The sequence below is a fragment of the Nocardia sp. NPDC019219 genome (assembly GCF_040632645.1).
Lineage (GTDB): Bacteria > Actinomycetota > Actinomycetes > Mycobacteriales > Mycobacteriaceae > Nocardia > Nocardia sputorum.
This window is the reverse complement of sequence record NZ_JBEYCG010000008.1, coordinates 56414-169168: the sequence shown is the minus strand read 5'-3', so window position 1 is coordinate 169168 and position 112755 is coordinate 56414. Positions and strand designations below refer to the sequence as shown.

116 protein-coding genes and 1 pseudogene (2 of these 117 only partly in view) are annotated in these 112755 nt (G+C 68.8%); 52 read left to right on the top strand and 65 right to left on the bottom strand.

Annotation, left to right across the window (positions count from 1 at the left end; all coding sequences use genetic code 11):
- Together ABZ552_RS17355 and ABZ552_RS17350 are read right to left on the bottom strand one after the other, a co-directional pair.
- Positions 1 to 279, bottom strand: the 5' end (the start) of a protein-coding gene (locus ABZ552_RS17355) for a PadR family transcriptional regulator (RefSeq protein WP_281877799.1). Its footprint begins 420 nt before the window's first position; 279 of the gene's 699 nt are visible here — the first part of the coding sequence; it begins with the start codon at positions 277 to 279; its stop codon lies off the left edge, out of view.
- A 479-nt stretch (positions 280 to 758) separates the two neighbouring features.
- Entirely contained in the window at positions 759 to 1649 is an 891-nt protein-coding gene (locus ABZ552_RS17350) for a glycine betaine ABC transporter substrate-binding protein (protein ID WP_281877798.1), read from the bottom strand.
- A gap of 239 nt (positions 1650 to 1888) precedes the next feature.
- Here ABZ552_RS17350 and ABZ552_RS17345 point away from each other — a divergent pair, with 239 nt between their 5' ends.
- Genes ABZ552_RS17345 through ABZ552_RS17330 form a run of 4 tightly spaced genes read left to right on the top strand, consistent with a single transcriptional unit; the run spans position 1889 to position 5319 of the window.
- Positions 1889 to 2773 carry an ABC transporter substrate-binding protein gene (locus ABZ552_RS17345; protein ID WP_281880766.1) on the top strand — a complete coding sequence of 295 codons (885 nt, stop codon included), beginning with the start codon at positions 1889 to 1891 and terminating at the stop codon, positions 2771 to 2773.
- A gap of 12 nt (positions 2774 to 2785) precedes the next feature.
- The gene (locus ABZ552_RS17340) at positions 2786 to 3934 is read left to right on the top strand and encodes an ATP-binding cassette domain-containing protein (protein WP_281877797.1); all 1149 of its coding nucleotides are present in this window, start codon (positions 2786 to 2788) and stop codon (positions 3932 to 3934) included.
- Positions 3935 to 3940: 6 nt separating this feature from the next.
- On the top strand, positions 3941 to 4606 hold the full coding sequence (locus ABZ552_RS17335; protein WP_281877796.1) for an ABC transporter permease: 666 nt from the start codon (positions 3941 to 3943) through the stop codon (positions 4604 to 4606).
- Positions 4603 to 5319: an ABC transporter permease gene (locus ABZ552_RS17330; protein WP_281877795.1), complete on the top strand. Its 717-nt coding sequence runs from the start codon at positions 4603 to 4605 to the stop codon at positions 5317 to 5319. Before ABZ552_RS17335 ends, ABZ552_RS17330 begins: the two co-directional genes overlap by 4 nt.
- Positions 5320 to 5389: 70 nt before the next feature.
- Here the strand turns inward: ABZ552_RS17330 and ABZ552_RS17325 are convergent, their stop codons facing one another.
- From ABZ552_RS17325 to ABZ552_RS17310, 4 genes are all read right to left on the bottom strand, one after another.
- Complete coding sequence (locus tag ABZ552_RS17325) at positions 5390 to 6577, bottom strand: NADP-dependent malic enzyme (protein ID WP_281877793.1); 1188 nt, start codon at positions 6575 to 6577, stop codon at positions 5390 to 5392.
- Between the two features lie 528 nt (positions 6578 to 7105).
- On the bottom strand, positions 7106 to 8647 hold the full coding sequence (locus tag ABZ552_RS17320) for an FAD-binding protein (RefSeq protein ID WP_281877791.1): 1542 nt from the start codon (positions 8645 to 8647) through the stop codon (positions 7106 to 7108).
- A 50-nt stretch (positions 8648 to 8697) separates the two neighbouring features.
- A complete protein-coding gene (locus ABZ552_RS17315) occupies positions 8698 to 8964 on the bottom strand; it encodes a hypothetical protein (RefSeq protein WP_281877790.1) in 267 nt (88 codons plus the stop codon).
- The gene (locus tag ABZ552_RS17310) at positions 8961 to 9815 is read right to left on the bottom strand and encodes a PHP domain-containing protein (protein WP_281877788.1); all 855 of its coding nucleotides are present in this window, start codon (positions 9813 to 9815) and stop codon (positions 8961 to 8963) included. Before ABZ552_RS17310 ends, ABZ552_RS17315 begins: the two co-directional genes overlap by 4 nt.
- 84 nt (positions 9816 to 9899) lie before the next feature.
- Between ABZ552_RS17310 and ABZ552_RS17305 the strand changes: the two genes are divergently transcribed.
- Positions 9900 to 10982 carry a magnesium and cobalt transport protein CorA gene (locus ABZ552_RS17305; protein WP_281877786.1) on the top strand — a complete coding sequence of 361 codons (1083 nt, stop codon included), beginning with the start codon at positions 9900 to 9902 and terminating at the stop codon, positions 10980 to 10982.
- 12 nt (positions 10983 to 10994) lie between these two features.
- On the opposite strand, the gene ABZ552_RS17300 is transcribed toward ABZ552_RS17305, so the two are convergent.
- Genes ABZ552_RS17300 through ABZ552_RS17290 form a run of 3 tightly spaced genes read right to left on the bottom strand, consistent with a single transcriptional unit; the run spans position 10995 to position 13040 of the window.
- On the bottom strand, positions 10995 to 11576 hold the full coding sequence (locus ABZ552_RS17300; RefSeq protein ID WP_281877784.1) for a suppressor of fused domain protein: 582 nt from the start codon (positions 11574 to 11576) through the stop codon (positions 10995 to 10997).
- A 3-nt stretch (positions 11577 to 11579) separates the two neighbouring features.
- Positions 11580 to 12071 (bottom strand): general stress protein, encoded by a 492-nt coding sequence (locus ABZ552_RS17295; protein ID WP_159847049.1) that lies wholly within the window; start codon positions 12069 to 12071, stop codon positions 11580 to 11582.
- 12 nt (positions 12072 to 12083) lie between these two features.
- A complete protein-coding gene (locus ABZ552_RS17290) occupies positions 12084 to 13040 on the bottom strand; it encodes a CoA ester lyase (RefSeq protein WP_281877782.1) in 957 nt (318 codons plus the stop codon).
- A gap of 62 nt (positions 13041 to 13102) precedes the next feature.
- On the opposite strand from ABZ552_RS17290, the gene ABZ552_RS17285 reads away from it, so the two are divergent.
- The 9 genes from ABZ552_RS17285 (at position 13103) to ABZ552_RS17245 (ending at position 20834) form a co-directional block, all read left to right on the top strand.
- Positions 13103 to 14383, top strand: a complete 1281-nt coding sequence (locus tag ABZ552_RS17285; RefSeq protein ID WP_281877781.1) for a CBS domain-containing protein — start codon at positions 13103 to 13105, stop codon at positions 14381 to 14383.
- A 58-nt stretch (positions 14384 to 14441) separates the two neighbouring features.
- Complete coding sequence (locus tag ABZ552_RS17280) at positions 14442 to 15071, top strand: DUF1003 domain-containing protein (RefSeq protein ID WP_281880765.1); 630 nt, start codon at positions 14442 to 14444, stop codon at positions 15069 to 15071.
- 138 nt (positions 15072 to 15209) lie between these two features.
- Entirely contained in the window at positions 15210 to 16586 is a 1377-nt protein-coding gene (locus ABZ552_RS17275) for a lytic murein transglycosylase (RefSeq protein ID WP_281877779.1), read from the top strand.
- A gap of 113 nt (positions 16587 to 16699) precedes the next feature.
- Positions 16700 to 17563, top strand: coding sequence for a lytic murein transglycosylase (locus ABZ552_RS17270; protein ID WP_159848399.1), 864 nt, complete (start codon positions 16700 to 16702; stop codon positions 17561 to 17563).
- A gap of 19 nt (positions 17564 to 17582) precedes the next feature.
- The gene (locus tag ABZ552_RS17265; RefSeq protein WP_281877777.1) at positions 17583 to 18719 is read left to right on the top strand and encodes a P-loop NTPase; all 1137 of its coding nucleotides are present in this window, start codon (positions 17583 to 17585) and stop codon (positions 18717 to 18719) included.
- A gap of 19 nt (positions 18720 to 18738) precedes the next feature.
- Positions 18739 to 19059, top strand: a complete 321-nt coding sequence (locus tag ABZ552_RS17260) for a DivIVA domain-containing protein (RefSeq protein ID WP_063024054.1) — start codon at positions 18739 to 18741, stop codon at positions 19057 to 19059.
- Positions 19056 to 19649 carry a DNA-3-methyladenine glycosylase I gene (locus tag ABZ552_RS17255; RefSeq protein WP_281877776.1) on the top strand — a complete coding sequence of 198 codons (594 nt, stop codon included), beginning with the start codon at positions 19056 to 19058 and terminating at the stop codon, positions 19647 to 19649. Before ABZ552_RS17260 ends, ABZ552_RS17255 begins: the two co-directional genes overlap by 4 nt.
- Before the next feature lie 141 nt (positions 19650 to 19790).
- Complete coding sequence (locus ABZ552_RS17250) at positions 19791 to 19958, top strand: DUF3117 domain-containing protein (protein ID WP_011211259.1); 168 nt, start codon at positions 19791 to 19793, stop codon at positions 19956 to 19958.
- Positions 19959 to 20834 carry a putative RNA methyltransferase gene (locus tag ABZ552_RS17245; protein WP_281877775.1) on the top strand — a complete coding sequence of 292 codons (876 nt, stop codon included), beginning with the start codon at positions 19959 to 19961 and terminating at the stop codon, positions 20832 to 20834.
- A 9-nt stretch (positions 20835 to 20843) separates the two neighbouring features.
- Here the strand turns inward: ABZ552_RS17245 and glgA are convergent, their stop codons facing one another.
- Positions 20844 to 21998: a glycogen synthase gene (gene glgA, locus ABZ552_RS17240; RefSeq protein ID WP_281880764.1), complete on the bottom strand. Its 1155-nt coding sequence runs from the start codon at positions 21996 to 21998 to the stop codon at positions 20844 to 20846.
- 137 nt (positions 21999 to 22135) lie between these two features.
- Here glgA and glgC point away from each other — a divergent pair, with 137 nt between their 5' ends.
- The gene (gene glgC / locus ABZ552_RS17235) at positions 22136 to 23350 is read left to right on the top strand and encodes a glucose-1-phosphate adenylyltransferase (protein ID WP_281877774.1); all 1215 of its coding nucleotides are present in this window, start codon (positions 22136 to 22138) and stop codon (positions 23348 to 23350) included.
- Positions 23351 to 23361: 11 nt separating this feature from the next.
- Here glgC and ABZ552_RS17230 read toward each other — a convergent pair whose 3' ends face one another.
- The 3 genes from ABZ552_RS17230 to ABZ552_RS17220 all read right to left on the bottom strand — a co-directional run bounded on the left by ABZ552_RS17230 (position 23362) and on the right by ABZ552_RS17220 (position 24775).
- The gene (locus ABZ552_RS17230) at positions 23362 to 23592 is read right to left on the bottom strand and encodes a hypothetical protein (protein WP_281877773.1); all 231 of its coding nucleotides are present in this window, start codon (positions 23590 to 23592) and stop codon (positions 23362 to 23364) included.
- A gap of 233 nt (positions 23593 to 23825) precedes the next feature.
- Positions 23826 to 24059 carry a hypothetical protein gene (locus ABZ552_RS17225; RefSeq protein ID WP_159848390.1) on the bottom strand — a complete coding sequence of 78 codons (234 nt, stop codon included), beginning with the start codon at positions 24057 to 24059 and terminating at the stop codon, positions 23826 to 23828.
- Between the two features lie 77 nt (positions 24060 to 24136).
- Positions 24137 to 24775 carry an O-methyltransferase gene (locus ABZ552_RS17220; protein WP_281880763.1) on the bottom strand — a complete coding sequence of 213 codons (639 nt, stop codon included), beginning with the start codon at positions 24773 to 24775 and terminating at the stop codon, positions 24137 to 24139.
- A 278-nt stretch (positions 24776 to 25053) separates the two neighbouring features.
- On the opposite strand from ABZ552_RS17220, the gene sigE reads away from it, so the two are divergent.
- From sigE to ABZ552_RS17175, 9 genes are all read left to right on the top strand, one after another.
- The gene (gene sigE, locus ABZ552_RS17215; RefSeq protein WP_281877772.1) at positions 25054 to 25713 is read left to right on the top strand and encodes an RNA polymerase sigma factor SigE; all 660 of its coding nucleotides are present in this window, start codon (positions 25054 to 25056) and stop codon (positions 25711 to 25713) included.
- Positions 25714 to 25774: 61 nt separating this feature from the next.
- Positions 25775 to 26173 (top strand): hypothetical protein, encoded by a 399-nt coding sequence (locus ABZ552_RS17210; protein WP_281877771.1) that lies wholly within the window; start codon positions 25775 to 25777, stop codon positions 26171 to 26173.
- 10 nt (positions 26174 to 26183) lie between these two features.
- A complete protein-coding gene (locus tag ABZ552_RS17205; RefSeq protein WP_357438188.1) occupies positions 26184 to 27722 on the top strand; it encodes a trypsin-like peptidase domain-containing protein in 1539 nt (512 codons plus the stop codon).
- Positions 27723 to 27755: 33 nt separating this feature from the next.
- The gene (gene tatB, locus ABZ552_RS17200) at positions 27756 to 28172 is read left to right on the top strand and encodes a Sec-independent protein translocase protein TatB (RefSeq protein ID WP_159848381.1); all 417 of its coding nucleotides are present in this window, start codon (positions 27756 to 27758) and stop codon (positions 28170 to 28172) included.
- Between the two features lie 52 nt (positions 28173 to 28224).
- Positions 28225 to 29082 carry a hypothetical protein gene (locus ABZ552_RS17195; RefSeq protein ID WP_281877768.1) on the top strand — a complete coding sequence of 286 codons (858 nt, stop codon included), beginning with the start codon at positions 28225 to 28227 and terminating at the stop codon, positions 29080 to 29082.
- Between the two features lie 498 nt (positions 29083 to 29580).
- Positions 29581 to 30108 carry a hypothetical protein gene (locus ABZ552_RS17190; RefSeq protein ID WP_281877767.1) on the top strand — a complete coding sequence of 176 codons (528 nt, stop codon included), beginning with the start codon at positions 29581 to 29583 and terminating at the stop codon, positions 30106 to 30108.
- Positions 30109 to 30130: 22 nt separating this feature from the next.
- Positions 30131 to 30466: a hypothetical protein gene (locus ABZ552_RS17185; RefSeq protein ID WP_281877766.1), complete on the top strand. Its 336-nt coding sequence runs from the start codon at positions 30131 to 30133 to the stop codon at positions 30464 to 30466.
- 85 nt (positions 30467 to 30551) lie between these two features.
- Positions 30552 to 31628, top strand: coding sequence for an XdhC/CoxI family protein (locus ABZ552_RS17180; protein WP_357438183.1), 1077 nt, complete (start codon positions 30552 to 30554; stop codon positions 31626 to 31628).
- A 224-nt stretch (positions 31629 to 31852) separates the two neighbouring features.
- Positions 31853 to 32188, top strand: a complete 336-nt coding sequence (locus ABZ552_RS17175) for a hypothetical protein (protein WP_281877763.1) — start codon at positions 31853 to 31855, stop codon at positions 32186 to 32188.
- A 21-nt stretch (positions 32189 to 32209) separates the two neighbouring features.
- Here ABZ552_RS17175 and ABZ552_RS17170 read toward each other — a convergent pair whose 3' ends face one another.
- The 6 genes from ABZ552_RS17170 to dapE form a co-directional block, all read right to left on the bottom strand.
- Entirely contained in the window at positions 32210 to 33148 is a 939-nt protein-coding gene (locus ABZ552_RS17170) for a glucosyl-3-phosphoglycerate synthase (protein WP_281877761.1), read from the bottom strand.
- Positions 33145 to 34029, bottom strand: coding sequence for a dihydropteroate synthase (gene folP, locus ABZ552_RS17165; protein WP_281877759.1), 885 nt, complete (start codon positions 34027 to 34029; stop codon positions 33145 to 33147). Before folP ends, ABZ552_RS17170 begins: the two co-directional genes overlap by 4 nt.
- Positions 34030 to 34184: 155 nt before the next feature.
- Entirely contained in the window at positions 34185 to 35954 is a 1770-nt protein-coding gene (locus ABZ552_RS17160; protein WP_357438178.1) for a long-chain-acyl-CoA synthetase, read from the bottom strand.
- A 14-nt stretch (positions 35955 to 35968) separates the two neighbouring features.
- Positions 35969 to 36526 carry a TIGR00730 family Rossman fold protein gene (locus tag ABZ552_RS17155; RefSeq protein WP_157115066.1) on the bottom strand — a complete coding sequence of 186 codons (558 nt, stop codon included), beginning with the start codon at positions 36524 to 36526 and terminating at the stop codon, positions 35969 to 35971.
- The gene (locus ABZ552_RS17150; RefSeq protein WP_281877756.1) at positions 36523 to 37332 is read right to left on the bottom strand and encodes a TIGR00730 family Rossman fold protein; all 810 of its coding nucleotides are present in this window, start codon (positions 37330 to 37332) and stop codon (positions 36523 to 36525) included. The genes ABZ552_RS17155 and ABZ552_RS17150 overlap by 4 nt, the downstream gene beginning before the upstream one ends.
- A 202-nt stretch (positions 37333 to 37534) precedes the next feature.
- Complete coding sequence (gene dapE / locus ABZ552_RS17145; protein ID WP_281877755.1) at positions 37535 to 38638, bottom strand: succinyl-diaminopimelate desuccinylase; 1104 nt, start codon at positions 38636 to 38638, stop codon at positions 37535 to 37537.
- A gap of 184 nt (positions 38639 to 38822) precedes the next feature.
- On the opposite strand from dapE, the gene dapD reads away from it, so the two are divergent.
- Positions 38823 to 39770 carry a 2,3,4,5-tetrahydropyridine-2,6-dicarboxylate N-succinyltransferase gene (dapD, locus tag ABZ552_RS17140; RefSeq protein ID WP_357438173.1) on the top strand — a complete coding sequence of 316 codons (948 nt, stop codon included), beginning with the start codon at positions 38823 to 38825 and terminating at the stop codon, positions 39768 to 39770.
- Positions 39771 to 39865: 95 nt separating this feature from the next.
- Here dapD and ABZ552_RS17135 read toward each other — a convergent pair whose 3' ends face one another.
- From ABZ552_RS17135 to ABZ552_RS17120, 4 genes are all read right to left on the bottom strand, one after another.
- The gene (locus tag ABZ552_RS17135) at positions 39866 to 40150 is read right to left on the bottom strand and encodes a hypothetical protein (protein ID WP_357438170.1); all 285 of its coding nucleotides are present in this window, start codon (positions 40148 to 40150) and stop codon (positions 39866 to 39868) included.
- Positions 40137 to 40406 (bottom strand): hypothetical protein, encoded by a 270-nt coding sequence (locus ABZ552_RS17130; protein WP_357438167.1) that lies wholly within the window; start codon positions 40404 to 40406, stop codon positions 40137 to 40139. The genes ABZ552_RS17135 and ABZ552_RS17130 overlap by 14 nt, the downstream gene beginning before the upstream one ends.
- Positions 40407 to 40484: 78 nt before the next feature.
- Positions 40485 to 40877 (bottom strand): PPOX class F420-dependent oxidoreductase, encoded by a 393-nt coding sequence (locus ABZ552_RS17125; RefSeq protein WP_357438164.1) that lies wholly within the window; start codon positions 40875 to 40877, stop codon positions 40485 to 40487.
- Positions 40878 to 40922: 45 nt separating this feature from the next.
- Positions 40923 to 42341, bottom strand: a complete 1419-nt coding sequence (locus tag ABZ552_RS17120; RefSeq protein WP_357438161.1) for an acyl-CoA synthetase — start codon at positions 42339 to 42341, stop codon at positions 40923 to 40925.
- A gap of 136 nt (positions 42342 to 42477) precedes the next feature.
- Here ABZ552_RS17120 and ABZ552_RS17115 point away from each other — a divergent pair, with 136 nt between their 5' ends.
- Both ABZ552_RS17115 and ABZ552_RS17110 read left to right on the top strand, forming a co-directional pair.
- Positions 42478 to 43329, top strand: a complete 852-nt coding sequence (locus ABZ552_RS17115; protein WP_281877750.1) for an oxygenase MpaB family protein — start codon at positions 42478 to 42480, stop codon at positions 43327 to 43329.
- Between the two features lie 111 nt (positions 43330 to 43440).
- Positions 43441 to 44148, top strand: coding sequence for a hypothetical protein (locus ABZ552_RS17110; protein WP_357438158.1), 708 nt, complete (start codon positions 43441 to 43443; stop codon positions 44146 to 44148).
- A 9-nt stretch (positions 44149 to 44157) separates the two neighbouring features.
- On the opposite strand, the gene ABZ552_RS17105 is transcribed toward ABZ552_RS17110, so the two are convergent.
- Positions 44158 to 44790, bottom strand: coding sequence for a TetR/AcrR family transcriptional regulator (locus ABZ552_RS17105; RefSeq protein ID WP_281877748.1), 633 nt, complete (start codon positions 44788 to 44790; stop codon positions 44158 to 44160).
- Positions 44791 to 44957: 167 nt separating this feature from the next.
- Between ABZ552_RS17105 and ABZ552_RS17100 the strand changes: the two genes are divergently transcribed.
- Positions 44958 to 45821 (top strand): oxygenase MpaB family protein, encoded by an 864-nt coding sequence (locus ABZ552_RS17100; protein WP_281877747.1) that lies wholly within the window; start codon positions 44958 to 44960, stop codon positions 45819 to 45821.
- Here ABZ552_RS17100 and pruA read toward each other — a convergent pair whose 3' ends face one another.
- The 4 genes from pruA to ABZ552_RS17080 all read right to left on the bottom strand — a co-directional run bounded on the left by pruA (position 45822) and on the right by ABZ552_RS17080 (position 51924).
- On the bottom strand, positions 45822 to 47453 hold the full coding sequence (gene pruA / locus ABZ552_RS17095) for an L-glutamate gamma-semialdehyde dehydrogenase (protein ID WP_357438155.1): 1632 nt from the start codon (positions 47451 to 47453) through the stop codon (positions 45822 to 45824).
- A gap of 103 nt (positions 47454 to 47556) precedes the next feature.
- Complete coding sequence (dapC, locus tag ABZ552_RS17090; protein WP_281880762.1) at positions 47557 to 48663, bottom strand: succinyldiaminopimelate transaminase; 1107 nt, start codon at positions 48661 to 48663, stop codon at positions 47557 to 47559.
- Between the two features lie 8 nt (positions 48664 to 48671).
- Positions 48672 to 48995: a ferredoxin gene (fdxA, locus tag ABZ552_RS17085; protein ID WP_014987978.1), complete on the bottom strand. Its 324-nt coding sequence runs from the start codon at positions 48993 to 48995 to the stop codon at positions 48672 to 48674.
- 313 nt (positions 48996 to 49308) lie between these two features.
- On the bottom strand, positions 49309 to 51924 hold the full coding sequence (locus ABZ552_RS17080; RefSeq protein ID WP_281877743.1) for a bifunctional FO biosynthesis protein CofGH: 2616 nt from the start codon (positions 51922 to 51924) through the stop codon (positions 49309 to 49311).
- Positions 51925 to 52194: 270 nt separating this feature from the next.
- On the opposite strand from ABZ552_RS17080, the gene ABZ552_RS17075 reads away from it, so the two are divergent.
- The 3 genes from ABZ552_RS17075 to ABZ552_RS17065 are packed head-to-tail and all read left to right on the top strand — an operon-like array spanning position 52195 to position 56177.
- Entirely contained in the window at positions 52195 to 52692 is a 498-nt protein-coding gene (locus ABZ552_RS17075; RefSeq protein WP_281877742.1) for a PH domain-containing protein, read from the top strand.
- Positions 52689 to 54287, top strand: a complete 1599-nt coding sequence (locus ABZ552_RS17070; RefSeq protein ID WP_357438150.1) for a PH domain-containing protein — start codon at positions 52689 to 52691, stop codon at positions 54285 to 54287. The genes ABZ552_RS17075 and ABZ552_RS17070 overlap by 4 nt, the downstream gene beginning before the upstream one ends.
- Positions 54288 to 54332: 45 nt before the next feature.
- A complete protein-coding gene (locus tag ABZ552_RS17065; RefSeq protein ID WP_357438147.1) occupies positions 54333 to 56177 on the top strand; it encodes an APC family permease in 1845 nt (614 codons plus the stop codon).
- Between the two features lie 9 nt (positions 56178 to 56186).
- On the opposite strand, the gene ABZ552_RS17060 is transcribed toward ABZ552_RS17065, so the two are convergent.
- The 6 genes and pseudogenes from ABZ552_RS17060 to typA all read right to left on the bottom strand — a co-directional run bounded on the left by ABZ552_RS17060 (position 56187) and on the right by typA (position 62537).
- Positions 56187 to 56624 (bottom strand): hypothetical protein, encoded by a 438-nt coding sequence (locus tag ABZ552_RS17060; protein WP_281877736.1) that lies wholly within the window; start codon positions 56622 to 56624, stop codon positions 56187 to 56189.
- Complete coding sequence (locus tag ABZ552_RS17055; protein WP_195085919.1) at positions 56621 to 56779, bottom strand: hypothetical protein; 159 nt, start codon at positions 56777 to 56779, stop codon at positions 56621 to 56623. Before ABZ552_RS17055 ends, ABZ552_RS17060 begins: the two co-directional genes overlap by 4 nt.
- Before the next feature lie 139 nt (positions 56780 to 56918).
- A pseudogene (locus ABZ552_RS17050) lies at positions 56919 to 57095 on the bottom strand (L-asparagine permease); the annotation flags it as partial.
- A gap of 86 nt (positions 57096 to 57181) precedes the next feature.
- On the bottom strand, positions 57182 to 58066 hold the full coding sequence (gene mshB / locus ABZ552_RS17045) for an N-acetyl-1-D-myo-inositol-2-amino-2-deoxy-alpha-D-glucopyranoside deacetylase (RefSeq protein WP_281917365.1): 885 nt from the start codon (positions 58064 to 58066) through the stop codon (positions 57182 to 57184).
- Positions 58063 to 59835, bottom strand: coding sequence for an ABC transporter family substrate-binding protein (locus tag ABZ552_RS17040; protein ID WP_281880761.1), 1773 nt, complete (start codon positions 59833 to 59835; stop codon positions 58063 to 58065). The genes mshB and ABZ552_RS17040 overlap by 4 nt, the downstream gene beginning before the upstream one ends.
- 803 nt (positions 59836 to 60638) lie before the next feature.
- Positions 60639 to 62537, bottom strand: a complete 1899-nt coding sequence (gene typA / locus ABZ552_RS17035; RefSeq protein WP_281917364.1) for a translational GTPase TypA — start codon at positions 62535 to 62537, stop codon at positions 60639 to 60641.
- 230 nt (positions 62538 to 62767) lie between these two features.
- On the opposite strand from typA, the gene ABZ552_RS17030 reads away from it, so the two are divergent.
- The gene (locus tag ABZ552_RS17030; protein WP_085994939.1) at positions 62768 to 62944 is read left to right on the top strand and encodes a hypothetical protein; all 177 of its coding nucleotides are present in this window, start codon (positions 62768 to 62770) and stop codon (positions 62942 to 62944) included.
- Between the two features lie 50 nt (positions 62945 to 62994).
- Positions 62995 to 63282 (top strand): 4a-hydroxytetrahydrobiopterin dehydratase, encoded by a 288-nt coding sequence (locus tag ABZ552_RS17025; protein ID WP_281877731.1) that lies wholly within the window; start codon positions 62995 to 62997, stop codon positions 63280 to 63282.
- A 455-nt stretch (positions 63283 to 63737) separates the two neighbouring features.
- On the opposite strand, the gene ABZ552_RS17020 is transcribed toward ABZ552_RS17025, so the two are convergent.
- On the bottom strand, positions 63738 to 64967 hold the full coding sequence (locus tag ABZ552_RS17020) for a mannosyltransferase (RefSeq protein ID WP_357438141.1): 1230 nt from the start codon (positions 64965 to 64967) through the stop codon (positions 63738 to 63740).
- 321 nt (positions 64968 to 65288) lie between these two features.
- On the opposite strand from ABZ552_RS17020, the gene ABZ552_RS17015 reads away from it, so the two are divergent.
- Together ABZ552_RS17015 and ABZ552_RS17010 are read left to right on the top strand one after the other, a co-directional pair.
- On the top strand, positions 65289 to 66089 hold the full coding sequence (locus ABZ552_RS17015; protein WP_159848285.1) for a hypothetical protein: 801 nt from the start codon (positions 65289 to 65291) through the stop codon (positions 66087 to 66089).
- Positions 66090 to 66218: 129 nt separating this feature from the next.
- Positions 66219 to 66578: a hypothetical protein gene (locus tag ABZ552_RS17010; protein WP_281877727.1), complete on the top strand. Its 360-nt coding sequence runs from the start codon at positions 66219 to 66221 to the stop codon at positions 66576 to 66578.
- A 274-nt stretch (positions 66579 to 66852) separates the two neighbouring features.
- On the opposite strand, the gene ABZ552_RS17005 is transcribed toward ABZ552_RS17010, so the two are convergent.
- From ABZ552_RS17005 to ABZ552_RS16995, 3 genes are all read right to left on the bottom strand, one after another.
- Positions 66853 to 67566 carry a DUF1906 domain-containing protein gene (locus ABZ552_RS17005; protein ID WP_357438138.1) on the bottom strand — a complete coding sequence of 238 codons (714 nt, stop codon included), beginning with the start codon at positions 67564 to 67566 and terminating at the stop codon, positions 66853 to 66855.
- A 181-nt stretch (positions 67567 to 67747) separates the two neighbouring features.
- Positions 67748 to 68875 carry a hypothetical protein gene (locus tag ABZ552_RS17000; RefSeq protein ID WP_281877723.1) on the bottom strand — a complete coding sequence of 376 codons (1128 nt, stop codon included), beginning with the start codon at positions 68873 to 68875 and terminating at the stop codon, positions 67748 to 67750.
- A gap of 234 nt (positions 68876 to 69109) precedes the next feature.
- The gene (locus tag ABZ552_RS16995; protein WP_357438136.1) at positions 69110 to 69712 is read right to left on the bottom strand and encodes a CHAP domain-containing protein; all 603 of its coding nucleotides are present in this window, start codon (positions 69710 to 69712) and stop codon (positions 69110 to 69112) included.
- A gap of 198 nt (positions 69713 to 69910) precedes the next feature.
- On the opposite strand from ABZ552_RS16995, the gene ABZ552_RS16990 reads away from it, so the two are divergent.
- From ABZ552_RS16990 to ABZ552_RS16975, 4 genes are read left to right on the top strand one after another with little or no spacing between them, the layout of a single operon-like run.
- Positions 69911 to 70561 carry an ABC transporter permease gene (locus ABZ552_RS16990; RefSeq protein WP_195086094.1) on the top strand — a complete coding sequence of 217 codons (651 nt, stop codon included), beginning with the start codon at positions 69911 to 69913 and terminating at the stop codon, positions 70559 to 70561.
- On the top strand, positions 70554 to 71750 hold the full coding sequence (locus ABZ552_RS16985) for an ATP-binding cassette domain-containing protein (RefSeq protein ID WP_281877720.1): 1197 nt from the start codon (positions 70554 to 70556) through the stop codon (positions 71748 to 71750). Before ABZ552_RS16990 ends, ABZ552_RS16985 begins: the two co-directional genes overlap by 8 nt.
- A complete protein-coding gene (locus ABZ552_RS16980; protein ID WP_281877718.1) occupies positions 71747 to 72511 on the top strand; it encodes an ABC transporter permease subunit in 765 nt (254 codons plus the stop codon). The genes ABZ552_RS16985 and ABZ552_RS16980 overlap by 4 nt, the downstream gene beginning before the upstream one ends.
- On the top strand, positions 72508 to 73482 hold the full coding sequence (locus tag ABZ552_RS16975; RefSeq protein ID WP_281877716.1) for a glycine betaine ABC transporter substrate-binding protein: 975 nt from the start codon (positions 72508 to 72510) through the stop codon (positions 73480 to 73482). Before ABZ552_RS16980 ends, ABZ552_RS16975 begins: the two co-directional genes overlap by 4 nt.
- Positions 73483 to 73608: 126 nt before the next feature.
- Here the strand turns inward: ABZ552_RS16975 and ABZ552_RS16970 are convergent, their stop codons facing one another.
- Positions 73609 to 74250: a TIGR03086 family metal-binding protein gene (locus tag ABZ552_RS16970; RefSeq protein WP_281877714.1), complete on the bottom strand. Its 642-nt coding sequence runs from the start codon at positions 74248 to 74250 to the stop codon at positions 73609 to 73611.
- A gap of 89 nt (positions 74251 to 74339) precedes the next feature.
- Between ABZ552_RS16970 and ABZ552_RS16965 the strand changes: the two genes are divergently transcribed.
- On the top strand, positions 74340 to 75311 hold the full coding sequence (locus tag ABZ552_RS16965; protein WP_281877712.1) for a WYL domain-containing protein: 972 nt from the start codon (positions 74340 to 74342) through the stop codon (positions 75309 to 75311).
- Between the two features lie 123 nt (positions 75312 to 75434).
- Here the strand turns inward: ABZ552_RS16965 and ABZ552_RS16960 are convergent, their stop codons facing one another.
- Positions 75435 to 76892 carry an MFS transporter gene (locus tag ABZ552_RS16960; RefSeq protein ID WP_281877710.1) on the bottom strand — a complete coding sequence of 486 codons (1458 nt, stop codon included), beginning with the start codon at positions 76890 to 76892 and terminating at the stop codon, positions 75435 to 75437.
- A 71-nt stretch (positions 76893 to 76963) separates the two neighbouring features.
- Here ABZ552_RS16960 and ABZ552_RS16955 point away from each other — a divergent pair, with 71 nt between their 5' ends.
- The gene (locus tag ABZ552_RS16955) at positions 76964 to 77449 is read left to right on the top strand and encodes a MarR family winged helix-turn-helix transcriptional regulator (protein ID WP_281877708.1); all 486 of its coding nucleotides are present in this window, start codon (positions 76964 to 76966) and stop codon (positions 77447 to 77449) included.
- Between the two features lie 7 nt (positions 77450 to 77456).
- On the opposite strand, the gene ABZ552_RS16950 is transcribed toward ABZ552_RS16955, so the two are convergent.
- A complete protein-coding gene (locus ABZ552_RS16950) occupies positions 77457 to 78272 on the bottom strand; it encodes an AraC family transcriptional regulator (protein ID WP_281877707.1) in 816 nt (271 codons plus the stop codon).
- A 65-nt stretch (positions 78273 to 78337) separates the two neighbouring features.
- Between ABZ552_RS16950 and ABZ552_RS16945 the strand changes: the two genes are divergently transcribed.
- Positions 78338 to 79264 (top strand): DMT family transporter, encoded by a 927-nt coding sequence (locus ABZ552_RS16945; RefSeq protein ID WP_281877706.1) that lies wholly within the window; start codon positions 78338 to 78340, stop codon positions 79262 to 79264.
- A 9-nt stretch (positions 79265 to 79273) separates the two neighbouring features.
- The gene (locus ABZ552_RS16940; RefSeq protein WP_281877705.1) at positions 79274 to 79579 is read left to right on the top strand and encodes a hypothetical protein; all 306 of its coding nucleotides are present in this window, start codon (positions 79274 to 79276) and stop codon (positions 79577 to 79579) included.
- 3 nt (positions 79580 to 79582) lie between these two features.
- Here ABZ552_RS16940 and ABZ552_RS16935 read toward each other — a convergent pair whose 3' ends face one another.
- The 12 genes from ABZ552_RS16935 to ABZ552_RS16880 form a co-directional block, all read right to left on the bottom strand.
- Positions 79583 to 79801, bottom strand: a complete 219-nt coding sequence (locus ABZ552_RS16935) for a hypothetical protein (RefSeq protein ID WP_281877703.1) — start codon at positions 79799 to 79801, stop codon at positions 79583 to 79585.
- A 176-nt stretch (positions 79802 to 79977) separates the two neighbouring features.
- On the bottom strand, positions 79978 to 80562 hold the full coding sequence (locus ABZ552_RS16930) for an NAD(P)H-dependent oxidoreductase (protein ID WP_281877701.1): 585 nt from the start codon (positions 80560 to 80562) through the stop codon (positions 79978 to 79980).
- Between the two features lie 81 nt (positions 80563 to 80643).
- Positions 80644 to 81015 (bottom strand): hypothetical protein, encoded by a 372-nt coding sequence (locus tag ABZ552_RS16925; RefSeq protein ID WP_281877699.1) that lies wholly within the window; start codon positions 81013 to 81015, stop codon positions 80644 to 80646.
- Positions 81016 to 81026: 11 nt separating this feature from the next.
- A complete protein-coding gene (locus ABZ552_RS16920; RefSeq protein ID WP_281877698.1) occupies positions 81027 to 81503 on the bottom strand; it encodes a roadblock/LC7 domain-containing protein in 477 nt (158 codons plus the stop codon).
- Positions 81500 to 82330, bottom strand: coding sequence for a hypothetical protein (locus ABZ552_RS16915; RefSeq protein ID WP_281877697.1), 831 nt, complete (start codon positions 82328 to 82330; stop codon positions 81500 to 81502). The genes ABZ552_RS16920 and ABZ552_RS16915 overlap by 4 nt, the downstream gene beginning before the upstream one ends.
- A complete protein-coding gene (locus ABZ552_RS16910) occupies positions 82320 to 82655 on the bottom strand; it encodes a hypothetical protein (RefSeq protein ID WP_281877695.1) in 336 nt (111 codons plus the stop codon). Before ABZ552_RS16910 ends, ABZ552_RS16915 begins: the two co-directional genes overlap by 11 nt.
- Positions 82656 to 83146: 491 nt before the next feature.
- A complete protein-coding gene (locus ABZ552_RS16905) occupies positions 83147 to 83368 on the bottom strand; it encodes a hypothetical protein (RefSeq protein WP_281877693.1) in 222 nt (73 codons plus the stop codon).
- 176 nt (positions 83369 to 83544) lie between these two features.
- Positions 83545 to 85494, bottom strand: a complete 1950-nt coding sequence (locus tag ABZ552_RS16900; RefSeq protein ID WP_281877692.1) for a VWA domain-containing protein — start codon at positions 85492 to 85494, stop codon at positions 83545 to 83547.
- Positions 85495 to 85519: 25 nt separating this feature from the next.
- Positions 85520 to 86914, bottom strand: coding sequence for a sigma 54-interacting transcriptional regulator (locus ABZ552_RS16895; protein WP_281877691.1), 1395 nt, complete (start codon positions 86912 to 86914; stop codon positions 85520 to 85522).
- A gap of 132 nt (positions 86915 to 87046) precedes the next feature.
- Positions 87047 to 88669, bottom strand: coding sequence for a hypothetical protein (locus tag ABZ552_RS16890; protein WP_281877690.1), 1623 nt, complete (start codon positions 88667 to 88669; stop codon positions 87047 to 87049).
- Positions 88670 to 88912: 243 nt separating this feature from the next.
- The gene (locus tag ABZ552_RS16885) at positions 88913 to 89956 is read right to left on the bottom strand and encodes a transglycosylase SLT domain-containing protein (protein WP_281877689.1); all 1044 of its coding nucleotides are present in this window, start codon (positions 89954 to 89956) and stop codon (positions 88913 to 88915) included.
- A gap of 385 nt (positions 89957 to 90341) precedes the next feature.
- Complete coding sequence (locus tag ABZ552_RS16880) at positions 90342 to 91040, bottom strand: MerR family transcriptional regulator (RefSeq protein WP_281880759.1); 699 nt, start codon at positions 91038 to 91040, stop codon at positions 90342 to 90344.
- 113 nt (positions 91041 to 91153) lie between these two features.
- On the opposite strand from ABZ552_RS16880, the gene ABZ552_RS16875 reads away from it, so the two are divergent.
- On the top strand, positions 91154 to 92371 hold the full coding sequence (locus tag ABZ552_RS16875) for an erythromycin esterase family protein (protein ID WP_281877688.1): 1218 nt from the start codon (positions 91154 to 91156) through the stop codon (positions 92369 to 92371).
- A 26-nt stretch (positions 92372 to 92397) separates the two neighbouring features.
- Here the strand turns inward: ABZ552_RS16875 and ABZ552_RS16870 are convergent, their stop codons facing one another.
- The 3 genes from ABZ552_RS16870 to ABZ552_RS16860 form a co-directional block, all read right to left on the bottom strand.
- Positions 92398 to 93600: a glycoside hydrolase family 76 protein gene (locus tag ABZ552_RS16870; RefSeq protein WP_281877687.1), complete on the bottom strand. Its 1203-nt coding sequence runs from the start codon at positions 93598 to 93600 to the stop codon at positions 92398 to 92400.
- Between the two features lie 181 nt (positions 93601 to 93781).
- A complete protein-coding gene (locus ABZ552_RS16865; protein WP_281877686.1) occupies positions 93782 to 94027 on the bottom strand; it encodes a hypothetical protein in 246 nt (81 codons plus the stop codon).
- Between the two features lie 89 nt (positions 94028 to 94116).
- A complete protein-coding gene (locus tag ABZ552_RS16860) occupies positions 94117 to 94368 on the bottom strand; it encodes a hypothetical protein (RefSeq protein WP_281877685.1) in 252 nt (83 codons plus the stop codon).
- 231 nt (positions 94369 to 94599) lie between these two features.
- Between ABZ552_RS16860 and ABZ552_RS16855 the strand changes: the two genes are divergently transcribed.
- Together ABZ552_RS16855 and ABZ552_RS16850 are read left to right on the top strand one after the other, a co-directional pair.
- Positions 94600 to 95355: an XRE family transcriptional regulator gene (locus ABZ552_RS16855; RefSeq protein ID WP_281877684.1), complete on the top strand. Its 756-nt coding sequence runs from the start codon at positions 94600 to 94602 to the stop codon at positions 95353 to 95355.
- A complete protein-coding gene (locus ABZ552_RS16850; protein ID WP_281877683.1) occupies positions 95352 to 95822 on the top strand; it encodes an NUDIX domain-containing protein in 471 nt (156 codons plus the stop codon). Before ABZ552_RS16855 ends, ABZ552_RS16850 begins: the two co-directional genes overlap by 4 nt.
- On the opposite strand, the gene ABZ552_RS16845 is transcribed toward ABZ552_RS16850, so the two are convergent.
- From ABZ552_RS16845 to ABZ552_RS16825, 5 genes are all read right to left on the bottom strand, one after another.
- On the bottom strand, positions 95815 to 96363 hold the full coding sequence (locus ABZ552_RS16845; RefSeq protein ID WP_281877682.1) for an HD domain-containing protein: 549 nt from the start codon (positions 96361 to 96363) through the stop codon (positions 95815 to 95817). The two genes, ABZ552_RS16850 and ABZ552_RS16845, sit on opposite strands and share 8 nt — an antisense overlap.
- The gene (locus tag ABZ552_RS16840) at positions 96360 to 97160 is read right to left on the bottom strand and encodes a hypothetical protein (RefSeq protein ID WP_281877681.1); all 801 of its coding nucleotides are present in this window, start codon (positions 97158 to 97160) and stop codon (positions 96360 to 96362) included. The genes ABZ552_RS16845 and ABZ552_RS16840 overlap by 4 nt, the downstream gene beginning before the upstream one ends.
- Positions 97161 to 97490: 330 nt before the next feature.
- Positions 97491 to 99002: a hypothetical protein gene (locus ABZ552_RS16835; RefSeq protein WP_281877680.1), complete on the bottom strand. Its 1512-nt coding sequence runs from the start codon at positions 99000 to 99002 to the stop codon at positions 97491 to 97493.
- Positions 99003 to 99339: 337 nt separating this feature from the next.
- Positions 99340 to 100434 (bottom strand): redox-regulated ATPase YchF, encoded by a 1095-nt coding sequence (gene ychF / locus ABZ552_RS16830; protein ID WP_281877679.1) that lies wholly within the window; start codon positions 100432 to 100434, stop codon positions 99340 to 99342.
- A gap of 90 nt (positions 100435 to 100524) precedes the next feature.
- Positions 100525 to 101448: a zinc-binding dehydrogenase gene (locus tag ABZ552_RS16825; RefSeq protein WP_281877678.1), complete on the bottom strand. Its 924-nt coding sequence runs from the start codon at positions 101446 to 101448 to the stop codon at positions 100525 to 100527.
- A 408-nt stretch (positions 101449 to 101856) separates the two neighbouring features.
- Here ABZ552_RS16825 and ABZ552_RS16820 point away from each other — a divergent pair, with 408 nt between their 5' ends.
- Together ABZ552_RS16820 and ABZ552_RS16815 are read left to right on the top strand one after the other, a co-directional pair.
- Positions 101857 to 102693: a helix-turn-helix domain-containing protein gene (locus ABZ552_RS16820; RefSeq protein WP_281877676.1), complete on the top strand. Its 837-nt coding sequence runs from the start codon at positions 101857 to 101859 to the stop codon at positions 102691 to 102693.
- A gap of 10 nt (positions 102694 to 102703) precedes the next feature.
- Entirely contained in the window at positions 102704 to 103120 is a 417-nt protein-coding gene (locus ABZ552_RS16815; RefSeq protein WP_281877675.1) for a VOC family protein, read from the top strand.
- A gap of 681 nt (positions 103121 to 103801) precedes the next feature.
- On the opposite strand, the gene ABZ552_RS16810 is transcribed toward ABZ552_RS16815, so the two are convergent.
- Genes ABZ552_RS16810 through ABZ552_RS16800 form a run of 3 tightly spaced genes read right to left on the bottom strand, consistent with a single transcriptional unit; the run spans position 103802 to position 106952 of the window.
- Positions 103802 to 104656, bottom strand: coding sequence for a carbohydrate ABC transporter permease (locus ABZ552_RS16810; RefSeq protein ID WP_281880758.1), 855 nt, complete (start codon positions 104654 to 104656; stop codon positions 103802 to 103804).
- Positions 104657 to 104706: 50 nt separating this feature from the next.
- The gene (locus ABZ552_RS16805) at positions 104707 to 105582 is read right to left on the bottom strand and encodes a sugar ABC transporter permease (protein ID WP_281880757.1); all 876 of its coding nucleotides are present in this window, start codon (positions 105580 to 105582) and stop codon (positions 104707 to 104709) included.
- A 56-nt stretch (positions 105583 to 105638) separates the two neighbouring features.
- Positions 105639 to 106952: a sugar ABC transporter substrate-binding protein gene (locus ABZ552_RS16800; RefSeq protein WP_281877674.1), complete on the bottom strand. Its 1314-nt coding sequence runs from the start codon at positions 106950 to 106952 to the stop codon at positions 105639 to 105641.
- Positions 106953 to 107155: 203 nt separating this feature from the next.
- On the opposite strand from ABZ552_RS16800, the gene ABZ552_RS16795 reads away from it, so the two are divergent.
- The 4 genes from ABZ552_RS16795 to ABZ552_RS16780 all read left to right on the top strand — a co-directional run bounded on the left by ABZ552_RS16795 (position 107156) and on the right by ABZ552_RS16780 (position 111997).
- The gene (locus ABZ552_RS16795) at positions 107156 to 109414 is read left to right on the top strand and encodes a carbon starvation CstA family protein (protein WP_281877673.1); all 2259 of its coding nucleotides are present in this window, start codon (positions 107156 to 107158) and stop codon (positions 109412 to 109414) included.
- A gap of 71 nt (positions 109415 to 109485) precedes the next feature.
- Positions 109486 to 109671 carry a YbdD/YjiX family protein gene (locus tag ABZ552_RS16790; RefSeq protein ID WP_281880756.1) on the top strand — a complete coding sequence of 62 codons (186 nt, stop codon included), beginning with the start codon at positions 109486 to 109488 and terminating at the stop codon, positions 109669 to 109671.
- A gap of 158 nt (positions 109672 to 109829) precedes the next feature.
- Positions 109830 to 111458, top strand: a complete 1629-nt coding sequence (locus tag ABZ552_RS16785; protein WP_281877672.1) for an AlkA N-terminal domain-containing protein — start codon at positions 109830 to 109832, stop codon at positions 111456 to 111458.
- Positions 111455 to 111997 (top strand): methylated-DNA--[protein]-cysteine S-methyltransferase, encoded by a 543-nt coding sequence (locus ABZ552_RS16780; protein ID WP_281877671.1) that lies wholly within the window; start codon positions 111455 to 111457, stop codon positions 111995 to 111997. Before ABZ552_RS16785 ends, ABZ552_RS16780 begins: the two co-directional genes overlap by 4 nt.
- A 26-nt stretch (positions 111998 to 112023) precedes the next feature.
- Here the strand turns inward: ABZ552_RS16780 and ABZ552_RS16775 are convergent, their stop codons facing one another.
- Positions 112024 to 112755, bottom strand: the 3' end of a protein-coding gene (locus tag ABZ552_RS16775; RefSeq protein ID WP_357438114.1) for an SMC family ATPase. 2469 nt of this gene lie beyond the right edge of the window; only the last 732 of its 3201 coding nucleotides appear in the window; its start codon lies beyond the right edge, outside the window; the stop codon is at positions 112024 to 112026.

The following is a 112755-nucleotide window of genomic DNA, read 5'->3' as shown; positions in this document are numbered from 1 at the left end:
GTTGCGTAACGCGTCCCGTCCGCGCCCGGTGATCCGGTAGGTGGTGCGTTCGGGCCGGTTGCCCGCTCGGTCGACGCCCTCCGCGTGCACCAATTCCTGGTCCGCCAGCCGGGACACGGTGTGGTACAGCGAGCCGGGCCGCACTTTGACCAGCCTGTCCTCCCGCCGGGCGATCAGCGTTTGGAACATCTCGTACGGATGCATGGGCCGCTCCTCGAGCAGCGCGAGCACGGCGATGGCCAACGGCGTCACCGGTGGATGCGCCTGCCCTAGCCCCATGCTTGATCACCTCCGTTGCCGAATCGCCCCGGCCTCTCGGCCGCCAGCGCCGGGAGCCTCTCGCCGACCGGCACGGTATTGCCGGGCGCCGACATGCTCCACACTAAATATTCCGTGTGGAATATACGGCGTGGAACGGTTGGCCGACAAGGTGGAACGACCGGTGATGACCCACACATTTGCCGAACTCCGGTATCGCGTTCCCGAGGACTCGGCCGGTACACGACGAGAGGCCATCGAGATCGTGCGTTCTCGATGGCCTCTCGGTGTCGGTCCCGCCGAAGGTCAACGACGTCGGCGGCCTTCTCCAGCGCCGTTGCTGCCGCGGGACCGCGGGACGACGTAGCGTTCGCCGGTGGACCCTCGACGGGCCCGGTTGCCACACTATGACGCGCCTCACAGCAGCGGCAGTGTCGGATGCGACATCTATCGCTCGATTCCCGACACCATCCGGCCTCTGTCGGGATCAGGCGGGTCGACTACAAGGAGTGCTTGTCCAGCCAGGCACGCGCCAGTTCCCCGGGCGCGGCGCCTTCGTCCCGGACGCTGCGGATCATGGCCGCCAATTCGTCCGTCGTCAGTTCGCCCGCGACGTAGTTGAGCTTCTTGACCTGCCGCCGGTCGAGCACGCCCTTGCGGAACAGCGGCAGCACGTTCTCGGCGCGCACGGCGTAATCGTCGTCGGTCAGCACGGCCAACCCGTCGGTCGCGCCGGGCGCGAGCTCGGGGGGACCATCGAGGAGTCCGGCCTGCACCCGGCCCTGCAGCAGCGCTACGCGCAGCGCGGCCGGATCAGGGAAGGCCACGACGGCCGCGAAGTCGCATCCGTCGACGCGATCGCGCCCGGACGAGGGCAGCAGGCCGGACGGGGCAGCCACGCCGGCGGTCAGCCCGCCGCAGCTCGGCGCGAGATCACGCACCGAACGCAGCTTGTCCCGCACTGACACCTGTTCGGTGAGCAGCACCCGCGGCCGCAGATCGGCGCCGTCGGCGAGATCGGAGACGACCAGCCCTTCGGGCAGCACGGCGCTCACCGCGTCCGCCACCTTCTTCGGCAGCCGATCCGTCGCGTGTTCGTCGAAATGGGCCAGCAACGCGCCGGTGTGCTCGCCGACCACCTGGATCCGGTCCGCGTCGAGGGCGGCGAGGTAGTCCGCGCGGCCGCCCAGCCCCGCGGCCACGGCGGTCCGCGCACCGGTGCGAGCCAGTGCCCCCGCATAGATTTCGGCCAGCACCGAGGACTCGATCGAGTCGCCCGCGCCGACGGTGATCGACGGCCCCGGCTCGTTGTTCCCGCAGGAAGCGACCAGGGCGACGGAAGCGACGACCAGCAACCGAGCCAGCACCCGCTGTGACGCGGCCAACACCATGCGGCGACACCAACTCTCCGACGAATCGACACAGCCAACGGAAAAATCCGGAAGCGGGCAGTATGGACACCCAGAATGTACCGGCGGCCGCTCGGTGCCGAGACCGCGCCCGCCGTCCTGTCGGAAGGACTCTCGTGAAATCCACCCGCACCCCCTATGCCGCCGCGCGGCGGCCCGCCGTGCGCGTCGCGCTGCGCGCGGCCCGCGTCCTCGCCGCCGCGACCGCACTCGCCGTCGCGATGGCTCTGTCGGCTTGTGGCGATTCCGATCCACTCGCCACCGGCGGCAGCTGCTCGGGGGACGGACTGATCGTGGGATCGGCGAATTTCCCCGAGTCCGAGACCGTCGCCGAGGTGTACGCGGAAGTGTTGCGGGCCAACGGGTTCAGCGTCGAGACCAAGCTGAATATCGGCAGTCGTGAAGCCTACGTTCCCGCCTTGCGGCAGTGTGCCATCTCGGTGATCCCCGACTACACCGGCAACCTCCTGCAGTATCTGGACAAGAACGCCACCGCCACCAGCGCCGCCGATGTGGAGAGCGCGCTCGGCAAGGCACTCGGCGCCGAGCTCGCGATCGGCACGCCCGCGCCGGGCGAGGATTCGGACGCCGTCGTGGTCACCCGCGCCACCGCCCAGCGCTGGAACCTGCGCACGATCGCGGACCTGGCCGCGCACTCCGCCGAGGTGAAATTCGGTGCGCCCGCCGAATTCCAGGAGCGGCCGGGCGGCCTGCCCGGCCTGAAGAAGAACTACGGCCTGGACATCGCCGCGAACAACTTCGTGCCGATCGCCGACGGCGGCGGTCCCGCCACAGTGCGCGCGCTGGTCGAGGGTCAGGTGACCGCGGCCAACGTCTTCACCACTGCACCGGCCATCCCGCAGCACGACCTCGTGGTGCTGGAAGACCCGAAGCACAATTTCCCCGCGCAGAACGTGGTGCCGCTGCTCAACGCGAGCAAGAAGTCGGACAAGGTGCTCGCGGCGCTGAACGCGGTGTCGGCGCAGCTGACCACCGCCGAGTTGCTCGGGCTGAACGAGGCCGTCTCCGGCGCGGGAAAGACCGAGCCCAAGGCCGCCGCCGCGGCGTGGGTCGCCGCCAAGGGGCTGAACAAGCCGGTGGGCTAGAGGAGAGATTCGTTGTCCGATATCGAATTCTCCGGTATCAGCAAGACCTATCCGGACGGCACCCATGCCGTCACCGATCTCGATCTGCGGATCGAATCCGGGTCGTTCACCGTGTTCGTCGGTCCTTCCGGCTGCGGGAAGACGACGTCGATGCGGATGATCAACCGCATGATCGTGCCGAGTTCGGGGACGATCACCGTTGGCGGCCAGGACGTCTCGGCCGTCGATCCGGTCCGGCTACGCCTCGGGATCGGGTACGTCATCCAGAGCGGCGGGCTGCTGCCGCACCGGACGGTGCTCGACAATGTCGCGACCGTTCCGGTGCTGCGCGGTGACTCGCGCCGCGCCGCCCGCGCCGCGGCGCTCGAGGTGCTCGACCGGGTCGGCCTCGATCGCTCGCTGGCCCGGCGGTACCCGGCACAGCTGTCGGGTGGCCAGCAGCAACGCGTCGGTGTCGCCCGCGCGCTGGCCGCGGACCCGCCGATCCTGCTGATGGACGAACCGTTCAGCGCCGTCGACCCGGTGGTGCGCGCCGAGTTGCAGGTCGAAATGCAAAGACTGCAAGCGGAATTGCACAAGACCATCGTGTTCGTGACGCACGACATCGACGAGGCGATCACGCTCGGCGACCGGGTGGCGGTGTTCGGCCGCGGCGGGGTGCTCCAGCAGTACGACCCGCCGCAGCGCGTGCTCGCGCAGCCCGCCACCGATTTCGTCGCCGACTTCGTCGGCCGGGACCGCGGTTACCGCGGGTTGTCCTTCCGGCCCGCGAACGACGTTCCGCTGCACCGGATCCGGACGGCCGTGGCGGAAGAAGTCAAGGGGCTGCGGCTGGACGCGGGCGAGTGGGTGCTCGTGGTGGACGCGGCGAACAAGCCGGTCGGCTGGATGGACGTCACCGGAGTCGAAGGCGTCCGCGCGGGCCGCGCGCTGGCCGACAGCATGTCGGCGGGCGGCTCCCTGTTCACCCCGGCCGGTGACCTGCGCCAGGCGCTCGACGCCGCGATCTCCTCGCCCGCCGGAGTCGGCGTGGCCGTCGACGACTCCGGCGCCGTGCGCGGCGGCGTGCTGGCCACCGACGTGCTCGAGCAGCTGGCCGGGCAGCGCACGCGGGAAGACGCCGAACGCAACCGCCACTTCTTCGAAGAGCAGGTGCGCTGAGCGGCTATGCGCTATCTCGTCGACAACTTCCCGGACATCATGGGTCTCACCGCCACCCATCTCTACCTCGCGCTGGTACCGCTGCTGCTGGCCGCGGTGATCGCGATTCCCGTCGGCGCGCTGGTGCGGCGGGCGTCGTGGCTGCGCCGGGTCACGGTGACCGCCGCGAGCCTGGCCTACACCGTGCCGTCGCTGGCGTTGTTCGTGATCATTCCTCCGCTGGTGGGGATCTCCGCCATCGATCCGCTCAATGTGATCATCGCGCTCACGGTCTATTCCACGGCGCTGCTGGTGATCGCGGTTCCGGCGGCGCTCGATTCGGTGCCCGCCGCCGTGCTCGACGCGGCCGACGCGGTCGGCTACGGCCCGTTGCGCCGCACGCTCACCGTGGACATGCCGCTGGCCGTGCCGGTCTTCATGTCCAGCCTGCGGGTGGTGGTGGTCACCAATATCGCGATGGTGTCGGTGGGCGCGCTGATCGGCGTCGGCGGGCTCGGCAAGCTGTTCACCCAGGGCTATCAGCGCGACTATCCGGACGAGATCATCGCGGGCATCCTCGTGACCCTCGCTCTCGCGCTGATCGCCGACCGAACGGTGTACGCGCTGGGCCGCTGGTCGACGCCGTGGGTGCGCGCGGACGCCCGAGCGAAGGCGAAAGGCACCACACCGTGAACCTGTTCCTCGACGCCTGGCACTACTTCACCGATGGCAGCAACTGGAGCGGACCGTCCGGCATCGGGACCCGCATCGGCCAGCACCTCTGGTACAGCTTTCTGACCGTGGCCGTCTCGGCGGTGATCGCGATACCGCTGGGTTTGGTCATCGGCCACACCCGGCGCGGGGCGGCGGTGCTGGTCGGCTTCGCCAATGCCATGCGCGCCCTGCCGACCCTCGGCTTGCTGACCTTCCTGGTACTGCTGCTCGGCCTCGGGCTGATCCCACCGCTGCTCGCCTTGGTCACCGTCGGCGTTCCCCCGCTGCTCGCGGGTGCGTACGCCGGAATCGCCAACGTGCCCCCCGACGTCGTGGACGCCTCCCGCGCCATGGGCATGACCGAGCGGCAGATCCTCTTCCGAGCGGAGGTGCCCAACGCACTACCCATCCTGCTCACCGGACTGCGCGGCGCGACCCTCCAGGTGGTGGCCACCGCGACGATCGCGGCCTACGTCAACCTCGGCGGTCTGGGCCGCTACATCTTCGACGGCATCAGCCTCTACCGCTATGACCGGGTGCTGGTGGGCGCGCTGCTGGTAGCACTGCTGGCAATGCTGCTGGACGGGCTGCTGGCCTTCGCGGTGTGGGCCAGTGCGCCGGGCACGGGCCGGTTGCGCCGTTCGCCTCGCACCCTGGGTACGCCCACCGCCGAGTTGCAGGCCACCAACTGAACTCCGCTTCCACGACAAGGGCGCCCCGTTCCCAGTGAACGGAGCGCCCTGTCGATGCGGAGAACCGGCGTTACGCGACGCCCTCGGCGCGGGCGGCGGCCGCGACCGCTTCGGCGACGGCCGGTGCGACCCGTGGGTCCAGCGGGCTGGGGACGATCTTGTCCGGACCGAGCTCGTCGGCGACGACGCTGAGGATGGCGTCGGCGGCGGCGATCTTCATGCCCTCGGTGATCCGCCGGGCGCCCGCGTCCAGGGCGCCCTTGAAGACGCCGGGGAACGCCAGCACGTTGTTGATCTGGTTCGGGAAATCGCTGCGGCCGGTGGCTACGATCGCCGCGTACTTGCGCGCGACCTCCGGGTGGATCTCCGGGTCCGGGTTGGACATGGCGAACACGATCGACTCCGGCGCCATCGACGCGATGAGCTCCTCGGCGATCAGGCCGGCGGACAAACCGAGGAACACGTCGGCGCCGGCCAGCGCCTCGGCCGCGCCGCCGGTGAGGCCGCGCGGGTTGGTGCGGGTGGCCAGCTCGGCCTTCACCTCGTTGAGGTCGCCGCGCTCGGAGTTGACGATGCCCTTCGAGTCGAGCACGGTCACATCGCGGACACCGGCGGCGAGCAGGATGTTGGTGCACGCCACACCGGCGGCGCCCGCGCCGGACACCACGACCTTCAGGCCCTCGATGCCACGGCCCTGCACCTTGGCCGCGCCGTTGAGCGCCGCGAGCACCACGATGGCGGTGCCGTGCTGGTCGTCGTGCATCACCGGGCAGTCGAGCGCCTCGATGACGCGCTTCTCGATCTCGAAGCAGCGCGGCGCGGAGATGTCCTCCAGGTTCACCGCGCCGAAGCTCGGCCGCAGGCGGATCAGCGTCTCGACGATCGCGTCGACATCTTTGGTGTCCAACACGATCGGGATCGAATCCAGCCCGGCGAACTTCTTGAACAGCGCCGCCTTGCCCTCCATCACCGGCAGCGAGGCACGCGGGCCGATGTCACCGAGGCCGAGCACGGCGGTGCCGTCACTGACCACGACCACGAGCCGATCGGTCCAGGTGTAGCGCTTGGCCAGCGCCGCGTCCTCGGCGATCGCGCGGCTGACCTGGGCTACGCCCGGGGTGTAGGCGATCGAGAGGTCACGCTGGGTCTCCAGCGGCGCACTGAGTTCGACCGAGAGCTTGCCGCCGAGATGTCCCGCGAAGATTTCGTCGTTTGTGATTTCGGACAGGCTTGCGGTGGAATTCGGTGCGTCAGTCACAGGTGACACGATTTCACTCCTGCTCGGGTCGGGCTAAACCGGGGGACGGTTACCACTGGGTAATGGGTATAAGTCGTTTCACTGGGCTCATCGGGCACGCTGACCGGTATGTTTCGAGGCGGCTGCGAGCGAGCGAACACGACTTGCCGGTATCTCGAGGGCGGGCGCGGCACTGATCCGCGAAACAGAACCGGACGGGTGGGCCCGGACAGAACATGCGGTGCGATCTCGCGGGTCGCGACGGTACGTCGGCGAGGCGGAGACCTCCGTGATTCCCTCACCCGGCGGTGGCGGAGGTAAGGAATCCGACACATTCTGCCAGTCCGGTAGGCCAGTTGCCAAACCGGTAACCCCCTGGGCCGTGTCGCGCTCCATCACCCAACGGTATGGGCCGGGAATTACCTTCAGGTAAGCGGAAACTCCCCGTTCACGAGCTCGGCCCGGTGAGTGATCGCACTGCCGGGGGCTGCGCCGGTGTGAGTCCGTCACGGCGGCCGGAGGGCTCGAGCAAGACGCCGTGGCCGCGGGTCACGCGACGATATCGCGGGCCTGCTCCGGCATCGCGTGCGGCGCGTCCGGCCGCACCCACACGCTACGCATGCCACCTGTCATCAGCCGCATCCGCCAGGTGTCGGACGCGCCGGGGTGATCGGTCCGGCGGTGCATGCCGCGACTCTCCGCACGCAACAACGCACTGTATTTCGTCCAGCGCGCGACCGCGAGCAGCGCCGCGGCCTGCCGAGCGCGCAGCAGGTCGGCACCGCTGCCGCCGAGGTCGAATTCCGCGCCGGGCCACATCCCGTCGAGCTCGCCGATGCTGTCGCGCAGGCTGCCCGCGCTGCGCCAGTAGCTGCGCCGCAACGGCAAGGTGTGCTCTTGGACGAGACCGACTACCGCCCGCGGATCGATCCGCGCCACGGCGTTGAGCCCGGCCCCCGGGACCTCGCGCACCGGAGCCCGCCGATCCACCGTGCGGGCGAACTTCGCCGCGCCCGTGCCCGCCCAGACGCCGGACGCGATCGCCCACGCTCCGCCCAGCCCGCCTGATCCGCTCACCGCGCCGCTGATCGCCTCGCGGCTGACGACGTCGCCCGCGGCGAACAGGCCGGGGACGGTCGTGGCGCAATCCGGCCCGGTGACGCGCAGGCCCCCGGTACCGCGCACGGTGCCCTCCAGTACGGCGCGCAGCGGCACGCGCTCGGCACGGCCGCCAAGGCCATGACGCGCCGACCGGGAGCGGAGGGCGACCGGCACGTGGTCCAAGGCGGCGAAGATCCGCTGACCATCGGCGATGGCCGCGAGTGCCGCCGAGCGGTGGCCGGGCAGTTCGGCGCCGGATTCGTCGTAGAGCGGGGCGAACCGCAAGGCGAGACTCCCGAGCGCGGCCGGCTCCGCCGTCCCCGGCGGGATCAGGCTGTAGGCGCAGGAGAACTCCATGCCGGACAGCTCGGCGCCCGCCTCCGCGGCGAGCAGTAGACCGTCGCCGGTGTCCACGTCGGTGCCCGCGGCGCCGGACAGGAACGCGCAGCCCCCGGTGGCCACCACGACCGCGCCCGCACGCACGCTCCAGCGCGGGAAGCCGTCGTGGTGGCGTAGTCCGGTCGCGCCCGCCACCACACCGTCACGGTCGACGAGCAACTGCAACGCCGGATGATGATCGAGGACGCGCACCCCGGCTTCCCGCATCGCGCGGCGCATCCGCCGCAGGTAGCGGGCACCGTCGAGATAGATCCGCCGCCGGGCCGGGCCCGCCGGGTCAGCGGCGATGCGATAACCCCACCGAGCCGATTGCTCGACCCGCTGGTGGGTCTCCTCCAGCACCCGGTGCATCCAGTCCGGATCGCCCAGCCCGCCGCCGTGCGCGTGGCCGCGCCGCACCGCCTCGTCCCGGGCGGGCCCGGGCGGAAGGTGCCACAGCGAGATCGCGCCGTAGGCGGTCGGGCCGCTGGCCCCGGAGCGCGCCTTGTCGACGAGCACGACGGTGGCGCCCGCCGCGGCGGCCGAGACGGCCGCCCAGGCACCGGCGGGACCACCGCCGACTACCAGTACATCCGTCTCGAATCCGGTCACAATGAAAAATGTTCGGGCACAATTCATTCGCCCGCAACCAAACTAAAGGGTCAGCTCCACCATTGGGTCCACAGCAATAATCCAGCAGCCAGGAAAACCGTGATGGATCCGGTCGAGGCGGCCATCCCGCGATGCCGATCCGCGTAGATCTGCGCCGCGAGGGCGACCGTCGCGGCCGCCACATGCCAGGCGACCGATTCGCCGCCGGGCCCCGGGAACCCGCGCCGCTCGGCGAGGACGGCGGCGCCGACCACGATCAGCATGCCCACCACGGTCCCCCCGGCGACCACGCCGCTGAGGCCACGCACGAATCTCACGAGGCGATCACCGGCACGCCGGAAGCCTTGCCCACCAGCTTCTCGAATTGCGCGGGATCGGTGGTGAATTCGCCGAGCCGGATGGTCTTGTTGGCGCCGTGGTAGTCCGACGAACCGGTGGTGAGCAGGCCGAGTTCGGCGGCGAGATCGGTGAGCAGCGCGCGGTCGGCCGCGGAATGGTCGGGGTGGTCGATCTCCAAGCCGCCGAGCCCGAGGACGGCCAGCTCCCGGATGTCGTCGACGGCGAGCAACCTGCCCCGCTTGCGGGCCCTGGTGTGCGCCAGGACGCTGACCCCACCGGCCGTGGCGATCATCTGCACCGCACGACGCAGCGGAGTGTCGGCCTTCTCGGCGTAGTAGCGGCCGTGCGGGGCGAGCAATTCGTCGAACGCCGCGTCCACGCTCGGCACCACACCGGCGGCGACCAGCGCGCGAGCCAGATGCGGGCGTCCCGCCGACGGGCCGGCCGAGGCCAGCACCGCATCCGGGTCGATCGGCAGTCCGTCGGCGGCCATCCGCTCGGCCATCGCGCGCAGCCGGTCCACCCGTTCGGCGCGCAGCCGCTCGCGTTCCTCGGCGAACCCGCGATGGGCCGGGTCGAACAGGTACGCCAGCAAATGCACGGGCACCGGCCAGCCATCCTCGCCCAGACCCACACACGACATCTCCATGCCGCGGACCAGCGTCATCCCCTTCGGGAGCGCGTCGACCGCTTCCGCCCATCCTGCCGTGGTGTCGTGATCGGTGATCGCGACGACGTCCAGGCCCGCCGCGGCCGCGTTCCGCACGAGTTCGGCCGGTGTGTCGGTGCCGTCGGACGCGGTCGAGTGGGTATGCAGGTCGATGCGCACGCCTTCAAGTCTTACAGTGCGGCCGCATCGTCCCGCACGCGCAGGCGACCATCCGCCGGCCTGCGGCGACGTAGCATCGTCACCGTGCCGTCCTTTTCTCCGCTTTCCTCACTTCGTGGATCCGGCCGATCACCAGCGCAGCCCGAGCAGCGATTCATCCCGGTGCCCACGGCGCAGGCGATCGTCGACTGCGCGGTGTACGTGGACGGCGAACGCCTGCCGGGCCGGTTCACCCACCAGGCGGCACTCGCCCGGGCCCGCGAGGAGGACACCGGATTCGTCTGGGTAGGCCTGCACGATCCGGACGCCACACAGATGGCCGACATCGCCGAGACGTTCGGGTTGCACCAACTGGCCACCGAACACGCCCTGCAGCGCCATCAGCGGCCGAAGCTGGAACGCTACGACGATTCGCTGCTGCTGGTGTTGCGCACGGTCAGCTACGTCCCGCACGAAATCGACAGCGTGAGCGAGATCGTGGAGACCGGCGAGATCATCGTGTTCACCGGTCCGGACTTCGTGGTCGCGGTCCGGCACGGTGAGCATTCCGGACTGGCCGAGGTACGCAAGGCCCTGGAAGAGGCCCCCGCGCAGCTGGCCTTGGGCCCCGGCGCGGTCCTGCACGCGATCGCCGACCGGGTGGTGGACTCCTACATCGACGTGGCCCAGTCCGTCGAGAACGACATCGACGAGATGGAAGAGGAGATCTTCACCCCGCGCAGCAAGGTCACCGTGGAGTCGATCTACCAGCTCAAGCGCGAGGTGGTCGAGTTGCGGCGCGCGGTGAATCCGCTCGCCGCCCCGCTGGAGCAGCTCAGTCACAAACCGGATCTGCCGGTGCCCAAGGAGGTCCGGCGCTATCTGCGCGACGTCGCCGAGCATCACGCCGCCGTGGCGGAACGGATCAACGACTTCGACGAGGCGCTCAGCGCGCTGATCAGCGCCGCGCTGGCCCGGATCGGCGTGCAGCAGAACACCGACATGCGCAAGATCTCGGCGTGGGTGGCGATCGCGGCCGTGCCGACGATGATCGCGGGCATCTACGGAATGAACTTCGACCATATGCCCGAACTGCACCAGGTCTGGGGTTATCCCATGGTCTGGGCGCTCATCATCGTCATCTGCACCGGACTGTTCTTCACCTTCCGGCGCAACAAGTGGCTCTAACCGGGCGGCGGATCACAAACTGGCGGCGCCGCGTCTCGGATCGCGCACGTCGATCCCGGCTTCCTGCCAGGCCTCCCGCAGCGCCTGCGCACCACGGACCCGGACCCACGCCGCCTCCGTGGCGGTCACCGGCGTCACCGCGAAATACCGCACCGGCTCGGCCGGGTCGGGCAGCGGCACCGCCGGGATGTCGCTGTCGCCGAGCAGAACGGCGGTGAACGGCGCGTCGCGCCACATCGGCTCACCCAGATCCAGCAGCGCGTCGGCTTGCAGCACAACGCCTTCCACGACCGGCGCCGCGGCCAGCACGCCGAGCGACTTGGCCAGGCCCGAGCTGGCGCCGACCCCGGACCGCAACGTCAGCACCAGTTCCGCGCGCGGCCCGCGCACCGGATCGGCGTGCACCGCCGCGGGATCGCCCATCGGATGCCTGCTGCCGCCCAGCGTCACGTAGTGCACCAGATCGCCCTCGACGATGCGCAGGATCTCGATCGGCTCCAAACCCAGGAAGGTGACCGACGCGGCGTCCACCTGCGCGGCGTCCACGCCGAAATGGCCCAGCACCTCGGTGCGGACCGTCTCCAGCACTTCCATGCGTCAGATCGCCAGCCGCGCGAGCATGTCCCGCGCCTGCTCGGCCGACTTCGGATCGCACAGCACGTCGTAGCGGCCCGCCACCAGTTGCATGGTGGACGCGAAATCGCGCTGCCCCCTGGTCGCGGCGTACGGGATCGAGGTCGAGATGACGCCGAAGATGACGCCGCCGACCAAGCCGACGAGCAGCGGACCCAGCGCGCCGCTGGTGGTGAACAGGCTGAGCAGCAGGCCGAGGAACAGGCCGAGCCAGGCGCCCGACACCACGCCGCCGCCGATCACCTTGCCCCAGGTCAGCCGATAGAGAACCCGCTCCACCTGCATCAAGTCGACGCCGACGATGGTCACGTCCTGCACCGGGAACTGGTTGTCGGCCAGATAGTCGACCGCCTTCTGCGCCTCGACATAGGTCGGATACGAGCCGACCGGCCAGCCCGACGGTGGCGTCGGGAGGCCCGGCCGCGCACGGCTCGAGTTCCCCAAGGGATTCGTCATAGCTCCATTCTGCTATTCCGGCGCATCCTGCGGTGGTGTGAAACGCGTGGTGCGCGTCATTCCGGCCGCCCGGCCCTTTTCCGCGATCACATGGGCCATTTTGGCGCTGGCCTCGTCGATCATCTCGTCGCCGAGCATCACCGCACCGCGCGCGCCGCCGGCCGCCGAGGTGTGAAAGGCGTAGGCGTCGAGGATTTCCTCCGCGCGGTCGTAGTCCGCTTGGCGCGGGCTGAAGATCTCGTTCGCCGCCTCGATCTGGCCGGGGTGCAGCACCCACTTGCCGTCGAATCCCAGCGCGGCCGTGCGCGCGGCGGCCCGCCGGAAGCCCTCGACATCCCGGATCTGCAGGTACGGGCCGTCGATCGCCTGCAGACCGTGGGCGCGGGCGGCGAGCAGGATGGTCATCAGGATGTGGTGGTAGGCGTCGCCGGTGTCGTAGCCCTCCGGCTGTTCACCGACCACCAGGGTCCGCATGTTGATGCTGGCCATGAAGTCCGCCGGGCCGAAGACCAGGGTCTGTACCCGGGGGCTGGCGGTGGCGATGGCGTCGATGTTGCGCAACCCCAGCGCGTTCTCGATCTGCGGCTCGATCCCGATCCGGCCGACGTCCAGGCCACAGGTCTTCTCCAGCTGGGACAGCAGCAGGTCCAGCGCGCGCACCTGCCCCGCGTCGGTCACCTTGGGCAGCAGGATCGCGTCCAGCGCGGCGCCCGCGCCCTCGACCACGGAAATGACGTCGGCGTAGGTCCATTCGGTGGTCCAGTCGTTGACCCGGACCACACGCAGTTGCGTTCCCCACCCGGAGTCGTTCAGCGCCGCGACGATGTTCGCCCGCGCCTCGGCCTTCGCGACCGGGGCGACCGCGTCCTCCAGATCGAGAAACACCTCGTCGACGGGCAGGGTCTTGGCTTTCTCGATCATCTTCGTGTTGCTGCCCGGGCAGGCGAGCACCGAACGGCGCGGCTTCATGATCACTCCCGTCGATCGTGGCGGGGTGCGAACACCCGCCCGCGAACATCTAGCCTGGCAGCATGGCAGCTACCAGGGTGTACGTCGCCAGGCTGGCCGGTTTGGCGGTGCTGGGACCGGACGGCGAGTCTATCGGCCGCATTCGTGACGTCGTCGTGGCCGTCCGCTCCGACCGCCAGCAGCCCCGCGTGCACGGATTGGTCGTCGAATTGCCCACCCGGCGGCGTATTTTCGTGCCGATCCTGCGGATCACCGCGATCGAACCCGGCGTGGTCACGCTGAACACCGGAACGGTCAGCCTGCGGCGGTTCACGCAGCGTCCGGGCGAGATGCTCGCGCTGGCGCAGGTCGTCGACTCGGTGGTGCGGGTCGAGGACCCGGACCTGCCGGATCTGACGGGCGTGGACGTCCACGTGGTCGATCTCGGCATCGAGCAGACCCGTTCGAGGGACTGGCTGGTCAGCAGGGTCGCGGTGCGCGGGCACCGGAGGCTGGGCCGCAGGCGCACGGTGCACGTCGTGGACTGGACCAGGGTGTCCGGCCTGACGCCCTACGAGATCGGCAGGCCCGGACAGGACGTCACGCAACTGCTCGAAGGGTTCGAGGGCATGCGCGCGGCCGACGTGGCGCAGCAGCTGCGGGAGCTGCCGGAGAAACGGCGGATCGAGGTGGCCGTCGCGCTGGACGACGAACGTCTGGCCGACGTGGTGCAGGAGCTGCCGGACGACGAGCAGGTCGATCTGCTCGGTCATCTGGAGGTGCGCAGGGCCGCCGACGTCCTGGAGGCGATGGACCCCGACGACGCCGCCGACCTGCTGGGCGAGCTGCCCGAGGGCGAGGCCGAATCGCTGCTCGCCCTGATGGACCCGCAGGAGTCCGAGCCGGTGCGCAGGCTGCTCGAGCACTCCCCCTACAGCGCGGGCGGTCTGATGACGCCGAAACCGATCATCCTGACGCCGTCCACGACGGTGGCCGAAGCCTTGGCGCGGGTGCGCAACCCGGACCTGACGCCCGCGCTGGCCTCCATGGTGTTCGTGGTCCGTCCCCCCACAGCGACGCCGACGGGCCGCTACCTGGGTTCGGTGCACATCCAGCAGCTGCTGCGTGAACCCCCCGCCCACCTGGTGGGCGGCATTCTCGACACCGATCTCTCGCCGCTGCGCCCCGAACTCCCCTTGGCCGCCGTGACGCGGTATTTCGCGACTTACAACCTGGTGTGCGGACCGGTGGTGGACGAGGAGAACCACTTGCTCGGCGCGGTCAGCGTCGATGACGTCCTCGACCATCTGCTGCCCGAGGACTGGCGCGACCAGGAAGAGACCGACGAGCGGGGCGGAGCGTGACCGCGCGGAGCCCCGCACCCGCCCGAAAGGACAGACCGTGAGCGAGAACGACCCGGGCGTGCGGCTCGGTCACAGCAGGGCCCGCCAGCGTCTGGAGACGCCGGTGGAGGGCCGGTTCCGATTGGAATGGGACGCCGAGGCACTGGCCCGCAGCAGCGAGCGGGTGGCGCGATTCCTAGGGACCGGCCGGTATCTCGCGGTGCAAACGATCGTGGTGCTGGTTTGGATCGCGTTGAACGTCTTCGTAGTCGCGTTGCGCTGGGATCCGTACCCGTTCATCCTGCTGAACCTGGCGTTCTCCACCCAGGCCGCCTACGCGGCGCCGCTGATCCTGCTGGCGCAGAACCGGCAGGACAACCGGGACCGGGTCGCTCTGGAGGAGGACCGGGTGCGGGCCGCTCAGACCAAGGCGGACACCGAGTTTCTGGCCCGCGAACTGGCCGCGCTGCGCCTCGCGGTCGGCGAAGTGGCGACGCGGGATTACCTGCGCCGGGAATTGGATGAGCTGAAAGGGATTCTGGACCGGATCGAGGCCACGGAATCCCCTGAACACGAGATCCGGTCGGAAAGCGGAGGAAAGGGCGGCCGCAAGAAAAGCTCCGGCCGAAAGCCCGCTCCGGCATCGGTTTCACCGTCGGTAACCGATGATCAACCAGAAATGCCGAATAAGGACCTGACTGGTGGGTAACCTGGACAACGTTGTCCAGAGCGGCCAGGGCAGGGGATGTCCCGGACAGCCGCTCCCACGACGTCGAGGATTGGGTGTGGCCGAATGCGTGTATCTGCTCCGATAACGGTCTCGGCTTTGGTTGTTGCTGGTGCGGTGGTGAGTGGTTCGGGGGTGCAGACGCCGGTGCGTGAGCCGGCGCCGCGTGCGCCGGAGGTGCTGGCGGCGGCGAGCGCGGAGTCGCGGGTGGTGGGGTTGTTGCCGGCGACGGCGGAGGGTCCGCGGCGATTGCGGGCGGTGACGCCCGGGGCGCCGTTCGCGGGTTCGGTCCCGCTGCAGGAGATGAGGTTGCCCTCGGCGGGCGGTGCGCTCGGGATTCCCGAGGTGGTGTTGGCGGCGTATCGGAACGCGGAGTTGGCGTTGGCGTCCTCGACGCCGGGGTGCGGGTTGTCGTGGAGTTTGCTGGCGGGGATCGGGCGGATCGAGTCGGGGCACGCCCGTGGTGGGCGCACGGATGCGGCGGGGACGACGGTGGCGCCGATCTTCGGTCCGGCGTTGGATGGGAGTCTGCCGGGTAACGAGGTGATCAAGGCGGCGGACGGGGGGTATGTGCGGGCGTTGGGGCCGATGCAGTTCCTGCCCGGCACGTGGAGTGCCTACGGGGCGGATGGGAACGGGGACGGGGTGGCCGATCCGCACAATGTGTTCGATGCGGCGTTGGCGGCCGGGAAGTACCTGTGTTCGGGGGGTCTGGATCTGCGAGACGGGTCGCAGGAGTTGCGGGCGGTGTTGCGGTACAACAACTCGATGGCGTACGCGGCCAATGTGCTGAGTTGGTCGGCGGCGTATCGGACGGGTGGTTCGCCGACGCAGGTGCGGATCTCGCCGGATCTGGTGGCGCCGGGCACGCTCTCGCCGAGTCCGGACATGAGCGCGGTGCGCACCCAGACGCCGGCCATCGATCCGGACGAGCAGGCACGGGCAGCGGGCCTGGCTCCGAGGCCGCGGCCGCGGCCCGCGCCGACCACGGTGATGATCACGATCCCGGGCCTGCCGCCGATCCCTTGCGGGATCTTCTGCCCGCCCCCGCCGGTCGATCCATGTGTGGGACAGTCGGTTCCCGCGCCGATGCCGTTCCCCGACCTACCCGGGACCGCACGCGTACCACTAGCCCCGCAGCAACCCTATGGCGCCGCACCGGCCCAAACCCCCGGCCCGGCTGGACCCGCCAACGGAGCCAAGCCCGCCGATACCGGAACCATGGGTCAGCCCGGCGCCCCGGACCAGGCAGCCGCCCGATGCGCACAGCCCGACACCACACTCGCCACGACCGAATCCGTACCCCTCCCGGGCGATCCGCCCGCTCCCGATACCGCGCCCCGCGGCGGCGATACCGAGCCGGCCACCACCACACCGCCCGCGCCGGAACCCGAACCGGTGCCCGACGCCGCGTCCACGCCCACGCCGCAACCCGGGATAACCTTGCCCTTCGGCATCGTCATCCCCCTTCCCGCGCCACCGGCTCCCCCGCAGTGATTCAAACCTCACATCAGATCACGAAGCAGTAACAAAAAGGTCTCGGATGCGGTAGCCTCTCCCTTGGTCCGTAACAAACGGCTCACAGCGAGTCATGGGAGGGTCACCACACCGTGGGGCGTCATCGAAAACAACCGCCTGCCACCGCCAGACGGAGTTCCGTCATCGCGTTGACCGGACTGGTTCCCGCCGGGCTGGTATCCGTCACGGCAGCCTCCGAGGTCGGCGACGCCGTACCCCTCGCGGCCGCGGTCCAGACGCCGGACGACCAGAGCGTCCAGGGCGCCCGCCCGCAGGCGGCCGCCGAGCCCGTCGCCGCGGCCGAATTCGTCGCGCACGCCATGGCCAAGGCCGCGCCCACCGCGACACCGCTGGTGAAAACCGTTGCGCTGCCTAATGGTCGGCAACCGGCCGCGATGCCGGCCGGGCCGCTCGGCGTTCCCGGCGTGGCCGTCGCGGCGTACCAGAACGCGGAACGCGTCTTGGCGGCCGAGAACCCGGTATGCGGCATGCCGTGGTCGCTGCTGGCCGGCATCGGACGGGTGGAGTCCACCCACGCGTTCGGCGGCAAAGCCGACGCCGACGGCAATCCGCTGAGCCCCGTCTACGGCCCGGTGCTGGACGGCTCGCTCACCGGCAACCACGTCGTCCGGGACTCCGACGACGGCGCGCTCGACGGCCTGGACGGCTACGACCGCGCGATCGGGCCGATGCAGTTCCTGCCCGACACCTGGAAGCGCTACGCGGCCGACGGCAACGGCGACGGCATCGCCGATCCGCAGAATCTCTTCGACGCCGCTCTGACGGCCGGGAAGTACCTGTGCGACGGCGGCCTGAACATGCGCGACCTGGCCCAACAGTCCAAGGCGATCCTGCGGTACAACCACTCCATGGCGTACGTCGCGAACGTCATGGCCTGGGAGACTTCCTACAGCACGGGGGTCGCACCCCGGGCCGCGGACTTGCCCAAAATTTGACACGCCTAAAATTCCTGCCATGCCAGTCGTTACGGAATCGGATGTGCGGGGTGCCCTCGCGAAGGTCGACGACCCGGAGATCCGCAAGCCGATCACCGAGCTGGGCATGGTGAAAAGCGTCGTGATCGGCGCCGACAGCGATGTCCACGTAGAGATCTATCTGACGACGGCGGGATGCCCCCTGCGTACCGAGATCACGCAGCGGGTCTCCAGGGCCGTCGCCGACGTGCCCGGTGTGGGCGCCATCACCGTCGACCTAGATGTGATGGACGACGAGCAGCGCACCGCACTGCGCAAGCAGCTGCGCGGCGACTCGGCCGATCCGGTCATCCCGTTCGCCCAGCCCGGCTCGCTGACCCGGGTCTACGCGGTCGCTTCCGGCAAGGGCGGCGTCGGCAAGTCCAGCGTCACGGTGAACCTGGCCGCCGCGATGGCCGCGCGGGGGCTGTCGGTCGGCGTGCTGGACGCCGACATCTACGGCCATTCCATCCCGCGGATGCTCGGCACCGACGCCAGGCCCACCCAGGTCGAGCGGATGATCATGCCGCCGATCGCGCACGACGTGAAGATGATCTCCATCGCGCAGTTCACCCAGGGCAACACGCCCGTGGTGTGGCGCGGCCCGATGCTGCACCGGGCGCTGCAGCAGTTCCTCGCCGACGTGTTCTGGGGCGACCTGGACATCCTGCTGCTCGACCTGCCGCCCGGCACCGGCGACGTCGCGATCTCCATCGCGCAGCTGATCCCGAACGCCGAGATCCTGGTGGTCACCACCCCGCAGCCGGCCGCAGCGGAGGTCGCCGAGCGGGCGGGCGCGATCGCGCTGCAGACCCGCCAGCGCATCGCGGGCGTGGTGGAGAACATGTCCTGGCTCGACCTGCCGGACGGCACCCGGATGGACCTGTACGGCTCCGGCGGCGGCCAGGCCGTCGCCGACCGGCTCACCCGCGCCGTGGGCGCCACCGTGCCGTTGCTCGGCCAGATCCCCATCGAACAGGCTCTGCGCGAAGCGGGCGACGAAGGCACCCCCATCGTGCTGCGCGATCCGGAGAACTCCGCCGCCAAGGCTCTGCTCGAGGTCGCCGACAAGCTCGCCGTCCGCCGCCGCGGCCTGGCAGGCATGTCGCTCGGCATCGACACCACCCGGCACCTGTAACCCCGCATAAGCTCGTGCCATGCTCACCATGCTGCTGTACGTGCTGATCGTCGGCTTGGTCGCCGCGGTGCTGTTCCTGCTCGCCAGTGCGGTGTTCGGGCGGTCCGAGGAACTCGGGCCGCTGCCGGAGGGGACGACGGCCACCGTGTTGCCGGTGGACGGGATCACGGGGGCGGACGTGCGCGCGTTGCGTTTCCAGCAGGTCGTGCGCGGCTACAAAGCCGGAGAGGTGGATTGGGCGCTGGCCCGGCTGGCCGCGCGGATCGACGAACTCCAGCACCAACTCGCCGAGGCGCAGGCCGCGCGGTGGCAGACGCCGATCGCGCCGGAGTCGAAGTGAGCGCCCCCGCGGACGACGGGCTGATCCGCTGCGCTTGGCCGCTGGACTCGCAGCTGTATCGGGACTACCACGACTACGAGTGGGGCAAGCCTCTGCACGGTGACGACGCCTTGTTCGAGCGCCTGTGCCTGGAGGCCTTCCAATCCGGCCTGTCGTGGCTGACCATCCTGCGCAAACGTCCCGCCTTCCGCGCGGCTTTCGCCGGGTTCTCCATCGAGCGAGTCGCGGAGTTCGGCGACGACGACGTCGCCCGATTGATGGCCGACGCGGGCATCGTCCGCAACCGCAGCAAGATCGACGCGGCTATCGCCAACGCCCGTGTCGCCCGCGATCTCGACGTCGGCTTGGACGAGTTGCTCTGGTCGTTCGCCCCGCCGCCGCGCCCGCGCCCGCGCTCCGGCGCCGACGTGCCCGCGACCACCCCCGAATCCGTCGCGCTGGCAAAAGAATTGAAACGGCGCGGATTCCGGTTCGTCGGACCCACCACGGCGTATGCCCTGATGCAGGCGACCGGAATGGTCGACGACCACCTGGCCGATTGCTGGGTGGGCAGCGACTCGCTCGACACGGGCCGACCGGTCACTTTTTGAACTCAGCTATCCGTCCACATCGGCGATAGGGAAGAATGGGACGGGTGTAGCTCGCCAAACGCTGGCGAGCTCACTGGTTGGTGACAACTGGAGTTCCAAGAAAGTGCGCAGCAGACCGCGCAGATCTGGAGGGAGCAGAGGATGGCGGCCATGAAGCCCCGCACCGGGGACGGTCCCCTCGAGGCAACCAAAGAAGGGCGTGGAATCGTGATGCGGGTTCCACTCGAGGGTGGCGGGCGTCTGGTCGTCGAACTCACGCCGGACGAGGCAGCGGCGCTCGGTGACGAACTGAAGAGCGTCACGAGCTGAGTGGCCCCGGCTGACCACTCGGCTCTCGCCGTCGCGGCCGGCGTGCTGGCGTGCCCCGAATGTCTGCGGGCACACCAGGACGCCGCGCCGCTCGCGCTCGAATCGCGAGATCGAGCACTGCGCTGCGGTCGCGGTCACAGCTTCGACATCGCCCGGCAGGGCTATGTCAGCTTGCTGACCGGTGCGTCGACCAAGATGACGGGCGACACCGCGGCCATGCTCGACGCCCGTGCCGCCTTTCAGAACGAAGGCCACTTCGCGCCGATCGCCGACGCGGTGACGCACGCCGCCACGGCGCGCCGCTGCGACGGCCCGGTGCTGGAGATCGGCGCGGGTACCGGCTACTACCTCGCCCGTGCGCTCGACGCCGCTCCCCCGGCGGTCGGCATCGGACTGGACGTGGCCAAACCCGCCGTCCGTCGGTGCGCGCGCGCCCACCCGCGCGCGGCCGCGGTGCTGGCCGACGCCTGGCGCGGGTTGCCGATCCGAGACGGCGCGCTGGCCTGCGTGCTCTCCGTCTTCGCCCCGCGCAATCCCGGCGAGATCGCCAGGGTGCTCGCGGCGGACGGCTGCTTCGTCGTGGTCACTCCCACCGAGCGCCACCTCGGGGAGCTGATCGAGCCGTTGGACATGGTCCGGGTCGATCCCGACAAGGATCGCAGGCTCGACGTCGCGATGGCGGGGCATTTCGAGCCGGTCGACCGGACGTTGGTGGAGTACCCGATGACGCTCGCCGGAACCGATGTCGCGCACGTGGTCGGCATGGGTCCGTCCGCTCATCACGCGGACGCGGGACGTGAGCGTCTCGCGCGGCTGCCGGAGTCCGTCGAGGTGACCGCGTCGGTCGTCGTCGGCACCTACCGTCCGGCCGCCTGATCGCCGGATTCAGCCTTTCCTGACCTCGTCGTAGACGGCGACCGTGCGGGCGGCGATGCGCGACCAGTCGAACTCGGAGATCGCCCGCTGCCTGCCCGCGGCCCCGAGCCGCGCGGCCAGTTCCGGAGCGCCGGCCACCTCGTTCACGGCGGCGGCCAGCCCGTGTTCGTAGTCCGCCGCAGCTCCCGCGTCGTAGTGCACGAGCCGTCCGTTGCGGGCGTCGACCACCTCGGGAATGCCGCCCACGTCGGAGGCGACCACGGCGGTGGCGCAGGCCATCGCCTCCAGGTTGACGATGCCCAGCGGTTCGTACACCGACGGGCACACGAACAGCGACGCGGCGGCAAGGATCTGCCGGATCTGTTCGGTCGGCAGCATCTCGCGCACCCAGAACACGTCACCGCGCCGCTGCCGCAGCTCCTGGACCGCCGCGGTGACCTCCTGCGCCAACTCGGGCGTGTCCGGCGCGCCCGCGCACAGCACGAGCTGGATGCCGGGGTCGAAGTGGCGGGCGGCGGCCAGGAGGTGACCGACACCTTTCTGGCGCGTGATGCGGCCGACGAAGGCGACGATGGGAAGATCCGCGCGCACACCGAGCCGGTCGAGCACCGAGGGCTCGTCACCGGTCACCGGGCCGGGATGCCAGACCGTGCCGTCGATGCCGTTGTGCACCACGTGGACCCGATCCGGATCCACCGCGGGATAGGCGTCGAGCACGTCGCGGCGCATGCCCTCGCTCACGGCGATGACGGCGTCGGCGTGCTCGACGGCGTTGCGCTCCGACCAGGACGACAGCCGGTAGCCGCCGCCGAGCTGCTCGGCCTTCCACGGCCTGCGCGGCTCCAGGGAATGCGCGGTGAGCACGTGCGGGACACCGTAGAGCGTCGCGGCCAGATGCCCGGCCAAGCCGCTGTACCAGGTGTGCGAGTGCACCACGTCGACATCGCCCACCGCGTCGGCCATCCGGAGCTGGGCGGACATCATCTGCAGCGCGGCGTTGGCGGCGTAGAGCGACGGATCCGGTTGATGGACCACGGCGTCGGCGCGGTCGACGCCCATGCAGTGCACGGTCACCTCGCACAAATGACGCAAATGCGCCGTCAGCTGTGTGACGTGCACCCCCGCGCCGCCGTACACCTCGGGGGGATACTCGCGGGTCAGCATCGCGACGCGAAGCCGGTCCCGCTCGTCGGAATCCACCGCCGAACGTCCGCCATCCGTGCCGAAACTCACCGATTCAAACTAGACGTTCAGCTCCGCGGCGGCCACTCACAGGCGTTCCACCCGGTAGTTTGGCAGGTGTGAGGAGCCAGCCGCACGTACTCGGGATCGTGCTCGCCGGTGGCGAGGGCAAGCGACTCTTTCCACTCACGGCCGACCGCGCCAAGCCCGCCGTCCCGTTCGGCGGCGCCTACCGCCTCATCGACTTCGTCCTCAGCAACCTGGTCAACGCGGGCTTCCTGCGGCTGTGCGTACTCACCCAGTACAAGTCGCACTCGCTCGACCGGCACATCTCGCAGACCTGGCGGCTGTCCGGTTTCGCGGGCGAGTACATCACCCCGGTGCCCGCCCAGCAGCGGCTCGGGCCGCGGTGGTACACCGGCAGCGCGGACGCGATCATGCAGTCGCTGAACCTGATCTACGACGAGGACCCGGACTACATCGTGGTTTTCGGGGCGGATCACGTCTACCGCATGGACCCGGAGCAGATGGTGCGCCACCACATCGATTCCGGCGCGGGCGTGACCGTGGCGGGGATCCGGGTGCCGCGCAGCGAGGCGAGCGCGTTCGGCTGCATCGACAGCGACGATTCCGGCCGCATCACGCAGTTCCTGGAGAAACCCGCGCATCCGCCCGGCACCCCGGACGACCCGAACGTCACGTTCGCGTCCATGGGCAACTACGTCTTCACCACCAAAGTGCTGGTGGACTCGATCCGGGCGGACGCGGACAACGCCGACTCCGACCACGACATGGGCGGCGACATCATCCCGGCCCTCGTCGCGTCCGGACAGGCCGGCGTCTACGACTTCGCCGACAACGACGTGCCCGGCGCCACCGACCGCGACCGCGGCTATTGGCGCGATGTCGGGACCATCGACGCGTTCTACGACGCGCACATGGACCTGGTCTCGGTGCACCCGGTGTTCAACCTCTACAACCGTCACTGGCCGATCCGCGGGGCGGCCGAGAACCTGCCTCCCGCGAAGTTCGCGCAGGGCGGGCTGGCGCAGGAATGCATCGTGGGCGCGGGCAGCATCCTGTCCGCCGCGACCGTCCGGAACTCGGTGCTCAGCGCTAACGTCGTGGTCGACGACGGCGCCACCGTGGAAGGATGCGTGCTCATGCCCGGGGTGCGGATCGGGCGCGGCGCGGTGGTGCGGCGCGCGATTCTGGACAAGAACGTGGTCGTCGGCGAGGGCGAGATCATCGGTGTGGACCTGGCGCGCGACCGCACCCGCTTCGCCGTGAGCAACGGCGGGGTTGTCACGGTCGGCAAAGGCGTCTGGGTGTAGTCGCGCGGTACTCAGGGCCCGCCCGGCTCGGGTGCGGGAGAGCCGATGCAGAACGGCGCGCAGGGGCCAGGCGTGCGCGGCACGGTCGTTCTCGAGTCTTTGCCGAAATCGGCGGTGCTCACCAAATAGACCATCAGCACGGCGAACAACAGCACCCCGGCGAAAGCGATCATGGTCCGGCCCCAATGGAGCGGCTTGGGACGACGCTCGTCTTCGTCCCAGAGGAACATCATCATCACCACGTCGCACCCGCTTCCGGATCCACTCGGAACATGCCTACACCAGTATCGGCGATCATCGGCGTTTCGCTGCGCCTTGCGCCGAACCGTGGCTTTTCGGTGGCTTTTTCGCGAGTCGGCCGCCCTCCCTCGGAGGGCGCATGGGCGATGAGAAGTGAGCGCGGCGGCTCGAATTCCGGAAAAACTTCGGCGCCAAGCCTATTCGGCCGGACCGGGAGCCGCTGTCGGCGGCAGGATTACTGCGCGGGCGGGGCGACGTTCTGGGTGCAGAACGGTTCGCAGGGGCCGGGCGGCGGAGTGGTCTTCTCGGGGCCGGTGTCGAAATCGGTGTTGCTCACCACCACCATCACCAGCACGGCGCCCAGGATCACGAACAGCAGGGCCAACATCGTCGGCCGCAACCAACTCGTGCGCCGTTCGGTCACCACATCCCCCATGACCGCTACTTCGATGGGAGTTAATTCACGCATAACTGCTTTCCTCACTGAGTTTCTTTCTCAGCGCATACCCCGGATTCCGGGGTGGAATCAGACTCGCGCGCGAATTCCTAACCCCGTGCGGCGCAGAGCAATCCGTCGCCGACCGGAATCAGCACACAGGTGAGTTCGGGGTTCTCCGCGATGGCGCGGGTCGCGGCGCGCACCGCCTGGGTGGCCGGATCGCGTTGCGCCGGATCGGGTACCCGTCCGCCCAGCAGCGCGTTGTGCAGGAGAATCGCGCCCCCGTCGCGCAGCAGACGCACCGCTTGGGCGACGTACTCGGGATGCTCCAGCGGCGCGGCGTCGATGAAGACCAAGTCGTAGGCGCCGTCGGCCAGCCGGGGCAGCACGTCGAGCGCGCGTCCGTTGATCAGCCGGGTGCGGGCCGGCGGGATGTCGGCGGCGCGGAACGCCTCCTTGGCCGCGCGCTGATGCTCCGGCTCCGAATCGATGGTGGTCAGCGTGCCGTCCTCGCGCATGCCGTCGAGCAGCCACAACCCGCTGATGCCCGCGCCGGTGCCGACCTCGACCACCGCCCGCGCGCCGAGCAGCTGCGCGTACATGCTCAGCAGCGCGCCCACCGAGGGCGGCACGGGTACCACGCCGAGTTCGGTGGCCCGTTCCCGCGCGCTGACGAGGATTTCGTCTTCCACGACGGATTCCTCCACGTAGGCGAGATTCCGCTCCAGATTCGATGCCACGGGTATGAGGCTAACGCCGGGCGGGTGATCTCGGCGTTCCGGACAACACGCGCCGCCCGCCATTTCCGCCGCCGGTTTTCTCAGGTGACCCTCAGGATCTCCATAACCCGGCCATATCAGGACCAGAAAGAGTATGGGCAACGCAAGACCACCGACCGTGTTTACACGGGACGCGGGAACAACGACATACCAGTTGTCGGTTGTATCCCTACGTGACGGTCCGCAGACCCGGGCCGAGCGAGTCCCGACGTTTGCGGTCCCTAGTAGGAGGTAGCCCCATCCACATGGTCGATGCGGCGCGCGAATACGCCACCCTGCCCGAGCAGATCCTGCCGGTCGAAGCCGACTCCGTCGAGGACCCGGCCGAGCTGACCGGTACCGCTGCCTTCGATGCCACCGGTGACCGGTCGGCGATGCCCACGTGGGACGAACTCGTCCGCGAGCACGCCGACCGGGTCTATCGCCTGGCCTACCGCCTGTCCGGCGACGCCCAGGACGCGGAGGACCTGACCCAGGAGACGTTCATCCGGGTCTTCCGTTCGCTGTCGAACTACCAGCCGGGCACCTTCGAGGGGTGGCTGCACCGCATCACGACCAACCTGTTCCTGGACATGGTCCGCCGCCGCAACCGGATCAGGATGGAAGCGCTGCCCGAGGACTACGACCGGGTGCCCGCCGAAGGCCCCGGCCCGGAGCAGGCCTACCACGACGCACGGCTGGATCCGGACCTGCAATCGGCTCTGGATTCGCTCGCGCCGGAGTTCCGCGCGGCCGTGGTCCTGTGTGACATCGAGGGGCTGTCCTATGAGGAGATCGGCGCTACGCTCGGCGTGAAACTGGGCACTGTGCGCAGTCGGATCCACCGTGGACGTCAGGCCCTGCGCGACTACCTTGCGCATAATGGAAGTGAGCAGCGGTTCGCCGCTGACGCGAACATAGGGTGATTCGTCGGACGCCGGCATCGCCCGAACCTCGGTCGATGTCGGTTGAAAGGGTGAGCACCGAATGAGTGGCGACTCCAGCACGTCCGGTCGTCGTCCGCCCCGTTTTCGCCCCACCGAGCATTTGGCGAGTGAGGCGGTCGCGGCGTACGTGGACGGTGAGCTGCGGATGAACGCCTATCTGCGTGCCGCTCAGCATCTCTCGCTGTGTCCCGAGTGCGCGGCGGAGGTCGATGCCCAGCAACAGGCGCGCATCGCGCTGCGGCACGCGGGCCAGGTCGCGATTCCGACGGGGCTGCACGACAGCTTGACCAGAATTCCGCTCGCGGAACTGCCGGGCGCCGCTTCCAGTGGCACAACGCCCTCGTCGGCCTCCGGTCAGTCCGGGCGCAACGAGGCGGTTTTCGGATTTCTCACCGATTCGTTCACCGCGACCCGGTGGACCACGTGGTGGCGCAAGTAGAGTTTTCCGAGTGACCACCGAATCGACGAATTCCGGATCGGCCGACACCTCGGATTCGGCGGCCGACCGCGGGAATCTCCGTCCTCCGGACGCACCCGTGCTCGGTCCGCGCCCGGTCTACCGGCCCCATGTCGACACGCACACCGCGCGCGCCTTCCGCAGGCCGTCCGGCCTCTCCGGTTCGTTCGCCGAGCCGCTGCCGCTCCGTAAGGCGGGTTCGGCGTCGCAATCCGGTCCCGAACTGCAGAATCGTCCGCCCGACGCGGTGCTGGCCGAGGCCTTCGGCCGCCCGGAAGGCTCCAGCGAACTGCTCCAGCGCGACCCCGACGCGGCATCCGGCCCGGCCCCGGTGGCCGGACCGGCCGATCCGTGGCGTGATCCCGAGGCGGTCGCGCGCCTGGGCGCCCCCGCGGTGCCCACACCCAAGCAGCAGACGCTTCCGCAGGCCGCGAAGCTGAGCGCCCGCGAAGTGCTGTTCGGCTCCCGGGTCGCCCCCAAGGCGCTGGCCCTGCTGGCGCTCGTCGCCGTCGTCATCGGCCTGCTCGGCGGGCTGGTCGGGCGATTGACCGCGGAAACCGCCTCGACGCTCACCTCGCGCAAAGTGACCCTGGAGCAGAGCGGTGACGGCACCCGCCCGCACGGCCTCATCGCGCAGGTCGCCAATGCCGTGCTGCCCTCGGTCGTCTCCATCCGGGTCACCGTCGGCGACAACGGCGCCACCGGCTCCGGCGTGGTGATCGACGGCGGCGGCTACGTGGTCACCAACAACCACGTCATCTCGATGGCCGCACAGGACAAGTCCAACCGGTCCGCGATCCAGGTGCAGTTCTCCGACGGCACCCGGGTGCCCGCCCAGATCGTCGGCCGCGACCCGAAGACCGACCTGGCCGTGCTGAAGGTCGATGTGAAGAATCTCACCGTCGCCCAGCTCGGCAAATCCGGCAACGTCCAGGTCGGTGACGACGTGCTGGCCATCGGTTCGCCGCTCGGCCTGAGCAAGACGGTCACCTCCGGCATCGTCAGCGCCCTGCACCGCCCGGTGAAACTGGAGGGCGAGGGCAGCGACACCAAGGCCGTGATCGACGCCGTGCAGACCGACGCGTCGATCAACCCGGGTAACTCCGGCGGCGCGCTGGTGGACATGGACGGCCGGGTCATCGGCATCAACACCGCCATCCGCAGCGAAACGGGCGGCTCGGTCGGCCTCGGCTTCGCTATCCCGGTGGACAAGATGATCGAGGTCGCGCAGACCTTGATCCGGGACGGTGTCATGCACCACCCGACCATCGGCCTCAGCGCGCGCACCAAGCAGGTGGCCAACGAGGTGATGAGCGGCGCGGCGGTGGCGGACGTCGTGGCGGGCGGTCCCGCGGCACGCGCCGGAATCGTGGAGGGCGACGTGATCGTGAAGGTCGGCGATCGCGAAGTCACCGGTCCCGACGAACTGGTCGTCGCGGTCCAGTCGCGCAAGATCGGCGAAACGGTGAACGTGCAGTTGATCCGCGATGGCAGGCAGGTGGACGTGCCGGTGACCCTGGAATCCGACTGAACCGCAGGTCGGATCGCCAGGTAGCCTGGTTACGTGTTCAGCAACATCGGCTGGAGCGAGATGGTCATCCTGCTCGTCGCCGCCCTCGTCATCCTCGGCCCGGAGCGCTTGCCCGGTGCCGTGCGCTGGACCACGCGCAGCCTGCGACAGGTGCGCGATTACGCGAGTGGCGCCACCTCGCAGCTGCGGGAGGAGCTCGGGCCGGAGTTCGAGGACCTGCGCAAGCCGCTGGCCGACCTGAACGAACTGCGCGGCATGACCCCACGGGCGATGGTGACCAAACACCTTCTCAACGGCGACGATTCACTGCTCCGGAATTTGGACAGCGCGCTGCCCGATCCGAAGGACCTGTACAGCACGAACAGCGGGATGCCGGACTATCCGATGCCCAAGCTGGATAAGCCGTTGGACCGCAACGAACGTCCCCCGATCGACACCGACGCCACCTGAGCCGTCAAGAAGACTAGACGCATAGAGCTGTTCAGCTGTCTAGACTTCGCACATGTCGGCCGATGACGTGGCGCGCGTGTTCGCGATCGAGGACAAGGTCGAGCGACTGAAAGCGGCCACCGACGGGGTGGCGGCGGCCCAGCAGACCATCAACGAACTGACCAGGATTCGGCGTGCCGTGATCCGGGAGCTCCATGCCGAAGGCTGGACGTTCGCGAGAATCGGTGCGGCGGCGGGCCTTTCCCGCGCCCGCATCCACCAGGTGAGTACCCAGGGACCAGCGCCGGAAGGACTGTTCTTCGGGCACGGTTCGCTCACCGTGCTCGTCCCCGAGGTGCGCGCCGGACGGGTGATCGGCGCGCCCGATCCCGCGGCGCCGCAGCGCTTGGCCGAGCTCCTACGCGAACTCGGCTTCAATGTGGCGGTCGAGCATTTCCTACCGGGCCGCCCGATCGACCTGCGGCGGGACGGCCTGATCGTGCTCGGCGGCCCGGAACTGTCGCCCAGTCTGCGTCAGCTGGTCGCCGCCGATCCGCGATTGCGCCGCGCGGTGGCGAGAATGGGTGACGCGCGCCGGGGAATCGAGGACCGGGCGGCCCGGCGGGTGTACCGGCCGGGCGGACCCGAACCGCACGACATCGCTTATCTGGGCAGGCTTCCCCGGCCCGACGGGCGGGGCAGCGTGTTGATGATCGATGGCATGCATCCGCCCGGCTCGCTCGGCGCGATCCGGCTGCTCGCCACCCGGTTGGCCACGCTGCACGAGCGGGCGAGCAATCATCTGTTCTCGGTGCTGATCGCCTGTCGCTTCGACCGTGCCACGGGCGAACCCCTGGAGGCCGAACTGCTCACGCCGGTCTACCGGCACGACCCCGAAAACAGGTCTCCGGCAACGGGTGTGCGCCGCTGAGCCTCGGGTCATACGAGGGGGCCCGCAAGCGCGGCATCGGATCGCGTGACGCGACGAACAACCGGTTTCCCGTGCGGCGGGGGCAACGCGAAGCCGGTGGCTCAGCGTTTCACCTCGTTCGCAGCCTGGACCCTCGGGTCCATTCGCCCTATCCGGCAGCGGGATTCGACCGCCCGCGTTCGAGTGCTCATGGGCGCGTCGGTTGCACGGGGGCAATAAGATTCAGCAAACGATCGGACACCGTAAGAAGAGAGTGTACCGGCGAGAGGTAGCGCAGCGCGTATCGCGTGAACCGTCCAACGGGAAGCCACCTCCCCGGCCAATCAACCTGATCACAACGGATCCCCAGCGTCAGTCGCGCGGCCATATGCCTATGTGTCTCAGATCACCACACCTCGCGCAAGCGCGTTCATACATAGATGATTGAATAGCTGGACGATAACCGCATGTGATAGGTGAACTCTGATGCGTGATCGAAGGTCGATGTCTGCGAGTTCCGTGTCCCTTCTCTCCGTGTTCCGGCACCGGCCGCACGGCCGCGTGGCCCGGACCGGTAACCCGGCAGTGACCACCCACCGGGTGACCTACAGCGACCGCTTGCGCGTCTTCGTCGGCCGCGGCGAGGCCATCGACAGCTTTCTGCGCCCGCTTGGCAGGCTGGACGGCTTCCACCGCTACTCGGTGAACATGACCCGACTCGCCGAGCCGATGCGGCCCGCCGACATCGACCCGGCGCTCAGCTCCGCACCCGGTCGGGAGTATTTGCAGTGCACCGGCTCGGCGGACGCGCTGACCCTGGAGGTGCGCACCGCCGTCGACGGCAGGCCGCACCGCTTCACCGTGGGCCTGCGCGGCGACCGGCTCGGCCCGCCCGAGGTCGACGTGCCGGTCCCGTCCTGCGTGCCCACCCCGCGCGTCTATCCGGACGAGCTGTTCACCGCCGAGCAGGCGGCCGAGATCTTCACGGCGTATTTCGAGACCGACGCCGTCCCGTCCCATCTACAACTCCGCGAAACGGACGCGTGAGGTGTCCGGCAAGGAGGAAATCGTGAATCCGCTATTGCTCATCGGCGGCGCCGTCCTGGCGCTGGGTCTGCTCGGACTGCTCCTCAGCGTGCTGCTGCGGCCCGCGGGATCGAAGGCTCACCTGACCGTCGCCGACCTGCAGGCCCGGCTCGCCGACGAAGAATCGGCCACCTCGTCCGAGGCGGACGACGAACCGAAGCCGGACGAGCCGGAAGCCGACGGCACCGAGGCGGCGGATTCCGCGGGTTCGGACGTCGAGCACCCCCACCCCGAGAGCGACGACACCCGGGACGAGGACGGAACCGAACGTGGCGCGGCCCCTGCGTCGTCGTTGCCGCGCCGAATAGCGTTCAAATAACTAGGCTGACGGTACGGCGGAATCCGCCCATCGTCTCGGGCCCGATGCGCTGCGGCCGGACCCCCTCGGGAAAGGACCGGTTCCGGTGCGCGCGATACTCGGGCAATTGCTCACCCTGCTGCCGCACGGACCGGTCGCCCTGGCCCGCGTGGTGGACACGACCGGCCCCGGGCCCAGGGAACCCGGAGCGGCGATGATCGTCACCGAGTCCGGCGACGTCCACGGCTCGCTGTCCGGCGGGTGCGTCGAGGCCGCCGTCGTCGCGTCCGCGCGGGAAGTGCTGGACGGCGGCGACGCGGTGACCGATCGGTTCGGGTACGCCGACTCCGACGGGCCCGCGGTGGGCTTGACCTGTGGCGGCGAAATCGAAGTGTTCGTCGAGCGCGTCTCGGGCGAACGGCTCCCACTGCTCGCGGCGTTACGGCAGCGGATCCAGGAAGGCTCTCCCGTCGCTGTGGCGACCACACTGGACGTCGCACCCGAATGGAAGCTGCTCACCCCCGGCGATGGTGAAGCTTGGCACGGCGTCGACCGCGACGCGCGGGCGCTGCTCGACGCGGGCCGCTGCGGTGTGGTGGGCGCCGACGAATGCGCGGCGCACGGTTCACCGCGACCCCGCACGTTCGTCCAGGTCTTCGCCGCCCCGGCGCGGATGATCCTGGCGGGCGCGAACGATTTCGTGCGTGCGCTCAGCCGCACCGGCCGTTCGCTCGGCTACCGGGTGACCGTCGTGGACGCCCGCGAGACCTTCGCCACCCCCGCCCGGTTCCCCGCCGCCCACGAGGTCGTCGTGGATTGGCCGCACCGGTATCTGGCCGAGGAGCAGCGGTCGGGCCGGATCGACCAGCGCACCGTCGTCTGCGTGCTCACCCATGACGCCAAATTCGACGTGCCCGCCTTGCTGACGGCGCTGTCGTGCCCGCGCATCGGCTTCATCGGAGCCCTCGGATCACGCCGGACGCACGCCGAGCGCGTCGAGCGACTGCGGGCCGCCGGCGTCACCGACGACCAGCTCGGCCGACTGCGCAGTCCGGTCGGGCTCGACCTCGACGCGCGGACGCCGGACGAGACGGCCATCTCCATCGCCGCGCAGATCCTGGCCGAGCGCGGCGGCGCTTCCGGTCTCCCGCTCGACCGTACCGACGGCCCCATTCACCGCTGATTGCTAGAAGTTATCCTGCCAAGCGGATTGGACCATCGACCGACGGGAATACCCGCCAACAGAGCCGCACATCCGGCGGCAGCACCTAGTTTTCCCCTTGCACGGCGTGCTACCGCGGCCCACACTTGATTTGCCGAAAATTAACTATGAGTAGGTGACGGTGCGTTCGCGCTTCGGCCCCGCCACGCTCTGCCCGGCCCGTACCACCGAGAGGAGAAAGCGCCGTGACCGCCACCCAGATCGCCGTCCTCTGCTCGCTCGCCGGCGCGGCGAGCCTGGTCGCCACCATCGGGTTGCTGTATGGACCGGCGAACCGGAGACGCCGGGTCGGCGTCGCCCAGCAAGCGCTCGTGGAGCGGATGCCCGCGCCCCTGCTGCCGACCTGCCCGATCGGCAGGCCACAGCACGTACCGATCGAGCCGCTGACCGTGGCGGAGGCCCACGAACTCATGCAGCGCCACCGGATCTGCGAACCCTCCGAGTGCGTCTACAAGTACGCGGCCTTCCGCACACTTATCGAAGCGGGCTACATGCGCGACCCGCATCCGGAAGGGGCCTGACCGAAGCCGCGCACCGGCGGTTCAGGCCGCCGCGCACGCGGGCCGCAGCGTGCTCATCGGCGGGCGGTCCACCAGGGACACCTCGGTGCGGTGAGCGGTGAACTCGTCGCCGATCAAGGGGAACTGGGTCAGCGCCGCACCGGAGTCCTGGATGCCGCTGCGGCCGAGTACGGTGCCGAGGATCTGGCGGCTCATCACCCCGAGGTCGGCCAGCGGCCGGTTGCGATGCGTGCGCACGCCCAGATTGACCTGGGCGATCGCGGACATGCCGAGCCGGTCGTAGGTGTCCAGCAGCAGCCCGATCTCCACGCCGTAGCCCGGCGCGAACGGCACCGAGGTGAGCAGCTCGCGGGTGCCCGCGTACTCGCCGCCGAGCGGCTGCAACACCTGCGAGAGCTCCGGCCGCAGCGCGGCCAGCAGGGGACGGGCGACCAGTTCGGTGACCCGGCCGCCGCCGTGCGCGTCCACCGCGCCGCCCTGCCGCAGCGGCCTGCGGTAGTAGGCCTTGGCCAGATGCATGTCATCGACCGTGAGCAGCGGCCCGAGCAATTTCGGCACGAAGGCGGGATCCGGGTCGATCAGGTCGGAGTCGACGAAGGCGATCAGATCGCCGCTGGTCACCGCGAGTGAGCGCCACAGCACCTCGCCCTTGCCGGGGACCGGTTCCAGCTCCGGCACCGCCTGCTCGCGACTGATCACTTCGGCGCCCGCGGCGCGCGCCCGCTCCGCGGTGGCGTCGGTGGATCCGGAGTCGAGGACGATCAGCTCGTCGACCAACGTCCCGAGCAGCGGCCGGATACTGGCCACCACATCGGCCACGGTCCGTTCCTCGTTCAGCGCGGGCAGCACCACCGACACGGTGCGCCCGGCTTTGGCGGCGACGAGTTCGTCCACTCGCCAGTTCGGGGTGTCCCAGGTATTGGTCGTCGCCCAGGCGGGCTCACGGTGTTGAAATGTCATGCCAGACCTCGCAAGGTTCGTGCGGGGGGCCGGATGCCCTGGATCGCGGCGATCATGTCCACGACCCGCCGGGTCGCGGCGACTTCGTGGACACGGAAGACTCTGGCGCCTGCCGCCGCCGACCACGCTGTCGCCGCCAATGTGCCCTCCAGCCGTTCGGAAAGACCGACACCTAGAGTCTCCCCGATGAAATCCTTGTTGCTCAGCGCCATCAAGACTGGCCATCCGGTTTTTACAAGAACGTCGACTCCGCGCAACAGTTCGAGACCGTGATAAGTGTTCTTGCCGAAATCGTGGGTCGGATCGATCAGAATCGAATCCCGCCGCACCCCGGCCGCGAGGGCGTTCTCCGCGGCACGCACCAGGGTGTCGGTGACTTCGCCCACCACGTCGGCGTAGCGGACGCGATGCGGTCTGGTGCGCGGCACCGCGCCACCGGTATGACTGCACACCACACCCGCGCCGTGCGCGGCGGCCACCGAGACGAGTGCGGGATCGGCGCCGGCCCAGGTGTCGTTGATCAGATCCGCCCCCTCGCCTACCGCCGCCCGCGCCACCTCCGAACGCCACGTGTCGATGCTGATCAGTAGCTCCGGGTACTTCGCGCGAATGGCCGCCACGAACGGCACCACTCGGCGCGCCTCCTCGGCCGCGTCCACCGCATCGCCCGGACCGGCTTTCACGCCGCCGATGTCGACGAGGTCGGCGCCCTCGTCCACCGCGCGCGCCACCGCGTCCATGGCCGCCGCGTCGGTGAAGGTGGCGCCGCGGTCGTAGAACGAGTCGGGCGTGCGATTCACGATCGCCATGACCAGCGCTCGATCCGTCGCCACCGGCCGACCGCACAGCGTGGGAAGCGGCGCCGCGGTCGAGCTGAACATGTCGCTCTCCCGCCTCTCCGCGAATTCAGGCCCTACAGATCAGGAGACGGGGATTTGCGTCGGCTTCCCGCATCTCCTAATTCCCAGACCGTACCAGTCCGGTCACGCGGGATCAGCGCGCAGTCCGGCGCCGGAATCTTTCAGCGGATGGTCCGTCAGCTCTTCGGCGCACGTCCCGCGGCCACGTCGGCGGCATAGTCGTCGTAGGCGGGGACGTAGCCCTCGGTGCGGCCCGCGAGTACATACAGCGTGCTGTCGGGGTCCGGGGTGTAGCCCTGCTTGCGCAGTTCGACCTTGCGGCTCTTGAACGTCGAGGTCTGTTCCAGTTCGTGGACGATGCGAATGAACAGCGGAACGGCATACCCGGGCAACTGCTCGTAGGCCAGCTTCGCCACCGCCGTCCCGTCGAATTCCGCGCCCGGACGCAGCGTCACCGCGGCCATGCCCGCCTTACCGTCGGTGCCGGGGATGTCCACGCCGTAGACCACCGCTTGGGCAACCGACTCCGCCTTGCTCAGCGCGCCCTCCACCTCCGTGGTCGCCACGTTCTCCCCCTTCCAGCGGAACGTGTCGCCGAGCCGGTCCACGAATGCGATGTGATGCCAGCCCTGCTCACGGACCAGATCGCCGGTGTCGAACCAGACGTCCCCGCGCTGGAAGCCGTCGCGCACCAGCTTGGCCTCGGAGGCGGCCTTGTCGGTGTAACCGTCGAACGGCGAGCGGTCGGTCACCTTGGCCAGCAGGAGCCCGACGCCGCCGGTGCCGACCCGGCGCAGGCGTCCGTTCTTGTCACGCTTGGCCTTTCCGGTCTCCTCGTCGTACTCCACGACGGCATACGGCAGCGGACCGAAGCCGGCCGTGCGATCCACGCCGAAGGCGTTGACGAACGCGATGTTCGCCTCGCTCGCACCGTAGAACTCCACGATCCGCTCGATGCCGAACCGGGACTTGAACTCGTCCCACAGTTCCGGCCGCAGCCCGTTGCCGACGGCGAGCCGGACCGCGTGCTGCCGGTCGGTCGGCTTGGCCGGCTGGTTGACCAGGTAGCGGCACAATTCGCCGATGTAGATGAACGCCGTCGCCTGCTCGCGGATGACCTCGTCCCAGAACCGGGACGCGGAGAAGGCCCGGCCGAGGGCGAGCGTGCCGCCGGAGGCCAGGACCGCGGACAACGCGACGGTGAGCGCGTTGTTGTGGTACAGCGGCAGGCAGCAATACAGGGTGTCGTTGCCGCGCAGGCGGATTCCGAGGCCGCCCAGTCCGGCCATGCTCTTGGTCCAGCGCAGATGGGTCATCACACTGGCCTTCGGCAATCCGGTGGTGCCGGAGGTGAAGATGAGGAAAGCCCGCTCGCGCGCGGTGACTTCCGCGCAGCTCGGCGGATCGGCGTCGTCGGCGTCGCGGGCCGCCCGATCGAGTTCGTCGGCGGCGAGGACGTTGGCAGGCGGCTCGGGCAGCGAGCCGACCGCGTCGGAGCATTCGGCGCCGACCACGTTGAGCACGCTGTCGAGCAAGCCCAGGCTGTGCGCCAGCACTTGGTCGCGCTGATGGTGATTGAGCAGGCCCACGGTGGCCCCGAGCTTGACCGTCGCCAGCACGACGAACAGCGTCTCCGGCCGGTTGGTCATCAGCACGCCCACCACGTCGCCGCGCCGCACCCCGCGCTCCGCCAGCACGCTCGCATACCGGTTCACCTGAGCGTTGGCCGCCCCGTAGGTGTAGGTCGCGCCCTCGAAGCGCAGGAACAAGCGCTCCGGGTGCCGGTGGGCGTTGCGCTGGAAGTACAACCCCACGGAGCTTTTGGCATCCGGCGTCACCAACATGCTCAGGGCATTGCGAAGCATGCCGGGAGCGTCCAGGGCCATCGCGGGCAGGTTACGGGCGAGGTCGAACAAACTCACCGTCGAGCGGGCGTCGGTGCTCACGTCTTCAGCTCTCCTCACTGGGTCGGCGGCGCCTCCAGTGCCGCGAAGGCGGACGGGAGATCGGTCACCACGGTAATGCGGGACAAGGCTGTCTGGGGCACGAACTTCCGCTCGTACAACTCGTCCAGCCAGGAGAACAAACCACGGAAGAAGCCGTTGGGATCCAGCACAACGACAGGTTTCTCGTGCTGTCCCAGATAGCCGCCGGTCCAGGTCTCGAAGAACTCCTCCAGCGTGCCGATGCCGCCGGGCAGGGTGAGGAACGCGTCGGCGCGGTCCTCCATGACCTGCTTGCGCTGGCGCATCGTGTCGGTGACGACCAGCTCGTCGGCGTCGACGTCGGCGACCTCCCGGTGCACCAGGTGCTTCGGGATCACGCCGATGGTGTTCGCACCGCCCGCGCGCGCCGCCGTGGCGACCGCGCCCATCATCGAGACGTGCCCGCCGCCGGACACCAGCTGCCAACCGCGCCGGGCGATCTCGGTGCCCACCCGGGCGGCCAGCGAGAGGTAGTCCTGGTCGGTCGTGCTCGCCGAGCAATACACGCAGACGGCGAACGGCCGATCGCTCACCACTGATCCTCCGTCCCGATCGCGTCCTCGGCGCCGCCCGCCTCCGCGGCGGCCTGGATGATGTGCACGACCTCCTCCACGCTGTCGGTCACATGCAGCAGGCCGAGGTCGCCAGGAGAGATCTTGCCGGAGCCGCCGAGCGAATCGCGCAACCAATCGACCAGCCCGGACCAGTACCTGGTACCGAACAGGATGATCGGGAATCGGGTGATCTTGTGCGTCTGCACCAGCGTCAGCGCCTCGAACAGCTCGTCGAGCGTGCCGAAACCGCCGGGCAGGCAGATGAACGCCTGCGAGTACTTCACGAACATCGTCTTGCGGACGAAGAAGTACCGGAAATTGATGCCCAGATCCACCCAGTCGTTGAGGCTCTGCTCGAACGGCAGCTCGATACCGAGGCCGATCGAGTAGCCGCCCGCCTCGCAGGCGCCCCGGTTGGCCGCCTCCATCGCCCCTGGACCGCCGCCGGTGATGACCGCGAAACCCGCCCGCGCCAGCGCGGCGCCGATGGCGCGCCCGGCCTGGTACTCCGGATGGTCGGTGGACGTGCGCGCGGAACCGAAGACGGTCACCGCGCGCGGCACTTCGGCCAGCGCGCCGAAGCCCTCGACGAACTCGGCTTGGATCCGCAGCACGCGCCACGGATCGGTGTGCACCCAGTCGGTGTCGCCGCGCTTGTCCAGCAAGTTCCGGTCGGCGGTGCTCACACCGTCCGCGCGATCGCGGCGAAACATGATCGGCCCGCGGAACTTCGGTGTCGACTTCGGCTTGTGGGTGACCTCACGGTCCGCGGCGTCGGTGGACATGCGTTCCACGCTACCGCCCGGCAAGAGGGACTCACGGGCTGGATGGGAGAAGTCGTCCGACGTTCAGCCAGGGGAAGGAAGGGCGAGACGCAGTCGCGATTGAGCGGATGCCGCGATCTCGACGAACGAGCCGACGGCGCGGAGTGGTCTGGATCCGGCCGCATCGCATCCGGCGACCTTGCCCCGCGCGCATCCGCGCCGCTCAGTCCGGAGTGCCGCTCAGGTAGCTGCGCAGCATGGCGGTGACGGCGGTGATCTGGTCCACGGGAACGTGCTCGTCACGCTTGTGCGCGAGGTTGGGATCGCCGGGCCCGAAGTTGACGGCGGGAATGCCGCGGGCCGCGAAACGCGAGACGTCGGTCCAGCCGTACTTCGCGCGCACGCCACCGCCGCCGTGGCTGCGCACCGAGGCGATGAGGTCCTTGGCGGCCGGAGCCGTCAGCCCGGGCAGCGCGCCCGGCGCCGAGTCGATCACCTCGAAGGACAGCTCGAGCCCGGCGAAGACCTCGCGCACGTGCTCCACGGCCTGGTCGATGGTGCGGTCGGGAGCGAAACGGAAGTTGACCTCCAACTCGGCCGCATCCGGTACCACGTTGCCCGCCACGCCGCCCTCGATCCGGACCGCGGACAGGCCCTCGCGATAGACGCAGCCGTCGATGTCCACTTCCCGGGCACGGTAGTCGGCCAGCCGCTGCAGCATCGGAGCCAGCCGATGAATCGCGTTGTCGCCCAGCCAGGCCCGCGCCGAGTGCGCGCGCACGCCCGCGGTGCGCAGCCCGATGCGCAGCACGCCTTGGCAACCGGCCTCGATCCAGCCCGCGGACGGTTCGCCGAGCACGGCGAGGTCGCCGGTGAGCCAGTCGGGCAGATCGCGCTCGATGTGCCCGAGGCCGTTGAACTCGGCGGCGATCTCCTCGCCGTCGTAGAAGATCAGGGTCAGGTCGTGCACCGGGTCGGCGATCGTCGCGGCCAGGTGCAGGAAGACCGCGTCGCCGGACTTCATGTCCACCGAGCCGCAGCCGTAGAGGACCCGCTCACCCGCCGCGCCGACCTCGAACCGGCCGGGCACGTTGTCGGCGATGGGCACGGTGTCCAGGTGCCCGGCCAGGATCACCCGGGTCGGCAGCCCGCGGTGGGTGCGGGCCAGCACCACGTTCCCGTGCCGCAGGATCTCGAATCCCGTCGTCTGCTCCCGCAGCGCCCGCTCCACCACGTCGGTGATGGCCGCCTCGTCGCGCGAGACGCTCGGGATGTCGACGAGTGCGGCGGTCAGTGTGATCGGGTCGGCATGCAGGTCGATGGTCACGCGCTTCACCCTACGACCGCTGCTTCCCGCAGGCCGGTACCGGTGTGCCGCGGCGGCGTCCACCGACCGGTACCGGCATGCCACAGGGGCGTCCACCCTGCTGAAGTGGCGCAGGCCGGAGAGGTGATCGCGGTCTCCGGAGCAGCCGCACCGTTGCCCGGCGCGGGTCGGTAACCTCTAGGCCGTGAGCATCCAGGGAGCAGCAGCAATCGGCATCGCCAACGTGACCGCGGACGGGACCGTGCTGGACACGTGGTACCCGAACCCGCAGCTCGGCGAGTTCGCCGAGACCGGCACCAAGCGCCTGGACGACGCGCCCGCCGAGTACGAGGCGCTGCTCGGCTTCGACGACGCGCGCGGGGTCGACGTGATCGCGGTGCACACCACGATCGCCGACCTGTCCGCCGCCCCGGTCGACGCGCACGACGTCTACCTGCGGCTGCACCTGCTCTCGCACCGCCTGGTCAAGCCGCACGAGGTGAGCCTGGACGGCCAGTTCGGCCTGCTGACCAACGTGGTGTGGACCAACCACGGCCCCGCCGCGGTGGACGGCTTCGAGGCCACCCGCGCGAAGCTGCGCGCCCGTGGCCCGGTCACGGTGTACAGCGTGGACAAGTTCCCGCGCATGGTCGACTACGTGCTGCCCTCCGGCGTGCGCATCGGCGACGCCGACCGGGTCCGGCTCGGCGCGCACCTGGCCTCCGGCACCACCGTCATGCACGAAGGCTTCGTGAACTTCAACGCGGGCACGCTCGGCGCGTCCATGGTCGAGGGCCGCATCTCCGCGGGCGTCGTGGTGGGCGACGGCTCCGACGTCGGCGGTGGCGCGTCCACCATGGGCACCCTGTCCGGCGGCGGCACGACGGTCATCTCCATCGGCGAGCGGTCCCTGCTCGGCGCGAACTCCGGCCTGGGCATCCCCCTCGGCAACGACTGCGTGGTGGAAGCGGGCCTCTACCTCACCGCGGGCACCAAGGTCACCACCCCGGACGGCACCCTGGTCAAGGCGGCCGAACTCGCCGGACGCGACAACCTCCTGTTCCGCCGCAACTCCACCACCGGCGCCGTCGAGGTCGTCCCCCGCAAGGGCACCGGCATCGAACTCAACGCCGACCTCCACGCCAACGACTAGAGCTTCCGCGAGCGGCACGTGGTGGAGAGGTCTCGTACGCAACCATGTGCAACTCGCGAAGTTTTGGGCACTGACCGGATGCCGGTGACGGCCCGTCAGAGCGCATCGACGAGGACGACTTGGATGATTATCTGGATCAACAGCGGGCCGGTTTCGATCAAGTTGTAGAAGATCGTCACGCCGCCGATGTCCCACTCGTACGCGTCCGGTATCTCGTCGCCATCGGCACGAAACGGGATGGCCCCTTTCGCAAGCGGCAGCGGATCGTCCAAGAGGTCGAGCAATGCCAAGCGCACCTTGAAGCGCAATTGCTCCGGCAGTTCGTATATCTGTTGCTCGGCTCGCGGACCGACTTCGATGAGGACCCTACGGCCGGTCAAAGACGTCCGTCCGCAGCAGATCATCCCGAGTCAAGGTGCGAAAGGCGTCCGGGTCGGCCTCGAACTGGGCTATTCCCTCGCGCATCTGCGCCGCAATCGCGTTGCGCGTCCGTTCTTGGCGAAGACGACGAAGTTCCTCACGCGCCTTTTTGAGCTGCTGGTACTCGCTCAGGCTGACGATGACTTCGACGACACCGTCTGGTCCGGTGATCACACGATGCGGGTCGCCGGCAGGCAGAGGACTCGCGGGGGGCATTGCCCGATCATAGGTGATATGCCTTCGAGGCGGCCTCTGCCGATTCGCATCCGATCGGACTTCGGCAGGATGGGTGAATCAGGTGCGGGCGGGTTGTTGGTCGGTGAGGCCGAAGGCGATGACTCGGTGGGGGTGGATGCGGATCATTTCGCGGGAGACGCCGGAGATGTAGGGGTCGACGTCGGTGAGCGCTTCGGCGGTGCCGCGGATCTCCAGGCAGCGGACGCGCCACGGCTGGACCGAGGCGATGTCGTCGACGACGAACGCGACGTGGTCGTTGGTGGCGAGGTTGCGGAATTTCCGGGAGGCGCCCATGTTCCAACCCGCGATGTCGATGGTGCCGAGGTCGGGGTTGTAGCGGAAGCCGACCGGGTTGTTCTGCGGGGTGCCGTCGGGGCGCACGGTGGCCAGCCTGCCCAGGCGCTGGGTGTGCAGGTAGTCGATCTGTTCGGACGTCAGGGTGGAAGTCATGCGCCGACCGTAGAACCTCTACCTAGCTCGAGGTCAATCCCGCGGTCAGCTCAGCTTCTTCTTCTGCACCTTGCCCATGGCGTTGCGCGGCAGCGCGTCGACCACCCGGATCTCGCGCGGGCGTTTGTGCACCGAAAGCTCTCCCGCCACATGGTCGATCAGCTCGCGCTCGGTCGCGGGGCCGCGCAGTACGACGAAGGCGGTGATGCGCTGGCCGAGGTCGTCGTCGGGCAGGCCGACCACCGCGGCCTCCGCGACCGCGGGATGACCGAGCAGCACCGTCTCGACCTCGCCCGCGCCCACCCGATAGCCGCCGGACTTGATCAGATCGACCGATTCCCGGCCGACGATGCGGTGGAAGCCCTCCTCGTCGATGACGGCGACGTCGCCGGTCCGGAACCACCCGTCGGCGGTCCAGGTCTGCGCGGTGTCCTCCCGGCGGTTCAGATAGCCGTCGAAGAGCATGGGCCCGGAGACCTGGAGGCCGCCGATGCTCTCGCCGTCGTGCGGGACCGGCGCGCCGGACTCGTCGCGCAGCCGGGTGCGCACGCCGCGCACCGGCGTGCCGACCCAGCCCGGCCTGCGCTCGCCGTCGGCCCGGGTGGACAGCGTGATCATGGTCTCGCTCATGCCGTAACGCTCGACCGGCGCGTGCCCGGTCAGCTCGCGCAGTCGTTCGAACACCGGCACGGGAAGCGGCGCGCTCCCGGAGACCAGCAACCGCGCGTCGGCCAACTGCTTCGCCGAGTCCGGGTCCTCGACCACCCGAGACCAGACGGTCGGCACCCCGAAGTACAGCGAACCCTTGGCCGCCGCGTACGCCTGCGGTGTCGGCTTGCCGGTGTGGATCAGCGGACTGCCCACGCGCAGCGGGCCCAGCAGACCGAGGATCAGACCGTGCACGTGGAACAGCGGAAGCCCGTGTACCAGAGTGTCGTTCGCGGTCCACGCCCATGCCTCGGCGAGTGCGTCCAGACCTGCGGCGATCGCGCCCCGCCTGAGCAGCACGCCCTTGGGCAAGCCCGTGGTACCGGAGGTGTACAGCACGAAAGCCGTGGCGGCGGGGTCGGGTTCGGGATAGGTGTGCCACGACCTGGCATGCCGCCGCACCGGCACGACGGGCAGGTCGGCGCCCTCCGGCGCCTTGCCCAGCCATGCTTGGGCGCCCGAGTCGGCGAGGATGTGCGCCCGCTCCGCGGTGCCGGAGTCCGGGGGCACCGGCACGATCGTGACGCCCGCGATCAGGCAGCCGACCACCGCGAGCACGGTCTCCACGGTCGGCTCGGCCAGCACCGCGACCCGCTCCGCGCGCGCGACGCGTTCGGCCACCGAAGTGGCCGCGCCCAGCAGGTCGCTGCGCGAGAGGGTGGTCCCGTCGATGGTGACGGCGTCGGGGATGTCCGCTCCGCCTGCGACGGCGAGCGGGTTCAGGGAGCTGAGCAGCAGCGGCGGACCGAACGGCATTCGCTCACGCTACTTGCCGGGTCCGCGGCGAAGCAGCGGCGTCCCGCCCGAACCGAGCCCGAATGTGACGGTTGACACTCCCGCTGACGTGGTGAGACCGTTGTCGCATAGCTCTCTCAGTACTGCGAGGTCGACGATGACCAGGCCACTTCCCGCGACGCATCGCCCCGAACCGCCGGACTCCTTCGACATCGGGCAGTACATCGACGGCGTCGCCGGCCTGTTCGGGGGCGTGGCCAATGTCATCATGCAGCTGAGCACTCCCCCGGTCGGCTACGGCGTGCTGGAAAGTACGGTGCACAGCGGAAACGTCATGGTGCATCCGGTCAAACGGCTGCGCACCACCCTGACCTACCTCGCCGTGGCGATGCTCGGCACCGACGAGGAGCGCGCCGCCTACCGCGAAGCGGTGAACGTCTCGCATCGCCCGGTCCGATCGACCGCGTCGAGTCCGGTGCGCTACAACGCCTTCGACCCAGCGCTGCAATTGTGGGTCGCGGCCTGCCTGCATTGGGGCGCGCGGGATCTATACGAGCGGATGCACGGCCCGATGGACGAGGCCGCAGCCGACGCGTTCTACCACCTCAGCGCCCGGCTCGGCACCACCCTCCAGATGCCCGAAACGATGTGGCCCGCCGACCGTCGCGCCTTCGAGGAGTACTGGACCGCGAATCTCGCGAAGACCAGCATCGACCCCGCGATCCACGCCTACTTCGACGACCTCATCGATCTGCGCATGCTCCCGCGACCGGCGCAACTGGCGCTCGGGCGCTTGCACCGCTTTTTCGTGACCGGCCTACTGCCCCCGCATCTGCGCGAGGAGATGGGCATGACCTGGACCGAACACGACGAGCGCGTACTCGGCCGCATCCTGCACGCGGTCGGGGCGACCCAGTCCCGGCTCCCACGGCCGGTCCGCACCTTTCCCCTCAACGCCTACCTCCTCGATATGCGCGTGCGGCGTCTGCTCGGCCTGCGCCTGGTGTGAGCGAACGCGACGCGCGTCGTTTCGCTGAGCAATCACTGGGCAATCGGATCTCATCCATCCGATCGACGGACCACGGCCGCCATGAGCCAGGAGGAGAAGATGCGCTGTCGAATGGCGACGACCACCCTCGTCGCGGGAGCGTTCCTGGCACTGTCCGCGCCGGTCGCCTGTGCGGAACCCACGGCTGATACCGAGGTAGCCGCCGTTCCGCCGCGCACGTCCCTCTCGGTCCGCACCCCTTTCGGCATCGGCTGGGGCACGGCGAACGAACACGAGCCGCGCGCGAGCCTGTCGCTGGCCAAACTCTTCCTGGCCGATTACGCCTTGCGCCACGGCGACGGCTCGCCGGAGGATCGGGCGCTGGGTGAGCAAATGATCCGCTACTCCGACGACGGAGCGGCGACCGTGATGGAGGCCAAGTATCCCCAGGCCATCGCCGCCATCGCCGCCGAATACGGCCTGCACGAAACCGTGCCCGGGCCGAACTGGGGCGCCGGGGCCACCAGCGCCGCTGACGTGTCGGACTTCCTCGCCGCCAAACTGCGCACGGACCCGGGATCGCCGATCTTCGAATGGATGGCCGCGGCGGGATCGACAGCCCAGGACGGCACCGAACAGGACTGGGGCACCGCCCGGTGGCCGTTCGTGCAGGGCACCAAGTGGGGCTGGTCGGATCTCGGGGAGCCGGAGGTGGCCTCGGCGTCCTATGGCCCCGGTTTCGCGGTGACCGCGCAGACCCGCGGCACGGCGGCAGAGCAGACCGCGGACGTCATGGCCGCGCTCGGGGCGATGATCCTGGGATTCGCCCCGCACCGCTGAGAGCTTGGTTCAGCGCACCCGGAACGACACCACGACGTGGTCGCGCGCGAACTGCCGTATCGACGCGTCGTCACCGAGCGGGATGACGGTCTGCGGCGTCAGCGCCAACGACAGCGCGGTACGAGCGATCATCTCGGCCAAGGGCTCCGGATCGTATTCCGGCAGTTTGCCTTCCCGCTGCAAGCGCGTGATGAACTCGGCGAGGTAATCGCGGCCGAGTTCGATGACCGGGGCGCCCTGGGTGGTGAGGTAGGGCAGCACCAATTCGGGCTCGGTGGCCAGCAGCCGGTGGATCAGCTGATTTCCGCGCAGCCCGTTGATGAACGCGGCGAACAGTTCGACGATCTGGTCCTCCGCGCTCGCGTTCCGGTCCACCTGGCGCTGGAGCGCGGCGTCGACCTCCTCGATGAAATCGCGGGTCTGCCGCAGGCCGACGGCCTTGATCAGATCGGACTTGCTCGCGAAGCGGCGGTAGAGCGTGGCCAGGGACAATCCGCCGCGCCGCGCGACCTCCACCATGCTGGTGCGCTTGATACCGAAGTCGAGGAACGCCAGCAGCGCCGCGTCCAATACCCGCGCCTGGTTGCGATCCTCGGGGGCAGCGCTGCGCACCAGCGGCAGCAGTCTGGTCAGCCTGGCCATAGCTCAACCCTATCCGCGATAGCGAAACGATGACACTTTCAGCATCGCATACCATCAGCGCGGTATCACGCCGTTGACAGTGTTGCGAGTCGATGAGAAAGTTAGGGCACAATCTTCTCATCGACCGATTCTCTGGGATCGGGCGGACAGGAAAGACGAGGTCGACGATGACCGCGCCGCTGCGCACCGCCGAACACGAGCCGGACCCGAGCCCGATTCTCACCCCGGAGACCGTCACGGAGTACGTGGACGGCATCGCCGCCTTCCTCGGCGGCGCCGCCAACGTCATCATGCAGCTGAGTCTGCGCCCGGTCGGCCGTGGCGTCCTGGAGAGCACCGTCGACAGCGGCAAGGTCACCCTGCATCCGATCAAGCGGCTGCGCACCACGCTGACCTACATAGCCGTCGCGCTGCTGGGATCCGACGCCGAACGCGACGCCTACCGCGAGGCCGTCAACGTGTCGCACCGGTCGGTGCGCTCCACGGCGACGAGCCCGGTGAAGTACAACGCCTTCGACCCGAACCTGCAACTGTGGGTCGCCGCCTGCCTGTACTGGGGCATCGATGACCTCTACACCCGCATGCACGGCCCGATGGACCCCACCACCGCCGACGCCTTCTACGCCTACGCCGCGCGGCTGGGCACCACCTTGCAGATGCGGCCGGAGATGTGGCCTGCCGATCGCGCGTCGTTCCAGCGGTACTGGGACGAGAACCTGAAGTTGCGCGGGATCGAGCCGGAGCTGCGGGACTACTTCGACGGGCTGATCGATCTGAAGATGATGCCGCGCCCGGTGCAGGTGGTCTTCGCCGGACTGCAGCGCTTCATCGTCACCGGGCTGCTTCCACAGCACCTGCGCAACGAGATGGGCATGACCTGGACCGACCGCGACCAGCGTCGCTTGGATCGGCTGCTGCGCGCCATCGGGGCGGTGCACCGGCGACTGCCGAAATCGGCCCGGATGTTCCCGCTCAACGCCTACCACTTCGACCTGCGCAGGCGGCTGCGGCACGGCAAGCCGCTGGTCTAGTCACCCCATGTGCGGGTAGCGGTACTCGACCGGCGGCACGAAGGTCTCCTTGATCGTTCGCGGCGCGACCCAGCGCAAGAGGTTCAACGGCGAACCCGCTTTGTCGTCGGTGCCGGAGGCGCGTGCCCCGCCGAACGGCTGCTGCCCCACCACCGCGCCCGTGGGCTTGTCGTTGACGTAGAAGTTGCCCGCCGCGAATCGCAGTGCGGCGTCGGCCTCTTCGATCGCGTACCGGTCCTGCGCGAACACCGCGCCGGTCAGCGCGTACGGCGCCGCCGCCTCGACTTCGGCCAGTATCGCGCTATAGGCGCCAGGTTCGCTGTCGTCGTAGACATACACCGACAGAATCGGCCCGAAGTATTCGGTGGAGAACGATTCGTCGTGTGGATTGTCGACCAGGAAAACGGTCGGCCGAACGAACCAGCCCTCGCTGTCGTCGTAGGTGCCGCCGACCGGGACGGTGACGCCCGCGTCGACAGCGCGCCGGATGGCCGCAACGTTCTTGTCGTAGGCGCGCCGATCGATCAGGGCCCCACCGAAATTCGACAGATCAGCGACGTCGCCGTAACTCAGTTCGCCGGTATCGTGCAGGAACTCGTCGCCCATCGCGCGCCAGACCGACCGCGCGATGTAGGCGCGCGAGGCCGCCGAGCACTTCTGGCCCTGATACTCGTAGGCCCCGCGAATCAAGGCGGTGCGCAGCGCGGCAGGGTCGGCCGAGGAGTGCGCGACGATGAAGTCCTTGCCGCCGGTCTCCCCGACCAGGCGCGGATAGCCGTGATACCGACCGACATTCGCGCCGACCTGCTGCCAGAGATACTGGAACGTCTTGGTGGAACCGGTGAAATGGATACCGGCCAGCCGTGGATCGGCCAACGCCACCTCCGACAGCTGCACCCCGTCACCAGTGACCATGTTGATCACACCGGGCGGCAGGCCCGCCGCCTCCAGCAACCGCATCGTGTGGAAGGCCGACAGCGTCTGCGTCGGCGAGGGCTTCCACACCACGGTGTTGCCCATCAACGCGGGCGCGGTCGGCAGATTGCCGGCGATCGCGGTGAAGTTGAAGGGCGTGATGGCGTAGACGAATCCTTCCAGCGGCCGATAGTCCATCCGGTTCCACACTCCGGCGCTGGACTGCGGCTGTTGTTCCAAAATTCCCCGCGCGAACGCGACATTGAAGCGCCAGAAGTCGACCAGCTCGCACGGCGCGTCGATCTCGGCCTGCTGAGCCGATTTCGACTGCCCGAGCATGGTGGCCGCCGCGACGGTCTCCCGCCACGGCCCGGCCAGCAGGTCAGCGGCCCGCAGCAGTACCGCGGCGCGCTCCTCGAACGGCAGGGCCCGCCATCCCGGGGCGGCCGTCATCGCGGCGTCGATGGCCGCGTGCGCTTCCGAATGCGTGGTGTCGGTGTAGGTCCCCAGCACGTGCCGACGCCGGTGCGGTGCGACGATGTCGTGCCGTTCACCGATGCCGGGGCGGTGCTTGCCGCCGATCACCAGCGGCACCTCGACGGGCTCGGCGGACAATGCAGCGAGTTTGCCAAGCAATAGCTCCCGCTCCGGGCTACCCGGCGCGTAGGAGTGCACCGGTTCGTTGCCGGGCGTGGGGACAACCGTGACAGCGTCCATACCTCAGGCTAGCTCGCGGGCGCGGGCGCGCACGGGTGCCGACACACCCGGAATCAGGGGGACCGCCGATCGAGCGAGGTCGCTGACGTCGCAGCGCCGCTGGTCAGCCGGCCAGGCGTTCGGCCGCCGCCGCGATCCGCTCGTCGGTCGCGGTGAGCGCGATCCGCACGTGCTCGCTCGCGCCGGGGCCGTAGAAGTCGCCCGGGGCGGCGAGGATGCCGCGCTCGGCCAGCCAGTCCAAGGTGGTCCGGCAGGACTCTCCGCGCGTGGACCACAGATACAGGCCCGCCTCGGAGTGATCGATCCGGAAACCCGCGCCCTCCAGCGCCTTCCGCAACACGTCGCGGCGGGCGCGGTAACGCTCGCGCTGGCGCGCCTCGTGCGCGTCGTCGCTGAGCGCGGCGGTCATCGCGGCCTGGATCGGGAACGGCACCATCATGCCCGCGTGCTTGCGCACTTCGAGCAGCTCGGCGATCAGCGCGGGGTCGCCCGTCACGAAGCCCGCGCGGTAGCTGGCCAGATTGGAGGTCTTGGACAGCGAGTGCACGGCCAGCAGGTTGGTGTGGTCGCCCTCGCACACCTCGGGGTCGAGCAGGGAGACCGCACGGCCCTCCCACGCCAGTCCCAGGTAGCACTCGTCGGACGCGACGATCGCGCCGCGCTCCCGAGCGAAGGCGACCACCTTGCGCAGATGCTCGACGCCGAGCACCCGGCCGGTCGGGTTGGACGGCGAGTTGACGTAGATCAACGCCGGGTTCTGCGGACCGAGCCGGGTCAGCCCGTCGGCGCGCAACACCTGCGCGCCCGCCAGCAGCGCGCCGACCTCGTAGGTGGGATAGGCGACCTCGGGAATGACGACGAGGTCGCCCGCGCCGAGCCCGAGCAGCCGGGGCAGGCCCGCGATCAGCTCTTTGGTGCCGATCGCGGGCAACACGGCCGCGGCCTGGAGGCCGGTGATCCCGTAACGCCGCTTCAGCGCGTCGACCGCGGCCGAGCGGAGCTCGGGGGTGCCGTGCGTGGTCGGGTAGCCGGGCACCTCGGCGACGGAGTTCAGCGCCGTACGGATCAGCGGGTCGACCGGGTCGACCGGGGTGCCGACGGACAGATCGACGATCCCGCCGGGATGGGCGGCCGCTCGAACCTTCACCGAAGCGATGGTGTCCCAGGGGAAATCGGGTAGCAGACTGCTCACCCGGCCACGCGGTGACACGTCAGGTCTCACTCACTCGCCATCGGAGGCAGTTCCTTGATGAACGGCGGGTCGTAGTCGACCTTGCCGACCTTGGTGGCGCCGCCGGGCGAGCCCAGCTCGTCGAAGAAATCGACGTTGGCGTTCACGTATCCGCTCCACTGGTCCGGGGTGTCGTCTTCGTAGAAGATCGCCTCCACCGGGCACACCGGCTCACATGCACCACAGTCCACGCACTCGTCGGGATGGATGTACAGCATGCGGCCGCCCTCGTAGATGCAGTCCACGGGGCATTCCTCGATGCATGCCTTGTCCTTCACGTCAACGCACGGTTCAGCGATGATGTACGGCACTGCCGCTCTCCTAGTCTGTCCTCGCCTGCGGGATGGTCCGCCCGGCGAAACCCTATCCCGGCACCCCACGTTACTACTGGTCAGCCTGCCCTAACTTCCTGCCCGGCGCACGCCGACGCGAGGCAGGATTCGGACTCCGCCACCCGCCGTACGCGCCGGGGACCACGTTCTGGGAGGTAGCGCCGGAGCGCGCGGTGGCGGGGCCCGAATTACGCCGGTCCGAGCTGCCCGAGGCCGACCGGAGAACCGATCGCACCGCGGGCTGGAACCTGCGCTGTCGCCGGGCAGCCCGGAACCCGGCGCGATCGGCGTATCAGTCGACCAGTACCGCCTGGAGCCCCGGGGAGACGGACGATCCGCTGTGCTTCGGGACACCGTAGGTCGTCGTCCGCTCCCGGGCCGGCCGTCCGATGCCGGAGGCGATCTCCACCAGCTCGGCGACCGTCTTGGCCGAGCCGTGCTGCGAGCCCGCCATCCGGGAGATGGTCTCCTCCATCAACGTGCCGCCCAGATCGTTGGCTCCGCTGTTGAGCATCACCCGGGTGCCGGTGATGCCGAGCTTGACCCAGCTGGTCTGGATGTTGTGGATCCGGCCGTGCAGCATGATCCTGGCCAGGGCGTGCGCGGCGCGGTTGTCCCGGTTGGTCGGCCCCGGCCGCGCGGCGCCCGCCAGATACAGCGGTGCGCTCTGGTGCACGAACGGCAGCAGCACGAATTCGGTGAAGCCGCCGGTCTCGTCCTGGATTCCGCGCAGCACGCGCAGATGCCCGACCCAGTGCTTCGGATTGTCCACGTGGCCGTACATCATGGTCGAACTGGATCGGATGCCGACCTGGTGCGCCGTGGTGATCACGTCGATCCACGCCGAGGTGGGCAGTTTGCCCTTGGTGAGCACCCAGCGCACCTCGTCGTCCAGGATCTCCGCGGCAGTGCCCGGGATGGTGTCCAGGCCCGCCTCCTTCAGCGCGACCAGCCAGTCCCGCACGCTCTGGCCGCCGCGCGAGGCGCCGTTCACGATCTCCATCGGGCTGAACGCGTGCACATGCATCGACGGCACCCGCTGCTTGACCGCCCGCACCAGATCCGCATAGCCGGTGACCGGCAGGTCGGGGTCGATCCCGCCCTGCATGCAGACTTCGGTGGCGCCGTCGACATGCGCCTCCCAGGCGCGGTCGGCGACCTCCTCCGTGCTCAGGGTGAACGCGTCCGCGTCGCCCTTGCGCTGGGCGAACGCGCAGAACCGGCACCCGGTGTAGCAGACGTTGGTGAAGTTGATGTTCCGGTTCACCACGTAGGTCACGTCGTCGCCGACGGTGTCGCGGCGCAGCCGGTCGGCCAGCGCGGCGACCGCCTCCAGCTCCGCGCCGTCCGCCGTGGCCAGCGCGAGGTATTCGGCGTCGCTGAGCCCGGCCGGGTCGCGTTCGGCGGCGCGCAATGCGGCGAGCACGTCGGCGTCCAACCGCTGCGGCGCCGTGACGGCGAGGTCGCGCGCCTGTTCGCGAATGGTGTCCCAGTCGCCGAAGGCGCCGACGATGTCCTGTCCCAGCGCCGCGTCGCTGCGGGCCTCGGTGTTGCGGCCCTCGGTGTCGATGGCGGTGTTCAGGTCGACGCGCCCGGCCGACTCCCAGGACTCCTCCGGCTCCTGCCAGGGCAGCCCGGCCGGGATCGCGTCCTCCTTCGCCAGCCCCGTCGCCGGGTCGGTGAGCGCCGCGACGTGCGCGCCGATTCGCGGATCGACCCACGGGTTACCCGCCCGCACATACTTCGGGTGCGCGGAGGTCCGCTCGACCAGCCGATAGCCCGCCGCCTCGGTGATCTCCCGCAGGGTGTCCAGGTTCGGCCACGGCCGCTCCGGGTTCACGTGGTCAGGCGTCACCGGCGAGACGCCGCCCCAGTCATCGATGCCCGCCTCGATCAGCGCGCGGCACTCGGCGTGCGAGACCAGGTTCGGCGGCGCCTGCACCGGCACGTCCGGCCCGAGCAGGATGCGGGTGACGGCGATGGTGGCGAGGAATTCCTCCAGGCCCGCGTCGGGGACGTCCCGCATGGCGGTGTCGTCCTTGGCGCGGAAGTTCTGCACGATGACTTCCTGGATGTGCCCGAACGCCTTGTGCTGCTTGCGAATCGCCATGATCGACTCGGCCCGCTCGGCCATCGTCTCGCCGATGCCGACCAGGATGCCCGTGGTGTAGGGCACCGAGAGCCGGCCCGCGTCGGTGATGGCCCGCAGCCGCACGGCCGGGTCCTTGTCGGGGCTGCCGTAATGGCAGTTGCCCTTCTCGGTGAACAGCCGGGTGGACGTGGTCTCCAGCATCATGCCCATGGACTGCGCCACCGGCTTGAGCCGCGCGATCTCCTCCCAGGACAGCACGCCGGGGTTGAGGTGCGGCAGCAGGCCCGTTTCCTCCAGCACCATGATCGACACGGCGCGCAGGTAGTCCAGCGTGGAGTCGTAGCCGCGCTCGTCCAGCCACTGCGCGGCCTCCGGCCAGCGATCCTCCGGCCGGTCACCCAGCGTGAACAGCGCCTCCTTGCAGCCGAGCGCGGCGCCGCGGCGTGCGATGTCGAGCACCTCGTCGGGTTCGAGGAACATGCCCTTGCCCTCGGCGCGCAATTTGCCCGGCACCGTGACGAACGTGCAGTAATGGCATTTGTCCCGGCACAGCCGGGTCAGCGGGATGAAGACGTTGCGGGAATAACTGATCGTGTTCGGACGCCCGGCGGACGCCAGCCCGGCATCACGCACCCGCGCGGCGCTGCGACAGAGGTCGGCGAGATCGTCGCCGGTCGCGTGCAACAGCACCGCGGCCTCGTCCACGTTCAACGTGACACCGTCGCGGGCCCTGCGCAACGCCCGGCGCATGGCCGATGGACTGGGCGGAGCGGTTGGGACGCTCGGGTTCGGTAGGTCGGTCACGCCCTCGATCATGCGCTACACATCCGGAACTGTCTCCCTCCAGTGCTGGTTGCGGCGAAGCGGACACCCCACGGCTCCGCTCGCCACGGAGCCCACGCGGGGACGTGGAGCACCGTTGAGCGTTGACAACTGTGCGCTGGCCGAGGCTATTCCAGGGCGACGCCCGCGCTCAGCTCTCGATGGCTGCCTCGGTGAGCGCCGCCGAATCCACCGTTTCCCATGCGCGCTGCTCCGGCGACGATCGACGGGGACAGCGGCGCTCGGTCGTGCAACGATTGCAGCATGTCGCAGCCGCGCACGATCATGGCCGACCCGGCCTGGCGCCCCAGTCCGAAGGCGAAGCTCCTGTGGACCGTGCAGGCCGCACTGGCCTGGGTGATTCCGTTCGCGGCGCTGCTGGTGTGGGCGGTGCTCGACGCCGCGCATCGGGGCTGGCAACTCGGCTTCTTCCTGGTCGCGCTCGGGCCTGCCACGGTGAACATCGGGGTGGCGCCGTGGTGGCGCTACGCCGTGCACCGCTGGGAGGTCACCGACGAGGCGGTCTACACCCGGGTCGGCTGGCTCACCCAGGAGAGCCGGGTGGCGCCGATATCCCGGGTGCAGACCGTCGACACCGAACGCGGGCCGCTCGAGCGCCTGCTGGGCCTGGCCACGGTCACCGTCACCACCGCGTCCTCCGCGGGCGCCGTCGAGATCACCGCGCTGGACCTCCCGGTCGCCGAGGCGACCGTGACGCGGCTGACCGGCATCGCCGCCCAGCACCGCGGCGACGCGACATGACCGCCGAGCCCGCGGCGCACGCGGCGCAGGCCGAACAGCCGTGGCAGCGGCTGGACAAGCGGATGCTGCTGGTGCATCCGATCACCGAGGTGGTGAAGTTCGTCCCGGTGCTGATCGGCTCGGTGATCCTCGGCACCAGCAGCGGCAACCACATGTGGAGCGTCATCCCGATCGTGCTGATCGTCGGGTTCGCGCTGACCCGCTGGTTCACCACGACCTATCGGGTGGGACCCACCCACGTCGAACTGCGGACCGGGCTGCTGCAACGCAAGAAACTGTCGGTGCCGCGGTCGCGGATCCGCTCGGTGGACATCGAAGCGGACCCGCTGCACCGGGTGCTGGGACTCGCGGTGCTGGCGATCGGGACCGGCCAGCAGGCCGATACGGGCGAGCAGTTCAAGCTCGACGCGTTGGACGCACGGGTGGTACCGCCGTTGCGCGCCGCCCTGCTCGCCCACACGGCGGAGCCGTCCGATGATCGGAAAGTGTTGCGGGAGAATGCATCCGGTGAGGTCTCCGCTCCACGTACCCGCGCGCGCGAGATCGGGCACTGGAGCCCGGCGTGGGTGCGTTACGCCCCGCTGTCGCTGACCGGGTTCGCGATCATCGCGCCGATCGTCGGGTTCGGGCTGCAGTACGGGCTCGGCGAGGTCGTGTTCCGGTCGGACGCGGTGCACGACGTCGAAGACGGCGGCGGGCTCGCCCTGGCGCTGGCCGGGGCCGCACTACTGTGCGTCATCGTGCTCGTGGTCAGCGCTGCCGCGTGCGCGCACTATCTGACCACCTATTTCGGACTGCGGGTCCGCGATGACGGCAAGACCTTGCAGCTGCGCCACGGCCTGTTCACCACCCGTCAGATCACTCTCGATCGGGCCCGGCTGCGCGGAGCCACGGTCAACGAACCGTTGCTGCTGCGCTTGGCGGGCGGCGCGGAACTGGAAGCGATCATGACCGGGGAGAAGCCTCGGCAGAAAATTCTCCCGCAGGCTCCGCGCAGCGCCGTCGAGCAAACCCTCGGGCACCTGCTCGCCCCGGAGGAGATGCGGGACAACGACCTTGCCGCCCGGCCGGCCCAGACGCCCACCGGCGCGGGCGCATCGGACCCGCACGCCGTCCCGGAGCCGGGCAGCGCTCCACTTATCGCGCACGGACCAGCCGCGCGGCGGCGCAGATACACCCGCACGCTCACGCCGGTGGTGCTCATCGCCGCGCTGATGGCCTACATCCACCTTGCGGGAGAACACTATTCGCCGTGGTGGTGGCTGGTGCCGGGCCTCACGCTGCCTGTGGCCCTCGCCCTCGCGGAGGATCGTTACCGTGGCCTCGGGCATGCTGTGCTGCCCCGCACGGCCAACAGCCCGACTTGGCTGATCACCCGCGCCGGGTCGCTCGACCGGGACCGCGACTGCCTGGAAGCCCCCGGCGTGATCGGCTGGACGGTGCGGCGGACCTTGTTCCAGCGGCGCGCCGGGATCGCCACAGTGGTCGCGGCCACCGCCGCGGGCAAGAAGCGTTATACGGTGGTCGACCTACCTGCCGACGAGGCGTGGCGCCTCATCGAGACCGTCACGCCGGGGCTGCCCGGCGCGCGTTGACCCGCCCGGTGTCGCTGATCGGTTGCCGGGCGACGGCGGAGTTCAATGGACGCCGTGGTGACCAAGACCCAGCCGCAGTCGTCGGAGCCGGGGATCGCCGATCGCCGGTTCCGGCAGATGCAGCGGGCGGACAAGTTCCGGCTGACCGCGGTGGGCGGGCTCGCCGCGCTCTCCCTGGACGCGCTGTCCAGCGTGGCCTACGGACCCGAGGCGATCGTGCTGGTGCTGGTCGCGGCGGGCGCGGCGGCAGTCGCCTGGACACTGCCGGTGTCCTGCGCGATCGCCGCGCTGTTGCTGGTGCTGGTGCTCTCCTACCGCCAGGTGATCGCGGTACACCCGGACGGCGGCGGCGCGTACGCGGTCGCCAAGAAGCAGCTCGGCAGGCCCGCCGCCCTGCTGGCGGCCGCCAGCCTGGTCGTGGACTATGTGCTGACCGTCGCGGTGAGCCTCGCCGCGGGCGCGGCCAGCCTGGCCAGCGCCTTTCCCGCGCTGGCCGACGAACTGCTGCTGATGACGCTGGCCGGGCTGGCCGCGCTGACGGTGATCAACCTGATCGGGGTGGCGGAATCGGCGCGGGTCCTGATGGGGCCCGCGATCCTGTTCGTCGTGCTGATCACGGGGGTCATCGTCGTGGGACTGCTGCGGCCGGACCCGGTCGCGGTGATCGGCGCCGACCGCGGCCCGATCGAGCCGGTCGAAGCGCTCGGAATCGTGCTGCTGCTCAAGGCATTCGCCGCGGGATGCTCCTCGCTGACCGGCGTGGAAGCGATCGCCAACGCGGTGCCCGCCTTCCGCACGCCCGCGGTGCGCCGTGCGCAGCGCACCGAAGTGGCGCTCGGCGTCCTGCTCGGTGCGATGCTGCTCGGCCTGGCCGTGCTGATCCGCGAGCACCACGTGACGCCGCGCGGGGACGTGACCATCCTGGCGCAACTCTCGGCGGCGGCCTTCGGCACCGGCTGGCTGTTCTATCTCACCAATCTCGCGGTCACCGCGGTGCTGTTGCTCGCGGCGAATACCAGTTTCGGCGGTCTCCCCGTGCTGCTGGCGCTGCTGGCCAAGGACCACCGGGCGCCGTCGCTGTTCGCGCTGCGCTCCGAGCGACCGGTCTTCCGCTACGGAGTCACCGCGCTCGCCCTGCTGGCCGCGCTGGTGCTGGTTTCCGTTGATGCCGAAACGCACCGTCTGCTGCCGGTTTTCGCGATCGGCGTCTTCATCGGCTTCACCGTCAGCCAGACCGGTCTGGTGTTGCACTGGTGGCGCGCGCGTGGGCGGGGATGGGTACCGCGCGCGTTGCTGAACGGAGTCGGCGCGACGCTCACCGCTGTCGCGGGCGTCGTCCTGCTCGCGGAGAAGTTCACCGAGGGAGCATGGCTGCTGCTGCTCATCATCCCCGCGCTGGTGACCCTCTTCTTCCGGATCGAGAACTACTACGCCGAGGTCGCGCGCCGGCTGCGGTTGCGCCGAATTCCGCCGCGGCCGCAGTCGGCGCCCGAGTCGAAGGACCTGGTGGTCGTCCCGGTGGTGACGATGAGCGAAGTGACCTATCGCGCGGTGCAAGCCGCCTTGCGCATGCGGGGCGAGATCGTCGCGGTGGCCGCGGACATCGATCCGGCCACGACCAGAAAGCTCAGCGCCCAATGGAAGGAGTGGGATCCGGGCATTCCGCTCGCGGTGCTGCCGTGCCCGCATCGCAGTCTGGTATCGACCCTCGTCGGCTACGTCCGGAAGCAGACCGAAGCCGGGCTGGGCGTCACCGTGCTGCTCGCGCATGTCGAAGCACGGCACTGGTGGCAACGCCCGCTGCACAATCCGCGCGGGCCGGTGCTGACCGCCGCGCTGCGCGCCCGCACCGACGCCGTGATCGCGACCTTGGCGGTCCGGCTCGCGTGACCGCCGAGTTCAGCGGCGACCGAAGACGCTCGCGTTCGCCTGGATGTAGAGGTATGCCAGCGGCGGCAGCAGTCCGGCGAACAGCAGCAGCGCCGTCCGCCAATCACTGCCGAGCAGGATGTCTCCGCCCGGCCCGGCGCTCGCGCACACCAGGAAGCCGAACGCCCAGGCCACCAACGGGAGGCCGAGGACGGCGGGACGCCGGGAGATCGAGCGCGCGCCCGCGACGAGCAGCACGTTGACCGCGCCCGCCACTACGGCCGACACCGGGAAGGCGACGGAGCCCAGGTAGGTCGGCAGGTACAACACCTCGAGCGCCAAAGTGAGCAGGGCGTTCAGAACCAGCAGCACGAGGATCGTCACGCCCACGACGCCCATCGGGCGGGGGGTGGCGCCGGCTGCCACGGGAGCGCGGTCGCCCGCGTGGTCGTCGATTTTCGTCGTCACGGCACCGGCGGGTAGCCGAGGAGGGTCAACAGGTGACTCTGCATGTCGGCGAACGCGTACAGCACCGTCAGATACAAGTCGTGCTGCTCCTGCCAATGCGGCCGCATGCTGTCGACGAACGCCGCGATCGCGTTCTGGAGCTCCCAGTTGTACATACTGCCGAGTCTATTCCGGCGCTACCCGGCGCATGATCAAATCTCCGGGTCGGCAGTCAGGGCGGCGACCACTGGGAATTCACCGGCCGGGTCGCCGCGATCGTCAGCACCCGCTTACGAGCGGCAAACCAGCCATGATCAGCGCGATGCCGACCAGCGCGATCAGGCTGGTGAGCGGGATGCCGCCATAAGGAACGCCGCCGCTGCCCATCACGCCGGTGAACTTCGGCACGCTGCCGTTCATCGACATAGAGCGCAGGATGCGCCCGGTCGAGTACAGCCCGGCGTTCGAGCTGGAGAACGCCGCGATGAGCACCGGCTGCCGATACCGGCGATGCCGAGCAACAGTTCCCGCCGCGCCGATACCGCTCGATGGCATCCTCGGGCAAAGCGGACTCGGCGTCACTCCAGTCCGGCGAACAGATCGTGTTCCCGCCCGTCCGGCCCGAGCGGGCCGACCCGTCCGCGCACCAGGATGAAGTGCTCTTCGGGCAGCACCGGCTGAGCGACGTTGTTCGACAGCGCGAATTCGCGGCCGGAGGGGGCGACGGTGACCTGGGTGGCGTGCGCGCGCAGCGCGGCGCGCTTGGCCGTCAGCACCTCGGAGACGTCGATCGTGGTGGTCACCGCGTCGCTGGGCACGCTCGCGAGCTCGCCTTCGGCGGGCAGCCGCCACCCGGGCGGCAGCGCGCCGGGCAGCCCCGCGGCCGTGCGCCGGGCCAACGCGGCGGTGTGCAGCCGCAGCATGTCGGCGTCGGTGACGGTCCAATAGAACTTCGGTGTGTCCCACCCCCGGTCCGCCGCGTCCCGCACCGCGGCCGTGGTGATCTCGTGGGCCCGGATGTGGTCGGGATGGCCGTAGCCGCCGTTCGGGTCGTAGCCGACCACGACGCGCGGCCGCAGTTCGAGCAGCACGTCCGTGAGCGCCCGCACCGCCTCGTCCCCGGAGCGCACGAAGACCCGCGGTTTGTCCGCGGCGGGTGTGCCCGCCATGCCGGAGTCACGCCAGCGGCCCGCGCCACCGAGGAAACGGGGCGGGCCCGCGTCCAGTGCTTCCAGCGCGCGAGTCAGCTCGCGCACGCGGTAGCCGCCGAGCTGGTCGGCGTGCTCCGCGGTGAGCAGCGCCCACTCCTCGCCGATCACCTCCCCCTCTTCGCCGAGGGTGCAGGTGAGCACGGTGACGGGCACGCCGCGCCTGCGGTAGTGCGCGATCGTGCCTCCGGTGGTGATGGACTCGTCGTCCGGGTGGGCGTGGACCAGCAGCAACCCGCCCGTCGCCGCCGTCACGGGATCCTGCGCCACATGGACGCGTCGCCGAAGATGCCGACTTGGATCGCGCCGCTGAGCGAGGCGCCGTCCAGCCGGGGACCGGCCGCGGCGACGGCGTTGTCCTGCACGATCGGCAGCACCGTCGCCATGGCCCACAGTTTGGGCTCCGCTTCGGCGAGCACCCGTCCCACGTCACCGCCGCGCAGGGCCTCCTCGATCGCGGGTTGCAGAGCCGGATCGCACACACCGGACAGGTTGCTCGGAGCCCGTTGCGCCGCTTCCGCGATGGCCTGCGCCGGGCCGGTGACCCCGGGCAGCGCGGGCGGCGGGCAGCCGTAGCGGGACGCCAGCACGGTCGCGGGATCGGATCCGGCCACCTCCCAGCCGACGATCGCGTCCACCGTGCCCTCGAGCAGTTCCTTGCCGTACAACTCGTCGGCGGCGACACTGCGCACCGTCGCGTCGATGCCGGCGCTGCGCAGCTGATCGGCGGCGGTATTGGCCACGGCCAGGGCGGTGGCGTCCCGGTCGACCGCGCCGATGCGCACGACCAGCGGCTTGCCGTCCTTGCCCACGGTGCGCGGCTGCGGCGCGGGCGAGGTCGGGGAGATCGCGTGCGGCGGTTCCGGCGCGCGGCCGTACCCTGCGGCGGCGAGCAGCGCGAACGCCTCCTCCGCCGACGGCCGCGGCGGAGCGGTCGGGGCGTAGCCGGGATCGGACGGCGCGAGCACCTGCGCGCGAGCCGGCTCCACCCAATTGCCGGTCTGCGCGCCCACGGTCGCCAGCAGCGCGGGATCGAGCAGGGCCAGCACACCCGAGCGGACCCGCGGATCGCTCAGTTCGCCTTTGCGCCCGTTCAGCACCATCTGCAGCACCCGCGACTGCGGCATGATCGCCGTCCGCACGGAGGGAATCGCCCCCAGTTGCGCCTGGGTCGCCACGCCGCCGTGGACCAGCGCCGTTTGGACGTCGCCGGTGCGCAGCGAGCCCGCCAGTTGCGCGGGCGTGCCGCCGCGGCGCAGCAGGATCTGGCCCGGCATCGCCGGCGTGCCCCAGAAGCGGTCGTTGCGTTCCAGCAGCATCTCGTCGCGCCCGGGGTCCGCCGAACGGATCCCGAACGGGCCTCCGGACACCCGGACGCCGTTGACCTGGCCGTTCATGCCCCGGGCGAACCCGCCGGGCGCGTCCTTCAGCAGGTGCGACGGCAGCAGATCGGTGAACAATTCGCGCCAGCCGGGGTAGGGCTGCGACATCACGACGGTGACCGTCTTGCCACCCGCCGACGAGTTGACGTCCGAAATCATCCGGTACCCGGCCGGGTCGACGACCCCCGGTTCGGAGATCATCTCCTGCCACAGATAGCGGAAGTCCTCGGCCGCGATCGGCGCCCCGTCCGACCAGGACGCTTCGTTGCGCAGCTTGTAGGTGATCGTGAACGGCTCCGGCGCGGTCACCTCGGCGGAGACCAGCAACGACGAATCCGGCACCCAGGCCGTCGCCCCGGGCCGCGCCGGATCGAGCACCGGCCGGAACGGGCTCGGCAGCACCAGTGACGCGATCGCGGAGGTGGCGGCGGACTGGTCCGAGCGCAGATGCGGATTGAAGGCGGTACCGATGGTGTCCAGCGCGACCACCACGGTCGTCTCCGCGGGCTTGACCGGTGTGGTCTTCGGGCTGTCGGTGCTCTCGATGGGCGGCGGCGGATTCGCCGCACAGCTGCTGATCAAGGTCAGCACTGCCACGGTCGGCAACAACGTGCGCCACGCTGCGCGTTTTCCTGCGCCCACTTTCACGCTCGGGAACTCTACCGTACGGTCGAGTCTGTTCCCAGATTCCCGTTGACGAGCGGAAAAACGACACGATCGCACGGATATCAACGGAGTGGAAACACGAGCTCGCCGCATCGCCCGGGACACCGCACGCACATACACCTGCCGGAACATCCGCAAATATTCGGCGTACCCAGCCGCGGCGACACACCTGCGGAGTTGCGCGACTATCCGGACGCGCCTCTCCGGCATTCACGCGACCGCGAGCGAAATGCACTCGCCCGCCAAAGTGAGATTTCGCGCCGACACGCCGAACAGAAAGCGAACTCTCTTCTTCGAGAAGCTATCCGCAGGTATCGCGCCCTCCGCAAGCCTGGGACAGCTGTACCGCAGGCCGTCCAGCCGGCGAGGTGGCTCACCCCGGTCGACCGTGTGCGGGCATCAAAGCGATACGCGATAAAGCGGGAAGAAACCTTGCCGATCTTCACCGCAGGTGCGCAACTTCCATAGCGCGGTATCGGTTGCCGATTTCCCCAGCTCCCCGGATCGAAGCACCTCTTCGAGGCGATTCCGCGCAAACGGAGCAATTATCCTTATTCGTATTGCGTCCGCCCGATAATCCGAGGCCGAAAAGTATCCGGAAATCGATCGGCTTCGAAGGGATGATCGGTACCGGACTATGCCGGAACCACATCACGAAGCAGTTTCGAATATCTTCTCGCCGAGCGGAAATTTCTCCGCACGGAAGCCTTCTCCGGCTTCCGCCCACCGGCGAACGGGATTCGACCGCAGCGCCATCGAATCCCGTTCGCGCCAAGCGATTACAGCGCCGCGCGGTCCCGCGCCTTGCGCCGGGACAGTTCCCGCGCCCGCTCGTTCTGCCCGAGGATCACCTTGCGGACCCGGACCACTTCCGGGGTGACCTCGACGCACTCGTCGGCGGCGCAGAACTCCATGGCGCCTTCCAGATCCAGCTGCAACGGCTTGGCCAGGGTCTCGATCACATCGGCGGTCGAGCTGCGCATATTGGTCAGCTTCTTCTCGCGCGTGACGTTGATGTCGAGATCCTCCGCGCGCGGGTTGACGCCGACGACGTGGCCCTCGTAGGTGTCCGCGCCGGGCTCCACGAAGAACTGGCCACGGTCGGCCAGCTGGATCATGGCGAACGGCGTCACCGTGCCCGACCGGTCGGAGACCAGCGAACCGGTGTGCCTGGCCCGGATCTCGCCCGCCCACGGCGCGTACCCGTGCGAGACGGCGTTGGCGATGCCGGTGCCGCGGGTCTCGGTGAGGAAGTCGGTGCGGAAGCCGATCAGGCCACGCGACGGAACGATGAACTCCATCCGCACCCAGCCCGCGGCGTGGTTGCTCATCTGCACCATCTTGCCCTTGCGCGCGGCAAGCAGCTGGGTGATCGCGCCGAGGTACTCGTCGGGGCAGTCGATGGTCAGCTCTTCGTACGGCTCGTGCACCTTGCCGTCGACCTGCTTGGTGACCACCTGCGGCTTGCCGACGGTCAGCTCGAAGCCTTCCCGGCGCATGGTCTCGACCAGGATGGCCAGCGCGAGCTCACCGCGCCCCTGCACCTCCCAGGCGTCCGGGCGGCCGATGTCGAGCACGCGCAGCGACACGTTGCCGACCAGCTCCTGATCCAGGCGCGCCTTCACCATGCGGGCGGTCAGCTTGTGGCCCTGCACCCGCCCGACCAGCGGCGAGGTGTTGGTGCCGATGGTGACCGAGATGGCGGGCTCGTCGACGGTGATGCGCGGCAGCGCGACCGGATCGTCGATGTCGGCGAGGGTGTCACCGATCATGATGTCCGGGATGCCCGCGATGGCGACGATGTCGCCCGCCACGGCCACTTCACCGGGCTGGCGCTCCACGCCGATCGTCTGCAGCAGCTCGGTGATCTTCACCTGCTTGACGCCGTCGGCGTGCATCCACGCGACGTTTTGGCCCTTGCGCAGTTCTCCGTTGTGGATGCGGACGAGCGCGAGGCGACCGAGGAACGCCGAGGCGTCCAGGTTGGTGACGTGCGCCTGCAGCGGCGCCGCCGGATCGCCCTTCGGCGCGGGAATGTACTCCAGCAGCACGTCGAACAGCGCGTCGAGGTTCTCCGCGTTCGGGGCGTTGCCGTTCTCCGGACGCTCCTTGGACGCCTTGCCCTCGCGCCCGGAGGCGTACAGCACCGGCAGATCCAGGGCCAGTTCGGCCGCTTCGGCCGCGGCGTCGTCCAGATCGGAGGCCAGGTCGAGCAGCAGATCGTGGCTCTCCTCGACGACCTCCTCGATGCGGGCGTCGGGGCGGTCGGTCTTGTTCACCACCAGGATCACCGGCAGCGAGGCGGCCAACGCCTTGCGCAGCACGAACCGGGTCTGCGGCAGCGGCCCCTCCGACGCGTCCACCAGCAGCACCACGCCGTCCACCATGGACAGGCCGCGCTCGACCTCGCCACCGAAGTCGGCGTGGCCGGGGGTGTCGATGACATTGATGACGGTGACCGAGCCGTCCGGGTGGTGGCGGTGCACCGCCGTGTTCTTGGCGAGAATGGTGATGCCCTTCTCGCGTTCCAGGTCGCCGGAGTCCATCACGCGGTCGACGGGCTCGGCCCGCTCGGCGAAAGCGCCCGACTGGCGCAGCATGGCGTCGACCAGGGTCGTCTTGCCGTGGTCGACGTGGGCCACGATGGCGACGTTGCGAAAATCGCGTGCAGACGACACGCCTGAATCCTCCTGCTGTTCGGTGTGGGAGCCGACGGTGCTCGGCGTCCGGCCTGGACGGGACCCTACGTGGTTACGCAGGCTGCCGCCTCCGGGTCCTGACGCTCCCGCCGGGCTCCTTGCAGACAGGTGGAGAATCGAAACTCACCGGGCATCGCGGCCAGCTACACCCTACCGGCAGTCCGTTCGCGCAACGTTTCAGGCTTTGCACTTAGGGTACGCTAACCGCCGTGGGCAAGGTCAAAGCGAAGAAGGTTTCCAGCCTGAAACCCAAGAAGAAGTGCTGTCGGAAGAAGACGCGCTGCTTGAAGTGCCCCGTGGTCATCATGCGGATGAAGAAGTGCGAAGCGGCCGGAGTCACCGGCAAGGATCTGAAGAAGGCACTCAAGCAGGCACGCGCCGCCTGACCCTGCCGCCACCTTTCCAGGGCGGCCCGTGGCGAGTAGTAAGGAGTGTTATGGCCCAGCAGACACTGCTCTCCGATACCGAGATCGCCGAGGCCCTCACCGAACTGCCGGACTGGGCACGATCGGGCAACGCCTTGGTCCGCACCGTCGAGGCACCCACCTTCCCCGCGGGCATCGAACTCGTGCGCCGGGTCGCCGAAGTCGCGGAAGAAGCCGATCACCACCCGGACATCGACATCCGCTGGCGCAAAGTCACCTTCACCTTGTCCACCCACTCCGCGGGCGGGCTCACGGCGCTGGACGTCGCGCTGGCGCACGAAATAGATCGGCTCTGTTAGATTCCAGCGCCTTCGGCGCTGGGTGTTCGCGGCAATGCTCGGTCTCGCTCCGCTCGAAAGACGCGGTTGCGGTGCGCTGAGCACGTCGGTATCGAAGCTCGCCGCCCAGATGTATTCGGCGACTTGCTAACGCTTGGAGCCGATCGGTGGCAGCTTGCCCGTCAACTACGCGGCGCCCGCGCAAACGCAAGCCGGGCCGCGAGCGGCGCTTGCTCGGTCTCGCTTCGCTCGAAACGGGAGTTGAGGTGCGCCGGGCGCGTCAGTCGTGAAAGTCCCCAGTCAGGCGGCCTGCGGGGTGTGGTGGCCGGGATCGGTTCCATTCGATTGCCACACGAACGCGGGCCAGAGTGCGAACGAGCCTGCTTGGTCTCGCTCCGCTCGAAGCGGGAGCTGAGCGCGGATGTTGCGGTCCGGTGTCCGACGATCGGACCTGACGCATTTCGGCCGCGACAGGACTACGCCGTGCGGGCGCGGCCCTCGGTGCTCTCGCGCGTCGACTCGGCGGGGTTCGAGCTCGCGAACCGGGGGCCGAAGCGGATCACCCAGAGGTAGAACGCCACGACGCCGAGCACGTCGACGGCGCCGAGCCAGGACAGTACGCCGGGGCGCGAGATGGTCCAGATCGAATCCTGGAAGAACGACAGCACCCACGGCACGCCGACGAACATGGTCACCAGCCAATATCCGGCCACGACGCGCGCGCCGGGCGCCCGGCGCAGCGGCCCGTAGACCAGCCACAGCACCGCGGGCAGTAGCCACACCCAGTGATGCGACCACGAGATGGGCGAGATCATCAGCCCGAACAGTTGCACCACGATCAGCGTGCCGAGCCGGTCCTCCGGGCCGAGCGCGCGCCACGCCAGGAACGCCAGCACCGCGACCACGAGTACGGCCGCGATCCACCACGGACCGGATTCCACGTCGTAGCCGAGAATCCGGCTCAGCGTGCCGCGCAGCGACTGATTCCACACCGATCCCACCGGGCCGATGCGGTCGGCGTCACCGAGCAGGGTGCCGAAGTACCGGCGCGCCTCGACCGGCGCGATCAGGAAACTCACCCCCACAGTCGCGCCGAACACCACCGCCGACCAGGCCACGGTCGCCCAGCGCCCGCGCGCGACGAAATAGAGGCCGGTGATCGCGGGCGTCAGTTTGATGCCTGCGACGATTCCGACCAGGCTGCCAGAGATCCACCACCGCGCGCTGCGCACCGCGAGCATCCCGCCGAGCACCAGGAAGACGTTGACCTGGCCGTAATCCATCGTGGTTCGCACCGGTTCGAGCCACAGGCCCAGCGCGGTCCAGCCGACGGTCGCGGCCCGCCACTGCGGCGTCCGCAGCCGCTCCGCCCCGAAGATCAGCTCCAGACTGATGTGCACCACCGCGTACAACGCCGCGGCGATGGCCAGCAGCCAAGCCACCGCGACCACGGTGAACGGCAGGTAGTGCAGCGGGAAGAACACCAACGCCGCGAACGGCGGATAGGTGAACGGCAGCGGGAAGTCGGGCGTCTTCTCCGCGTAGGTGAAGTCATAGAGCTGGTCGGTCAGCAGCGCGGCCGATCCGCCGACGTAGACGTGCAGGTCGACGAGGTTCATCCCGTTCGTGGACAGCAGCATCCAGAGCAACCGGGCCAGCACGGACAGGCCCAGCGCCGACAAAGCCCATCGGAGGTGACGATTCAAATCACTGGCTTTCGGCTCGAGTGCGGTGCGTCGGCGGGGCACGCCCGGACTTCGATGTTGTGGCGACAGCGCGGACGGCAACGATTAGATTAACCGCAGCGCGAATGCGGGCGGTCGCACCCTCGAACCACCGGTAACATTTGCATCAACTTTCACACCAGTAACATCGGGGAGCGGTAAGTTCGGCTCACACTGATCGTCCACGGCGCCTTCGGGACGCCGCGGCTGTACACATAGCCGCAATGTCCCTAGAGTGACCCCCGAAACGATGGCTTTTAGCAATCGAACCCTGATGTACCCGAGGTAAGGACGGCCAGACCAGTGCTTCGCACCCGAGGATCGCGGATCGCATTGTCCGCACTCGCTATCGCGGCGAGTGCCACGCTTGCCGCGCCGACGACAGCAATCGCGGCCCCTGCGCCCGCCCCCGCGGCGCTTACGAACAGCGTTCCCATGGTTCCCGAAGGTGTTCCGGTGGACGCGCTGGCCGCACTCGCCCCGGCCATCGTCGGCGCCGTCGCCGGCCCGGCGGATATCGCGAGCCCCGCGGGCGTCGCGGGCCCGCAGTCGGCCATCCTGGATCAGGCGCGCAGGCTGCTGGCCACCCTGAACCTCCCGCCGCAGATCAAGTCGACGCTGGAACGGATCATCACCTTCCTCGACGGCAGCGGCGGCGGTGGTCCCGAGGTGCCGCAGGACGGCCCCGCGATCGCGCAGTTCCTCTACCCGACCATCGGCAAGGGCTGCATCGGCCCGAGCGCCGACTCGGTGGGCACCGCGCTGGCCGTGCCCGGCCCGGCCACGCTCCCGCCGCCCGGCCCGCAGGCGGGCCAGACCGGGTTCGTCTTCACCGCGCTCGGCACCAAGTCGCCGACGCCGGTGCAGAACCCGCCGATGACGGTGCAGTGGCTGAACCTGGACACCCGTCAGTCCGGCGTTCTGCCGCTGACCGACGAGGCCAAGATCAACCCGGACGGCCCCGCTACGCTGTCCGCGATCGCCGACACGGGCTTCGGCCGCGTGGTCGCGGTCGTCTCCGGCTCGCTGACCACCCAGTCCGCCGACGGGGAGGCGCGGACCTGCTCGTTCCTGCCGACGCTCGGGTTCTTCACCGTAGGCTGAGTTCTCGGTCGAGGGCGGCGACTCCATCGGGTCGCCGCCCTCGGTCGTTCCACGGGTCCGCGCCGAAACCTCGGACGGATCCGCCGGCGACGCCCCACGAGCCGTCCGGACTGTGGTAGACCGCTAACTATGGCGACCATCGATCACTCGATACGCACGGCTCGTTCGATCCGCAGCAGGCGCTCGCACCGCTCGATCCTGTCCATCCGCTCGGAGGGGTCGATCCTGTCCATCGGGTCGGCCTACTCGATCCTGTCCATCGGCAGCGTGGGCTCGGTGCTGTCCATCGGGTCCGTGGGTTCGTTCGGCTCGGCGATCTCGTCGTTCTCGTTCGCCAGCCTCGGTTCCGCGTTCTCCGGCCTGTCCCGGTGGTCGCTGTTCGCCTGGCTCGGCGACCACGAAGCCCCGGACAGCCGCCCCTCCCTGCGCGTCGTCCCGGACGACGAGCCCGACCTGCGCGTCACACCGATCAGCCACTGCCAGACTTGAGTTTTTGGCACCGCCTGCGGCGGTGCGTGTTCGCGGCCCCTCTGTGGCTCGCGAACGGGACGGCGGCGGCGCTCAGTCGAACTGCATCGCCGGTACTCGCGTCGCCCATGAGCGCGTCGATGGGATACCTGCTGTCCCCGCGGTCACGATGACAGATCGCCGGGGGACCTTCACCCGACACAGCGGGCATTCGGGTGTCAGCTGGGCTGTGGCCGTTCGGGCGTGCGGGTGATGGAGCGAGTCTGCGGGGAAGCGCGGATAGGTGCGAGCCCTTTCACCACTGCCCGTATTCGGGTGTGAGCACGTTGTTCACATCGATCCCCACCCCGTCGATGGAGCGCTTGTCGATCTCGAATTGGTGCAGGTTGGCGGCCGGGTGCACGAAGCCCTTGGGGGTTCCCCAGTTGTGCTGCCAATACCAGGAACACAGGCCCGCGGTGCGGGCCAGTTCGATGGTCGGGGTGTTCGCGTAGATGCCGGTGTTCTCCTTGCCGAGCACGGCCTGCCAGCCCAGCAGGTACGGCGCGATCATGGTGGCGAAGTCGACGGGTGAGGGATTGTCGTCGATGGACGCGTAGATCGGGACGTTGTCCGGGCCGCCGGCGGCGCGATGCAACGCGAGTCCGCGCTCGGCGTGCCGCTTGCCCGCCTCCAGCCCGCCGCGCCAGTCCGCGGTCGGCCCCTTGCCGAACTGGTAGCAGGAGACGATCTGCAGACCGGCTGCTTTGAGGTCGTCGACTTCCGGGGAGCGCAGCGGTTTTCCCGCCATCCACTCGGCGCCGGGCCTGCGATCGGACACGTAACGGATCACGCCGATATGTCCGGCATCGCGGATCGCCGCGGCCGCAGGGACGCCGCCGGCGTAATCGACCAAGGTGCCGAACGCGGGCCGCGCTGAGGCGGGAACTGGAGCGGCGGTCACGCCGACGACGGCCGCCGCGGCCGCGTAGGCGAACAGATCACGCCGGGATACCGAAATGGAACGCATCGTCGACTCCTTCGCGCAACCCCGACATGGATGGCAGCGTGCCCGGCGCACCTTCCCCAAAACCTCGCCGCGCGCCGGGAGCCTCGAACGTGAACTCATTTCACCACATTCACATTGGAACCGCTAGACCCAGGAGAAACATGTTTCACATTCGCCACACCGTACGCGCGGGTGGCGGACGTCAGGCGATGCCGTCGATGCGCGCGGCGACGTCGATGGTGCGCATCGCCGGGTCGGCGAGTTCTTTGCGGATCACCGCCGCCACCTGGGCGATGACCTGCTTCTTTATCCCTGCGAGCGCACCGAGGGCGGCCGCGCGCGCCCCGTGGGCGGTGAACTCCATCCGGATGTCGGCCGGGTCGGGCGGCGGCACGTCGATCACCACGCGCAGGGGGTCGGCGGCGCGGGCGGTGAGCACCAACGGCACCTCCACGTCGGCGCGGTAGTAATTGGCTTTCAGTACGGCCACCGTGATGTCCAGGCTCACCGGCAGCGTCAGGTCGAAGGCGACCGGATCCGCCGACCGGTCCGTCAGCCGTGGCATCCGGACCGCTCCGCGAACGGTGACCACGGCGCTGGCGCGCGGGCCCGTCCGCAGCGGCCCGACTTCGATCGGCCTGCCCGCCAAGCGTTCCACCACGTCGTGTACCCGCTCGCGCGTCACGATGCGAGAGAAGAACCGATGCCCGAACTCGTCGTAGCCGATCCAGTCGAACGCGCTCTTGTCCCGATACGCCGACCGTTTGCCCGCGACCATCGCCTCCACGTCGAACACCAGCCCCCGGCGGGTCTGCGGATCGGCCAGCATGGCATTCACCCGGGAGGCGACCTCCCGCTGCACCACCCCGGCGATCGGGTCGAGCAGCCATTCCCAGGCCGACTCGACCGCTTGGGCGCGCAGAACGAAGCTGATGTCCCGCTGGGTGATCGGCGGGATGTCGATGATGATGAGCACGGGTTCGGCGGTGCGGGCGTGCAGGGTCAGATCGATCTCGACCCTGGCCTCCAGACGCAGTTTCCGACCGCCGAGCAGCACCTTCAAAGTGAGCGAGACGGGGACGGTCACCTCGTATGTCACCCGTGGACCGCTGTGCAGCACGCGCGGGGCGCCGACTTTGCCCTCGGCCACGAAACCGGCGAGTCCGGCCGGGCCGATCGAGACCGGGCCGATAGTCAAACCGCGGCCCGTCATTCCGGAGACGGCGGATTCGATGCGGGCGGCGTTCACCGCGTGCGTGACGAAACGCTCGCCGAACTCGGCGTAGTCGATCCACGCGGGCGCGCTACTCGATTCGTCGGTCGGATGCATCAGGAGTTCCGGAACCCTCACCTCTCGATGGACACTCGACACGGTACGCGACCGATCGTGCGCCGCCCCGGAACGCGGTGGTCAGCCTGAGATCCCCGTCCTGCCGATGAGGGGGAAGCAGGGCGGGGATCGGCGGCGGCGCTGCCGGGCGCCGCCGAATCCATCGTAGGACCATCCGGCACGACGTTTCACCCGCATATCGGACAGATTCCGCGCACCGGGGAGGGGTGCTCATCACAATCGGCCGAAACCGACCACACCCGGCACGTCGTCGAGCGCGAAGCGGTTGATCTGGATCTCGTCGTCCTCGTTGCCGCCGATCGTGGTCACCTGGCCGGCGTCGGCCCGCAAGACGATATTCGTGTGCTGGCCGAACGGGCTGGAGTCGTGATACAGCAGCACGTCACCGGTGCGCGGGCGGTACCCGGAGCCGAGTGGCACGAAGCGGCCGACGCTCTCGTAATACTCCTGCAAGGTGTAGACGCCGGGAATCCGCCAGGAGCCCGAGTGCGGGTTGGCCAGCGGCGCCCCCGCCTCGCGCATCACCCAGCTGACGAAGTCGGCGCACCACGCCTCTTCGGCGCCTTCCGCGTATTTCGTGCCCGCGCCCGGCTCGGCGAACTCGCGCTCGGCGACCGCGACGATCTCTGCTTGGACCGCGTCGAGCGCCGACCGGTCCAGCGCCGGGAACTCGGTGAGGCGCTCGCCCACGACCGCTCCGCGGTCGGCTCGGTCCTGCCACCACAGGGCCCCGCCGACAGCCGCCCCAGCTACGCCTAGCCCCGCCAACACGAGTGCGAGCCATCGCCCCGCCCGCGATCCCAGCTGTTGTGCCATCGCTCCCCCGATCCATTCCTGTGATGCTGTTGTCGAGCTTATGGATTTCGACGCACGAGCGCGCCGAAGGGTTCCCGGCGCCCTACGATCGGTTTCGCCGATCGAGCGGCGGGGCAACCCGCAGGAGCCGAAATCGCGTACGGCACCGGGAAAACCACGCTAGTCTCCGGAGAGATCAGCCGATGGGGAGGTACGGCCCTGGACACGCTGTGGACATTCATCGTGCACCGGCGGCACCAGTTGCTGGTCGACTCCTACCTGCACGTCTCGGCCGTGGTGCAATCGGTGCTGCTGGCCACGGTGGTCTCGGTGCTCATCGGAGTTCTGGTCTACCGCAGTCCGTTCGGCTCCTCGATCGCCTCCGCGCTGGCAGGCGCGGTGCTCACCGTTCCGTCGTTCGCGCTGCTCGGCCTGCTGATCCCGATCCTCGGCCTGGGCGTCGCACCGACGATCACCGCGCTCGTGGTGTACGCGCTGCTGCCGATCCTGCGCAACACCATCATCGGCCTCGATTCGGTGGACCCGGCCGTGACCGATGCGGCCCGCGGCGTGGGGATGAACCGCCTGCGGGTGCTCGCCCGCATCGAACTGCCGCTGGCCTGGCCCGCGATCCTGGCGGGCATGCGGGTGAGCACCCAGTTGATCATGGGTATCCTCGCGCTCGCCGCGTATGCCAAAGGCCCCGGGCTCGGCAACCTCATCTTCTCCGGCCTCGCGCGCCTCGGCAGTCCGAACGCGGTGCCGCAGGCTCTGGTCGGCACGATCCTCGTCGTCGTGCTCGCGCTCGTACTCGACGGGATCTACGTGCTGATCGGACGGCTCACCACCTCGAGGGGAATCCGTGACTGAGACCGAAACACCTGACGGGACCGCGGAATCCGTAGTCTCCGGCGTCGAGATCGTGCTGCACGCGGTGACCAAACACTATCCGGGGCAACGCGATCCGGCCGTGGACAGCGTTTCGCTGACCATCCCGGCCGGTGAGATCGTGGTGCTGGTCGGCCCGTCGGGCTGCGGCAAGACCACCACCATGCGGATGATCAACCGGCTGATCGAGCCCACCTCCGGCACCATCACGATCGACGGGCGCGACGCGGCGACGATCCATCCCGACCGGTTGCGCCGCGGCATCGGCTACTCGATCCAGCAGGCCGGACTGTTCCCGCACCTGACCGTCGCGAAGAACGTCGCGACGGTGCCTGGCCTGATCGGCTGGGACCGGCGGCGCATCGCGGCCCGGGTCGACGAGATGCTGGAGCTGGTCGGCCTCGACCCCGATACCTTCCGCGGCCGCTATCCCCGGCAGTTGTCCGGCGGCCAGCAGCAGCGCGTCGGCGTGGCCAGGGCGCTGGCGGCCGACCCGCCCGTGCTGCTGATGGACGAGCCGTTCGGGGCGGTCGATCCGATCACCCGTGGGCTGTTGCAGGACGAGTTGCTCCGTTTGCAAAGCGAACTCGGCAAGACGATCGTCTTCGTCACCCACGACTTCACCGAGGCGGTCAAGCTCGGCGATCGCATCGCGGTGCTCGGCGATCGGTCCCGGATCCTGCAGTACGACACGCCCGCGGCGATCCTGGCCGATCCGGCGGACGAGACGGTCGCCGGTTTCGTCGGCGCGGACGCCTCGCTCAAACAGCTCACCCTCACCCGCGTCGGGGATGTCGACCTCGGCGCCTGCCCCACCGCCACCGAGCAGGACCCGGTCGACGAACTGCGCGCCACGCTCGCGGGCCGGGACTGGCCGTGGGCGCTGGTGCTGGACGGTCAACGCCGGCCGCGCCGCTGGGTCTCGGCCGAACAGCTGGCGCACGCCGACTCGCTGCACGATCTCGGCTCACCGGTGCCGGAGACGTTGTCGCTGAAGTCGACGCTGCAAGACGCGCTGGACGCCTTGCTGACGCATCAGAGCGCCACCGCGGTGGTGACCGGGACGCGCGGCGAATACGTCGGGCTGATCACCATCGACACCCTGATCGGGCACCTGTCGGCGCTGCGGGCCGAACACGGCGGCCGCTCCGGGACGGACGGCGCGCCATGACCACGGCCGCCGTGACTCCCCCCGCCCAGCGCCGGGCCGAGCGCCTCCGGCTGGTCGCGCAACCCCTGCTCGTCCTGGTGCTCACCGCGGGCGTGCTGGTATGGGCGTTCGCCCGCGACCTCACCGCCACCCAGCGAGCGAGCCTGAACGCGGGCAATGTCGCGACCGTCACCTGGCAGCACGTGCTGATCACCGCGACGGTGGTGCTGATCGTGGTCGCGGTGGCCGTCCCGCTTGGCACCCTGCTCACCAGACCGGGATTCCGTCGTCTCACACCGGTGTTCGTCGGCATCGCGAACATCGGCGCGGCCGCCCCCGCCATCGGCCTGATCGTGCTGTTCTACCTGGCCACCCGCACCACCGGCTTCTGGATCGGCGTGGCGCCGATCGCGTTCTACTCGCTGCTCCCCGTACTGCGCAACACCATCCTGGGCTACCAGCAGGTGGACCCCACGCTCGTGGACGCGGGCCGTGGTCAGGGCATGTCGGCCCTGACGGTATTGCGCCGCATCGAGTTTCCCCTCGCGGTGCCGTACATCCTCGCGGGGTTGCGGACGTCGCTGGTGCTCGCGGTCGGCACCGCGACGCTGTCGTTCCTGGTGAGCGCGGGCGGTCTCGGCATCCTGATCGACACCGGCTACAAACTGCGCGACAACGTCACGCTGGTGGTCGGCGCGGTGCTCGCGGTGGCACTGGCCCTGCTGGTGGACTGGCTCGGCGCGGTCGCCGAAGCGTTCCTCGGGCCGAGGGGGCTGAAATGAGCCGGGCATGGCGCGCGCTCGCCCTGGGGGTGGGGATGGTTTTGCTGGCCGCCTGCGGGTTGCAATCCGGCAGCGCGGTGCCGCTGCGGGTGGGGCCGGGCAGCATCCGCCCGATCCCCGAACTCGACGGTGTGCGCATCACGGTGGGTTCCAAGGATTTCACCGAGCAGAACATCCTCGGGTACCTCATCGAGTTCGCCTTGACGGCGGCGGGCGCCGACGTGCGCGACCTGACCAACATCCAGGGCTCCAACAGCGTGCGCGACGCCCAGCTGCACGGGCAGATCGATCTCGCCTACGACTACACCGGCACCGGCTGGATCAACTACCTCGGCAACGAGACGCCGGTCCCGGACGAGATCGGCCAGTTCGAGGCGGTGCGCGACGCCGATCTGGCCCGGCACGGCATGGTGTGGGCCGCCATGGCGCCGATGAACAACACCTACGCGCTGGTCATGAGCGCGCGCACCGCCCAGGAGACCGGCGTGCGCACACTGTCGGACTACGCGCGGCTCGTCGCCGCCGACCCCGCCGCAGCGGCCATTTGCGTCGGCACCGAATTCAACGTCCGGCAGGACGGCTTCCCCGGCTTGGCCCGCAAATACGAGATCGACGCGGGCAAGGTGCGCAAGCAGATCGTCCAGGACCCGGTGGTCTACCAGGCGACCGCCGACGGCAGACAGTGCCGTTTCGGATCGGTGGCCGCCACCGACGGACGCATCCCGGCGTTGAATCTTGTGCTGTTGCAGGACGATCGCGGATTCTTCCCGAAGTACAACGCCGCTCTGGTGCTGCGCAAGAGTTTCGCCGACGAGCACCCGGAGGTGATCACGATCCTGACGCCGATCTCGCAGCGTCTCACCAACGAGGCGATCACCGAGCTCAACCGCCAGGTCGACGTGGACGGACGCGAACCGGCGGAGGTGGCTCGAGACTGGATGGTCGCACAAGGGTTCGTCACCGCGCTCTGACCGTCGAGTCGAGAACGACACCCTATGAGGTGGCCGGAGGCCGTTCGATGAACCGCCCGCTGGAGGCAGCGCGCCACCACACCGTCCGCGGGGCTCGGTCGGTGAGCCCCGCGTCGACGGGGCTGCTCAGCGCGGATCGCGGCCCAGGTAGCGCAGCAGTTCTCCCAGGGCGCCGTCGGACGGACCGTCCACGATCGCGGCGTAGGCCCCCCACTGACGCAGCGGTTCGGTGATCTCCGCCGTCTCACCGGTGCCGGGCGCGGGGTGACCGGCCCGAGCGGCGGTGAGCAGGTGGGCGGCGAGTTCATCGGTCAACGGGGACGGCTGACCGGTCGCGATCGCGATGTCCCAGGCGTGCACCGCGGCGTCCAGTGCGCACAGGACCGCGGCCACCGGGGTGGGGAGCGCGCCGTGCGGCAGCGGGGTGGGCACGGTTTCGGTGGCGTCGTCGACCGTGGTCCAGGCGAAGGCGGTCTGCTCGACCGCCACGCGCACCAAGTCCGCAGGAGTGCCATCGATCGCGCCGGAGGGCGCGAACGGGTTGTAAGCCGGGCCCTCGCCGATGCCGAGGGACTTCGCGTATGCCAGCTGGTCACCGGCGGCGTGCTGCACCACCTGCGTCACATCCCATTCCGAACACGGGGTGGGCAGGCGCCACTGATCCGCGCGCACCCCAGCGACGACGCTCTCGAGCGCGTGGTGGGAATCGGCGAGCACGTCCCGCCAAACGGGGAGCAGAGTCGCGGCGGTGGTGGTGGTGGTGTTCATGTCGGGAGCCTTTCGGTCGTTCTCGCTGATGACACAAGCCTATCGGCGTATTAGGCTACTTTCTTTCCTAATGGCTCAGGAGGAGAAAAGTGGCGTCGACCACACCCCGGCTGTTGCGATTGCTCGCACTGCTTCAGGACCGCGCGCACACCGGCCGCGAGCTCGCCGAGCGGCTCGGCGTCACCGATCGCACCCTGCGCCACGACATTCAGCGCCTGCGCGAACTGGGCTATCCGGTGCACGCCGGACGCGGCGCGATCGGCGGCTACCGGCTCGGCCGCGGCGCGACCATGCCGCCCTTGCTGCTGGACGACGACGAAGCGGTGGCCGTGGCGGTCGCGGTCGGGCTCGCCGAGGACGGCTCCACCGGCATCGCGGACATCGCCGAGCACGTCACCAGAGCGCTGGGCAAACTGGATCAGATCCTGCCGAAACGATTGCAGCGCAAAGTGTCCGCACTGCGCGAGGCGACGGCGATCGGACCTGCCACCACCGGATCGCGCGAGCCGGACGCACCGGTTCCCGCCGCTGTGCTCACCACCCTGGCCGGCGCCATCCGCGACGGTGCGACGGTGCGGATCGCCGAAGCCGATGCCGAGTGTTCCGCCGACATCGAGCCGTACCGGCTGATCAACTGGCAGCGCCGCTGGTACCTGGTCGCCTACCGCCTGGACGACCACACCTGGGTTGCGATTCCGGTCGCCCGCGTCCTGCGCGCGGAGACGACTTCGCGCCGTTTCGCCGCCCGCTCGCTCCCCGACGACGATCTGGTGGCCTTCGTCATGCGCCACATCGCTACGACGGGGTGGCGGGTGCAGGCCCGGGTCACCGTGCTCGCGCCCGCCGAAACCGTTGTCGCCCGGATCAATCCCGCCGTCGGCGTGGTCGAGGCGGTGGACGCCGACACCTGCGTGCTGTACACCGGCGCGGACGCGCTGGAGACGATCGCGATCTACCTGTCCATGCTGATGATGGATTTCCGCGTCGACGGCCCGCCCGAACTCGTTGCCCACATCCGCACTCTCGGCCGCCGGTACACCGAGGCAGTTGCCGACAGCTGATTTTGGAGGCGTCCGAACGTGATTCGCCGGCCACCGACGCGGTACACGGTCACGCACACGAGACCTAGCGCGCGACCTTCGGCACTCGACAAGCAGAGTCGCGGGTACCGACTACGGCAGCCGTCAGGAATGCCCGGTGGTAGTCGCCGCGTCGGCGCTCTTGCGCATCGGGATCAATGTGGTCAGGCCGATCGCGACCAGCGCCGCCGCCATCGCGATGAGGAAGGTGGTGTGGAACCCGTCGCGCGAGGGCAGCAGATGGGGACCGAACTGGATGGTCATATGCGCGAGCACCACGCTCATCACCGCCGCCGAGGTCGAGGTGCCGATCGAGCGCATCAACGAGTTCAAGCCGTTCGCCGCCGCCGTTTCGGTGATCGGCACCGCGCCCATGATCAGCGCGGGCATCGCCGCGTAGGCCAGGCCGACACCGCCCGCGACGATCACCGAGGCGAGCATGATCTCCCAGACGCTGTTCATCAACACCACCGCGCACAGGTAACCGACGGCGATCACCGCCGACCCGAGCGCGAGAGTGACCTTGGGCCCGCGGCTCGCCGACAGCCGAGCCGACACCGGCGACAGCAGCATCATCACGAAACCGGTCGGAGCCAGCGCCAACCCGGCACTGATCATGGACAATCCGAAGCCGTACCCGGTCCGCTCCGGCGCCATCAGCAGCTGCGGGAAGGTCAGCGACATGCCGTAGAGCGCGAATCCGACGGCGATCGAGGCCGCGTTGGTGAACAGCACCCGCGGCCGCGCCGAAACCCGCAGATCCACCAGCGGCGAACGCTGCCGCAGTTCGAAAGCACCCCAACCGACGAACACCACCGCCGATGCCGCGAACAGACTCAGGATCGGGGCGCTGCCCCAGCCCCAGTCCGCGCCCTTCGTAATCGCGACGAGCAGCGCCAGAAGCGCCGCCGACAGCCCGATCGCACCCCCGAAGTCGAAGCGGGCGGGCGTGCGCACCGGCGACTCCGGGACGAAGACGAAAACCAGGGCGGCGCAGAGGACGCCGAGCGCGGCGGAAGTCCAGAACAGCACGTGCCAGTTCGCGTTCTGCGCGATGGCCGCCGCGACGGGCAGGCCGATCGCGCCGCCGACGCCGAGCGTGGCGCTCATGATCGCCATCGCCGAACCCACCCGCTCGGCGGGCAGTTCGTCGCGCATGATGCTGATGCCCAGCGGGATCGCGCCGACCGCTGCGCCCTGCAGCGAGCGGCCGACGATCTCCGGCAGCAGCGTGGAGAACGACGCGCAGACCACCGAGCCGGCCACGAGCAGAAGCAGATTCGCGAACAAGACGCGGCGCTTGCCGAACATGTCGCCCAGGCGGCCGCTGATCGGGGTCGCCACCGCGCCCGCCAGCAGCGTGGCCGTCACGACCCAGGAGGCGTTGGACGCGGAGGTGTGCAACAGGACCGGCAGCGACGGAATGATCGGAATCACCAGCGTCTGCATGAGCGAGACGACGACACCGACCATACCGAGCGTCGCGATGAGCAGGGCCGGCGTGGGCCGCCGCCGGTCGCCGGAATGAGAGACGCTCGAGGACGCGTCGGCAGCTACAGTCACATGTGCACGGTACATATGGTGTGTATGCTGCACAATTTGGTATCGACGTGATCCGCGCGACATAGTGAGGTATGTCCGATTCCGGTACCGGCGACGACAGCGCGGCGCTCCAGCGGCTCACCTTCGAACTGTCGCTGCTGTCCAGGCACTTCCCCGCCGCATTGCTCCGGCGTCCCGGCTTCCGGCTCGACCGCTCGGCGTACCTGATCTTGACCCGGCTGGAGCTGGACTACCCGCTGAGCCTGCGCGAGCTGTCCGAAGCGTTCCAACTGGATATTTCCACCATCAACCGCCAGGTGGGAGCCATGCTCAGGCAGGGGTTGGTCGACCGGGTGCCCGACCCGGACGGGGGCATCGCCCGCAAGGTCCGCGCCAGCGCGAAGGGACTGGAAGCACTGGCCGCCGACCGGAGGCAGAGCCGACAGGGCATCGGCGCGGTGGTGGCCGACTGGGCCGAGGCCGACGTCGATCTGTTCGGCAAGCTCATCGAGCGCTTCAACCAGTCGGTCGAGGACAAGGAGCACAACCCTTGGCCGCGCCCGCCCGGCACGGCGTGACGAGCGGTCACGCGGCGGAGTAGACGCCGGGGGTGATGCCGTAGCACCGGCGGAACCAGCGGGTGAGATGTGCTTGGTCGGCGAAACCGGCCGCCGCGGCCGCTTCGGCGACCGGCCTGCCCGCCGCGATCAACCGGCGAGCCGCGCGCAGCCGCAGCAGACGCTGGTAATCGCTCGGCGCGAGACCGTAGTTGGCACGGAAAGCGCGGTACAAGGCGAAGCGGCTGGCGCCGCTCGCTTCCACCAAGTCATCCATCGACAGTGGATCGAGATAACGGTCGTCGAGCACGGCGCGGACGCGGTGGGCGATCGCGGCGCCCGGCTCGGCCGTCGAGCGCGCGAGCGGACGGCGCGCCGCGCGTCGCGCCAACGCCGCGACGGAAGCGGCCAGCGCCTCGTCGGCGGCGAGCTCGGTGGCCGGGCCGGTCAGGGCGGCGCAGAGCCGGCGCAGCGCCGAGGTGAGCACCGGGTCGCGCAGCACCGGCTCCGCGAACAGCGGCAACCCGACCGGACGACCGGCCTGATCGGACAGCAGATCGGTGACCAACTCGGTGCCGATGTGCACGATGGAGTACGTGAAGCCCTCCGCGGTGCTGCTGTGGCCGTTGTGCGGCTCGTCCGGGTTGAACGCCATCACCATGCCCGCCGCGCTGGTCCGCGCGGCGCCGCGGCAATCGAAGCTCTGCGCGCCGAACTCGGTGCAGCCGAACGAATAGGTCTCGTGGCTGTGCGCGTGGTAGACGTGCCGTTCGAAGTGCGCGTGCATCAACTCCACCGGGCGGTTCGGCATTCGCCGGTACCGCACCCACTCACCGTCGGCCACCACCCCATTGTGCGCGCGCACCAGCGTTCAAGACCGCGAGGCCGCCCCTCAGCAGGATCGAATCCGTGCGTATCCGATTGTTGCTCGTTGTGGTCATGGCGTTGTGGGGTAGTGCGTTCGCGTCCTCGAAACTCGCGATCCGGGAAGTGCCGCACGAGGTGGCGGGGTTCCTGCGCTTCCTCCTCGGCGCCGTCGTCCTGCTCGTCGTACTGCGCCTGCCCAGGCTCGCGGCGCGGGACTCCGGGCGGGTGGCGGCGCTCGGGCTGATCGGCGTCTTCGGCTACAACATCCTGTTCTTCCTCGCCCTCGCCCTGGCGCCCGCCGCGGACGGCAGTGTGATCGTGCCGATGGCGGCGCCGGTCATCACCGTCGCCGGCACCGCGGTGCTGACTCGCACCCGGCCGACCGCGACCCGAGCCCTGGGGCTCGCCGTCGCGGTCGGCGGCGGTGTCGTCTTCTTCCTCGGCATCCCCTCCGGCGGCGGTGATCGCCTGCTCGGCGACCTCGTCTTCCTGGGCGCGGCGGCGTGCTGGGCGTGCTACACCATGCTCGGCGCTCCGGTGCTCGCCCGTCTGGCGGCCCCCACGGTGACCGTGTACGCCACGGCCGTCGGCGCTTTGGCGCTCGGCGTGTTCGCGGCGCCACGCATGGCCGACGTGGCCTGGTCCGACCTCGGTGCCGAATTCTGGCTCAACCAGGCCTATCTCGGCGTCCTACCGACCGCGCTCGCGTACGTTCTCTACTATCGCGCCGTCGGCGAGGTGGGCCCGGCGACAGCCGCCTCCGCCATGTTCCTGGTCCCCGCTTTCGGCCTCGCCTGCGCGTGGCTGCTGCTCGGCGAATCCATCGCCCCGGTCCAAGCCCTCGGCGCCGCACTGATGTTCGCCGGAGCGTGGCTCAACACCCGCGACGGCAAGCCGAACGCGGCCACGCCGCCGCCGATCGAACCGGATGCCCGCGATTTGCCCCTCTCCCCGGGATCACGGCGTTAGGCTCGCCGCATGCGAGAGCCACATCGTGCGACGAACACCGCGTGGTGGAACAATTATCTTGTCGCACTGGCCGGTTTACTTCTCGCGGGCGGCATCGCTTTCGCCGCGGTCACCGCAGCCCAGGCGGGCGCCTATTGGCTGGCGATTGCCCTTGGAGTGCTGGCCGTTCCCTTCGCACTCCCCACCGTCGTCCAGATCGTGGGCGAAGTCGTGGTCTACCTGACCCTGATCGGACTCGTCCTGCTCCTGCCGGTACTGATCGTCAGCCCTGCGTCGCGCGAGTGGGGCAAGCAACGCTGGCGGAGCTTGACGTAGCCGCTAGCCGCAGACCTGCCGATGCGCGTTCCGCAACGCGACCGCGAGCGGATCCTGTGACAGGCCGTACGGGTCGATGCTGTTACGCACCACCCAAATGGCGCCGCCCACCACCAGGCACAGCGGAGTAGGCGGCTGCGACGGCGGATTCGCTTGCGCGATCGTCGTCCCCGCTGCCATGAACGAACCGGCGATCACCAACGCCGCGAGCATTGTTCGCATCGTGGAGTCCTTTCGTCGCCGCACAGCGTACGCCGGATGCCACGACGAAACCGCAGAATGCGGCCCTTGCGCATGCCCCGGTGCGCAGATCCGGCCCACCGGACGGCCGAGCCCATCGACTCGGCCGTCCGGCGCCGTCGTGCGTAGAGGCCGTCGGCACGGCAGGCCCGGAAGCGCTATGCGGTATAGGGATACTCGGCGCGGGCCGACCGCAGGGCGCGGCCCCACCAGACCAACTGGCCGAGCAGTTTGTCGGCCGCGACAGCGGGCATCTCCGGGTCCGTCGGCTGTCCCGCGGCATCGAACTGCCTGGCCGCGTCGTGGAAGCTCACCGTGTCACGCACGGTCACCGCGTGCAGTTCGGCGAAGACGTGCCTGAGGTGCTCCACGGCACGCAACCCGCCCGAGATGCCGCCGTAGGAGACGAAACCGACCGGCTTCGCCCGCCATTCGGTGTAGTGCCAGTCGATGGCGTTCTTGACCGCCGCCGGATAACTGTGGTTGTACTCGGGTGTCACCACGACGAAGGCGTCCGCCGCGGCCAGCCGGGGGCCGACGGCTGCCAGCGCCCGCGCCCCCTCGGGCTCGGGACGGTGGGAAAGACGATCCGGCAGGGGCGTTTCGGCCAGATCGACGACGTCGACGGTGACGTCGCCGCGCCGGTCGGCATGTGCGGCGAACCACTCGGCGACGGTCGGGCCGAAGCGACCGGCGCGGGTGCTGCCGACGATCACGGCGAGCTGGATCGGGTGGTCAGGCATGGGAATTCCCTTCGACGCTTTTCGGTACGGAATCAGCGTCGAACGTGAACCATAGTTCAGGTCAAATCGGCTCGCGCACGATCAGACCTCCAGGTCCTCTTCGATCCCCCGCAGGCGGTGCCGGGCCATCGCCAGATTCGCTCGTCCCCGGTCCAACGCGAGGTAGAGGAACAGCCCCTTGGACTTGCGGCCGGTCATCGGCCGGATGATGTGGTACTGCCCTGACAACGTGATGAGGATGTCCTCGATGTCCTCCTTGAGCCCCAGCTGGTCCATGGTCCGCATCTTCGCGCGCACCACCTCGGTGTTGCCCGCCCCCGCGACCTGGAGGTCCAGCGACTTGGAACTGCCGAGCATGCCCAGCGCCATGCCGCTGTTGTAGTCGACCACGGCGGCGCCGATCGCGCCGTCGATCACCATCATGTCTTTGAGGGCCAGATCCATATTGGACATATGTGTTCCTTTCAGTGGGTTTTCGCTGCCTGTCGGCTCTCTGCGTCGGTTGTCACCGGCGTCAGCAAATCGGCGATCGCACGGGCCGCCGGACGGGATTCCAAATGCAGCCGGCCGATGTTCACCTCGGGTGCGGCCAGGACGGTCAGTGAGGTCCAGCCCGCCGCGTAGATGACCACGTGCCCTCCGGTGCCGTGCACCACCACTTCGCTGAACCCGCCGCCGTGCGCGGTGGTGGCCAGCCGATGGGACAGCGACAGTTGCGAGGCGGCCATGGCGGCCATCCCGTTGGGCTCGATCTGCGGGGGTAGATCGTGGGCGACGAGCAGCCCGTCGTTGGAGGCCACGAGCGCGCCGGTGAGCCGCGGGACGCGATCGCGCAGTGCCTTCAACTCCGTGAGCACCGCCGCGTTCGGTTCGGGTCCGGACATCCCCACCTTTGTCAACCTTCCCATCAAATCGCCGAGCAGTTTCTTCCGCGCGGTCACGCGAGCTCCTCCAAAGCCGCTTGCAGGCGGACGAGCAGGTCCCGGTCCGGCGGCTCCAAACGTCCGGCGGGGGCCGGCGGGGCCGAGTGCCTGCCCCGGCGCCTGGGAAGCCGGCCCGGCGCGGCGGTCACGGGCGCGACCGCCGGGGGTTCGGCGACCAGCGACGCGAGCGCGGACGACCGGGCCGCCACGGGAACCGACGCCGCGGCGGGTGGCTCGATCAGCCCCGCCGCGGTCAAATCCCGCACCGCCACCAGACATCCGTAGGTGGTGCGGCCGAGTTCGCGGCCGATCCCCGCGACACTGCGCCGGGCGTCGGCGGCGGCCAGCACTTCGGCCTGCCCGCCGGTGAGTACCAGACGTCTGCGCCGCACCCGGCGGACCGGCACCACCGGGACGCGATCGACCAGATCGGCGGGCCACGGCCCGGACTCGGGATCGCCGCGCCGCGCACACTCCTGCACGAGCACCCGGGGCGTGATGTGGCAGACCGGGGCCAGCCAGTGCGGCGGGGCCGGGCGGAACTCCGGGACGGCTGGCGAGGCCAGCAGGAAGTAGGCGGCATCGAAAACCGACAGCATGGCCAGGGTCTCCAGCCTTGGCCGCCCCAGCACACGACCGGGATCCCCCGCATCGGCGCGCCGCCAGTCCTCCGCGGTCGCCACGCCCGCCTCGACGACCAGCCGGTCCAGCCCCGTCGTGCGGCGGCAGTCGGCGGAGACGATCGCGCCTTCGGCGAGATGAAACGCACCGTCGCCCGCGCGCAGCACGCCCGTACTTCCTTCCTTCTCCAGCCGCCGCAATTCGACCGCGAGTTCAGGACTCATGCGCGTCCTCGGCCAATTCGTCGAGAATTGCGTGCAGCTGGAATCGCGCCATCGCGAGATTTCCGGCGTCCTCGTCGAACAGCACATGCACGAAAAGCCGCCCGTCGAAGTCGCCGTTCACCAGGTTCAGCAGGTGATATCCGCGGGTCCCGCAGACGATGATCTCGGTGACGTCGTCACCGTCGCCGCCGCTGGACAAGGCCGGGCAGGCCAGCACCGCGCGCACGACATCCGTTGTGGCGGCGGCATCTTCGTGCTCGTCCACCACTTCGTGCCTGCCGTCCGCGGCGATCGCCAGACCGCTCGCACCATCCACCAACGTCACACTGCGCGCACCCGGAATATCCATGATGCGTTTCAGACAGCCGTCGATACCGATCACGCGCCACCACTTGTCATGGGAGGGGTTTACGGGTTCCAGACGCTACACACGGGCACGGTGCGGTGTACAGCAAATCGGGGAGAAATTTCCGGTAAAAATGATTCTCCCTGGCAGCGCGAAATAAATACCTTCCGGTATTCAAACCTGCTGGTATTCAATACCCTTCGGTTTCCGTTGCCGACACCCCGAGAATGCCACAATAAATCCTCGATACGGCCGCTCGAGTGCTCCCGTGCCACTTTCGCGACACTCCTGCGACTGCGCACGCACGCACGTGTGTCGCGGGAACGGCACCACCGCACGGACTTTTCCGCCGTGCGCGGTGCACGAGGACACACGAGATTCGCGAGATCCGCACGGGCGGCAGTGATCTCGCAGCAATTACCGGACCGGAGCGAAGCCGCGCCGGTGGATGCGGCACCGGATGACGAAAATCAGCCGCCGGTGAGGCCGGTGGAGATCTTGACCACGACCTTGTCGCCGGTCACCTCCTGCACCGTGACGGTGCTCCCGTCGGCGGACCGGGTCTCCCCCACCGGGACCGTGACTTCTTGACCGCCCACCGACAGCGTGACCAGATTGCCGTTCACCGAAATCAGTTTCGCTTCGATACCCAGGATGCTCGCTTTCGCGTCCACGCCCCGGGCGAAGGTCACCGTGCAGCCGCTAACGGCGCAATCGGTTTTCGAACCGGGACCTTCCGCCGTGCAGGCAGCCACGCCCAGCGGAGTCACCAAGGCGAACAAGGACACTGCGACGAGCCGACGAAAAACCACACGCTCAGTGTAGGGCCGACCGGCCGCGCCGTCGGACGTCTTTACGGCCCCGGCGTTCAGCCCCGGCCGCGCAGGTAGTCGCTCACCACGGCGGCGCCGAGACCGTCCAGATCGGGCGCCACCACGCGGCCGCCGCTGCGGCGGGCCATCAGGTCGACGAACGCGGCCAGTCGCGGGTCCTCGCCGAGCATGAAGACCGTCACCGACGCGCCCAGCTTGGCCAAGGCGTCGACCTGGGCCATCGTGACGGCCAGCGTGCGCTGCGCCGGCGGCCAGTTGAAGTACGTCTCCCCGTCCGGCTCCAAGTGGGCGGTCGGCTCACCGTCGGTGACGACGAGTACGACCGGCACCGCGTCCGGATGCCTGCGCAGGTGCCCCGCCGCGAGCAGCAGCGCGTGATGCAGGTTGGTGCCCTGCTCCCAGACGCCTTCCAGCGCGGTCAGTTCACCGATGCCGACGGTCGTCGCGTGCCTGCCGAAGGTGATCACGCTCAGCGCGTCGGAGCGGAACCGGGTACCGATCAAGTGGTGCAGCGCGAGGGCGGTGCGCTTCATCGGCACCCACCTGCCGTCTTGCACCATCGACCAAGACGTGTCCACGCACAGCGCCACCGCGGCCCTGGACCGCTGCTCGGTCTCCATGATCTCGACATCGGCGACGTCCAGCCGCACCCGGCGATCCCCCGCCGACGCCGACCGCAGCACGGCGTTGCGCACGGTCCGCGACACGTCCCACGGTTCGGTGTCGCCGAATCGCCAGGCGCGGGAGCCGCCCGTCGGCTCGCCCGCCGCACCGGCCATGGCCGTATCCCGTTCACCGCGCCGGGATCGCAAGCGCCCGACGATGTCTCGCAACGCCGTCTCACCGAGCCGCCGCAAAGCCTTGGGCGTCAACCGCAGTGAGCCGTCCTGGCCCCGTTCGAAGACGCCCTGTCTACGTAATTCGCGCTCCAGTTCGGCCAGGCGAGCCGCGTCCACGCGCGCGTCCGCGCCGAGATGGCGCGCCAATGCGTCCAGGTCGATGTCCTCCAGCCGGGCGCCGGCATAGGACTGGCCGAGTTGTTCCGCGAGCGCGTCGAGTTCGGCGAGGTCCTGCAGGGCTTGCGCGCCTTCGCCGAGCCCGAGCGGATCCTCACCGCGGAACCTCTGCCGGGAGTTCCAGTCCTCGCCGGGACGCAGCGCGCGCAGGTTCGCGTCCAGCGCGGCGACTTGCTGGGCGATGCCCGGATCGCCGAACGCCTGGCCGATCAGCTCCGACAGCTCCGCGCGCTGCTGCTCGGACATCGAATTCATCATGCGTTGCGCGGCGGCGGCACGAGCGGCGAGCGCGTCGATCAATTCCTCGGTGTCGCGCGGGTTCTCCGGGAAGAATTCGCCGTGCTCGGCCATGAACCCGGCGAAGCGCTGCTCGGTGTTCTCGCCCCTGGCGTGGGCGGCGAGCAGGTCGTTCAGGTCGGACATCATCCGCCGGACCCGCTCGACGTCCTGCGCAGTGGTGTTCCGCAAGGCTTGTTTCATGCCCTGGAAGCGCGATTCCAGCAACTCGCGGCCGAGCAGATCACGAATCTTCCGGTAGTTCTCGCGGCCGGTCTCCGAGCGCCAGGCGTACTCGGCGAGCTCGGTGACGGCGGCGGCCGTGCTCGACGGCAGTGCGTCCAGCTGCGCCTCGGCGAACCTGGCGTCGTCGGAGGGGTCGGGGAACAGAGCGCCGCGCTCGGCCTCCAATGCCTCTTCCAGCAATTCGCGGACCTGCTGCAACGTGCCGTCGAGCCGGTGGGTGCGGGCGATCTCCGCGCGACGCTGCCACAACCGGCGAGTCAGCTCCTCCAGCCCCGGCATGGAGCGGGTGCCGCGTCGCAACAGCTCTTGCAGAGCGTTGCGCGGCGAACTGCCCTCCATCACGTCACGGCCGATGCTGTCCAGCGCTTCCCGCAGGTCGAGCGGGGGCGCCAAGGGATCGGGCCCGTCGTGATAGGGGCCGTAGGAGTAGCGGTCGGGGGTCGTCACGATGCCCTGCCGGGAACAGCGGCGCTCATCGGCCGTACACCGCCAGACCGTCGTCGGAATCCTTCGCGATCTGCCGGGCCAGGTACAGCGCCTCCAAGGCGAACTCGACGGCAGAGGCGATCCGGGGCGGCGGGTCGGCCGCGTCCACGCCGAGCCGTGCGGCCACTTCGTGCAGCACGGGCAGTTCCGGCAGTGCCGAGAGGACTTCCGCGCCGGGCACGCGTTCACCGGTGGTGACCAGATGCCCGTCGCCGACCGCCTCCGCCAGCGGCCGCAGGTTCAGGCCGCCGAGCAGCGCCCGCGCGGTCTCGGAGAACGAGCGACGCAGCAGGTGCGTGAGATGTTCCTGCTCCCGGCCCTCCTCACCGGACTCGAACTCCAGCTTGCCGCGCAACACCGCGGGCACGGATTCGAGGTCGACGGGCCGCGCCACGGCGGGACTCTCCCCGGTGACCGCGGACCTGCGCAAGGCCGCCGCCGCCACCGTCTCGGCCGCGGCGACGGCGAAGCGCGCCGACACCCCCGAGCGCTGGTCGATCGCGGACGACTCGCGCAGTTGCCGGACGAACCGAGCGAGCACCTCGATCAGCGGATCGCCCACCTCGGCCACCAGCTCGGCCTCCTGGCGCACCAGCGCCACCTCGGCCTCGATGCTGAGCGGGTAGTGGGTGCGGATCTCCGCGCCGAACCGGTCCTTCAGCGGCGTGATGATCCGGCCGCGGTTGGTGTAGTCCTCCGGGTTGGCGGTGGCGACGAGCAACACATCCAGCGGCAGCCGCAACAGGTAGCCGCGGACCTGGATATCGCGCTCCTCCATGACATTCAGCAGGGCGACCTGGATGCGTTCGGCCAGGTCGGGCAGTTCGTTGATCGCCACGATGCCGCGATGCGCGCGCGGGACGAGCCCGAAGTGGATGGTCTCGGGATCACCGAGACTGCGCCCTTCGGCCACCTTGACCGGGTCGACGTCACCGATCAGGTCGCCGACGGAGGTGTCGGGCGTGGCGAGCTTCTCGGCGTACCGCTCCGACCGGTGCCGCCACGCGACGGGCAGGTCGTCGCCGAGTTCGGCGGCCAGCCGCCTGCCGGCCGGGCTGATCGGGTCGAGCGGATGTTCGCCCAGTTCGGCGCCTGCGATGACGGGCGTCCATTCGTCCAGCAGGCCGACCAGGGAACGCAGCAGCCGGGTCTTGCCCTGTCCGCGTTCGCCGAGCAGCACGACGTCGTGCCCCGCGAGCAGCGCGCGTTCCAGCTGCGGCACGACCGTCCGGTCGAAACCGACGATCCCGGGCCACGGGTCGCCGCCGGAACTCAGCAGCGCGAGCAGGTTCTCGCGGATCTCGGTCTTCACCCCACGCGGCAGGTAGCCGGCCGAACGCAGCTCGCCCGCGGTGGTGGGCAGGTGTGCGGGAACTTTCACGAATTCGACGCTACGTCCATTCCGCCATCGGGTCGACCGGAAAGCACTACGCCCAAAGCGAAGCGCCGTAGCCGAAGCGCCGCACCGAGGCCGATGCGGTCACGCGCAGCGCCGAACAGTGACGCGCTCGAATCAGCGAACGGTGAGCTGCGGTTGGGCCGCCGCACGCGGTGTGGTCGCGTCGGCGTCGTCGGGTTCGTGCCCGATCGGCGACATACCCGCGGCACCGACCGGTGCGACCTGTTGCATCCGCGCCGGGCGCTCGTCGCCGCCCGTGCCGGGCACGTAATGCTGGGCCATGCCCGCATCGATCGGCTCCAGCGTGCGGACATCCGGTTCGTGGGGCGCAGCGGCGAGCTCCGGGCCCGTGACCTGCGGCCCATCGGCACCATGCGCCATGACCTGGTCCGCCCCGTTCGCCTCGGGAAGCGCCTCGGCGGCCTCGCGTGCGCCGTGCTCGGCGGACGCCTCGGCGACTTCGGGAGCATCGGATTCGGGCGCGGAAACGGGGGTGCCCGGCACCGGCTGCTCGCCCGGCTCCGGCTGCTTGCTGAATCGAATCCGGTAGAGGGTCTGCCGCACCGCCGCCGCCAACCGCGCGTCGAGAACGGCCTCGTCAGCGTTGTCTCCGGCAGCGGGTTGCGCACCCGGCTCGGAGGGCCGCTCGATCACGGGCAGTGGCGTCGTCGCCAACCACAACTCCGTGAGCTCCGGAGCCGGAACAGACATCGCGATCGCGGCCCCGGCGGGCTGCCCGGCAACCGCGGCGCTGTTGTCGTCCTGCGCAGCGGCCTGCCCCGCCACATCCGCGCCCTGCTGCGCCGGTGCGGGCGGTTCGGTCGCGGCCGGTTCGTCGGCGCGGCGTGCGGGCGCCGCCGGCTCCATGAGGATGCTCGGCAGGATCTGGTTCCCGGCCCCGCCGACCTGCGTGAGCGCCGCCAGTCGTTCCTGGAGATCTTCGTGGTCGGGCACGGCGGCGGTCGCTTGCTCGATCGCGCGCCCGTACCGCTCGGCGACGAGCCGATGGGTGACGAGCGCGACGCCGATCATGATCGGCGCGATCGCGTGGATTCCGATTCCGGCCATGTCGCCTGTCCGGAAGTACGGGAACGTGTTCAGCGCGATACTCGCCGTCAACAAGACGCCCTCGACGGTGTAGACCTGCCACAGCCGATCGATCACACCCCACTCGGCGGTATCCCCTGTCGACAGCATCAGCGCGACGAGCACCGCGCTGATCAGGGCTTCCAGGCCGTAGGACAGCCAGAACATCGGGTTGGTCGCACCGCCGGTCGGCGCGATGTTCTGCTGCACGGTGACCGCGGAGAACAGCATCGAGAACGCGACAACACCGGCGAGCAGCCCCAGCACCCGCGGCTTGCGCTGATGCAGCCGAGCTACTTTCGCGTGCGGGCTGCTGCTGTGGCGTTGTTCGCCGATCGCCTGCGCGGCCCGTAGCAGGTCGGCGGCTTCGCGTTCGGCCAGCTCGGCGGCTGTGCGCCGCACCCGCTCGGCGGCGTCGGCGGCCGCCTGGATCCGCGCCCGCTTCTCGTGGCGTTCGTAATCGCGCACCAGCTCGGCCAACTCGCGGGAGGCGGCGAGCTCACGCTCCGACAATGCTTCCAGCAGTGCCGGATCGTCCTGGTGGGCCAACCGCTCATGCGCGATCTGCACCCGGTCCGGCAGCGCACCGGCCACCAGATCATCCACCGGCGGCACCCCAGTGGGCGCGTGGGTCGTGAAACGACGGAACATCAGCAAAGAACCTTTCCGACGATCGAGTGTTCCAGACGCAGCGCGCCATAGCTGCCCCGGCCGTCGACCACTTCCGCCGAACCGGACGACCGACCCGGCTGAGACCGAAAAGATAACCCGTCATCGAATTCCGTTCGACCCGACGAGCAAACGAGACCGAACGGAGTACACCGGCGGACATCGGGAGGAACCACCCAGGACAGAACTCGGACACGACGCGGACCAGCGGCCGGCGTTCCGCGCTCAGTAGCCTTTCGGCGAACGGTTGGGATCCGCCTGCTGAACCTTCGCTTGCAGGTCGTGGCCGTCGCGGGAGACGCCGTACCGTTCCATGACATAGTTCATACTGGCGGCGACGTTGGCCACCGGATCGTGGATGTTGCTGGATGTTCCCGCCACGTGATAGGCCTGGAAGGTGCCGGGAATGGTCTGGGTAAGTCCCCTGGACGCCCGCCCGGCGGCGGCGTTGCTGTCCCAGTTGTTGACGGCGTTGGGGTTTCCGTTGGATTCCCGTTCGATCAGGACCTGGTAGCCGCGCTTCCAGTACTCGCGGGCCACCGGATCGGTGATGCCGAGCGCGTCCAGCGCGCCCTCGATGGCGGCGTCGACCGAGACGTTGCCCTGGTAGCGGGCGTAATCGGCGGTCGTCGCGGCGGGGACGAACCCCGGGCCGGGTGAATAGCTGCGCTGCATGTAGTTGCTCGGCACGTAGTTGCTCGGCATAGGGCTGCTACCCGCGGACGTCGGGGTGTACGTCGGAGCGGAGCCGTTGATGGTGTTCGCGTGAGTCTGAACCTTGTCGTTCGCTTTCTCGATCTCGTCGTTCACCTTGTCCACCGTCCTCAGCACGGTGTTCTCCAGCCTCGTCTGGAGATCCAGGTCGATGAATTCTTTACCCGGACTCGGCTTCGGAACGTTGCGCAGGGCTTCCTGTAGATCTTCGACATGCTGTTTGACAGCCGCGAAAGCGCCGCTGGAGATGTCGTAGGTGCCGTAGGCGGAAAAGTCGACGCTGGCGTCCTGCTTGTGAATCTCGGCCTTGAGGTTGTCGAACTCGCGCACCCGGCCGGAGTAGCCCTCGGCCATGGCGGACTTGTCCTCGTCGCCGGTGATCAACTTCTCGTCGCGCAGCAGCTTCAGCAGATCCGGAGCCTGCGACGGCGTACCTGTCGCCAACAGATCCGCGGAGGTCTGAATACCCTCCTGCACAGCCGCGAGGAACTCCGGAAAGCCGGGACGCACGCCGGCGGGCGGGTCGAGCTTCACCACCCAGCGCTCGGGACTCATCGCAGCACCCCCACCCGGGCCGGCCGCGGATCTGCGAACAACATCATCACCTCACGCCTGACAACCCTCATCAGGCCACGCGCGGCCTGCCACTACGACACCACCGAGTATCGCGCAACGGAGAATCGCCCATTCCCGACATTGGGAGGGCACCCTCGGCCGACGCCGGTCATGCCAGAGCGCGGCCTTGCAGCCTCCCGCCAACCTTTTTCGTCGCCGATGACACGGATCGGCTGCCGATGATCAGACGTGAGGAATTGCCTGCGGCCAATACTCGACGGAATATTCGGAATCGACCGCCGATATGCCGATTCGCCAGCCTGTATATCGGTTGACCCGAATACCCATCCGTGACGAGCCGCGCACCGGCAGCCTGCGTCGCCGGTTACTTCCGCTGATCGAGCATGGTGAGGTAGGTATCGAGCTGGGCCGCTCCGGCGAGCAGGTTGCGGCTGCGGGCGGTCAGCCGGTCCTGCCAGACGTCGAGGAAGGCGCTCAACGCCTCCGCCCCGCCCGCCTCGCGCAGCGACGCGATGAACTGCGCGACCTGGGACAGCAGGTAGCCACCCCGGCGCAACTGTCGTGCGATCTCCGCGTCGCGTACGCAATCCGGCCCGTATCGGCGGTAACCCGTTGCCCGTTCGCGCTCGGGGCGCAGAATGCCCTGAGTCTCCCAGGTGCGCAATGTCGCTGGATGCACGCCGAGTCGGCGCGCGAGTTCCCCTACGGTCAGCGGTCCACCGTGAACAGGGGCCGGCATCGCGGTGGACAGGCCGGCCAAGGCGGTTGCGACCTCGGTGCGGGTGTCGCGCTCGGCGAGCAGCTCCACGTGCGCGGCGTCGATGAGCCGGTAGGCGGACTCGAGGTCGCCCCGGTTGGCCGCGCGCATGATTTCCATCGCCCGCTGGTGCCCGTGGCCACCGCGCAACGCGAGAAAGGCGCGTAGGGCCTGTGCGTGCAGGGGCGTATAGCGCCGGTAACCGGTCTCGCTGCGCTCGGTCGGCGGGAGGATTCCTGCGTCGTCATAGTTGCGGATCGCCTGTGCGGACAATCCGTGTTCCCGGGCGAGGTCGATGGGCCGCAGCTTGCACCTCCGATTGAGGCTTTGCTCTCTTGGTTGCAGGTAGTAATCGCAAAAGTTTCACTCGAATGTTCAACGATACTGTCGAGGGCAGTGCCTTTCGGGAAGGGATCTTCATGTCCACTGCCGCATCACCGCGTGCCATCGGCCGCCAACTCGACGACCCGGCGAGCCTCGGCCGTGCCCTCGATGAACTGCTCGCCACACGGACGGAGCCGCCTGCGCTGCTCGCCCTCGGTGAGCCGACCCACGGGATCGAGGCTTTCCCGTTGCTGCGCAACGAAATCCTCCGTCATCTCGTCGAACGGGGGTACCGTTCGATCGCGCTGGAGACGGACGTATTCGCCGCGTCGATTGTCGACGACTACGTGGCGGGGGCACCGGCGCAGATCGACACGGTGCTCGCGACCGGATTCAGCCACGGGTTCGGCGCCGTGCCGGGCAACCGCGAACTCGTCGAATGGCTCCGCGCGCACAATGCCGGCCGCGCGCCGCGGGATCGGGTTCGCTTCTACGGCTTCGACGCGCCGGTGGAGTACTCCGGTGCGCCGAGTCCGCGATACGCGCTGTCCTCGGCCATCGACTACCTCCCCGAGCCGCTGCGGCCCGCCTCGGCCCGCGACCTCGACGCGCTGCTCGGCGAGGACGCGGACTGGACGAACCAGGCGGCCATGTTCGACCCGGCAGCGTCCGTCGGCGACTCCGACCGCGCTCGCGCCCTGCGCATCGTCGCCGACGACGTCGCCAGTGCGCTGCGCCGCGCGGCGCCGCGCCTGCGTCTGGCGGACCCGACCGGCTACGACCAGGCCGCCGCTCACGCGCGCACCGCCATGGGGCTGCTGCGCTATCACGCGGCGATGGCGAGTCAAGCACCCGACCGCATCGCGACCTTGCTCAGCCTGCGCGCCGAGATGATGGCCGACAACCTGCTCGCGATCGTCGCCCAGGAGCGGCGACGCGGGCCCACCCTGGTGTTCGCGCACAACACGCATCTGCAACGTGCGCGGTCCGACATGTCGGTCGGCGAGGACGAGGTGAACTGGTGCGGCGCAGGCGCACTCGTCGGGCTTACCCTCGGCGACCGCTACATGTTCCTGGCGACTGACGCCAGCCCCGACAGCGATCCGGACACTCTCCAGCGCGTCTTGGCCGAGGCGACCACCCGCCGCGCCCTGTTCCCGGCACCGGCCCTGCGCGCCGCGCTTCCTCCGTCGATCGGCACCAGCACACCGATCGTGCGCGGTCACATCCCGCTCGAGCCGGCAGACCTGGAGGGCGCCGACGCGGTCATCTTCATCGCCGACACCGACGGAAAACAGCATCAGTACTGGTAACAGGGCGGTCTCCCGCCGCTGCGGGCTCAGTGTCCGGCGGCGCCGAGCTGGTGATCCGCTTCGAGCAACATCCACCCGCTCAGCTGTACCGAGAGATCGCGGCTCGAGTTCGCCGGTGAAACGGCGGAGGAGGGCGTGAGCTGCGGGAAGGTCCCCGGATGCTCCGGCACCGCGACCGGGCGGGACCAGTCGATCCCGAACAGCGGTAACCCGTCCACTTCGGCGCGGTGCTTCCAGGCCGCCCGCGCGGAAGCGTGCACGATATCCGCGGCGGTGGTGTCACCCAAAGCCAGCGCGGCCTCCGCGAGATATCGGGCGAGGATGCCCATGAACAGCCCGGAGTCGTCCCCGGAGGCCGCGGCGATCACCCCTGCGTTCGTGAGCCCGTCCCCCGCCGCGGCGACGAGGGCGGCCACGCGCCGGTGATGGGTCGATTCATTCGTGCGCACCGCCAGCTCGGTTTCCAGCCCGATGGCCACGCCCTGGCAGTAGGTGTGGACGGTCCGGTCCACCCGTCCGCCGGGTTCGTGCAGACCGTCGAGGATCAGGCCGCTGCCGGCGTCACGCAATCGGGTGTACAGGAAATCGGCAAGTCGCCGGGCGCGGGACAGCTCGCCCAACCGCGCCAGAGCGATACCCGTCGGACCGATCGCGGGGGTGTTGTAGTACTCGTCGCCGGACCGCCACGGCACCGCGCCGACGACCGGGTTCCAGCCATCGATCAAGCCGGCTCGCAGCTCGCCGACAGCGTCGCCGAACCGGACACCGAGCAGCCGGTCGGCGCGTTCGAGCGCCAGCGCCAGCCACGACATATCGTCGTAGTACCGGTTGGTCCAGCCGGTGAGGTTGCGTGTCCGGATACCGCGCGCGAGGGCGACGACCCGATCTATGCGTGCGGGGGTGCGGGCGCGGTACGCGGCGTCCACCGCACAGTCCAGCAGGTGGGCTTGCCACCAGTAACACCATCGCAGGAACGACTGATCCAGCACCGACGCAGGCCAGACGAGCGTGCCCAGCCGCATGTGCGGCTGACCCCACAGCGTGCGCAGATGCCGCCGCACGATCGCCTGTTCGGCCAGGTCCGCCCGCTTCCCGGGCTCCTCGGGCCCGGCGGAGATCTTCCGTGTGATCGGCACCGCCTGCGTCGGCGGCGCCATCGCGGTGACTGCGATCGAGGCTCCGGCCGTCAACAGCACACGCCGGCTGATCCCCTTGTTCCGGCGATCCATCCGCTCGGACTCCCTTTACTGAACGACTGTTACTCGGGCGGGAAACCGTGCAACTAGATCCTATCCCGCGACGACCGCTACGGCGCGGCGTCGACCGGTTGCAGGAGTCACCTGCCGGGCATGCCTCCTGCTGCCCGAGCTCGGGCATCGGCGCTCCAGGTAGCGCGGCGAAGAATCGAGGTCAAGGACACCACCTATCGATCACAGCCGTAATCGGCCATCGAGCCTCCACGTCGTCGACATCGAAGACGACATCGGCCCGCCGCATCACCCGCTCGATGTGACCGTCCAGATGGGCGCGCCCCGGCACGATGACCGCTTCCGCCCCAGTGCGCTCGATCTGATCGAGCAATAAGCCGACCGGGTCCTCCGTCTTCGCCGACAGCGCAATTGTTTTGCACAGGTCGTAGCCGAGCCGCTTGGCCAAGCTACGCATCGTCGTCTCCAACCATTTCTGATGCGAACCCGCGATGTCCGTCCGTAAGAACCCGATCGCCCGAGGACGGCCGGTCGGCGTCATCGCACACCGCCCCGCAGGTCGGCAGGCCGGTCATCGATGACCTCGACTCCGGTCCATGCGCACGTATCCGGCCCATCCGTCCGGTGCTCACCGATCCGCCCGCCGATCACCGGCACCATCCGCTGGCAGAGCAGGCACATGACCTGCTCGATCGGGCCGGTCACACCGCGCGCGTATGCCGCGCCGCACATGCTGACCGTGATTCGCGGTCGGGCAACTCGCGACAAGCCGACTCTCTGTTCCACCATCCGTGTTCCCTCCCGTTGACTTCGGTCAGCTGCACAAGACCCGCTGAGTTCACCGAACGACTTGTGCAACAAGGTCATTCACTGCAATGAAAAGCAGGTAAATGCGATGCAGTTCGCCACTTTTCCGGAGATCGATCGACGTAATCAGCAGCTGACGACCCCAGCGGTGGACGTCGCGAGAACGTCTCATGTACCGTTAAGACGTCCCTAGTCGTCCCAAAGGGGGTCGCGATGCCGAACGACCGGCTCCGAGAAGCGCTGCTCCGCAACGGTTTGGATCTCGCAGAGGTCGCGGTAGCGACCGGCGTCGATGAGAAGACCGTCGAGCGATGGATCACGAAGGGCCGCACACCTTATCCCCGCCACCGCCATAAGGTCGCGTCGATGGTGCGCGAGACGGAGAACTATCTCTGGCCGGACGCGCTGCCCGCGGAGCGCCGGACCGAGATGGCGCACTCAGAAGTGATCAAGCTGTATCCGCACCGAAACTCGATCCCCCTCGACTTGTGGACGCGCCTGCTCTCACAAGCGAAAGAACGAGTCGACGTTCTCGTCCTGGCGGGCCTGTTCCTCGCGGAAGAACCATCCTTCGCAAGGACAATCCGGCAGAAGACCCGCGAGGGCCTGAAAGTGCGCCTGCTGTTCGGCGATCCCGACGAGGACGAAGCGACCAAGCGAAGCACCGAAGAACGGCTTGCCGCCGGGACCGTGCCAGCGAGGATCCGCAACGCCTTGGCCCTCATCGAACCACTGTCGGCGATCGATGGTGTCGAAATCCGCTACCACCGGACCACGCTCTACAACTCGATTTTCAGGTTTGACAACGAGATGATCGTCAACATGCACGTGTACGGGCAGCCGGGCGCGTACGCCCCGGCAATGCACCTGAAGCTGCTGCCAGCCGCCGACCTTTTCGAGACGTACACAACTAGTTTCGAACAGGTCTGGACGCAGAGTTACGAAGCCGACTTTGGGAGCCACGCATGAGCCGGACCGATTACTTCCACGATCCGACCGCGCCGCCCGCGAACAGCATCAAAGTGGCGGTGAGCGCGCTCGTCCAGGACGACGAAGGCCGGATACTGCTCATTCGTCGCACCGACAATGGCAAGTATTCGATCCCTGGCGGTGGCCTCGAGGCAGGTGAAACTGTGGCACAAGCAGTCGTGCGGGAGGTGCGCGAGGAGACAGGTATCGACGTCATGGTCACTGAGCTAATCGGCATCTTCTCAGACCCTGATCACGTCATCGCCTACGACGACGGTGAGGTCCGCCAAGAGTTCTCCATTTGTTTTCGCGCCCATCCGATCAGCGGCACACCACGGACGAGCGAGGAGTCAGCAGCGGTCGAGTGGGTAACTCCGGCAGAGCTGCACGACCGGGATATCCATCCGTCCATCTGGCTCAGGATATGCAAAGGCCTGGAGGAGACGGCAGTTCCGTACTTCACCTGAGCGGCGATGAGTGCTCCAGTCGGCCTTCTGTCCGATTGACCGCCCCAAACAGAACCGGCGCGGCCTCTGCGACCGACTGCGTCACAACGTGCTCGGGACCATACCGCTCCTGCACCTCGGCAATCCGTTCACGAACTCCGGTCACATCTCCCATTGGTGTGGTAGTCATATCCGCCCACCACAGCGCATCCCGCAACGCGGACTGCTCGTCGGGCCACACGATACGAACCCCGCGACGCCGAGCCTCCACACATGCGCAGGAATGATTCGCAACCAAGCCGCAGAGCCGGTCATCGACACCGATCTGATGCAGGAACTCAGCACCGTCGACGGGATGGAAACCCGTACGCCTGATATTTGGCGCGTAGCCGATATCGTGGAGCCATGCAGCGGCGACCAGCAATATTGGATCGTCGACCACCCGTGAGGCACGTTCAGCCTGCCGAACCACACCCTCGACATGGGCGAGCCTCAGCGTTAGGGACGCTAGGTGCTTCCGCGCTAACTTCTCAGCCCATTCGGCTGTCCCCACGTCAGTCATGATGCGACCGTATCAAATCCGCGATTATAGATCCGATCCAAAATCAACGAGACGTAGTTGATTATTGCTTGATTTAATTCCTCGTAGCGCCTGACGGAAATTTCGACGATATCTCCTATTTCATAATCCAGATGGGGGCATTGCTCTATAAAATGCGCATCTACCTCTCCCGCGTTATGAGCCCAAAGGTTTCGAATCTGATGGGCGCTATGCAGATTTTTTTTAAGACCAGCGTCAATCGGTCCGCCTAGACCAACCATATTCAAAACACCCTCCAGCTTCCCGATTTGGCCGCTGCCCGGAGGAAGCACCCGCTGGTAGATTGTCGAGTACAGCTCGTCAGTTCCCTTAGCGATTAGGCCCACAGGCAGGCTAACCTTCTCGAAATCCTTGCCCGCGAGAAGCTCGGGTCGATACCTGAGCGATGCTTTGAATACATCGCCGATGAAGCTTTCGAGCGCGCCCCATACACCAATCAGCTGCGTTGCATGAAGAAGCGGAAAACCTTCTGGTGGAATATCCAGCCATTCGGAATTTTCCTCGGTGCGCCGGGTTATGTCGTCGGAGTAAGTTTTTATCGTTTGCACGATATCTAGGTACTCCTTCGGCGCTCCGGAAATCATGGCTATAGCGCTTGACGTCGCCCAAGCAAGCGTCTTGGCCTGGTTTCCCAAGCTAATTGCGAAATAAGTCCTGTTGAGCATCTCGACCGAATTTGTAATGAAGGAAATCACGTTGTTTCCGAGAGAAATCAGATGCTCGATCTCGGCAGTTCGATCAGCGTCCTCGTTGGCCACCTGTTCATTGTTGCATCCCGACAGGAGCTGTCCGGAAGCCCAGACGGATCGAACTGTTCCATGGCGGCGAACTGCGGCGACGGTGGCGCAGTGAACAGGCGCGCCGCGGCTCTACTTCTTCGCAGACGCTACTCCGCTACGGAACTCGACAGCCTTGACGCCGAACAGATGCAGGTCAAACGCAGTGCGCGGAGGTCGGCTCGCGTTCCGAAGCCGAATAACCTGTGCACACGACCCACTGATCCACCTGCCGGCGGAAGGCCTCAGGACCGCACCTCCAGCCACCTTGCCATGCTGGCTATAGCGGACAAGAGTGGGCACTCATGCCGATTACGTGTCGTTCTTGCGGTGCGGCTCAGTGACCTCAGTGGCAGGTATATCACCCGTCGCTGGCTCGCCAGAAACCACAGCCGAGGGCGCCTCGACCAGTACGTCTCCTGCACGTGTCACACTCCAACCAGACCCGGTTGCACGTTCCATCAGTGTCTTCAGGATCTCCTCGGCCCAGGGACGGGAGAGGTTGGTTGCGACCTGGAGGTCGCCGTCGGGTGTGGGCACAGCGCCGGGTTTGGCGGAACTTTTCAACTCGTCGGCGTCGAGCGCGATTGCGCCATCAATGAGCGCCGCGTCTCTGCCGTGGGCGGTTGCAACCATATGGGCGAGATCCCGCACTGCGCGTGCCGCAGGTACGGCAGGCCCAAATGTTTCGCCGTTGTGGATCGAGTAGATGGCATACTTGCCTCGGACTTTACGCAACCGGAGCCTAAGGAGTTGTTGACGGTCATCGTTAGGCGCATTCTCCACATAGCGCTCGGTAAATGCCGTGAGCAGTTCGTCGTCGAGGCGGCGCGTACCGGTTGGTGTTACTGGGTACTCCATGAGACTGAAGACGTCGTCGGATTCAATCTGTGCGAGCGTCGATTTCAGACGTCCGATTGAACGGACGCCTAATGGGCCGAGGTTCGAGATCAGCTCTGCCACTGAGGCGTTCTCGCCGACATCGTTCTTCGGGAAACGCTCCTCGATCAAGCTGCGAAGTGTATCGGTGGCGAGGTCGTGGTCTTCGCCAGGTTCGTCCTTGGAGTACCCGACTTCGTCGGTCAGTTCATCGGGGTCTACGGGAGATGTGCTGTCATCTTCCTTCGCCATGAGCCCGTCGATCCGGTCGAATAACTCGTCCATGAACCGCCGTAGGCCGCCTGCTTCGACGAAGTACTGGTCCACTTGCTCGCGGTCGTTCTTCGATAACGCCTGGTATGCCGGGGACTTGTATCGGATGTCGTGCTCGTACTCCGCCCAGGCGTGAGCTGCGACGCTTCGAAGCTGAATCTCCAGGCCCGGATATGTCTCAAGGTATTTGGCGAGAGCTTTATAGCGGGTCTTTAGTGCGTCATTGGTGACTTCCTTGACGATGACGTGAACGCTGTCGTACCCGTTGTGCTTCTCGTCACCCGGGTTGAACGGGTCACCGGCTGCAGCTCGCCGGGTGATTTGGTCAGCAAAGTCGTCCCGGGCCTGCGAGGTATACAGGATCACCCGTGCGGCGATGCAGTCCTGGATTCCCGTCTCCGGGTCCTTCGGGTCAGGGTACTTCGCTGTTCCGTCATCAAGCTTCTTCAAGGACTTGTCTTGGTAGGAGCTCAGTGTCTTGGCACGCGCCTGAATCGTGTGAACTGTGATGGACGCTTCGTTGGCTACGTCCGCGAGAAAGCGCTGCAGCTCATCGGCAGCTTCTGCCAGATTGGCATGATCGTGGGCGTACTCCCAAAGGTAGTAAGGGACCCGTGCATGGTGGGAGTCGTCAGGGATCGCGAACACGTCGTGCGCCGTGGTTCCAGTCACCGCTCAATCGTGCCAGCTGAACGATCACGATTCAGGACAACCCGCTCAGGCCGAAGCCAGACTGCCAACGCCGTCCGGCGCGCGTAAGGCGCCACGACCGGGGTTGGTGTCGGTCGGTCGTCTTGAGACGGGATCTGTCGCATGGGATGCCTACCTTCGGGCGTTCAAGACCATCGGAATTGATGAGTCGAGTCCTCCCGACATGCAAACGTCCGCTCATGCCGCCCGCGCTGACCGAACCAAACATCACGCGGTGCCGGGCGAAACGACTGAGCCCCCACCCGGACACGGCTGGGGGCTCAGCAGAGTGTATATCAGCAGCGATACACGCGCTGCACTACTTCTTCCCAGACGCTAATCCGCTACGGAACTCGACCACGTCGCCGTCGGACATGACGTAGTCCTTGCCTTCCATGCGGACCTTGCCCGCGGCCTTGGCGGCCGCCATGGAGCCCGCTTCGACCAGGTCGTCGAAGGCGACGACTTCGGCCTTGATGAAGCCGCGTTCGAAGTCGGTGTGGATGACGCCGGCGGCCTTGGGGGCGGTGTCGCCCTGGTGGATGGTCCAGGCGCGGGCCTCTTTCGGGCCCGCGGTGAGGTAGGTCTGCAGGCCGAGAGTGTGGAAGCCGGCTCGGGCCAGCGCGTGCAGGCCGGGTTCGGTCTGGCCGATGGATTCGAGGAGTTCGGTCGCGGATTCCTCGTCGAGTTCGAGGAGTTCGGCTTCCACCTTGGCGTCGAGGAAGACCGAATCGGCCGGAGCGACGGACGCTTTCAGCTCGGCGACCTTCGCCTCGTCGGTGAGCACCGACTCGTCGGCGTTGAAGACGTAGAGGAAGGGCTTGGTGGTGAGCAGCGAGAGTTCTTTCAGCAGCTCGGTGTCCACCTTGTCGGCCGCGGCGAACAGGGTGGTGCCGCTGTTGAGGATCTCCTGCGCGGTCTTGGCCGCGTCGGCGACCGGCTTGCGGTCCTTCTTGACCTTGGCTTCCTTCTCCAACCGCACGACCGCCTTCTCCAGGGTCTGCAGGTCGGCGAGGATGAGTTCGGTCTCGATCACCTCGATGTCGGCGCCGGGGTCGACGCGGCCGTCGACGTGCACCACGTCGTCGTCGGCGAACACTCGCACCACCTGGCAGATGGCGTCGGCCTCGCGGATGTTGGCGAGGAACTTGTTGCCCAGACCCGCGCCCTCGGAGGCGCCTTTGACGATGCCCGCGATGTCGACGAACGAGACGGTGGCGGGCACGATCCGCTCGGAGGAGAAGATCTCGGCCAGCTTGTTCAGCCGCGGGTCGGGCAGCGGAACCACGCCGACGTTCGGCTCGATCGTCGCGAACGGGTAGTTCGCGGCGAGCACGTCGTTCTTGGTCAACGCGTTGAACAGCGTCGACTTCCCGACGTTCGGCAGGCCAACAATTCCGAGGGTGAGACTCACGAGGAACAGAGTCTACGCGTCCCGCGAGTGGCACATGGTGGAGAGGTCTTCTCGACGTTTGCCGCAGCCATGTGCCACTCGCGCGGCTGGTCAGGGGATGAGGACGACTTTGCCGAGGTTGGCATGGGCTTCGATGGCGGCGTGGGCGGTGGCCGCTTCCTCGAGGGGGTATTGGGCGTGTACGGCGGGGCGTAGTTGACCGGAGGCGAAGTACTGCCAGAGCTCTTGGCGCCAGTGTTCGTACACGTCGGGCTGGTTTCGCGCGATGCGGGCCATTTGGAAGCCGATGACGGATTTCGCGCCGACCAGCAGGTCGTATGCCTGGATGGTGCCGCCGCCCGAGCTGTAGGCGACCAAGCGTCCGCCGGGGGCCAGCGCCGCGAGCGCGGGCGTGAGGAGGTCGCCGCCGACCGCGTCGAGCACGTAGTCGACCGGAGCGCCCCAGGACTCCTGGCCGTACTCGACCACGTCGTCTGCGCCGAGCTCCTGGACGAACTCCGCTTTGGCGAGATCCGACACCGCGCCGACCACTCGTGCCGCGCCGCGCACCCGTGCGAGCTGGACCGCGAGATGACCGACGCCGCTCGCGGCGGCGGTGATCAAGGCGGCCTCGCCTTCCCGCGGAGCCGCGGCATCGAGCGCGCCGAGCGCCACCAGGCCGCTGCGCACAAGCGCGACCGCGTCGACGGCCGACGCTCCGTCGGGGATGGGCGAGGCCATGGCCGCCGACAGCAGCGCGTAGTCGGCATAGCCGTGTCCGAACACGAGGCCGGTCACCCGGTACCCGGGCGCGTAATGCTCGACGCCCTCTCCCACCGCCACTACCTCGCCCGCGACTTCGCCACCCAGGGCGATCGGTTCGCGCTGCTCACGCACCTTCCGCACCACCGGCAGGGTCACCCCGACCGCCTCCACACGGACCAGCAGCTCCCCCGGCCCTGGCGTCGGAACCTCGACCGAGACGAGCTCGAGCACCTCGGGACCACCGCTGCGCTCGTACTGCACCCGCCGCATCAACACCTCCAGAAATCGTTAGGAGGCGCAACGGTAACCGGTGAGCACAGTCCACTACACGCTGTAGTGGTAGATCTCACCGGCGGCCGGAACCGGTGGAGAGCCTTCGAGTAAGCCGGTGCCATACATGTCCGAGTCAGCGGAACGACCTCGACCGGGCACCCCACCGAAGAGCGCGAGTCGATCCGAGGCCGGTGGTGCCTGCGACGGGCGCTGCGCGCGTCGGAGCCGGTCACGACTGATCCCGCGTCAGCGCGAAGGAGCTGTTCGGCATCCGCATCACCCGCGACGACTTGGCCGCATGCCTGCTCGACACGGCCGCGGACGAATCGGCGGTCCGCAAGCACGTCAACGTCGCGAACTGATCGACTCAAGAGCCTGTCGGTCCCCCGGCGTAGCGTGGCCCGTATGGAGCCGACCACCGAGGTGGTGACTGCGCGTCCGGCGCCCGTGCTCGCCGCGTTCATCGACCGCTACGTGGGATATCGCATGTCCGGGTTCGCGGCCGCGATCCATCGCGGGTTGCCGTCGCGGCATATGACGTTCATCGTCGCCATCGGTCCGACGATCGACGTCATCGAGCAAACCGATCCGCGCCAGTCGCCGCAGAACTACCGGTGCGTGCTGAGCGGCTTACAGGCGAGCACGGCGCTGATCGCGCACGACGGTCACCAGGAGGGCGTGGCCGTCGCGCTGACGCCGCTCGGTTGTCGCACTTTGTTCGGCTTGCCTGCGGCGGCGCTGTGGGATACGTCCGTCGAGTTCGCCGATGTCGTCGGGCCCGTCGGCCTCGAGTTATGGGAACGGTTGCAGTACGCGCCGACCTGGCCGGACCGTTTCACCGCCTGTGACCAGGTGCTTTCGGCGCTCGCCGATCCGGATCGCTCGGTCGGGCCGGAACTCACCTGGGCCTGGCGCAGTGTGGTCGGTTCCGGGGGCGGCATCGCGATCGGCCCACTGGCCGAGCAGATCGGGTGGACCAGGCAACATCTGACGCGCCGGTTCAACAGGGAGTTCGGTCTCAGCCCGAAACTCGCCGCCCGGATCACCCGTTTCGAACGGGCCCGTCGCATGCTCGCGCACACGCCCTCCTACGTCACCATCGCCCAGGTGGCCGCCACCTGCGGGTACTACGACCAGGCTCATCTGGATCGTGACTTCGCCGATCTCGCCGGAACGAGCCCGACCTCGTGGCTGGCCGAGGAGGTTCCATCCGTCCAAGCCCCCGACGTGTCCGCCGATTGACGATGAATCCATGACGAATCCCACAGAAACCAGCACCCGCACCGCCGTCTGGCCCACGCTGACCTTCCGCGATGCCCGCGCCATGGCCACCTTCCTGGTCGAGGCGTTCGGCTTCCGGGAGGCCGCGCTCTACGCCCGCGAGGACGATCCGTCGATCGTCGAGCACGCGGAACTGCGCTGGCCGCTGGGCGGCGGCGTCATGTTCGGCTCGGCCGGTAAGGACGACAGCCCGTTCAGCAGCCGCCCGACCGGCACCGACTCGGTCTACCTGGTCTGCGAAGAGCCCGACGCCTTGTTCGCCCGCGCGACCGCCGCGGGCGCCGAAGTGGTCCGCGGCCTGCGCGACGAGGACTACGGATCGCGCGGCTTCACGGTGCGCGACCCAGAGGGCAATCTTTGGAGTTTCGGGACTTACTGGGGCGCTTGATCGGCGCGGAAGCGACGCCCCTGCACAGAGCGCAGCCGCGGCCGGCGAAGACCTCCGCCCGGCCGCGGTACCGCGCCGACGAGGCGGGCGAAGTTCAGCCGCGACTACCCCGGCCGCAGTGAACCGGAGCGCAGCCAGTCATCGTTCGCCGAACACTGTGTCGGCGGGAGACCGACGCGCCGGCGATCCCCGTGCTCACGGCGCCTGACCAGCCGAACGAAGCCGCCCATCCGGGACCGGGCGAGCCCGGGAGCGGTGCCGGGCGGTCAGATGGATCACCGGCCGAATCAGGCGGGCCGCGTTCCCACCGACCGCGCGTGGTCGAACCGACGCGAGGGCAGCTCACTCGGCCACCGACCGCCGAACGTCACGAGGGCGCGAACGAACGCACTGGACGATCATCGTGGCCACCGGCAACGCAGCACGCACGCGAAGCCGCCCCGGACCGGGCGAACCCACTGGCGCCCGCCGAGCCCCGACATCGCGATTCCGCAGATGAGCGCGCGCAGGGCGATCGCAGATCGGCAACCGGAGCAGGTGCGGAAAACTCGTTCACCGCCCCCGCCGCGCGAGGACGCAACGGCATGGTGCAGACGAACGCGCCGAACGACCGTCGTGCTCACTGGCAACGGAGAAGGCGCGCGAAGCCGCCCCGGACCGGGCGAACCCGAGCGCATGTCCTCAGCGCCCGCCCAGCCCCGACATCGCGATGCCGCGGATGAACGCGCGCTGGGTGATCGCGTAGATGAGCAGCAGCGGAAGCAGGATGACGACAGCGGCGGCCATGAGGATCGGCCACTGGGTGTGGTACTGGCCTTGCAGCCGGACCAGCCCCAGGGTCGCGGTGGCGACGTCCTCGCGCTGGATCATGACCAGGGGCCAGAGGAAGTCGTTCCACACGGTGATCCAGGTGAGCACGGCGAGCACCATCAAGGCCGGGCGGGTGTGCGGCAGCAGGACCCGCCAATAGACCTGCCAGGTGGAGCAGCCGTCGAGGATGGCCGCCTCCTCGAGTTCCTCGGGCAGTGTGCGGAAGAACTGCCGCATCAGATACGTGCCGAACGCGCTGCCGAACAGGCCGGGCACGATCATCGCCCATGGGGTGTCCACCCAGCCGAACGCCCGCATCAGCAGGAACTGCGGGATCACCGTGACGGTCAGCGGCACCATGAGCGTCGCGAGGTAGGCGAGGAACAGCATGTCGCGCCCGCGGAAGCGCAAGCGGGCGAACGCGTATCCGGCCAGCGAGCAGAAGAAGACCTGCCCCGCTGTCACGCACAGCGCGTAGACCGTGGTGTTGAGCAGCATCCGCCCCATCGGCAGCAGCTCGAAGACCTTCCCGTAGTTCGACCACTGCGGCCGCTGGGGAAGCAACGCCGCGTCGGCGATCTCGCCGTCCCGCTTCAGCGAGCCCGACACCGCCCACAGGATCGGCAGCAGCGCGCACCACGCGATGCCGACCAGCACCGCGTAGATCGCGGTCCCGCGCACGACCCGTCGCACGATGGCCCGGTCGACCCGGCCGAGCGCGACGATCGCGCGGTCGCGCCGGACCGGCAGGGCGCGCCGGGCCGCTTCATAGGTATTCACTGTTCCACCTCCGAGCGCCGGGCCATCCGCAGTTGCACCAGAGTCAGCAGGAACAGCATCGCGAAGATCACCCAGGCGAGCGCGGAGGCGTAACCGACCTCGTAGAAGCCGAACGCGTTCTGGAACAGCATGATCCCCAGCAGGTACGTACCCGTCTCCGGTCCCCCGTTGCCGCCGGTCAGCGCGTAGGCCTGGTCGAACGCTTGCACCGAATTGATGATGGTGATGATGAAGACGAACGACAGCGGGCCCCGGATCAGCGGCAGGGTGATAGAGAAGAACCGCCGCAGCGCCCCGGCCCCGTCGATCTTCGCCGCCTCGTAGAGCGTCTCCGGCACGCCCTGCATGGCGGCCAGCAGGATGACCGTCGCGAACGGCACGCTTTTCCACACGGTGACGATGCTGAGCGAGACCAGCGCCCAGTCGGGATGGGTCAGCCAGGGCACCGGATCGACGCCGAGCCGGCCGAGCGCGAGGTTGAGCAGCCCGTCGTCGGTGAACAGGAACCGCCACACCACGGCCATGGCGACCGCCGAGGCGACCAGCGGCAGAAACGCGATGGTGCGAAATATGCCGATGCCGCGCCATTTTCGATTCAACGCGGCGGCGACGGCGAGTCCGATCACCACCGTGGGCACCAGCGTCGACACGGTGAAAACGGCCGTGTTGCGCACCGCGATGAGAAACAACGGATCGGACGCGAACAGCCGCCGATAGTTGTCCACACCGACGAAACGCATGGGGCCGAACAAGTCCCACGAATGAAAACTCAAATAGAGCGAAAATCCCAACGGGAACAACAAGAAAATCGCGACCGCCGCCACGTTGGGCGCGACGAAAGCCCATCCGGCGCGTTCCCGCCGCCGCGCCAACCGGGACGCGACGCCGCGCGAGTCTTTGCCTGAGGTTTGCGACGGCTGCGCTCCAGTCATGGCGTGTCCAGCAGCGCGTCGACGTCGGCGGCGAAACGCCCGTCCAAGGACGCGGCGGTGGCGGCGCCGCGCAGCACCCGGTTGGAGCCGCGCTCGAGCAAGGCCGACACCTTGCCCCAGGCGGGCGTCACCGGTAAGGGGCGGGAGCTGGCCGGGCCCTCGGTGAACACCGCGAGATTGCGGATCTCACGGTGCGCGGCGGCGAACCCCGGCGATCTCATCGCCGACTCGAGCACCGGCACGAACAGCCCGGACGCGGCGATGATCGCCTGCCCCACCGGCCCGGTCGCGAATTTGACGAACTCCCAAGCCTGTTCGACGCGCGGGCTGTCCGCGGCGATGGCCAGCCCGGTGCTGCCGACGTCGGTGACGGCGCCGGGACCGCCGTGCGGGCCGACCGGCAGGACCGTGACGTCGATCGGGAGGTCGTCGTGCCCGGCGAATTCGGAATACAGCCAGTGCCCGCCCAGTGCCATCGCCGCACGACCTCGCCGGAACAGGTCGGGTGCCGAAACGGAGAGCGTGTCGGCGGCTTTCGGCGCCACCCGGTGGCGTACGGCGAGGTCGGCGTAGAACTGGAATCCTGCGGCGAACCGCGGATCGCCGAGGTTGGTTCTGGTCGGGTTCACCGAGGGCGAGAACCATTCGGCGCCGTTGTTCATGCCGAAGCAGGCCGCCGAGAAGTACGGCACCCATGCGTCGGCGAAGCCCCACCGAGTCCGGCCGGAGGAGTCGTGCCTGGTCAACGCCTCGGCAGCGGACAGGAACTCGTCGAACGACCAGGCGTCACGCCAGCGCGCGGGCGGGACGATCCCGGCCTCGTCGAACAGTTCCCGGTTGTAGTAGAGGAACACTCCGGACCACTGTTCGGGCAAGGCGTACTGCCCGCCCGCGTAAGCGAAGGTGTCGTACAGCGCCGGGTAGCTGTCGGCTTTCAACTCGGCGGCGTACTGCGGATCGCGGGCGAGCAGCGTATTCAGGTCGAGCAACACCCCGCGCTCGGCCAGCCCGGAATAGAGCAGCTCCCAGGCCATCAGCACGTCCGGGCATTTCCCGCCCGCGCAGTAGGTGAGCATCTGCTGCAGCGGGTCCGGTCCGGACATGACCGTGCGAATCCTGATGTCGGGATGCAGCTTCCGGAATTCGTCGATGATCTTCAGCCGGACCCGGGCCTCTTCCGGCCTGGCCTGGAAGAAGAAGGTCAACGCGTCGTCATCGGAGCCGCAGCCGCCGCTCGCCAGCAGCGGCGCGGCCAGCGCCGACCCGAGCACCGTCCGGCGACGGACCCGGCCGACGGGATTCGCACGCAACACAGCCCTCCTCCGGGGCGGATGTGGAGCTCTTCGAACCGCATGGCAGCATACGTTCGGCAATCACGTGGTGACGGCCGACACATGAACAATATTTCACGGTGACCGTCCGGCGTCCGGAATCGGCACGACGGCGCTCATCGATCGGATACGTTGTCACGTGTTTCAGCAAGATCCTGCGCGTTTTACAGGAGAGTAGGCAGATGGCGACAATCGAATATCTGCGGACCGATCCCGATCTGCCGCCCGTCGGCGTGGTCGACAAGTCCCCGATCACCCCCGCCAAGAAATTGATCTTCGCCGGGATCGCCGCGCTCGGCGCCATAGCTTGGGCGGTGCTCGCCATCTCGCGGGGCGAATCGGTGAACGCGGTGTGGATCGTGATCGCGGCGGTGTGCACCTACGTCATCGCGTATCGGTTCTACGCCAGGTTCATCGAACGCAAGATCGTCAAACCGCGCGACGACCTGGCCACGCCCGCCGAGATCCTGGAGAACGGCAAGGACTACATGCCGATGGACCGGCGGGTGCTCTACGGGCACCACTTCGCCGCCATCGCGGGCGCGGGTCCGCTGGTCGGACCGGTGCTGGCCGCGCAGATGGGCTACCTGCCGGGGACCATCTGGATCGTGGTCGGCGTGGCGCTGGCCGGCGCCGTGCAGGACTACCTGGTGCTGTGGGTTTCGATGAAGCGGCGCGGGCGCAGCCTCGGGCAGATGGCCCGCGACGAGCTGGGCGTGATCGGCGGCTGGTCGGCCATCGTGGGCGTCCTGGTGATCATGATGATCCTGCTGGCGGTGCTCGCGCTGGTGGTCGTCAACGCGCTCGCGCACAGCCCGTGGGGCGTCTTCTCGATCGGCATGACCATTCCGATCGCCCTGTTCATGGGTGTGTACCTGCGGTTCCTGCGGCCGGGCAAGGTCGGCGAGGTCTCCGTGATCGGGTTCGCGCTGCTGCTATTGGCCATCGTGGGCGGCGGCTGGGTCTCCGAAACCGACTGGGGCGCGGACTGGTTCACACTCTCGCCGGTGACCATCTCGTGGCTGCTGATCGCCTACGGCTTCGTCGCCTCGGTGCTTCCGGTGTGGCTGCTGCTGGCGCCGCGCGACTACCTGTCGACGTTCATGAAGGTCGGCACCATCGTGCTGCTCGCGGTCGGCATCCTGGTCACGCTGCCGGTGCTGCAGGCGCCCGCGGTCTCGTCGTTCGCCTCCAGCGGCACCGGACCGGCCTTCGCGGGCTCTCTGTTCCCGTTCCTGTTCATCACCATCGCCTGCGGCGCGCTGAGCGGTTTCCACGCGCTGGTCTCCTCCGGCACCACGCCGAAGCTGCTGGAGAAGGAATCGCACGCGCGGATGATCGGCTACGGCGGCATGCTGATGGAGTCGTTCGTCGCGGTCATGGCCATCATCACCGCCTCGATCATCGACCAGCACCTGTACTTCGCGATGAACGCGCCGGTCGGTCTCACCGGCGGCACCGCGGAGAAAGCCGCGGCCTACACCAACAGCCTCGGGCTGAGCGGGCCCGCGGTGACTCCGGCGGACTTCAGCCAGGCCGCGAGCGACGTCGGCGAATCGTCGATCATCTCGCGCACGGGCGGCGCGCCGACGCTGGCGGTCGGCATCTCCGAGGTATTCCACCAGTTCCTCGGCGGCGCGAGCATGAAGTCGTTCTGGTACCACTTCGCGATCATGTTCGAGGCCTTGTTCATCCTCACCACGATCGACGCGGGCACCCGCGTGGCGCGGTTCATGCTCTCGGACGCGCTGGGCAACTTCGGCGGCGCGGCGAAGAAGTTCCGCGATCCGTCCTGGCGGGTGGGCGCGTGGCTGTGCTCGGCCGTCGTGGTCGCGGCCTGGGGCTCGATCCTGCTGATGGGCGTCACCGACCCGCTGGGCGGCATCAACACGCTGTTCCCGCTGTTCGGCATCGCCAACCAGTTGCTCGCGGCCATCGCGCTGACCGTGGTGCTGGTGATCGTGGTGAAGAAGGGCCTTGCGAAATGGGCCTGGATCCCGGGGATTCCGCTGGTCTGGGACCTGCTGGTGACCATGACCGCGTCGTGGCAGAAGATCTTCTCCGCCGATCCGAAGCTCGGCTACTGGAAGCAGCACAGCATCTGCCAGGCCGCGCAGGACGCCGGGAAGCTGTGCCTGACGGCGAAGACCCAGGACGACATGACCGCGATCGTGCGCAACACCTTCATCCAGGGCACGCTGTCGATCGTGTTCGCGGTGCTGGTGCTGATCGTGGCGGTGGTCGGCGCGGTGGTGGCCTACCGCGCCTGGCGCTCCGGGGAGGCGACGACCACCGAGACGCCGGAGCAGCCGTCGAAGATCTTCGCGCCCAGCGGATTCGTCGCCACCGCGGCGGAGAGGGAAGTCCAGAAGCAGTGGGACGAGTTGATCGCGAACGGAAAGGTGCGCGCTTCCGGCGCGGCACACGTCCACGCGCAATGAGCGACTCCTCGAACCGGGGCGCCGACCGGTCCGCGCGACCGGTCGGCGCCCGGCTGCGCGCCGCGGCCCGCGTGTGTGGCGACGGCCTCCGGGCGGGCGTCTGGTGGTTCGACTCGATCCTCGGGGGCCGGGATTACCAGCGCTACGTCGAGCACCTGCGGCGCAGGCATCCGGACCACCCCGTGCCGACCGAGCGGGAGTACTGGCGGCAGCGGCATGCCGAGGCGGATCGCAATCCGACCAACCGGTGCTGCTGAAAAGATTTCCGGCCGAGCCGCCACACACCGCTTTGGTAGTCGCCACAACCGCCGACCAGGCGGCAACTGTGCGATGTCATGACCGTTGTGTGAGGTGGTGACCACCCCCCGCGATAGTGGCTGATTTCCGCTAGCACGGGTTCGCCGCAGCTGCCATTGTGGTGGGCGTGACGATCACGGCATTTGATTTCGAACGTTGCTACCGGGCGGTGTCGACCCGGGACTCTCGATTCGACGGGCAATTCTTCACCGCGGTGCGGACCACCGGAATCTATTGCCGCCCTTCGTGTCCGGCGATTACGCCGAAGCGGGCCAACGTGACGTTCCTGCCGACCGCCGCTGCGGCGCAGCAGGCGGGCTACCGCGCCTGCCGCCGCTGCCTGCCGGACGCGGCGCCCGGTTCGCCGCTGTGGAACACGAGGGCGGATCTGGCCGCGCGGGCGATGCGATTGATCGGTGACGGCGTGGTCGAGCGGGCCGGCGTACCGGGGCTGGCCGCCACGCTCGGCTACTCGCAGCGGCAGCTCACCCGGGTGCTGACCACCGAACTCGGCGCGGGGCCACTGGCGCTGGCCCGGGCGCACCGAGCGCATACCGCGCGGCTGCTGATCCAGACCACCGCGATGCCCATGTCCGATATCGCGTTCGCGGCGGGTTTCGCCTCCATCCGTCAGTTCAACGACACGGTGCGCGAGGTGTTCGCGGTCAGCCCCACCACCATGCGGCTCGAGGCACAGCGCGCGAAAACCGCCGCCCCCACGCGCCCGGCGCAGGCCGGCAGCGGGTCGCTCACGCTGCGGCTGCCCTATCGGGAGCCGCTGGACCGGGCCTGGCTGGAATGGTTCCTGTCCGCACACGCCGTACCGGGCATGGAATTGTGGGAGAACCGTGCCTACACCAGGAACCTGCGCACGCCGCACGGGCACGCCACCGCGCGACTGAGCTTCCAGCGCGACCACGTGCGGGCGGAACTGTCCCTGCACGACATGCGCGATCTCGCGCCGACGGTGACCAGACTGCGGCACCTGCTGGATCTGGACGCCGATCCGGTCGGGATCGACGAAGCGCTCGGTGCCGGGCCCGCGGCGCGCGGGGCCTCCGGGAACCGCCTGCCGGAGCGTGCCGCCGAGGACCTGCCGGATGCGGGGGCGGGCTCGCCGCCCGAGAGCGAACCCTCGGCCGAGCTGTCTGCACTCGACGCGGGCCCGTCGTTCACGCCGGGTATCCGGGTGCCCGGGTGCGTGGACGGACCGGAACTCCTGCTGCGCACGATGATCGGGCAGCAGATCTCGGTGTCCGCCGCGGCCACGCACACGGCGCGGCTGGTGGAGGCGCTCGGCGAGCGGGTGGACGGGCCGATCCCGTTGCTGTTCCCCGCACCCGAGGTGATCGCCGAGCGGGGCGCCGAGGTGTTGACCGGACCGGCGCGGCGCATCCGTTCCGTCATCGCGGCCGCCGAGGCACTCGCGTCCGGCGACCTGCTGCTGCACCAAGGACGCACCGCCGCCGACCTGCGCCGCGACCTGCTCGCGCTGGACGGCGTCGGACCGTGGACAGCGGACTATGTGACGATGCGCCTGCTCGCCGATCCGGACGTCCTGCTCGGCACCGACCTGGTCGTCCGCCGCGGCGCGAGCCTGCTCGGCATCGATCTCACGGACACCGCTCGCTGGGCGCCGTGGCGGTCGTATCTGTCCATGCACTTGTGGAAAGCGGCGCTGGCCAGCCGCGCCACACCTTTCGATATCCCCGCGCTCGCCACCACGAAAGGCAGTGACGAATCATGAACGCAAGCATCGCCGTCCACACCGAGATCGTCGGCACGTCGACCAGCACAGCGGATTTCGCCGTCACGGAGACCCCGCTCGGACCGTTCACCACGCTCGTCGACTCCGACGGCGCGGTCCTCGCCTCCGGCTGGACCTCCGACGCGGAGAACCTGCGCGGTCTGATCCACCCCGCCCTGCGCCCCGGCGGGTTACGGCGACGAGATTCGCTGGGCGAGGTGACCGGCGCGGTCACCGCCTATCATGAAGGCGACCTCACCGCGATCGACCCGATTCCGGTGCGCCAGCGGTCGGGAGAGTTCCTCGTGCACGCCTGGGACGTACTCCGCGCCGTCCCGGCGGGCAGCCCGCTCACCTACACCGAATTCGCCGCCCGCGCCGGTCGCCCCGATGCCACGCGCGCCGCGGCCAACGCCTGCGCCCGCAACGCCGCCGCCCTCTTCGTGCCCTGTCACCGAATACTCCGCATCGGGGGCGCACTCGGCGGCTTCCGTTGGGGTTTGCCGGTGAAGCGGTGGCTGCTCGACCACGAAGGATGAGCCGCCAGCGGCGGAGCGGCCCACCCTCAGGCGATGGTCGCCTGGAGGTGGGAGCCGTCGCGGCCACGGAGGACGTGCAGGCGGCTGGGAATGCGTTGGCGCATCTCGTCCACGTGACTGACCACGCCGACTACCCGGCCGCCGGCACGGAGGTCGTCCAGCACGCCCATCACGGCGTCCAAGGTGTCGGCGTCCAGGCCGCCGAAACCCTCGTCGATGAACAAGGTGTCCAATACCAGGCCACCGGATTCGGCGGCGACGGTGTCGGCCAGGCCGAGCGCCAACGACAGCGAGGCCATAAAGGTTTCGCCACCGGAGAGCGTCTTGGCCGGGCGGATGGCGCCGGTGTAATCGTCCCGGATGTCCAGCCCGAGCCCGCCCCGGCGGCCGCGCGGACCGGCCTTGTCCGAGTGGACGAACTCGTACCGTCCGCCGGACATCCTGCGCAGCCGCAGCGATCCCGCCTGGGCGACTTCCTCCAGGCGGGCGGCCAGGACGTAGGAGTGCAGGGACATGCGGCGGTTGTTCGCGCCGCGTCCGGCGACCACGTCGGCGAGACCGTTCAGTTCCTCGAACGCTTGCTGTGCGGGGGCGATCCGGTCCACGGCGGCCCAGAGCTGGCCACCGAGCTCCTCGAGCTGGCTCGCCCGCCTGCTCGCCTCCGCATGGGCGGCCACCGCCGCGTTTAGCGCTGCTTGCGCGGCCGCCACGAGCGCGTCGAGCTCGGCCGGGTCGCCGGGTTCCTGCTCGGCCGCCGC

Bases quoted from the DNA above. Each gene is read 5' to 3' on its own strand.
- ABZ552_RS17285 (WP_281877781.1), top strand. From the start codon at position 13,103: ATGGCAGCTACCAGGGTGTACGTCGCCAGGCTGGCCGGTTTGGCGGTG.
- ABZ552_RS17075 (WP_281877742.1), top strand. From the start codon at position 52,195: ATGTCGCAGCCGCGCACGATCATGGCCGACCCGGCCTGGCGCCCCAGT.
- ABZ552_RS17125 (WP_357438164.1), bottom strand. From the start codon at position 40,877: ATGACTTCCACCCTGACGTCCGAACAGATCGACTACCTGCACACCCAG.
- ABZ552_RS16995 (WP_357438136.1), bottom strand. From the start codon at position 69,712: ATGGCACAACAGCTGGGATCGCGGGCGGGGCGATGGCTCGCACTCGTG.
- ABZ552_RS17120 (WP_357438161.1), bottom strand. From the start codon at position 42,341: ATGCCGTTCGGTCCGCCGCTGCTGCTCAGCTCCCTGAACCCGCTCGCC.
- ABZ552_RS17225 (WP_159848390.1), bottom strand. From the start codon at position 24,059: ATGCGTGAATTAACTCCCATCGAAGTAGCGGTCATGGGGGATGTGGTG.
- ABZ552_RS16970 (WP_281877714.1), bottom strand. From the start codon at position 74,250: ATGAACACCACCACCACCACCGCCGCGACTCTGCTCCCCGTTTGGCGG.
- ABZ552_RS17210 (WP_281877771.1), top strand. From the start codon at position 25,775: ATGAGTGGCGACTCCAGCACGTCCGGTCGTCGTCCGCCCCGTTTTCGC.
- ABZ552_RS16845 (WP_281877682.1), bottom strand. From the start codon at position 96,363: ATGACTGACGTGGGGACAGCCGAATGGGCTGAGAAGTTAGCGCGGAAG.
- ABZ552_RS17260 (WP_063024054.1), top strand. From the start codon at position 18,739: ATGCTCACCATGCTGCTGTACGTGCTGATCGTCGGCTTGGTCGCCGCG.
- ABZ552_RS17000 (WP_281877723.1), bottom strand. From the start codon at position 68,875: ATGCATCCGACCGACGAATCGAGTAGCGCGCCCGCGTGGATCGACTAC.
- ABZ552_RS16855 (WP_281877684.1), top strand. From the start codon at position 94,600: ATGCCGAACGACCGGCTCCGAGAAGCGCTGCTCCGCAACGGTTTGGAT.
- glgA (WP_281880764.1), bottom strand. From the start codon at position 21,998: ATGCTGACCCGCGAGTATCCCCCCGAGGTGTACGGCGGCGCGGGGGTG.
- ABZ552_RS16885 (WP_281877689.1), bottom strand. From the start codon at position 89,956: ATGAGTCCCGAGCGCTGGGTGGTGAAGCTCGACCCGCCCGCCGGCGTG.
- ABZ552_RS16825 (WP_281877678.1), bottom strand. From the start codon at position 101,448: ATGCGGCGGGTGCAGTACGAGCGCAGCGGTGGTCCCGAGGTGCTCGAG.
- ABZ552_RS16815 (WP_281877675.1), top strand. From the start codon at position 102,704: ATGACGAATCCCACAGAAACCAGCACCCGCACCGCCGTCTGGCCCACG.
- pruA (WP_357438155.1), bottom strand. From the start codon at position 47,453: ATGGACGCTGTCACGGTTGTCCCCACGCCCGGCAACGAACCGGTGCAC.
- ABZ552_RS16870 (WP_281877687.1), bottom strand. From the start codon at position 93,600: ATGGATCGCCGGAACAAGGGGATCAGCCGGCGTGTGCTGTTGACGGCC.
- ABZ552_RS17150 (WP_281877756.1), bottom strand. From the start codon at position 37,332: ATGTCCACCGACGCCGCGGACCGTGAGGTCACCCACAAGCCGAAGTCG.
- ABZ552_RS16940 (WP_281877705.1), top strand. From the start codon at position 79,274: ATGCGAGAGCCACATCGTGCGACGAACACCGCGTGGTGGAACAATTAT.
- ABZ552_RS16930 (WP_281877701.1), bottom strand. From the start codon at position 80,562: ATGCCTGACCACCCGATCCAGCTCGCCGTGATCGTCGGCAGCACCCGC.
- ABZ552_RS16860 (WP_281877685.1), bottom strand. From the start codon at position 94,368: ATGGTGGAACAGAGAGTCGGCTTGTCGCGAGTTGCCCGACCGCGAATC.
- ABZ552_RS17055 (WP_195085919.1), bottom strand. From the start codon at position 56,779: ATGTACAACTGGGAGCTCCAGAACGCGATCGCGGCGTTCGTCGACAGC.
- ABZ552_RS16915 (WP_281877697.1), bottom strand. From the start codon at position 82,330: ATGAGTCCTGAACTCGCGGTCGAATTGCGGCGGCTGGAGAAGGAAGGA.
- ABZ552_RS17010 (WP_281877727.1), top strand. From the start codon at position 66,219: ATGGCGACCATCGATCACTCGATACGCACGGCTCGTTCGATCCGCAGC.
- ABZ552_RS17345 (WP_281880766.1), top strand. From the start codon at position 1,889: ATGGCTCTGTCGGCTTGTGGCGATTCCGATCCACTCGCCACCGGCGGC.
- ABZ552_RS17065 (WP_357438147.1), top strand. From the start codon at position 54,333: ATGGACGCCGTGGTGACCAAGACCCAGCCGCAGTCGTCGGAGCCGGGG.
- ABZ552_RS17300 (WP_281877784.1), bottom strand. From the start codon at position 11,576: ATGGAAGTGCTGGAGACGGTCCGCACCGAGGTGCTGGGCCATTTCGGC.
- ABZ552_RS17105 (WP_281877748.1), bottom strand. From the start codon at position 44,790: ATGGCCAGGCTGACCAGACTGCTGCCGCTGGTGCGCAGCGCTGCCCCC.
- ABZ552_RS16780 (WP_281877671.1), top strand. From the start codon at position 111,455: ATGAACGCAAGCATCGCCGTCCACACCGAGATCGTCGGCACGTCGACC.
- ABZ552_RS17070 (WP_357438150.1), top strand. From the start codon at position 52,689: ATGACCGCCGAGCCCGCGGCGCACGCGGCGCAGGCCGAACAGCCGTGG.
- ABZ552_RS16935 (WP_281877703.1), bottom strand. From the start codon at position 79,801: ATGCGAACAATGCTCGCGGCGTTGGTGATCGCCGGTTCGTTCATGGCA.
- ABZ552_RS17005 (WP_357438138.1), bottom strand. From the start codon at position 67,566: ATGCGTTCCATTTCGGTATCCCGGCGTGATCTGTTCGCCTACGCGGCC.
- ABZ552_RS17170 (WP_281877761.1), bottom strand. From the start codon at position 33,148: ATGACATTTCAACACCGTGAGCCCGCCTGGGCGACGACCAATACCTGG.
- ABZ552_RS17335 (WP_281877796.1), top strand. From the start codon at position 3,941: ATGCGCTATCTCGTCGACAACTTCCCGGACATCATGGGTCTCACCGCC.
- ABZ552_RS17350 (WP_281877798.1), bottom strand. From the start codon at position 1,649: ATGGTGTTGGCCGCGTCACAGCGGGTGCTGGCTCGGTTGCTGGTCGTC.
- ABZ552_RS16820 (WP_281877676.1), top strand. From the start codon at position 101,857: ATGGAGCCGACCACCGAGGTGGTGACTGCGCGTCCGGCGCCCGTGCTC.
- ABZ552_RS16875 (WP_281877688.1), top strand. From the start codon at position 91,154: ATGTCCACTGCCGCATCACCGCGTGCCATCGGCCGCCAACTCGACGAC.
- ABZ552_RS17250 (WP_011211259.1), top strand. From the start codon at position 19,791: ATGGCGGCCATGAAGCCCCGCACCGGGGACGGTCCCCTCGAGGCAACC.
- ABZ552_RS17100 (WP_281877747.1), top strand. From the start codon at position 44,958: ATGACCGCGCCGCTGCGCACCGCCGAACACGAGCCGGACCCGAGCCCG.
- ABZ552_RS16925 (WP_281877699.1), bottom strand. From the start codon at position 81,015: ATGTCCAATATGGATCTGGCCCTCAAAGACATGATGGTGATCGACGGC.
- ABZ552_RS17080 (WP_281877743.1), bottom strand. From the start codon at position 51,924: ATGATCGAGGGCGTGACCGACCTACCGAACCCGAGCGTCCCAACCGCT.
- ABZ552_RS17025 (WP_281877731.1), top strand. From the start codon at position 62,995: ATGGCCCAGCAGACACTGCTCTCCGATACCGAGATCGCCGAGGCCCTC.
- ABZ552_RS16975 (WP_281877716.1), top strand. From the start codon at position 72,508: ATGAGCCGGGCATGGCGCGCGCTCGCCCTGGGGGTGGGGATGGTTTTG.
- ABZ552_RS17290 (WP_281877782.1), bottom strand. From the start codon at position 13,040: ATGAAGCCGCGCCGTTCGGTGCTCGCCTGCCCGGGCAGCAACACGAAG.
- ABZ552_RS16890 (WP_281877690.1), bottom strand. From the start codon at position 88,669: ATGTTCCGTCGTTTCACGACCCACGCGCCCACTGGGGTGCCGCCGGTG.
- ABZ552_RS17265 (WP_281877777.1), top strand. From the start codon at position 17,583: ATGCCAGTCGTTACGGAATCGGATGTGCGGGGTGCCCTCGCGAAGGTC.
- ABZ552_RS17295 (WP_159847049.1), bottom strand. From the start codon at position 12,071: ATGACGAATCCCTTGGGGAACTCGAGCCGTGCGCGGCCGGGCCTCCCG.
- ABZ552_RS16850 (WP_281877683.1), top strand. From the start codon at position 95,352: ATGAGCCGGACCGATTACTTCCACGATCCGACCGCGCCGCCCGCGAAC.
- ABZ552_RS17195 (WP_281877768.1), top strand. From the start codon at position 28,225: ATGTCGGCCGATGACGTGGCGCGCGTGTTCGCGATCGAGGACAAGGTC.
- ABZ552_RS17110 (WP_357438158.1), top strand. From the start codon at position 43,441: ATGGCGACGACCACCCTCGTCGCGGGAGCGTTCCTGGCACTGTCCGCG.
- ABZ552_RS16980 (WP_281877718.1), top strand. From the start codon at position 71,747: ATGACCACGGCCGCCGTGACTCCCCCCGCCCAGCGCCGGGCCGAGCGC.
- ABZ552_RS16795 (WP_281877673.1), top strand. From the start codon at position 107,156: ATGGCGACAATCGAATATCTGCGGACCGATCCCGATCTGCCGCCCGTC.
- folP (WP_281877759.1), bottom strand. From the start codon at position 34,029: ATGTTCAGCTCGACCGCGGCGCCGCTTCCCACGCTGTGCGGTCGGCCG.
- sigE (WP_281877772.1), top strand. From the start codon at position 25,054: ATGGTCGATGCGGCGCGCGAATACGCCACCCTGCCCGAGCAGATCCTG.
- ABZ552_RS16955 (WP_281877708.1), top strand. From the start codon at position 76,964: ATGTCCGATTCCGGTACCGGCGACGACAGCGCGGCGCTCCAGCGGCTC.
- ABZ552_RS17130 (WP_357438167.1), bottom strand. From the start codon at position 40,406: ATGCCCCCCGCGAGTCCTCTGCCTGCCGGCGACCCGCATCGTGTGATC.
- ABZ552_RS17115 (WP_281877750.1), top strand. From the start codon at position 42,478: ATGACCAGGCCACTTCCCGCGACGCATCGCCCCGAACCGCCGGACTCC.